The sequence below is a fragment of the Methylobacillus draconifructus genome (genome assembly GCF_045984355.1).
Lineage (GTDB): Bacteria > Pseudomonadota > Gammaproteobacteria > Burkholderiales > Methylophilaceae > Methylobacillus > Methylobacillus flagellatus_A.
The window spans coordinates 1-112,600 of sequence record NZ_JBJQII010000001.1 but is presented as its reverse complement, the minus strand read 5'-3'; the positions used below and the strand labels follow the sequence as shown (position 1 = coordinate 112,600).

Here is a 112,600-nt window from a genome sequence, read left to right as displayed (position 1 = left end):
ATGGCCTTTTCGCAGAGGCTGGGTACTTGCTGGTGCCCAGCCTTTTTCTTTATCCGTACGCTGCAGTTTGCTTCAATCCCGATGGCATGCCTGGCCCGTGCTCGCGGGCTAGATATCCAGCCGGAGAGAGGCATAGACGCCGCGGCCCTCGCCAGGCGAGTGCAAGGTTTGCGTATAGTCAGGGTCGTAATAAACATATTCGTAGTAACGGTCCGCCAGGTTGCGCACTTGCAGTTCCAGGCTGACGTTTTTCTGCACTTGCCATGCGGCGCCCAAATTGACGAGGAAATAGCCGCCGTATTTGCCCCAGGTGTTGGAGCGCTCCAGGTAGTAATCGCCTTGCCCGTTGCCCCAGGCGGAAAGCTTGAGCGTGGGCAGGATGCGGTAATCGGCGCCCAGCCCGTAAATCTGCCGTGGCACATGGTCGATCTCGTTGCCCTTGTTGCCCAGCTCGGTGTTGCCCGGCTTGGTGATTTCCGAGCGCTGTACCGACAGGTTGGCCCAGATATCCAGCTTTTCCGTTGGGCGCAGGTTGGCCTGGAAATCGATGCCCTGGCGCAAGGTCTGGCCGATGTTCTCGGAATCATTGCTGGCGTTGCCCAGGATGCGGCGCGCCTCGTTGCTGGCTTTCTGCTCCCAGGCCGCGATACGCCCGTCGATCCAGTCCGTAGGCTGGAATTTCAAGCCCACCTCCCAGCCGTCGTTGATGGAGGGCTTGAGGTCGGGCGCGAGCGGGTTGGTTTTATAGGTGGCTGCGCCAATGCCGACCTGGAAGCTGCGCCCCCAGTTGCCATAGACGCTGTAATGCTCTGACAGGCTATATACCGCGCTGATCTTGGGCTGGCGGATGGCGCCGTAGTCCTGCGCATCGGCATTGCTGCCATCGAGCAGGTTCTTGAAGTCGCCGTCCACGCGGTCCACGCGATAGGCCGGCACGATCTTGAGCTTGGCGGTGGGGCGGATCACCGCTTGTAGGTAGACGCCGTAGGTGTCGAACTCGTAATGCTGGTTGCGCGTTGCGCCCAGCCTGTTGCGGGCGTTGGTCGTGTAGCGGTAGTTTTCATTGTTCTGCCATTCGGCGCTGAAGCCGCCCTCGACGGCCAGGCTGTGCAGGCCGAGGTGGTCCACATTTGGCCGCCAGGTCAAGGTGGATAGCATCCCGGTATGGTTCTCCCTGAGCAGGCGTTCCTGCTGGTTGGCGTTCATGACGGAAAACCTCACCCAGCGTTGGTCGTCCATGGTGTTGAGGTAGGCCTTGTTGGACCAGAACCAGTGATCGTTGATGGTCCAGTCGAAATGCAGGCTGAGCTGGTTGAGTTCACGCTCTCCGCCGTCAGCGGCATTGTGCGGCAGGGATTGCCGGGGGTGGGCGCGCGATTGCGCATAGGTCAGGTAGCCGGCTTCCTGGGCGTCCTGCCGGTAATGGCGTGCGATCAGGCCGGTGCGGAAGCGGCCGTCCTCGGAATCGTAAAACCACTTGCCTGCCACCGAATGCTTGCGGGAATCGGAATGGTCGCGGTATCCGTGATATTCCTGCACTGCCGCAAAGTAATTCTGGCTGAAGCCGTCTTTTTCGATGCCGACGGCGGTTTGCAGTTCACGCGTGTTGAAGCTGCCGTAGCTGGCCCGCGCCGTTGCGTAGTTGCCGCCTATCCTGGTGACGACGTTGGCATTGCCTGCAATATTGTGCAGGCCGTACCGCGGGTCGTTGGTGCCGCGTACGACTTCGATCGCCTCGATATCGAGCGGCATCAGCATGTCCAGATAAGGCATGTTGCCGTCGTTGCTGTTGCTGGGGATGCCGTCGATGAGCAACTTGACGGCATTGACTTCGCCCTCGCCGTTGAAGCCGCGGAACGAGAATTTCCCTGTCGTGGTGCCCATGCGGTATTCGGTCAGTTGCACGCCGGGAGCGCGGGAAAACAATTGCCAGCTGTTCTGCACCGATTGGGTTTCGATCGCCTCCTTGCCGATGACGTCGACAGAGGAGAGGATGCTGCGGGCAGGCAGGGCGGAAGTGCGGTTGCCTGTCACGACGATGCCGCCGATGGTGATCGTGGAGTCGTTGCTGCCGGCCTGCGTCGTGACATGGTCTGCCAATGCCTGGTGGTGGCATGCCGCCATCACGGACAGCGCGACAAGACGGTAACGATACTGCATGAAATGCTCCTGGATGGGGTGTCGTCGGAATGGGGGCTATCCGACCGTCATTGGTCTAATAAAGGGAGTGATCCGGGGTCTGCCGTTTTGCGTGACAAAGGCATATACTTGCTGCCCGGGACAGGAAAGACGGCCAGCCATGCGTTGTGGATCGAACATGGGGCCAGGGCCGCGGCAAGCCTGTTGAATAATGCTGCGATGCAGGCCCCATGGGCAATCGGCCCGTGCTTTTGCCTAAAAAGAATCATGCACGGATAATAACAACAAACGCTGTCCCTGAAGTGCGACAGATTGTCGCACTCGTATCATTTGCGTCATGCTCTTCATGAGTCAATGAAATATGAAACAAAAGATTATTGGAATTATCGGGGTTTTGATTGCTTGCTCGGCTGCCGCGGCAGAGATCGGGCTGGATGTCGTCAACCATGAGGAGGACGCCAAGCTGCGCCAGCTGGCGGACCGTATCCCGAGCAATTGCCGCGTGGCGGGTACGCGCGATGCGAACGGGCAGCCCGTGTTTTTCTGGCAGCACACCTTCACCGACGGCACGCGCGACCTGGTCATGGCCACGTCGCTCGAAGGGCGGCTGCAAGGCATCCGTCGAGTCACTTATGACGGCAGCCGCAGCCTGGGTTGTCATTTCCCCTTGCTCGCCATCGTGCGCGGCGGCAATTGGGGCTGGCACCTGGTGTGGATGCGCATGAACAAGGGCGTGTACTACGCGCGCATGGACGGCTCGGCGTGGGTGTCTTCCCCTCCCAAGCGGATGTCCACCGACGATGTCAGCCATATCGAATTGATCTCGCTCAATAACCAGGTGAACCTGAACTGGCTGGAGATTCGCAGCGACGGCACCTCGGCGCTGCACCAGCTCGTTTCCGAGGACGATGGCCGCACTTGGGACCGGCGTTAGCGCAATGTAGGATTTTGTTAATGCCTGGTGCTTGAATTCATCCTGGATGGTCGCCATGTAGTAGTCAACCAAACATACATTGAAGGAAGGCAAGCATGCGTTTCGACAAACTGACTACAAAATTCCAGCAAGCCCTGGCTGACGCGCAAAGCATCGCGGTCGGCAACGACAATCCCAACATCGAAGCCTCGCACCTGCTGCTGGCCCTGCTCAACCAGGACGACGGCGGCACCGCATCGCTGCTCGCGCGCGCCGGGGCGAACCTGGCCCCGCTCAGGGCCGGGTTGCAGGCCGCGGTCGACAACTTGCCGAAAGTGCAGGGCAATAGCGGCGACGTCTCGATTTCGCGCGAGCTCAACAATCTCCTCAACGTCACTGACAGGAACGCCCAGAAACGCAACGACGCCTATATCGCGAGCGAGATGTTCCTGCTCGCGCTGGCCGACGACAAGGGCGAGACCGGCCGGTTGCTGAAGACCCACGGCTTGACCAAGCAGGCGCTGGAGCAGGCGGTCAACGCCGTGCGCGGCAGCGATACCGTCAATAGCCAGGAGGCGGAAGGCAACCGCGAGGCCCTGAAGAAGTTCACGGTCGACCTGACCGAGCGCGCGCGCTCCGGCAAGCTCGATCCCGTGATCGGGCGCGACGATGAAATCCGGCGCGCGATCCAGGTATTGCAGCGCCGCACCAAGAACAACCCGGTATTGATCGGCGAGCCCGGCGTGGGCAAGACCGCGATCGTGGAAGGCCTGGCCCAGCGCATCGTCAATGGCGAGGTGCCGGAAACACTCAAGAACAAGCGCGTGCTGGTGCTGGACATGGCGGGCCTGCTGGCGGGCGCCAAGTACCGTGGCGAGTTCGAGGAGCGCTTGCAAGCCGTATTGAAGGAACTGGCGCAGGATGAAGGCCAGACCATCGTCTTCATCGATGAAATCCACACCATGGTGGGCGCCGGCAAGGCGGAAGGCGCCATGGATGCCGGCAATATGCTCAAGCCGGCGCTCGCGCGCGGCGAATTGCACTGCGTAGGCGCGACCACGCTGGACGAATACCGCAAGTATATCGAGAAGGATGCCGCGCTGGAGCGCCGCTTCCAGAAGGTGCTGGTGGACGAGCCTTCGGTCGAGGCGACCATCGCCATCCTGCGCGGCTTGCAGGAAAAATACGAAGTGCACCACGGCGTCGAGATCACCGACCCCGCGATCGTCGCCGCCGCCGAGCTGAGCCACCGCTACATTACCGACCGCTTCCTGCCGGACAAGGCCATCGACCTGATCGACGAGGCGGCGTCGCGCATCAAGATGGAAATCGATTCCAAGCCGGAAGCGCTGGACAAGCTCGAGCGCCGCCTGATCCAGCTCAAGATTGAGCGCGAAGCGGTGCACCGCGAGAAGGACGAGGCTTCGCAAAAGCGCCTGTCGCTGATCGAGGATGAAATTCGCCGCCTGGAAAAGGAATATGCCGACCTGGAGGAAATCTGGAAGGCGGAAAAAGCCCAGGTCCAGGGCAGCAAGCACCTGAAGGAAGAGATCGAGAAGGTCAAGCTGCAGATCGAGGAAGCCACGCGCAAGGGCGAATGGCAGAAAGTGTCCGAGCTGCAATACGGCAAGCTGCCGCAGCTGGAAACCCAGCTCAAGCAGGCCGCCAGCGCCGAGGAAGGCGAGCCTAAGCAACACCGCCTGCTGCGCACGCAGGTCGGCGCGGAAGAAATCGCCGAGGTGGTGTCGCGTGCGACGGGCATCCCTGTCTCCAAGATGCTGCAAGGCGAGCGCGACAAGCTCCTGCATATGGAAGACAAACTGCATGAGCGCGTGGTGGGGCAGGACGAGGCGGTGCGCCTGGTCAGCGACGCAATCCGCCGTTCGCGCTCAGGCTTGTCCGACCCCAACAAGCCGTATGGCTCCTTCCTGTTCCTGGGTCCTACCGGCGTAGGCAAGACCGAGCTAACCAAGGCGTTGGCAGGCTTCCTGTTCGATTCGGAAGACCACCTGATCCGCATCGACATGAGCGAGTTCATGGAAAAGCATTCCGTAGCGCGCCTGATCGGCGCGCCTCCGGGCTATGTCGGCTACGAAGAGGGCGGCTACCTGACCGAGGCCGTGCGCCGCAAGCCTTACTCGGTGATCCTGCTGGACGAGGTCGAGAAAGCGCATCCGGACGTGTTCAACGTGCTGTTGCAGGTCCTTGACGACGGGCGTTTGACCGATGGCCAGGGCCGTACGGTGGACTTCAAGAATACGGTGATCATCATGACGTCCAACCTCGGATCGCAGATGATCCAGAACATGAGCGGCGACGACTACCAAGTCGTCAAGCTGGCCGTGATGGCCGAGGTGAAAGCCAATTTCAGGCCTGAATTCGTCAACCGAATCGACGAGGTCGTGGTGTTCCATGCGCTGGGCGAGTCGCACGTGAAGTCGATCGCCGGCATCCAGTTGCAGAGCCTGGCCAAGCGTTTGGCGGCGATGGACATGCAGCTCGACGTCAGCGACGCCGCACTGGCCGAGATCGCCAACGCCGGTTTCGATCCTGTGTATGGTGCACGTCCACTCAAGCGTGCGATCCAGTCCGAGATCGAGAACCCGCTGGCCAAGGAAATCCTCAATGGCACATTTGCCGCCAAGGATACCGTGCATGTGGACTTCAAGGGCGGGCGCATGGTGTTCAGCAAGGCTTGACCATAACGGGGCAGGAATATTCCTGCCCCGTTTCTTATGATCAGAGTGAAAAATTTTGCAATAGAATATGAACGGTTGGGAATTTGGTGGCCGGTTCATGGTCATACAGGCAGTTTGGCCTGTCATTGGCCTTTGAAGCAGGTTTGGAGTGATCTGGCAGAAGCCAGGAGGATGAGATGAGATTGATCGTTGCTGTCGTGATGGGCAGTGTGGTACTGGCGGGATGCGCGACTACCCAGCAGCAGAAGGAACCGCAGATCCAGCGTATTTCCGCTGAAGAACTGGAGAAGCTCCTGCCGCAGCCTGCGCCGTTCATTACCTATGACGAGCTGGTGCGTTTGTCCAAGGCCGGTACCAGCGCTGACGAGATCATTGCCAAGATCAAGGAAAGCAATTCGCGCTACGACCTGACCCCCTCCAAGGCGTTGGAGCTGAGCAAGCAGGGCGTGGATCCCAAGGTGCTCGATTATATCTACAGCAGCCGCGAGCAGGCATTGAGGGATGGGTTTGCTGAAGAGCTGAACAAGCGCGAGAAGGAAAAAGTGATAGAGCAGGAAAAGCTGCGCCGTGAATACCAGTGGCGCAATCGTGGGTTCTACGATCCCTTCTGGGGACCTGGTTACGGTCCATACTGGCGCGGCTACTATGGCCCGCGTTGGGGCTGGTGGTAAGTTGCATTTGTTACACAAAGAGGGCTGGATTTCCAGCCCTTTGCTTTTTGGTGGGCCAGGGTGTGACAAATCGTCGCGTGGCAATTTGTCACATTTTTAAACTTTCTCTAAGTCGCTATTATTAGGCCGCATTAGGAATATGGTTTTTAGCTGGGTGGTATTTCTAATAAAAAAATAGAAAAAACAATCTGGAGAAGGTATGAATAAATTATTTGTAGTGCTGTTGGTGGCACAAGGCATACTTGCGGCCACCGCTCATGCTGCAGATGCGAAAGCAGCACAATCATTGGTTCAGAAGAGCGGATGTCTCGCATGTCATGGCGTCGAGAAGAAAATTGTTGGGCCAGGGTATAAGGAAGTGGCAGAAAAATATAAAAACGACAAAGCGGCAGAAGCAAAATTGATTGCAAAAATCAAAACCGGTGGAGGCGGCACTTGGGGCCAGATGCCGATGCCTCCAAATGCTCATGTCAAAGAAGAAGACATTAAAACAATAGTTTCTTGGATACTCTCCTTGTAAAAATATCGTAAACCTAATTCGATCCTCCATCATAGTCTAAGTAACATTGACTGTGGTTTTGAAGCTGACTCCTTGCTGGTAGTCAGCTTTTTTTTAATCGAACAGAAATGCGACAAATTGTCGCGCGACAATTTGTCACATTCTCATTAATTCTTTCTTTCCTTATATTGCTCTACGGCGCTCATAGCCTATTTGCTCTTATTGAAAGGGAAAACCAATGAAAAAAATAGTATTGCTGGCAGGCTTGATTGCCAGCCAATCAGCTTTTGCCCATGTCAGTTATACGGGGCGGGATTTTGGCACGTTTGATGGGTTGAGTGGTGAGTCGGTCACGATTGCCAATCAAACAACACGTAGCTTCGGTTGGGCGGATGCAGCCGATGCGGACTGGGGAGATTCACACCAGGTCAAATGGTTTACATTTAGTTTGACCAGCGAAGCCCTCGTCACTATTTCCGCATCTGCGTTTGCCAATGCTACAGCAACATCCCTGGACGGCCTGCTGCCGGGCTTCAGTCTTTATGAAGGCAAGGCGCCTGGCGCAGCGCACGATGGAACTGCAGTGACGGTTGCCTATCGCGATGCATTGGGGTTTGAGACCGAAGGCGCGCTCAATACCTTCGGTGATTTCGAAATTGGCAACGATGCTGGTGAAATCAATAAGCTGACGTTCATTGGTTATGCGGTTGACGGTAATTCAGACAATTTCGGCAACTTGCCGGGCGTGGTCGGTGACGGTGTTGCCGATGGCATCGTCAGCTCTAGCTTCCTGCTTGGCTCCGGTACCTACACCTTGATCGTCGGCGGTGCCGATCATGCTTCGCAGAATGATCCGCTATCCCTAGCCTACAACTATGGCCTGTCAACCACATTGAGCGTGGCTGCGGTTCCAGAACCCAGCACCTACGCCATGCTGGCTTTGGGCTTGGGCGTGATGGGCTTTGCTGCCCGTCGTCGCTCAGCGCGTTAATTCCTCGTTCAATTCGGGAGGTCTGCGACCTTCCTCTTCTCGGTAGGAGAATGAAATGAAATTCAGCAAAAAACACATTGCATCCGCAGTATCCGCATTATTGATGGTAGCTAGCACAGGCCAGGCTTTGGCCGCTGTCAGTTCGTATAACATTGAAACCGTATGGTATGAGCCTGATACCCAGCCTCGAGACACTATTTTTCTAGGTACCTTTGATTACGACAGTAGTACCAAGACCGTATCGAACTTGAAAGGCATCTTGTCTGAGTCCATGACGGGCGATCCATTGGGTTACCCAAATGACAACATGACCTGGCTGACCTTGGATTACCAACTGCAATCCTGGTATGACGCTTCTCTGGGCGGTACCTTTGCCGCGGCATTCAAAAATGACAATACCAATACCTTCTGGACCGGGATGGGCGGCGATGGCTGGAGCCCGCAGGCGGGCGTGAATGCAGGCGGGGTTTACTATGGCTTCCCGAGCGCTGGCAACAATCCTGGCAATGCCTATGCCCTGGTCTTCATTCCAGATGACCCACTGCAGGCGCTGACACAAACGCAGATCAACCATCTGGCCTATGCCGACTGCGCAGCTGGCGGCATGATGGGTGCTGTCTGCATGACAGGTACTTCTGAATCAGCCTATGGCGCAATCGGCACCATGAGCGGCTATCCAATCTCCCAAACCATCACTGCTGCGGTACCTGAACCCAGCACCTATGCCATGCTGGGCCTGGGATTGGCTTTAATGGGGGCTGCAGCACGCCGTCGCCGCCAAGCTTAACCTCTTCATCATCTAACTTCTGAACGGCAGGTGCGGTGCGCCTGCCTTTTTGCGCTGGAAAGCTCCAAATGAACAAACCAATCTTGCTGAGCCTAGCTGTTTCGCTCATATTCAGCCCGGCCAGTGGCATGGCTGACACTATTGATAGCAAAGAAAATGGCACGCCAGTCAAGGAATTGCCGCTGCTCGAAGTGCAGGCCAGCCGCATAGAAGATCCTGCATTTGAAGGCCAGTCACTGTCATCAGCGTCATTGGCAAGGCGGCGTCTAAACACCAACGACACCGCCCGCTTGCTGGAAGATATACCTGGCGTCAGTACCTATGGTGCAGGCGGGATTTCCAGCCTGCCGACAATCCACGGCTTTGCCGATGACCGCATCCGCACCCAGGTGGACGGCATGGACCTCATGAGCGCTTGCCCCAACCACATGAACCCTGCATTGTCGTACATGGACCCTTCCAATGTGGAAACCGTGCAGGTATATGCAGGCATCACGCCCGTCAGCGTGGGCGGAGACAGTATCGGCGGGACGATCCAGGTCAGTTCGGCCAAGCCCAAATTTGCAAAGGATGGTGAGGATCTGTTGGTCACGGGCAAGCTCGGCACATTTTACCGCAGCAATGGCGCGGCGAGAGGCGGCAATGTCGCCCTTACCCTGGCAAGTCAAAATCTCAGCCTGACCTATACCGACTCTTATTCCCAAGCCAATAACTACAGGGCAGCAGGGGATTTTAAAAAGCCTGGGGGCTGGAATCAGCAGAACAATGCTTTCTTAAGGCCTTTTCTTGACTCCGTGACTGAACGTACCGTTGCAGGAACAGCTTACCGCGGCTCGCGCCATCGCGAGCTTAGCCTTGGCTGGAAAATCCAGGACAACCACTTGTTCGAACTAAAATTAGGCGAACAATCCCTCGATTGGGAGGGCTTCCCTAACCAGCGGATGGACATGGTTTCAAGCGAGCCGGATCCTGGCAACCCCGGGAATTTTTTACTAAACACCAAGAAACCTGCCAATGTAAACCGCACCGCCAACCTCCATTACACCGGGCAGTTCGGCTGGGGGGAGTTGGAAATGCGCTATTTTCACCAGAACCTCGAGCATTCAATGGATATGTTGCCCCATCGCTACATTGGCATGATGATGCCGATGCTTTCAGAAGCAACCACGGATGGCAGTATGGTAAAAGCCAATATTGCATTGGATGAGCAGCATTCTTTCAATATAGGCACTGATTTCCAATTCTATCGGCTGGATGACTGGTGGCCTGGCATTGGATTATCCGCGAACTCGATGTGCTGCAATGATTTCTGGAATATTCGTGACGGCAAGCGTGACCGCATCGGCGTGTTCAGTGAATGGGAAGCGAAATGGAGCAGTCAATGGACCACGCTGCTGGGTATTAGGACAGATCGTGTCAAGTCGAATACCGGGCCTGTGCAAGGCTACTCAAGCGGTTCATATCAAGCGGATGCCAACGCTTTTAATGCCTTGAACCGCAGCCGCGAGGATTATCATTACGACCTGACAGCATTATCCCGGTTTACACCCGACGACGGCCAAAGTTACGAATTCGGCTTTGCCCGCAAGACCCGCTCTCCCAATCTGTACGAGCGCTACCCATGGTCCAGGTTTGCCATGGCTGCTCTCATGAACAACTTTGTCGGTGATGGCAACGGTTATATCGGCAATCCGGATTTGAAGCCTGAAATCGCCTACACCATCAGCGCCAGCGGCGATTGGCATGATGCCAACAAGGAAAAGTGGCAGGTGAAAACGACAGGGTATCTCACCTATGTCGAGAATTACATCGATGCCGTGCGCTTGCCGGGCTATACCCGCAACGATCAATATATGCTGCTGCAATATGCCAATGCGGATGCCAGGCTCTATGGACTCGATGTTTCAGGAAGCTACCGCCTAGGCAGCATTGCCAATATCGGCAGTTTTGCCGTCAGCGGCATGTTCAGTTACGTTCGTGGCGAGAATCGCGCCACTGGCGACAACCTGTACCACATGATGCCGTTGAACGGCAAATTCGCGCTCGAGCACAAGCTGGGCTCCTGGACCAACACGCTGGAAATGCAGCGGGTCACCGAAAAAGACAGAATCTCCCAGGTGCGCAACGAAATCACAACCCCTGGATATACCTTGTTCAACCTGCGTAGCAGTCTTGAATGGCAAAGTACACGTCTGGATTTGTCGGTGGAAAACCTGTTCAACCGTTTCTACTATTTACCGCTCGGCGGCGCTTATCTGGCACAAGGGAATGCCATGACGACCAATGGCATCCCATGGGGCATGGGTGTGCCAGGGCGGGGAAGGTCAGTAAATATAGCGCTTTCTTACAGTTTTTAAACGTTATCCCATGCGACAATATGTCACTGTCGCATGGAAATGATTCAAGCGAATATGAGCATTTTTTTGCAAGGCTTTATCATGCTCTTCATATCTCGCTTCCCATGTTTTTTCTCCCTCTTTAGCGCCTGCCTATTGCTGGCTTTATCTACATCCTTACATGCAGAAATTCTCGGCACAAGTTTACGTATTTGGACAACGGAACCAGGACAGAAATCCACTTCGGCTTATATGATCTTGACCTCAAGCCGGGATACTGTGTTGACCAATGTAACTTCTCCAATCGCGAAACAGGCCGCATTTTTCCGGACGGTTCGTGTTGGCGACACACTGAAAATGAAGGTGATAGAGCGACTACCCTTGCCTGCAGGCAGTCCTGTGGATTTCACTACGGAAGGCTATCAACTGGTTCTGAGTGGACTTAACCATATGATTCGGCCAGGGGAAATTGTTCCTGTCACGCTGGAATTCGTTGAGAAAGACCAGAGCAGGCAAACCGTGACATTGTCACTCACTGGACATTTCTTCAATGAGTAACGCAGCATGCGACACTTTGTCACATATAACAATAATTCTCATTAACATAAAATAATACTGCTCATTTTTCGAGCTTATTTTCAATAAACACATTGTGTTGATGGGAGGTTGAATGAAAAGCAGTATTCGTCATCTCGTATTAGGAATGATCGGCAGTCTATGTATGGTAGCGGCTAGTAGCACTGTCATGGCTGCCAGTTGTAGCTACACGCCAGATGAAAAAGGGTTTAAGTTCTATTTCACTGCATTTGGTGCGCCAGACAAATCTTATGTTGTCAGCAAAAACACGTTCAAGAAATATCAGTTGGCATCCTCGACCGGGAAATTGGAAGGTGCCACCATCGATATAGACTCGACATCATTGGATACTTCCGCTGACTTGAATAATGGTAGCGGAGGACAATGGGATCCCTCTTTTGCCGCTGTCAGAAACAACAATGTAGTGACAGGGCTATTCAAGACTTTTGCAAATCCTGGCAAGATTTCCGCTAAGATCGACAAGATTGAGGGTGATACATTGCAATTGGCGGTCACCATGAATGAAGTCACCAAAGTCATTCCGATGAAAGTGACTGAAAAAGGCGGTAATTTTCATGCCAAAGGCACCTTGGACATCATCAAGGATTTCAATGGGAGCAAAGCCTTTGCCAAGCTGGAGCGTATTTGTACTCAAGCTTTCCACAGGGGTAAAACCTGGACTGATGTGGAGATTGAGTTTGAAGTTCCAGTGAAAAAGAGTTGTAAGTAAAATCCAAATTTCTCTCATATCCGGATTGATAAGCTACACATCGTTGATCCGGATATATATAGAATTTTGCAATGTTCTTGACGTTGAAAATTGCTTGCTTCGCTGAAGGAAAGCTGTTTCCTGTATGGATTGCATGAGCAAAATAGAACCAGTGTTTGCCGAAATGTTTTCCAAGCAGGAAAGCCCTGAATATTGTGACAGAACGTAGCACCACTATCAACGATGGGCTTGCATTACATGCATGGTCATCGTATGCCCCAAGGTAATTGTAGTATTAGTCCAAGCTGTTTCCGGCAAAGTATCTCTGATCTCTAGGATTGCAAGAATATTTTCTGGATATTAACGATCCATATCGCGCGTGGCAGCGCGCCAGCGCAATTTCTCCGAATAGCGGTGCCGGGCCTGCAGGCGGGTATCCTTGAGGATGATTTCCAGGGTCTCTCCCAGGATGCGGACGACGCCAAGGATGGGAATCACCAGCATCAAGCCCGCCACGCCTGCAATCGCCTCGCCGATTAGGAACATCATGATGGTGAGCAGCGGATGGATGCGCAGGCTGCGCCCGACGATGGCGGGCAGGAAGAAGAAATCGTCCAGCATACGGATCATGATGAACAATGCTGCCAGGCTGTAGATCACGCCGATGTTGCCCGGCATGTCGGTGGAGGCGACCAGCGCCACGATGGCAAATCCCAGCAAGGGTCCCAGGTAGGGTATCCAGCACAGGACGGCCACGATCATGCCCAGCATCAAGGGAGAGGATATGCCGAGCGCCCACAAGCCCAATGTCGTCAGGATGGTATCGATCACCGTCATCTTCATAAGGCCGACAAAATAGAGCCTGGCGGTCTGGTCTACCGCATGGATGAGGTAAAGGGTTTTCTCGAAAAAGGCGTTAGGTACGGCGGCGCCGAGCATTTTCCTGAAATTGGCGCCATCCTTGAGCATGAAGAAGGTAATGATCGGCGTGAGCAGCAAGGAGGGTAGCCAGGTGGCGAGCCCGCTCAGTATCTTGCCCAGGTATTTGTCGGAAAAGTGCTCGGAAACGTCTGTAATCTGCTTCGAGATGTTGTCGCCGAAATGCGCGGTCTGCAGAAAGCTGAACTTCTCCTGCACGCCTTGCAGTGCCTGTTCTGCCAAGGCCGCTCCCCCGGCCGAGTAATGCGCGAAGCCGGTCTGCCACGATGCCGCGTTGGCAACCACCATGGGATAGACCAACAACAGCCCGACCACGGTCACCACCAGGAACGCGCCGCTCAATGCCACCGCGGCAAGCCCGCGTCCCGTGCCTGCGGCTACCATCTTTTTCTCCAGCGGGGCGAGCAGGTAATAGAGGATCAGCGCCAGCAGGAAAGGCACCACTAGCCAAAGGATTTTCTTGAAGATCAGCAACAGCAAACAGGTGGTGGCAATGATCCCTGCCCAGGCCAGCGGACCGGGCCCATGCTGCTCGTCTGCCAATAAGGGCTGGTCTATGGTTTCGCGTTCAATTTCGGGAAATTGAACGCGCCTCAGGCTGCAATGCTCTGAAATAGTATCCGCGATCTGCGGATGCGTATGCAGCAGATGCAGGAAGTCGTCACGGAACAGTACCGCAAGCACGCAGTCTTCCAAGGCACGGATCTGGGTTTTGCGGCGCACGTTCTCCAGTAAGGCCCGCTCCCCGAAAAACTGCCCCGCCTCCAGGGTGCCGATGATCTGCCCGTCCAGCGATACGCGCACCTTGCCCGAGAGGATAAAGTAAATGGCCTGACCTTCCTCATGCGGGTCGAAGATGATTTCATCCCGCACATAGGTGCGCTGGTGCAGCAGGTTGTTCAGGGTGTCCAGCTCGTGGTTGCTGAGCCCGGCCAGCAAAGGCACTTCGCGTAATACAATCTGGTGGTGGGATACGGCGGGGTGGCGGAAACGGCTGAGTAACATGGGGAAGGCTCTGGGCTTGTATTGCCGACTATTCTATCCCGAGGCGGCCGGATCACAAGAGGGCAGGCGGCGAAGCAAGCAGGAGTTGCGCCGCCGCAAACAAGCAGTCAGGCCCGCGCCGGGACGGTAGCGAGCCTGACTGCAGGGAGATCAATTGCGTGGGCGCCGACGACGTGCAGCCAGGCCCAATACGCCTAATCCTGCCAGCAGCATCGCATAGGAGCTTGCTTCCGGCACGGCGGCAATATTGGCTACCACCTGGATGGATTGCAGGTTGAGCGACGCAGTGCCTATTACGCCTTGGTCTTCATATACATCTTCCCAATAGCCATCCTCTACCAATTGATCGGGCTCGCAGAATCCATATTCGTCACATGGCCCTGGTACGTAATAGCTGGTGTCAATCCACACCTGACCCATATAAACAGACGTCCAAGTATAATCCGCCCAAGCTTCGAAAGAACCAGCGATCGTGGGTGGAGCGTCACCGGGAATGATGCCTGTTGCGCTGAAACTGGAACCATACCCGTCATAACCGTAAAATGATGCTCCTGAACCGTTAACGCTCACACCGGCGGCACCCAGGCTACCGTTTGACGCGTCATAAGTGCCGGAATAGGTGATGGAGTAACTTTCGATGACCTGGCCGGGATGTACGGTAAAGGACAATGGAAGGGAAAAGGTGCCGGAAAAGCTTTCGTAACTAAAATAACGCCCGCCGTCCGCACTGACATACAGAGAGCCATTAAAGTTGATTGAAACTCCATTGGTAACACCGGATATTGAAGCAATACTGTTATCCAATGTTTGCCAGCCGTAATACGCATCATTGACTTCGAACAGGAACGTATCCGGATCGTAGGTGATATCGACGGCACTGGAATTGATGGTAGTGGGGGCAGCCAAAGCGGGAATAGCGGTTGCGAGCATGACGACGGCACTCAAGTAACGCATTTTCATTTTGATTCTCCCAGGGGTGATGGAGGCTATGATTATGGGCGTGGTAAAGGTATATTGATATACCTTGTGAATGGTCCGAATAGACTATTGGGCGGGCGTTTTCATTGCAGAAATTTGGGGCTGGACGGTTCTTTATTTTTCGGTGCCGCACTCGGCCGTTATACTTCGGACATCAGGCTAAGCCTCAGGAGTCATTGCATGCAGCAGCAACATCACCAGATCGTTCAACATACCAACGGGCGCCGCTTGTATGACATTACGCCTGCCGTGACGCGGTGGGTGGGCGCGGCAGGCATCCGCCAGGGCTTGTTGACGCTGTACATCCAGCATACTTCGGCCAGCATCCTCATCAACGAGAATTACGATTCCGACGTGCTGGTGGATATGGAAAGCTTCTTCGAGCGCCTGGTGCCTGACGGCGACCCGCTGTTCATCCATACCGCCGAGGGGCCGGATGACATGCCGGCGCATGTGCGATCCGCATTGACGCAGACCAGCATCTCCATCCCGGTCGTGGACGGCAAGGCGGCGCTGGGCACCTGGCAGGGGATATTCCTCTACGAGCACCGGCGCATGTCGCATACGCGCAAGGTGTTGCTGCACTTGATAGGCGAATAAGCAGCGGCAGGAAGTCTCGCTGTTCTGTGGGATGGTTTCGTTATACTGTTTTATAAGCTTTGTTTGAGCCGCGCCTGGCAGGCGCTTTTAGCTTTTACTTCACCACGCTCCAGCTCAGCGGGTCGAAAGGCTTGCTCTGGTGGCGTAGCTCAAAGTAAACGCCGTGCTGTTCATTGCCGCCGCTGTTGCCGACCGAGGCGATGGTATCCCCGCCCTTGACGTTGTCCCCGACCTGCTTCAACACTGCCTGGTTGTTGCCGTACAAGCTCATGTAGCCGTTGCCGTGGTCGACGATGATGAGGTTGCCAAAACCGCGCAACCAGTCGGCGAACACGACTTGGCCGCTGGCGACGGATTTGACCTCGCTGCCTTCGTTGGCCCGGATGAACAGGCCTTTCCAGGAAATGCCGGTGTCGGCGCGGCTGCTGCCGAAGCGGTTGGTGATCTCGCCGCGTACCGGCAGGTTGAGCTTGCCCTTGAGCGAGGCGAAGTTGGTGCCGTCAAATGCATTGCTGGGCAACGTGTCATTGCGGCCGACGATCTTGCCGCCCGGGGACTTGTTGGCGGCGCCTGCGGTTTGTTTTGATTTGTCGCGCACGGCCTCGCGTTGGGCTTTCTCGCGGGCAGCCTTTTCACGCGCGGCTTGTTCGCGCGCAGCCTTGGCGAGCTTTTCCATCAATTGCGTCAGGCGCTGCTCGTCGCGCTTGAGCTTGTCGATCTCGTTGCGTTGCGCGCTGATCTTGCTGGAAAGCTGCTTGACCAGTTTGTCGCGCTGGCTCTTTTGCTGCTGCAGTTCCGTGCGCTCTTTTTCCTGTTGTTCCTGGAGCGCGTCCAGTTGCGCCAGGGTCTTGCTGGTTTCCGCGTTGAGGGCCTCCACCTTGGCAATGTTGGCGGAGGCTGCGTCCATCAGTTCCTTGCGCGCCTGGGATACGTAGCCGAAGTAATGCAACTGGCGCGCTGCGGCGTTGGGGTCCTGCTGCTGCAATAGCACCTGGGCCTGGTTGGGTTTGCCGTGCAGGTATTGCTGGTAGAACTGCTGGTTCAGCAGCGCCTGCTGTTGCTTGAGTTCAGCCTCATGCGCAGCTTTCTGTTTTTGCAGGGATTGCAAGGCCTGGCTGCTTTCCTGCTGTTGCTGCTTGAGCTCGACCAGTTTGCGGTTGGCGTCGCTGATGGCCTTTTCGCTTTTCTTGAGCGCGTCGGCCGCCTCGGCATGCGCCTCCTTGGAGCTGTCCAGCTCTTTCTTCAGCGATTCCAGGCGCTGGTGGATTTCATCCAGCGCCGCCTTGGGCTTTTCCGGGTCGTTCTTGGCGGCCCATGCGGCTGGCGCGGCAGAAAGGCTGCTTGCAAGCAGCATGCTGAGCCAGCGCACGTGCATACGCTATTCCGCCTGGAAAACGACCAGGGATTTTCCGGTCATTTCAGGCGGCTGCTTGAGTCCCATCATGGCCAGCAGCGTCGGCGCCAGGTCGCACAGCGAGCCGGTGCCCGGGGCGGCCAGGGTGGCAGGCTTGCCGATGAAGAACAGCGGCACCTGGTTGGTGGTGTGCTGGGTATGGGGCTGGTTGTTCTCGTAGTCGCGCATCTGTTCGACATTGCCGTGGTCAGCCGTGATGATCATTTGCCCGCCTATGCTTTCCATCGCCTTGACGATGCGGGCAATGCAGGTGTCTATGGTTTCCACCGCCTTGATCGAGGCGGTGAGGTCGCCGGAGTGGCCCACCATGTCGCAATTGGCATAGTTGCAGATGATGGCGTCGTATTTCCTGCTCAGGATGGCGGCTTCTAGCTTGTCCGTGACTTCGTAAGCGCTCATCTCGGGCTGCAAGTCGTAGGTCGCCACCTTGGGGGAGGGGACCAGGATGCGGTCTTCGCCGTTGAACACTTGTTCCTCGCCGCCATTGAAGAAGAAAGTGACATGCGGGTATTTCTCGGTCTCGGCAATGCGCAATTGCGTCAAGCCGTGCTGGGCGACATATTCGCCGAAGGTATTGCGGATTTCCACCGGGGCGAAAATCGGCGTAGCCCGGGTTTCCGCCTTGTCGTAGAGGGTCAGGGTGTAAAAGCCTGCCAGCTTGGGCTGGCGGCGGCGGTTGAAGCCTTCGAAGTCGGGGTCGAGCAAGGCGTGCGTGAGCTGGCGCGCGCGGTCTGAGCGGAAGTTGACGAAGATCACCACGTCGCCGTCTTCCATGGTCACTGGCTGCTCCCCGGCCGCCGCAATCGCTGTGGCCTTGACGAACTCGTCCTTCTCGTCGCGCGCATAGGCGGCTTCCAGGCCTTGCAGGGCGGTGGCCGCGGCAAACTCGCCCTGGCCGTCGGTAATGAGGTTGTAGGCGGCCTCGACGCGGGGCCAGCGCTTGTCCCTGTCCATGGCGTAGAAGCGGCCGCAAATCGAGGCGATCTTGCCGCCGCCGATGCGGGCGCAGGCTTGCTCGAGCTTTTCCAGGTAAGGCCTGGCGCTGATCGGCGGCGTGTCGCGCCCGTCGAGGAAGGCATGCACATACACTTTTTCCACGCCGGCTTTCACCGCCATTTCAATCGTGGCGTGGATATGGTCCTGGTGGCTGTGCACGCCGCCGTCGGATACCAGGCCGAGGATATGTACCGCTTTGTGCGCGGCCTTGGCCTTGTCGACAGCCTCGACCAGGACGGGATTGCTGAAGAACTCCCTCGATGCGATGGAGCGGTTGATGCGCTCGAAATCCTGGAACACCACGCGCCCGGCGCCGATGTTCAGGTGGCCGACCTCGGAGTTGCCCATCTGGCCGCTGGGTAGTCCGACAAAAGTCTCGGAGGCGTTGATCAGGGTATGCGGGTACTGTGCCCAGAAGCGGTCGATGTTGGGCGTGTTGGCCAGGGCGATGGCGTTGTCGTGGCTATCTTCACGGTAGCCGAAGCCATCAAGGATAACGAGTAATGCAGGCGTTACAGTCATTGCGGTGAGGATTCCGGTGAACTCAAGAAATAGCCCTGTATTTTAGAGACTTTTTGTTGATCACGCATGTTTAATCGCCGATTTGATCCGCCAGGAATGGTTTTTGTTCAGTTTTTTGCAATATGGGCTTGAATTTCCCCCCGGCCGGCATCATCTAGTCTGAAATGGCCGCCTGTAGGCGGTGGTAATTTTAGTACAATGATGCCTTTCGGGCATATCTTGAGGTGACTGTGGATTTTTTTGCAAAGAACGCATTATGGATCGGGCTGGCAATCGGCTCCGGCATCATGTTGCTGTTGCCGACAATCAGGCGCGGGGCCGGGGCTGCCGTCAGCGCCAGCGATGCGGTGATCTTGATCAACCGTTCCCATGCCGTGGTGCTGGATGTGCGTGACGACGCCGAGTTCGCGGCCGGCCATATCGCCGATGCCAAGCATATCCCATTGGCGCAGCTGCCCGAGTGCTTCAAGGAGTTGAGCAAGTTCAAGGACAAGCCGGTGCTGGTGTATTGCGAAAGCGGCGCGCGCGCCGGCAAGGCGGCGGCTATCCTGGCAAAAAACGAATTCAAGCAGGTTAAGCAATTGCAGGGCGGCGTCAAGGCCTGGCAGGATGCCAAGCTGCCGCTGGTGAAGGGTTAGGCGATGGCGAACATCCTCATGTATACCACAGGAACTTGCCCTTACTGCATCAATGCCGAGCGCTTGCTGCTGAGCAAGGGCGTGCAGCAGATCAACAAGGTGCGCGTCGACCTCGAGCCTGAGCTCAGGCTGAAAATGATGGAGCAGACCGGCAGGCGCACTGTTCCGCAAATCTATATCGACGATGTGCATGTGGGCGGGTTTGATGACCTGCGTGCGCTCGATATGGCCGGCAAGCTGGACCCGTTGCTGGCGAAATAGTGTCACGGTTTTTTAGTACAAAACCTGGGCTGAAGCGGATAGAATGGCAGGCTTGAGTTTTAGACGCTTTTTGGTTTTTAATTTTATTAATATGTAGGGGGCGCTTGGCGCAACCCGAAGTCAAGGGAAGAGACATGGCAGAAGAACAGGCAGCAGCACAAGAGCAACAACCGGCATTCGGTATCGAGAAGGTCTACGTCAAGGACCTCTCGCTGGAAATCCCGCATGCCCCGCAAATTTTCATTCAGCGCGAAGCGCCCCAGGTTTCCATCGAGTTGAGTAATGCCACCGCCCAACTGGAAGACGGCATTTACGAAGTGGTGGTCACCGTGACCGTGACTTCCAAGCTCGGCGACAAGACAGTGTTCCTGGTGGAAGTGGCCCAGGCCGGTATTTTCCAGATCCGCAACGTGCCTCAGGACAATATCGACATCATCCTCGGCGTGACTTGCCCGAACATCATTTTCCCATACGCACGCGAAACCATCTCCGATATCGTGACGCGCGCAGGTTTCCCACCTGTATTGCTCAACCCTGTCAACTTTGAAGCGCTGTACGCACAGCAAAAACAAGAGCAGGCCAAGGCGAATGGCGCAACCACACACTAATAAGCTGTCTTTAGCTGTCGCAATCCTGCTGATGCCGGTCATGGCATCGGCAGTCGAATTCCGTTCCGTGTCCGTGCCCAAGGCGGTGGTGTACGACGCCCCTTCCGCACAGGGCAAGAGAACATATATTCTTGGCCAAGGCTATCCCGTCGAGGTGATCGTGAACCTGGGGGAATGGCTGAAAGTGCGTGACGCGCAGGGCGGCCTCAACTGGATCGAGGCCAAGCAGCTTGCAAACAAACGTACCGTGCTGGTCAAGGGCGGCCAGGCCGACATACGCCAGGCTGCGGATGCAGCTTCAGCACTGCTGGGCAAGGCAGACAAGGATGTCGTGCTCGACATGCTGGAGTCGCCGGTCAATGGCTGGGTCAAGGTCAAGCACAGGGACGGCATCACGGGCTATATATTGGCTTCCTCCCTGTGGGGCTTTTGATGCGGCTGGTTAAATAGCCCACTATTAATCCACTATGAAAATTTCAGTTTTAGGCGCTGGCGCTTGGGGTACGGCACTGGCCCTGCAAATCAGCCGCCAGCACCAGGTATCGCTCTGGACGCGCAACCAGGCGCATATCATGGATATGCAGGTGACGCGCGCCAACCTGCAATACCTCGGCGACTTCGCGTTCGGCGACCAGCTCACGGTGGAAGGCGACCTTGGCCGCGCGCTGGATGGTGCCGACCTGGTCGTCTCCGTGGTACCGACCAACGGTTTCCGCAATACGTTGAAGGACATCAAGCGGCTGGGTTCCGATGCGCCCGTGGTCTGGGCTTCCAAGGGGTTGGAGGCCGCCACTGCCAAGTTGCCGCACGAGGTCGCGCAGGATGAGCTGGGCGACAGCCGCCACTGGGGCGTCTTGTCCGGGCCGAGTTTCGCGGCGGAGCTGGTGCGTGGGCTACCCACGGCCGTAACCCTCGCCGCGAATGATGCGGATTTTGCCGCCAAGGCCGGCGCGATGCTGCATGGCGGCAACTTCCGCGTCTATACCAGCACCGATGTCATCGGAGTATCGGTCGGCGGCGCGCTCAAGAACGTATTGGCGATTGCCGCAGGCATCAGCGACGGCATGCAGTGCGGCAACAACGCCCGCGCCGCATTGATTACGCGTGGCATGGCCGAAATGACGCGCTTCGGCGTAGCCTTGGGCGGCGCCAAGGAAACCTTCATGGGCTTGACTGGCGCAGGCGACTTGATCCTGACCTGTACCGGGCAATACTCCCGTAACCGTGAGGTGGGCCTGCGCCTTGCCAACGGCCAGACCCTGCAGGAAATCCTCAAGACCCTGGGTCACGTGGCTGAAGGCGTGCATACCGCGCGCGAAGTGGTCAAGCGCGCCAGCCTGCTGGGCGTCGAGATGCCGATTACGCAGGAGGTCGACCAAGTGCTTTCGCATGGGCGCTCGCCGCGGCAGGCGATGGAGAACCTGCTCAGCCGGGAGCAGAAGTCCGAATCGCTATAGCGTTGGCGTCAAAACCGCAATGTTCAAAAGCACCAGCGATGGTGCTTTTTTGTTATATGGGTTGTGATGTGGGGTGTGTTGATTTTATCTCGAGCCGCAAGCCTGGGCCGATTGGCCTTGTGTCCGATGCCATGCGCTAGACCGCGCCGGCGAAATCATGCTGGCGCCAGGCCTCGTACAGCAGGATAGCGGCCGAGTTCGACAGGTTGAGGCTGCGGCTTTCCGGCATCATCGGCAGCCTGACCCTGTGCTGCGGGCTGAACTCGGCGCGGATATCTTCCGGCAGGCCGCGTGTTTCCGGGCCGAATACAAACACATCGCCGGGCAGGAAGCAAATGTCGCTATGGCGGGTGCTGCCCTTGGTGGTGAGCGCGAACATCCTGCGTCCAGCCAGCGCCTGTTTGCAGGCTTCCCAGCTCTCGTGCACGACCAGGCTGGCATATTCGTGGTAATCCAGCCCCGCGCGCTTGAGCTGTTTGTCCTCCAGTTCGAACCCCAGCGGCCTGACCAGGTGCAAACGGGTATTGCTGTTGGCGCACAGGCGTATGATGTTGCCGGTGTTGGGCGGGATTTCGGGCTGGTATAACACGATTTCAAACATGGTTCATTCTGCAATGGTACGGGCGATCACCCAGCATTCTACATGGCTGGCGCCCGCATCCTTCACTGTTTTTGCCAGCGCGCCGAGGCTGGCGCCGGTTGTCATGACGTCATCCAGCAATATCACGCGCATATCTTTCAATGCCGCCCGGCATTCGAAGGCGCCGTGCATGTTCCTGATGCGCTGCTTGTAAGGCAGGCTCGCCTGCGGCGGCGTCGGCTTGATACGCGCGCATGCCTGCAAGGCGAGGGGAATATGCAGTTGCTCGCTGACTACCTTGGCAATCTCCGCTGACTGGTTGAAGCTGCGCTCCTGCAGGCGCCGGCGATGCAATGGCATCGGGATAATGCAGTCGGCGGCCGATTGCCTGCCTATATGTTCGGCAACCAGCAGCCCCATGGTGCGGGCAATGGTAAGCAATTGCCCGTATTTGTATTGCTGCAGCACTGCCGATAGGGGAAACCGATATTGAAACAAACTACGGGCGGCATCGAACGCAGGCGGGGTTTTCAGGCATTGCCCGCACAGCATGTTGTCGCTGCTTGGCAGCGCGCATTGAGGGCAGGCGTTGTCCATGTGCCACGGCATGTCGTCCAGGCAACCGACGCATATGCCTAACGGGCCTGCCTGCCAGCTTGAGCAAAGCAGGCACGGCTGGGGGAACAGCGTTTCCATGAATCCTGCCATACGGATAGTGTTGCTCTTATGGGCGTGGATAAACAGGCAAGGGATTGTAATGCCTTATTCCCGATTTTCGTCCGAAAGTGCAAAGCAGGCAAGCAGTGCGGACGAATATGAGTGTTTAAGACATGTCTATTGTGTCCTGTCATGATTCATGGCGCCTTCATTAAAGAGGACAGGCCTGCGGGCACGACAACGAGAAATGCAATGGCCCAGATTCTTGAATGTTGCCGAAGCGATCTCCTACAGCCATCACAGCCTGGACTGACAGCCAGATCAAGCCTGGGCCTACATGACTCCATGAAAAAATCCCTTAGCATGGTGTTTCGTATCGATGACCAATTGGAAGGAGAACGTAATGAAGGGTTTTTATAGCGTGCTCATGTCAGCCTTTCTGGTAATTCTAATGCCCCATGCTTATGCGGCTGATCCCATAGGCGATGCCCCGCCTGCCCACAAGCAGAAGAATACAGTGCCTGATTCCCCTGCAAGCGGGAATTACCTTGAGCCTCAACAGCAAGGCACGACAGAGGGAAGCAGTAGTGAAAGCCTGAAGGACGGTGCTGTTCCGACCAATGCCAAAGAAAAGAGCCAGCGTTTCAAGAATGAGCCTGAGCAAGGCGGCACCGACGTTAACCAAAAGCAAAGATAGTAAGTTAAGGTGTTTTGCTGTAGATCGTATTGATCCAGCCTTTGCTCGCGCGGGTTAAAAATGGCTTATGCCAATAAGCTTGGCATAAGCCATTTTGCTTTGTGGGGAGGTGTTGCTCACACGGTGAATACTCAGCAATCGGGTGGTTTCACGGCAGCCGGTGTGCCAGATTCAATATGCCGGAAATTCGAACTGGCGCGATTCTCGAACGCCTGCTCGAGGTCAGCCGAAATGATGACGTGGAAGGAGGTAGCCAGCCAGGCGACGCTGCCTGTTGTATCTGGCATATAGCTTGGCGCCGGGTGCAGCCTTGCCAGTATTATGTCGATTGGATACTGGACAGTCTGTCAAAGTCGCGAGGGGCAAGCGTAATGTCCGCAGCTTTCGTGTTTTCCTCCAGGTCCTTGTAAGGATGCAAGGCCTTCCGAATCAAGACCTCGCTTACGTCGGGTCCATAGCTGTCGGCGGTATCAATGAAATTGATCCCCAGTTCCGGGACCCGTTTCAAGGTGGCGATGCTCTCTGCCAGGTCTGCGGGCTTTCCCCAAACGCCTTTCCCGGTAATGCGCATTGCCTCGAACCCTAAGCGATGCAGCTTGTAATCGCCAAGCTTGAAATATTGATTTTGCATGGTAGGCCTCTCAAGTTATGTGGTCGCAGTCTTCACCGCCAAGCAAGTCTCCCTCTTGGAGCATAAGGTATGGCCTAATGTTCAAACAAGGAAATGTAAAGCCTGAAGTAACGGCCTATATTCCTTACCAGCCACCTAGTGTGCCAAGAGGGATGATGACCTGACCGTTTTAGGACGAGCATTGAGTATACCAATTTGTATGGTGTTATAGCGTATTGATCACATGCATCAGGATGGTGAACGTAATCCAGATAAAGCCGATCGTCGACACCACAAAGCTCAATGCGGTGAATACCTTCCACTTTTTCTTGGACCAGAAATTCGTGTCGAAAGCTGCAATGGTGAAGATGGTGGGATTGGTGAATCCGCCTATTGCCAGGCAGACACAGGCTGCTGTCGGAAGCGGGATTCCCAGGCCGTAAAAGCTTAATCCAAATAGCGCCATTAGGGCATAGTCGATGTGCGCCCGGATCATGGTCTTGTAGTCGATCAGGAACTCATCAACGCCCTTGATCGGGAACCACTTGGCAAAGGTCATCAGCCAGGCAGATAAAATCAAAGCTGTAACACAAGCCACAGCGCCTATCAATAAAGCTTCCATTTACTTTCTCCTCTAAGTGATTTTATAAATACATATATACAGATCTGTATATGTTGGAATAATATACCAAGCTTTGCAATTTGCAAGGGAATGTTTCCTTGCAAAAAGATCGGGTTATAACGCTGGAAGGCAGCGCAGGCGAGGGTGAAGTAGGTAGCTTCCGTCCGGTAATGTCCTTATGGATAGATTGGGCAAGGCTTCTGCAAGATGAAGGCCAATAGCAAGGAATAATGCATTGGCATCAATGGAATGGGATACAATTGACTTGAATTTTGACAATGAAGCAAGCGGAGTCATTCGCTTGTCATTTAGGCTCTGAACCAGGCGGTAGATTTGTGAACCCATTAAAGTCATTTCGTGTAGCGGCGCATCATATTCATTCCAGGAGGGTGCTATGACGCTTGAAGACATGAGGACGAAAATCCTGAATGTTGCGAGCAACTTGTTCGAATCCAGGGGAATTCACGCCTCGGGGGTGGACACGATCATCGCAGAGGCGGGCGTGGCCAAAGCCACCCTGTACAAGCACTTCCCCAGCAAGGATCTTCTCGTTATCGCATTCTTGAAAAGAAACGCGGATACCTTTATCGATTGGCTCAGCCAAGGCCTCAAGGAAAAGCCTTCAGAACCGGCTGATAAGCTGATCCAGTTGTGCAGCCTGCTGGAGCAGCATATCCTGACCCAGCGCTCCAAGGGCTTGCCCTTCCACTTGGCATCTGTCGAGTTTCCGGATCCGAAACATCCCGTACATCAGTATTCCGTCAGGCTGTCGAATGAGCTCCAGGCCTATATTGTTGAATTGGCAAAAGAGGCCGGGGTGGCGGAGCCCGAGTCCATCAGCCAGCAAATCATCATGCTGTTTGAAGGAGCCTCGCTGGTTGAGCGTCTGACTCCCGATAGCGGCGCCACTGCCAGGGCAAAGCAAGCCGCTATTCTCCTGATTTGGTCCTCGCTGGGCCGTTAGGCCATCTCATTCAGCTCTCGTGCGGCGCTAACGGGGTATCAACGTCATCTGGTAAAAGGCGGCATCGAGCCACCTGCCGAATTTAAAACCTCGCTGGTTGAAAGTGCCGGCATGCTTGAACCCCAGTTGATCGTGTAACCGGATGCGGGCGGAGTTGGCCGCATCAATGCAGCTTCCCAATACATGCACCTCGGCCATGCTTGCACGGCGGATGATTTCCTTGAGCAATTGCCTGCCCAGTCCCATGTCGCGATAGTCCGCATAAATATAGGCGTTGTATTTATAGGCTGGAAAGTGCCGAAATGTTCTCCCCTGTGGCAAAGTTCAACAATATTCCTGAAACATCGATGAGGCCGATGACCGGAAAGCCGGCTTGCTACTTGCTGGAGCACCAATGCCCCATGGACGCTTGCGAGCGCGGGGCATAATCGTAAAGCGCGCTAGAGTTGGCTATCGCCTCATTGAAAATGGCCAATATTTGCTCTGCATGCGCTGCTTCATGACATTCAACAAGCGCATATCATGGCTTTTGTGATCGGAATCCATATTAACGTTCTTGCTGGCCGGTGAGAGACGGGTAAGTGCAATGTACCTTGGATAATGCCAGTTGCAGATGGGTAAGCTCTGTGAGGGCTATTTCCCCAGTATTGATGAAGTTCAGGAAGGCCGAGCGTTGCGCTTCAGGCAACATGGCCGCCTGAGGGAACTGGCATTTCATTTTCTCCATGTTTTGCCGCATCGTGTAGAAATGGCTGGGAACATAAGGGCTAGGAACTTTAGGATCTTCAGGGGCGATAGCCAACGGCTCTACCGGGAGTGGTTGGCTGGTCACTTTGGGCAGGAAGAAAAACTGGTAGCCGATCAAGCCGGTCGCGGCGAAGAAAAAGGCTCCCAGCATAGGGGCGGCATACCGGAGCGCAAGCGACCGCTTGGAGTTCTGCAATAATGCCTCGATCGCATTGACTGCGATAGGCCAGGAGACAGAAGCGTCATTTCTCGCTTCCATTTGCAGGGTGCCGACCAGCACCATCAATATCTGCTCTGCAATCAATTCTGATTGCGGCACGCCTGCCTTGCTTACCTCCGGCTTGATTAGTTGCCGCAATAGCTCCAAGTCATCTGCCTGGATTTTTTCAACCGCCTGCCGGAACAGTGCCTTGTCAGGAGCCTTGCTCCCCAATAAAGACAGAGCGATCGCCAGGCCGCCCAATCTTTGTGCCGGTTTCCTTCCATGGGCACGCATTGCTTCGGCCAGCTGGCCAGCGACAAAAATTCTCCCTGCATTTTGAGTGTTCATAAATTCTGCAATCTCGGTTTGATGCGGCCTGCGAAGGCATTATAACTGCCTGTTCCTGACGATTGAAATACATAACAGTTGCAAAGTCAGACAGGTCTGTCTATAGTAACTCCACTGGCGCATGCCAGGCAAATCTCCAATTACGGGAGGAGTTCCGTCTGGATGGGGTTTGATAAAGACAGGGCTGGGTTGAAACCAAGCCGCTGCATTCAAGTGTTTGGTTCTGAATCAGGCTCTGGAATTGCAATTACTACTATGGAGAAGGCAACATGAAAATCAAAAAGGTTAATCTAGTGGTGAGCCTTGCCTTGGGCATGGCGGCATCAGCGCCGTTGTTGTCATATGCGGCAGCGGATATGGAAGCTGCCATGAAAGATGCCAACAATTGGGCGCATCCGCGGGGGCAGTACAACAATCAGGGTTACAGCACGCTGAACCAAATCAATAAAAGCAACGTCAAGGATCTAAAAGCGGCCTGGCAGTTCGCTACTGGCGTAAACCGCGGCCACGAAGGCTCTCCTGTGGTCGTGGGCAACGTGATGTACGTGCACACCGCATTCCCGAATAATGTGTACGCCCTTGACCTGAACAATAACCAGAAGATTGTATGGGCCTACTTCCCCAAGCAGGATCCTTCTGTCCAGGCCGTGATGTGTTGCGACGTGGTTAACCGCGGCCTGGGCTATGGAGACGGCAAGATTTTCCTGCAGCAGAATGACGGCACGCTGGTGGCACTTGACGCCAAGACCGGTCAAAAGGTCTGGGATGCAAAGGTGACCGATCCTAAAGAGGGGGGCACCAATACCAATGCGCCGCACGTGATCAAGGACAAGGTGTTGACTGGTTGTTCCGGCGCAGAGTACGGTGTCCGTTGTCATTTCTCGGCCTACAACATCAAGGATGGATCGCTGGTCTGGCGCGCCTACCATACCGGTCCTGACTCAGACGTGCTCATTGGCAAGGACTTCAATAAAGAGAACCCGCATTTCAGTTCGCTTTCCGTTTATGAAGATATCAATGGTGGCAACAAGGAAGGCGGTTCATTCAAGGCCTTGCCCAAGGAAAAGCTGAAGTTCCCGGAAAAAGACCTGGGTGTAAAGACCTGGCTCAAGCCACAGGCAGTGAAGGACGGCTGGCAGAATGGCGGTGCCTCGGTTTGGGGCTGGTTCCCGTATGATCCCAAGACTAACCTGGTCTATTACGGTACTGCCAACCCCTCCGTCTGGAACCCGGATGTCCGTCCCGGCGACAACAAGTGGTCCATGACCATCTTCGCGCGCGACGTCGATACCGGCCTGGCCCGCTGGGGTTATCAAATGACGCCGCATGACGAATGGGACTATGACGGCGTGAACGAGGTAATCCTGTTCGACAAGGGCGGCAAGACTTATGCCTGGCACCATGACCGCAACGGTTTTGCCTATACTTTCGAGGCTGCCAACGGCACCCTGGTTTCCGCGGAAAAAGTCCATCCGTTCGTCAACTGGGCCACTCATGTCGACCTGAAAACCGGCATCCCGCACAAGGATCCGAAATACTCTACCCACCAAGACTACAACACTAAAGGTATTTGCCCCGCCGCGCTAGGTACCAAGGACCAGCAGCCTGCTGCGTATTCTCCGCGTACCGGTCTTGTGTATTCCCCACTGAACCATGTCTGCATGACGTATGAACCGGTTGAATCCAAGTACATCGCAGGCCAGCCGTGGGTTGGCGCTACCTTGACCATGTTCGCAGGTCCTGACGGGGTGATGGGCGGCTTTGCCGCTTATGACCCGATGACCAATAAGAGCAAGTGGTACAACAAGGAGAAGTTCTCTGCCTGGGGCGGGGCGCTGGCAACCGCATCCGACCTCGTGTTCTATGGGACATTGGATCGCTGGTTCAAGGCATTGGACGCCAATAGCGGCAAGGAACTCTGGAAATTCCAGGTGGGCTCAGGCGTGATCGGTAACGCCTTCACCTATAGCCATAAGGGCAAGCAATACGTTGGCGTATTGTCCGGCATCGGCGGCTGGGCTGGGGTGGCGATGAATCTCGGCCTGGATAATGCGACAGATGCGCTGGGCGCTGCGGGTGGTTACAAGGAGCTGAAGGAGTGGAATGCGGCACCAGGCGGCGGCGCGCTCAATGTATTTAGCCTCTAAATAGCAAATCTTAAATTTCTTAGCCTCCATTGATAAATCTCCTCTACTGAGGGTTTATCATTCACCCCTTCTTTGCTCAAGAAGGGGTTTTTTTATTAAGGCCTCGAAGCATAATTTAAAAGATAGGCAAATTTCTTCTTGATCAATAAACCAGCCAATACTGCTTTCACACAAGCAGACCGTTCTGGGTATCGCGCGGTTTTGTCACGTCTCAAATGGGTGTGTTGATAGGCTGAGGTGCCAATTCACGTTACAGGTACACTATCCAGATATGCATCGTTTTACTGTTTTGTTAGAATGCGTAAATGAATAAATGCATTCATGATCGCTGAATGGTTTTTCGCCGATTCAACAATCTATCTTTATGGTTAGTATTATTCTTAGCTTGCTTGCAGGGTTTCCTGCCGCTTTTGCATGCGCACCCTGCTGGACAGCCAATGACGATGACAGAAAGCGGCATTCATTTACATGAAGTCACTGGGAAGAGTATGGAGCGTATGGAGGTTCCAACTTTTCAAGCCGATGAAAATCTCAACGCCGTCGAAGTCGGCATGGCGCGCAAGCCCAAGTCCTTTCTCGATAGTGTGCCGATGCTGGCAGCCATTGTCTTCATCGCGATCTTTTATAACTTTACTTTCCGGTTGCCTGACTGGAGGGAACATAGCTTCCACAAGGTTTCTCCTCCGCATTATTTTTTCTCCCTGCTCCGCGCTCCTCCCCAGCACTAGCCTGTCTGCGCCTTTTTAGCGCCATTTTCATCGTGTTTTGAGGTTTCAAGCACGGTGTTTTCTGAATATTTCTCGATATTGCCGCTTGATCAATTGTTTCGTACGCGTGCGCGGCGATGATTCGGGACAGGCACTTGGAATACCATGGATTATCAATATTTAAGCCACGCAACACACCAGTTGCTGGAGTGGGCGCTCCTCTCGAATCGCTGGAGCAGTTGGGTCTTTCGCATCAGCCTGATGGCGTTGATTGGCATCATACTTAGCAATGCATTCAATCTATTGGGGTTGGCAATCGGGATTGCGGCGTTGCTGGGCCTGGTTGTCGGCGTCAGATCAGAGATACGGAAGATAGACCTGGATTACCGACAAAACCTGCTGAACCACGTGATGGTGCTGGGCGTGGGTAGGGAGCAAGGGTTAATGAAGTCCCTGCCTGAACATGTCACTGGTCAGCGCTGCAGCTATGAAATCCAGGACTATTCATTGGAGCTATTACAGGCCATGAAGCAACGAGTTCAGGAAGCAAGCCACTGTTATGGCCCTGAAACGTTAAAGGTTGTCTATGGTGGCAATGCACCGCCTCATATTGCGTTTCTATCCGGCCAAATCCTGGCGGAAGAAAGGATAGACCTCGTCATGGATTGGGACGAGGTCAGTCAATCGTGGCAGCCAGTCGATGGAGGCGACGACCAGGTGCGATTCACGGTCGATGGGTTGGAGCAACTTTCTGAGGCGAGTGAAATAGTGCTGGCGGTTTCCTGCTCTTACTATATTCCGGATGCCGAAATCAAATCCTTATTGCATTGCCCAGTCGTGAGGCTGACATTGGGAGACCTCGCTTCCTCCCTGTTTTCTTGGAGCAAGCAAAACTGTCTGGCCAACCAATTCAATGCGCTTATGAAGAAATTGGATGCGATGGGAGTGGAGGTTGTGCACATGGGTTATGCAGGCCCTCATAGCCTCATGTTCAATTTTGGGAAAAACCAGGCCAAGTTGAAAACTCCGCAGGTGATCGTACAAGAGATGGAAAATGCAACTGATTAATATTTAATCAGTTGTAAATTTATTGTTGTCTTGAATGTTGACAAGCTATAATCCGGTTTTCAATTCCATTTTGATGTCATGGCTACCAAAATCATCACTGCCAAGCAGCAGATGCGGGCAGCACAGAGCTTTCCCTTTTTCTCCAGCCTTGCTGTGGTGATACCGGTATTGATCCCCTTCTGGATTGCTGCCTCCATTTTTACCTATGCCTCGATGGCAAACCATCCCTGTACCCGCGTTTGTGACTACCTGGTGCCTGCGGGCTATCGTTTCTATGGCTTGCTCGGCGCCTGGGTGGTGCTGCTCAACTTTAGTTCCAATATGGCAGGCTGGGTAGGAGGAGGATTGAATCTCGCCCTGATCATATGGGCGGTCAGTATTCTGGTGATAGTCCCCCTGGGGGTGCGCGACATCCTGCGCGCGCGCAAGGAGCCATGGCAGGAATATACCGTCGAGACAACAGAATAAAAGGAAACACATGCGAGATTCAGTGATTGATATACGCGGCCTGGACCGCGTGGAGCGCGCCAAGACGCAGGCCCGTGTAGAAGCCCCCAAGCGCTGGAGCGTCGATGAAATCGTCGCGCTATTCGAGTTGCCGTTTTCAGACTTGATGCACCGCGCCCAGTCGGTGCATCGCGAGAATTTCGATCCCAATGGCGTGCAGGTGAGCACGCTGCTGTCGATTAAGACCGGCGGCTGTTCCGAAGACTGCGGCTATTGTCCGCAAGCCGCACGGTACCATACCGATGTGGAAAAGCAGGATTTGATGCAGTTGGAGGAAGTGCTCTCTGCTGCGCGGGCCGCCAAGGAAAATGGCGCCAGCCGCTTCTGTATGGGCGCGGCATGGCGCAGCCCGAAGCAGCGCGACCTGGAGCCGGTGCTGGCTATGATCCGCGAAGTGAAGGCGATGGGCCTGGAAACCTGTGCCACGCTTGGGATGCTCAAGGACGGCCAGGCCGAGCAACTGAAGGATGCCGGTCTCGATTATTACAACCACAACCTAGACACCGCGCCGGAATATTACGGCGATGTGATCACGACGCGTACCTACCAGGACCGCCTGGATACCCTGGACCGCGTACGCGAGCAGGACATCAATGTCTGTTGCGGCGGCATCATCGGCATGGGCGAAACCCGCGCCCAGCGTGCCGGCCTGCTGGCGCAGCTTGCCAATATGGAGCGTCCGCCTGAAAGCGTGCCCATCAACTTGTTGACCCAGGTGGAAGGCACGCCGATGTATGGCATGGACGAGCTTGACCCGTTCGAATTCGTGCGCACGATTGCGGCGGCCCGCATCACCATGCCCCAGAGCTTCGTGCGTTTGTCCGCCGGCCGCCAAAGCATGCACGAAGGCATCCAGGCCTTGTGCTTCCTGGCCGGTGCCAACTCGATTTTCTATGGCGAGAAGCTGCTGACCACGGGCAATCCCGAAGCTGAAGCCGACCGCAAGCTGTTCGACAAGCTCGGCATCCATCCGCTTTAAATCACAGATGCCTTCCATGCTGGAATCCCACCCGGCAGAAGCAGCCACCCCATTGCTGGACGCATTGCAAACCGAGCTCGCCGAACGTGCGGACCTGGGTTTGCTGCGCCAGCGTCGCGTGCTTCAAGGCATGCAGGGCGTGCATGTCGAGGTTGACGGTAAGCGTTTGCTCTCGTTCTGCAGCAACGATTACCTGGGTTTGGCTGCCCATCCGTCTCTGATCTCCGCGATGCGCGATTGCGCCGCCACGGCCGGTGCTGGCACCGGCGCATCCCATCTCGTCACCGGGCACCAACAGGCGCATGAAGCGCTTGAGCATGCATTGCAGGGTTTCATGGGATTGCCCGGCGTCCTGCTGTTCACCACCGGCTATATGGCGAACCTGGGTATCATCACATCGCTGTGCGGACGCGAGGACGCCATCTTTGCCGACAAGCTCAATCATGCCTCGCTCAATGATGCCGCCTTGCTCTCGCGGGCCGAACTCAAGCGCTACGCTCACAATGACCTGGCAAACCTCGAGCGCTTGCTGGCGCAAAGCCAGGCCAGGCGCAAGCTGGTGGTGGCCGATGCGGTATTCAGCATGGATGGCGACCTGGCGCCTGTCCCGGAATTGCTCGCCCTATGCGAGCGCTATGATGCCTACCTGATGCTGGACGACGCTCATGGCTTTGGCGTGCTGGGCGCGAATGGCCGCGGCGTGCTGGAGCATTTTGCGCTGGATTCGCCCCGCATCATTTATATGGCAACCCTGGGCAAGGCCGCAGGGGCGGCAGGCGCATTCGTGGCAGGCCCGAAAATCCTCACTGATTACCTGATGCAAACAGCCCGTCCTTATATCTACACCACGGCGAGCCCGGCGCCAGTGGCGGCTGCCGCAATGACCGGCGTGCAATTGATCGAGCAAGACCATACGCGCCGCGCCCATCTGCATGCCTTGATCGCGGATTTCAGAACGTCATGCCGATTGCAGCGCTGGCAGCTGATGGCATCCGAAACTGCGATACAGCCCGTGGTCATCGGTAGCAACGAAGAGGTATTGCAGGTAAGCAAGCGCTTGCTTGAATCGGGCATCCTGGTGCCGGCCATCCGTCCTCCGACCGTGCCAAAAGGCACGGCCAGATTGCGGATATCGCTATCCGCCGCACATACGCATGAGGATGTCCGGCTGCTGCTGGCAGCATTGCATACATTGGAGGCTGCATGAGCGGTATTCATGTCGACATCACCGGCAAGGGCCAGCCCTTGGTCCTGATTCACGGCTGGGGGATGCATGGCGGCGTCTGGCAGCCTTTGGTGAAAAAGCTCTCCCAGTCGTTTGAGCTGCATATCGTGGACTTGCCCGGCATGGGCTTGAGCCAGGGCGTGATCGCCAGCAATCTCGATGAAATGGTGGCGTCGCTGCTGCCTGTCCTGCCTGTTCGTGCCGATATCGCCGGCTGGTCATTGGGCGGCCTGGTAGCCATGCGGCTGGCCTTGGCCCACCCGGAGCGGGTGCAGCGCCTGGTGCTGGTGGGGAGCACGCCGCGCTTCATCAATACCGGGCCGGGGCATTCCCAGCCCTGGGAATACGGTATGGCAGCCACCGTGTTCCAGAGGTTCGCACAACAAGTAAACGAGGATTATGCCGCCACCCTGATCAAGTTCCTGACTTTGCAATGCATGGGGGCCAGCGACGCGCGTGCCACCATCAAGGAGTTGCGCCGGGCGCTGGCCGAGCGCCCTGTGCCATCGCCGCTGGCGCTCGAAGCCGCGCTTGACGTGCTGTTGCAGAACGACCTTCGTCCCGAGCTAGCCGCCTTGCAGCAATCTGTGCTGCTGGTCCATGGCGACCGCGACAGCCTCGCTCCAGTGCAGGCCGCCCATTGGCTGGCCCTGCATTTGCCGCATGCCAGCATGCGGGTGATCGCCGGTGCAAGCCATGCGCCTTTCCTCTCGCATACGGCGCAATTCATCGACAGCGTGCGTGGCTTTCTCCAATCCCATGCAGAGCCTGTGTGATGCGTGACGAATACCTGATAGACAAAGCCAGGATGCGTGCGTCGTTCGACCGCGCGGCAGGCAGCTATGACGCTGCCGCGATCCTGCAGCGCGAAGTGCGCGAGCGCATGTTGCAACGCCTTGAGCTGGTGAAAATCACGCCCCGCGTCATCCTGGATGCGGGCTGCGGCACCGGTCACGCCAGCGTGGCATTGGGCAAGCGGTATCGCGACAGCCAAGTGATCTCGCTGGATATCGCCATGGGCATGTTGCAGCAGACCCTGGCGCATTATCCCTGGACCAAGCGCCTATTAGGGCAAAAACGTCCTAGTGCGCTGTGCGCCGATATCGAACAGCTCCCGCTTAAGGACGCCAGCCTGGACCTGATCTGGTCCAATGTGGCGATCCAGTGGTGCAACGACCTCGATAGCGCTTTCACCTGCATGGCGCGCGTGTTGCGCCCCGAAGGCCTGCTCATGTTCAGCACCTTCGGGCCGGATACCTTGAAGGAACTGCGCGCAGCGTCAGGGGGCGACCATGTCCATGTCAGCCGCTTCATCGACATGCACGATATCGGCGACGCCCTGGTGCGCGCCGGGTTTTCCGACCCCGTGCTCGACGTGGAGCGTTTCGTTCTCACCTATGACGACGTGCTATCCGTCATGCGCGACCTCAAGGCCATCGGGGCGCACAATGCCGCGGCAGGCCGCGCCCGCGGTTTGCTGGGACGCGGCTTCCTCAACCGCTTGACGGAAGCGTACGAACAATTCCGCCATGAAGGCAAACTGCCCGCGACCTATGAAGTGGTCTACGGCCACGCCTGGAAACCCCAGCCCAAACAGCCCGGCGTCGCCACCGTGACCCTGCATCCGAGGAAACCGCGTTGAGCGCCGCACACCGTAAACAAGCCTACTTCGTCACCGGCACCGATACCGGCGTCGGCAAGACCATGGTCAGCAGCATGCTGGTGCGCCAGTTTGCAGCGCGTGGCCTGCGCAGCGTAGGCATGAAACCGGTCGCTTCCGGCTGCGAACGCCAGAATGAGCAATTGATTTCCGAAGACGTCACGCAGCTATTGGCCGCCAGCAATGTCGAGCTATCATTGTCCGACATCAACCCTTATGCCTTCGAGCCCGCCATTGCGCCGCATATCGCGGCCAAACAGGCAGGCGTGCAGATCGACCTGGATCATATCTTGGCCGCGTTCGAGCGCTTGCAGTCCCAGGCGGATGTCGTGATCGTCGAGGGAGCGGGCGGTTTCTATGTGCCGTTGGATGACCAGCACGATATTGCAGACCTGGCTGCCAAGCTTGGCCTGCCCGTGATTCTCGTAGTCGGCATGCGGCTGGGATGCATCAATCATGCATTGCTGACCGCCGAGGCGATCAGGCAACGCGGTCTGGCGTTGGCTGGCTGGGTAGCGAATCAGGCAGATCCAAGGATGGCGATGCTAGAGGAAAATCTACAGACGTTGAAGCAAAGAATGCCAGCAACATGTCTGGGATTGGTGTCATGGCAGGAGCAAACCGATATGCCTGGGGGCACTGATATTGTCAGGGCATTGTTGTAATGAGGGTGTTGATTTCAATACGCGCTGGTCGCGATGGACGATAAGCAGCTTGATTGTGTTGTGGATGTCCTATGCCGGTCTGTATAAAGAATGCTGGCAAATAAGCTCCAATACCCCGTCCGGTAATAAATAGCGCGGTGTTCCGCCGTGTGCAAGGCGTTCTCGAATCTTAGTCGCTGAAATATCCAATGCGGTGATTTCCTGCATCCATATCCCATGCTCCGCTTGAATAGGCAATTGTCGTGCGCCCGATAGCACATGCGTCTCGAAAAATGCGTCCAATACCGAGTTGCCTGAAGGCAATACTGCGCCAGGCCGCGTTGCCACGATGACGTGCGCAAACTGCAGCAACTCTTGCCAACGGTGCCAACTGGTGATTCCTGTAAACGCATCCATGCCCATGAGCAGGCAGAGCCTTGCCTTGCCTTGCAGTTCTTCATGCAGGGATCGCAGGGTGTCTATGGTGTAGGAGTAGCCTTCCCGTTCCAGTTCGCGCGTGTCCAGCCTGAATAAGGGGTTGTCGGCAATCGCGAGGGCAACCATTTCCGCGCGTTGCTTGGCCGAGGTCATGGGTTGATCGCGGTGCGGCGGGGTGGCTGAGGGAATGAAGCGGACTTCCGCCAAATCCAGGGCCTCGGCCAGTTCCTGCGCCATGCGCAGGTGGCCGAAGTGGATGGGGTCGAAGGTGCCGCCCATGATGCCGATAAGCGGTACAGGCTGGGCTGGGGATTTGGCGCCCAGCGTCATGTTGGTGAAGTGCAGGTGCGAGGGCATCAGGCCCTGACTTCTCCATCGCCCAGCACGATGTACTTGAGGCTGGTCAGGCCCTCGAGGCCGACCGGGCCGCGGGCGTGCAGCTTGTCGGTGGAAATGCCGATCTCGGCGCCCAGGCCGTATTCAAAGCCGTCGGCAAAGCGGGTGGACGCGTTGACGATGACGCTGCTGGAATCCACTTCGCGCAGGAATTGGCGCGCACGGGTATAGTTCTCGGTGACGATGGCCTCGGTATGTTGGGAGGAGTATTGGTTGATATGGGCGATGGCCTCCTCCACATCCGCAACCACTTTCACCGAGATGATCGCGGCGAGGTATTCCGTGTAGTAGTCCTCGTCCGTGGCTGGCTTGGCCTGCGGCACCAGCGCGCGGGTTTCGTTGCAGCCGCGGATTTCCACGCCCTTGCTGATCAGCATTGCAGCCAGCGGCGGCAACGCTTCCCGCGCAATGCTGCGTGCTACCAATAGCGATTCCGCGGTATTGCAGGTGCCTAGGCGCTGGGTCTTTGAGTTCTCCAGGATGCGCAATGCCTTGTCGAGGTCGGCGCTTTCGTCTACGTAGACATGGCAATTGCCGTCGAGGTGCTTGATGACGGGGATGCGCGCTTCGTTGGAAATGCGCTCGATCAGGCCCTTGCCGCCGCGCGGCACGATGACGTCGACATAGTCTTTCATGGTGATCAGTTCGCCGACGGCGGCACGGTCGGTTGTCGCCACCACTTGCACGGCGCTGGCTGGCAGGCCTGCGGCGGCCAAGCCTTCGTGCACGATGGCGGCCAGGGCGCGGTTGCAGTGAATGGCTTCGGAGCCGCCGCGCAGGATGGCGGCATTGCCTGACTTGATGCAGAGGCCGGCGGCATCGACGGTGACATTGGGGCGGGCTTCGTAGATGATGCCGATCACGCCTAAAGGCACGCGCATCTTGCCGATCTGAATGCCGGATGGGCGGTATTTGAAATCCGACATTTCGCCGATGGGGTCGGGCAGGCTGGCGATCTGCTCCAAACCTTCCGTCATGGTGGCGATGCCTTTTTCGCTGAGCACGAGGCGGTCCAGCATGGCAGGTTCCAGGCCGTTGCGGCGCGCGGCTTCCAGGTCGGCTGCGTTGGCGGCCAGCAATGTGTCGCGCTCGCGGCGGATGGCGATGGCGATGGCGCGCAAGGCCTTGTTCTTGGTTTCGGTGTCGGCACGCGCCATCGCGCGTGAAGCGGCACGCGCTTCACTACCGAGTTGTTGCATGTAGTGTTTGATATCTTCCATTCCTGCCTCTACTTCCTGCTGCCTATGCGCGCCAGGCCAAAGCACAGGCGCGAGATTTCCAGCCATGGGTCCTGGTTCAACAGGCCTTTGGCGGCCTTGTCGATTTCAGCCAGTTTCTGCAGCGCCGCCTCGAGCTGGCGCATGCTCATCCGGGAAAGCGCCCGTTTTACCAGGTTTTGCCGGTCGCCGTAAATCCGGGCTTGCTGCATGGCGCTGTTGAGATTGCCGCCGCGGCTTTCAGCATATTTTACTTTGACCAGCCCGCGCAACACCCAGGCCAGGGCGCTCATGATGGCAACCGGTTGTGCGCCTTCCTCGCGCAGGCCGTGCAGTATGCGCACCGCATGCTCGCTATCGCCGCCCAGCACGGCATCGCCCAGTTGGAAAGCATCATAGCGCGAAACGTTCAATACCGCTTCCCGCACGCTGCCGCCATCCAGCGTGCCCTCAGGGTACAGCAGCCCGAGTTTCTGGATTTCCTGGTGTGCGGCGAGCAGGTTGCCTTCCACCTGGTGGGCGAGGAACTCCAGTGTTTCCTGGTCGGTATTCTGGCCTTGCCTGGCAAGGCGGGCGGCGATCCATTGCGGTAGCGCCGATGGGGCGACTTCATGCAAGACGAGCGAGACGCCGTGGTTTTCCAATGCGGCAAACCAGGCGCTGTTCTTGGCGTCGCGCTCCAGCTTGGGCAGGATGACGATGGTCACGGTATCTGGAATGGCTTGTTCCGCCAGCGCAAGCAGGGCCTTGCCGCCGTCTACGCCTGGTTTGCCCGAGGGAATCGCAATCTCGAGGATGCGGCGGCTGGCGAACAGAGAGATGGATTGGCCGAAAGCCGCAACCTGCTGCCAATTGAAATTGCGCTCCACGGTGAGCCGGGTGCGTTCATCGTGGCCTGCGGCACGTGCTGCCGCGCGGATGGCATCCAGGCTTTCACGCTGGGCGAGCGGCTCATCGCCCATGAGGACATAAAGCGGCGCCAGGCCCTGGGCCAGATGCCGCTCTAGCTCCTGCGGCTTGAGCCTCATTCCACGGTTTCGTCCAGGGAGCGTAAGTCGGGCGCGCGCGGTTTGTCCTTGGCTGGCCTGACCACCATGAGGCGGCGCAGCAGTTCACGCACGGCGTCGTCCTTCATATCGTTGTAGAGGCGCTCCTGTTCGAGTTGCTTCGCCAGCAATTGTGAGTCATCGTATGTGATTTCACGTCTTCCCTGGATCGTTTGCACCTCGCCCCATGTCTCGCTGGATGGGTCACGCACGCGGAAATTCACGGTATAGAACAGTTCGAATTCACGCACCAGGCCGCGGCCGCTCAAGGACAGGATGCGTTGTTCCTGTGCTTCGCTCATGATTTCAAGCAACAGGTCGGCCTGGTCTGCCGAACTGACGATCTTGACCCCGTTCACCGCCAGCGAGCGCTTGAACGGCTTGGATATGGAGATGGTCGGGCCCTGGATGAACAATGAATGGAACTTGAGGTCCGCCACGCCGCGCATCTTGAAGCCGCAGGCCGTGAGGGCCAGTAGCATGGCAAGCAGAATCCAGCGGACGGCGCGCATATACATGGTTTATCCTACGACGATGTTGACGAGTTTGTTGGGCACGACGATGATCTTGCGCACGCTGCCCTCGGCCAGGTATTTCTGGATGCTTTCCTGCTGCACGGCCAGGGCCTCGATCGCGGCTTTGTCCAGCGTGCGGGCGACGGTCATGCTGCCGCGCAGCTTGCCGTTGACCTGCAGCATCAGCTCGATCTCATCCTGCACCATGGCGGCCTTGTTGGCAACCGGCCAGCGGGTCTCAATGAGCTGGGTGCCCGGACGCAGTTCCTGCCAGAGCGCATGGCTGATGTGCGGGACGATGGGCGAGAGCAGCAGCACGACGTTTTCCAGCGCTTCCTGGCGGATCGCGCGCGTCGTGGCGTCACTGCCTTCGAGCTTCGCATAGGCGTTCATGAGTTCCATCACCGCGGCAATCGCGGTATTGAACGCATGGCGGCGGCCGTAGTCGTCGCTGACCTTGTCGATGGTCTGGTGCAATTGGCGGCGGAACGCCTTGAGATCGGCCGAGAGCTCGCCAGTGGTAAATGCTGCCACGATGCCGGATTCGACATGGTTGGCCACGGCAGTCCACACGCGCTTGAGGAAGCGGTGCGCGCCTTCCACGCCGGCGTCGGACCATTCCAGGCTTTGCTCGGGCGGTGCCGCGAACATCATGAATAGGCGGGCGGTGTCCGCGCCATAGTTATCGATGAGCTCCTGCGGATCGACCGTATTGCCCTTGGACTTGGACATCTTGCTGCCGTCCTTCAACACCATGCCCTGGGTGAGCAGCTTGGTGAAAGGTTCGTCATGCCGGATCAAGCCGACATCGCGCATGAGCTTGTTGAAGAAGCGCGCATACAGCAGATGCAGGATGGCGTGCTCGATGCCGCCGATGTATTGGTCTACCGGCAGCCAATAGTTGGCGCGTTCGTCCACCATGCTGTCGTTGGCATCGAAACTGGCGTAGCGCGCGAAATACCAGGACGACTCGACGAAGGTGTCCATAGTGTCGGTCTCGCGCGTGGCCTTTTCGCCGCAGCTTGGGCAGGTGGTTTCGTAAAAGGCCGGGTCTTTCTTGATCGGCGAGCCCACGCCGTCCATGACTACGTCTTCCGGCAGCACGACGGGCAATTGCTCGGCAGGCACCGGCACTTCGCCGCAACTCGGGCAATGCACGATGGGGATGGGGCAGCCCCAGTAGCGCTGGCGCGAGATGCCCCAGTCGCGCAGGCGGTATTGCGTGCGCTTCTTGCCCAGATCCTTGGCGGCCAATGCCGTGGCGATCGCGTCGCTGGCCTGGTTGAAATCCAGCCCGTTGAAATCGCCCGAGTCGAACAGGATGCCATGCTCGGTATAGGCAGCCTGCAAGGGCAATTCCAGTTCGCCGTGCGCAGGCTTGATGACGGCCTTGATCGGCAGCTTGTACTTGCCGGCGAACTCGAAATCGCGTTCGTCGTGCGCAGGCACTGCCATGACGGCGCCTTCGCCGTAGCTGATCAATACGTAGTTGGCGATCCAGACCGGCAATTTCTCGCCAGTGATGGGGTGCTGCACGAACAAGCCCGAATCCATGCCTTTTTTCTCGGCGGTGGCAAGGTCGGCTTCCGCGACGCTGCCGCGTTTGCATTCGTCGATGAAGGCTTGCAGGGCCGGGTTGTCCATGGCCGCTGCTGTTGCCAGCGCATGCTCGGCGGCAATCGCTACATAAGTAGCGCCCATGAGCGTATCCGGGCGGGTGGTATAGACCTTGAGCGTGTCGTTGCCGTTGGCTAGCGGAAATTCCACTTCGCAGCCGTAGCTCTTGCCGATCCAGTTGCGCTGCATGGTCTTGACCTGCTCGGGCCAGCCTTCTAGCTGGTCGAGGTCGGCCAGCAGCTCTTCCGCATAGGCGGTGATCTTCATGAAGTATTGCGGGATGTCGCGCTTCTCGACCAGCGCGCCGGAGCGCCAGCCGCGCCCGTCGATCACTTGCTCGTTGGCAAGCACGGTCTGGTCGACAGGATCCCAGTTGACGGTGGCGGTCTTTTTATAGATCAGGCCCTTTTTGTAGAGCTCGGTGAACAGCCACTGTTCCCAACGGTAATAGTCCGGCTTGCAGGTGGCGATTTCGCGTTGCCAGTCCACGGCCAGGCCCAGGCTCTTGAGCTGGCCCTTCATGTGTTCGATGTTGCTGTAGGTCCAGCCCGCGGGCGCGACGTTGTTCTTGATCGCGGCATTCTCGGCGGGCAGGCCGAAAGCGTCCCAGCCCATCGGCTGCATGACGTTGTAGCCGCGCATGCGGTGGAAACGGCTCAGCACATCGCCGATGGTGTAGTTGCGCACGTGCCCCATATGCAGCTTGCCGGACGGGTAGGGGAACATGGACAGGCAGTAATACTTTGGCTTGTCCGATTGTTCGGTGGCGGTGAATGTGGCGTTGGATTCCCAATACTGTTGTGCTTGTTGCTCGATGTCACGGAATGGATACTGCTGCTGCATGATGGCTGGGCGTCTGGATTAAGAATTCGGAAAGCAAAATTATACCTGAAGCCGCGTCCTTTTCCTGAAGTTAGGCATTCAATGATGCTGTTTCTCGCATGGATGGCTTCTTGTGCCGATACGCATGGTGGACGTTGTCTTTCAATGCCGGTAAGTGAATCAGGTATCAATTGGGAATTTTATTATTCCTTGTTTATTGAGGCAGTTAACGACTTGGTCAAGGCAATGCTTTAAAGAATTACACCTTCCGAGCCGTAGGAAGGTGTATCAATCCTTGTAAAGGGTATAGAGAGTATGCGGAACAGTCGTTCAGCAGGTTGCGCATGAAGAATGAATGAAGGGGGCGGTAATATGAAGTTTTCAGATCTCAGGATCGGGACACGCCTGGGCGCCGGGTTTGCCGCGATCTTGCTGTTGATGGTGATCATGGTGGCCTTTGGCCTGGCCCAGCTTGGAAGTGTTGGGGAGACTGCCAAGCGGGTGGTGGAGACAGAACTCAAGAAGGAAAGGCTCACGGCTGAGTGGGTTGCGAATGCCACCCAGAACGGATTGCGAACACTGGCTGCGATCAAAACCCCGGATTCGGCAATGTATGAAATGTATTCGAAGCAGATCGCTGAAGTTGCCGAGGCCAATGATGGTTTAAGGCAGCAGCTTGAAGCGTTGCTGGCCAAGCCTGAAGGCAAGGCCAGGTTCGTCGATGCCAAGGATAAGGCCGCTGCCTATGGAGCGATTCGGGATCGGTTGCTGCAGTTGAGGAAGGAGGGGGCCGAGGCATCGCTTATTGATAAGGAGGTGCAGGAGCTGTTCTTGCCGGCGCGCAGGGCTTATTTTGACAGCATGAACGATTTGCTTCAGTTCGAGCGGCAGGTAATCGATGAGGCCGGTACAGATATCCAGCAGGTGAAAAACTCCAGCAGCATATTATTGCTGGTAATCGGCGTGATTGCCGTGGTGCTGGGGGCCTTTTTTGCCTGGAGGCTATCGCTTGGTATTACCCAGCCGCTTGCCAAGGCTGTGCAACTGGCTGAAACGGTGGCGGCAGGAGACTTGACCAGCACGCTAGTCGTCGATTCAAAGGATGAAATAGGGCAGCTGTTGAATGCGCTTAAATCCATGAACGACAACCTGGCCAAGATTGTCGGCGAAGTGCGGGGCGGAACGGAGACGATTGCAACCGCTTCCTCGCAAATCGCATCGGGCAACCTGGATTTGTCATCACGTACCGAGGAGCAGGCGAGTTCATTGGAGGAGACTGCCTCCGCCATGGAGGAGTTGACCTCCACCGTGAAGCAGAATGCGGACAATGCACGGCAGGCCAACCAATTGGCGGCTTCTGCCTCGGGGGTTGCCGTGCAGGGTGGCGATGTCGTAGCACAGGTGATTGCGACCATGCAGTCCATCAGCGAATCTTCCAAGCGTATTGCGGACATCATCGGCGTGATCGATGGCATTGCTTTCCAGACCAACATCCTGGCCTTGAATGCAGCGGTGGAGGCAGCGCGTGCAGGTGAGCAGGGACGGGGGTTCGCCGTGGTGGCGAGCGAAGTGCGCAGCCTGGCACAACGCTCGGCCAATGCGGCCAAGGAGATCAAAGAGTTGATTACCGACTCGGTGGAAAGCGTCGATGCCGGCAGCCGGCTGGTGGAGCAGGCGGGCGCGACGATGAGGGACGTGGTGCAGAGCGTGCAGCGCGTGACTGATATCGTCAGTGAGATCAGCGCGGCCAGCCATGAGCAGAGCACGGGGATTGAGCAGGTGAACCAGGCTATCGGCCAGATGGATGAAGTCACCCAGCAGAATGCGGCCCTGGTCGAGGAGGCGGCGGCGGCTTCGCAGTCATTGCAGGACCAGGCAGCGAGTCTTGCCGAAGTTGTTGGCGTATTCAAGGTGAGCGGCGTGCAAGCCAGGGCGGTAGCTGCGCGTAGTGCCAGCAAGCCCAAGCCAGTGGCTGCAGCCCAAGCCAGGGTAGCGACGGCTCCCAAGCCTGTTGCGAGAGCCAAGGCATTGATCCCTGTGATGCCTGCGGCGGCAGGTATTGCAGATGAGTGGGCGGAATTCTAGCAGGCGCAAACGATAAAAAAAGCCGAACAATAAATGTTCGGCTTTTTTTATCGCTGCAACCAGGATATCAGAAGCGGTTGCCTGGTTTGGTTACTTACCCAGTGCCTGCAGGACTTGTTCACGAATTTTGCCGACCTCGCCCAAGCCTGAAATGCGCACATATTTCGGGGCATTGGCCGTGCCGTCCGCGGCCCAGCTGGAATAGTAGTCCACCAGGGGCTTAGTCTGGCTGTGGTAAACCTCCAGGCGCTTGGCGACGGTTTCCTCCTTGTCGTCGTCGCGTTGCACCAGGTCTTCGCCCGTGACGTCATCCTTGCCGGACACCTTGGGCGGATTGAAGACCACATGATAGGTCCGGCCCGATGGCAGGTGGGTTCGGCGCCCACTCATGCGCTTGATGATTTCTTCATCGGGCACGTCAATTTCAACCACGTAGTCGATGTCGACCCCAGCCTGCTTCATGGCCTCGGCCTGGGGAATGGTGCGGGGGAAACCGTCGAACAGGAAGCCTTGCTGGCAGTCGGCATCCTTGATGCGCTCCTTGACGAGGCCGATGATGACGTCATCAGGAACCAGGCCGCCGGAATCCATATAACGCTTGGCTTCCAGGCCAAGCTGGGTGCCCGCCTTCACCGCGGCGCGCAGCATGTCGCCGGTGGAGATTTGCGGGATGTCGAATGCTTCCTTGATGAAGGTGGCCTGGGTGCCCTTGCCCGCACCAGGTGCGCCTAATAGTATGACTCTCATGTGGTCTCCTCTTTTCAATCCGGCATTATATCAGCCGTCTTTCATGCCGCCAGATGGTTGGCGATGGCAACGAATTCGGCCGGTGAAATATTTTCCGCCCGCAATTGCGGATCAATCCCGAGCGCTGCAAAACCGGCATCGTCGAGCAGGCCCTTGAGCGTGTTGCGCAACGTTTTGCGGCGCTGGGAAAATGCCGCAGTCACGACCTTGGCAAACAGGGCTTCGTCCCTGGCCGGGTAAGGCAGGGCGGCATAGGGCGTCGCGCGTACGAATGCGGATTCCACCTTGGGCGCCGGGTCGAAAGCCTCGGGCGGCACGGTGAGCAGGTATTCCATCTGTAGCCGGTACTGCAGCATCACAGAAAGCCGGCCATATGCTGCGCTGGAAGGGGCCGCCACCATACGCTCCACGACCTCTTTCTGCAACATGAAATGCATGTCGATGATGTGCGGCACATTGTCGAGCAGGTGGAACAGGATTGGGGTGGAAATGTTGTAGGGCAGGTTGCCTACGACACGAAGCCGGTCATTGATGCTGCCGAAGTCGAACTTGAGCGCGTCGCTGGCATGGATAGTGAGCTTGCCCTGCGGGTAATGGCCTTGCATCCACTCGATGATGTCGCGGTCGATTTCCACCACGTGCAGGTGCGGCAGGCGTTGCAGCAATGGCTGCGTCATGGCGCCCAGGCCCGGGCCGATCTCCACCATGCAGTCTCCCGCCTGCGGGGAAATGGCTTCGATCAGGCTGTTGATAATGGCGCGGTCGGTGAGGAAATTCTGGCCGAAGCGTTTTTTTGCGACGTGCTTCATAGTGGTTGTGTACGGTTTTCAGCCAATGTGATGGCGAGTTGGATGGCGCTGAGCAAGCTGCCGATCTCGATATTGCCCTTGCCTGCGAGGTCTAGCGCCGTGCCATGGTCGACCGAGGTGCGGATCATCGGCAACCCCAGCGTGACATTGACGCCTGCGCCGAAGCTGGCATGCTTGAGCACGGGCAGGCCTTGGTCGTGGTACATCGCGAGCACGCAGTCGCCTTGCGCCAGATTGTGTTGGGTGAATAAAGTATCGGCAGGCAAGGGGCCTTTCAATTGCATGCCCTCCTGCCGCAGCTTTTCCAGCACCGGGCCGATGGTGGTGATTTCCTCCGTCCCCAAGTGGCCGCCTTCTCCCGCATGGGGATTCAGGCCTGTGACCAGGATGCGCGGGTTTGCGATGCCGAATTTGCGAACCAGGTCATGATGCAGGATGCGGATCGTGGTTTCCAGGCTTTCTTGCGTAATGGCCCGGCTGACTTCGGCCAGCGGCAGGTGCGTGGTAGCCAGCGCAACGCGCAGTCCGCCGCCGACCAGCATCATGACGACTTGCGGCGTATGAGTGCGCTCGGCCAGGAACTCCGTATGGCCGGTAAAGGCAATGCCCGCATCATTGATGACGCCCTTGTGCACGGGGGCGGTGACCATGGCGTCGAATTCGCCTTGCATGCAACCGTCAATCGCGCGTTCCAGCGTATGCAGGACATAGGCGCCATTGCTTGGATCGAGCCGCCCGGCTGCAACGGGCGTTGTACAGGACTGGTGCAATACGGTGAGTTGGGATTGTCCGTGATGCGGCGCCCAATGGGCCGGGTCATAGGTATGCAGGTGCAGCGGCAGATTCAATGCGCCGGCACGCGATGCCAGCACGTCGCGGTCGGCAATCACGGCAAGGCGGCACGGCAGGGGTCGGGCTGCCAGCATGACGCACAAGTCAATCCCGATCCCGGCGGGCTCGCCAGCGGTGACGGCAATGCGGGGCAGTGTCTCCAAGATTCCAGCCTAGTATTTGTCTTCCAGGCGGTATTCCACATAGGCACGGTCGCGCAATTCGCCGAGCCAGTCCTGGAAAGCGTCGTCGGCCTTGCGGGCGCGGATTTCCTGTCGCGCCTTGAGCCGTGCGGATTCCTGCGTCATATCCTGTTTGCGCCGCTCGAGCACTTGCAGGATGTGCCAGCCGAACGGGGTGCGCACCGGGGCGCTGATCTGGTTGATTTCCAGTGCGTTCATGGCTTGCTCGAACGGAGGAACGGTGTCGCCCGGGTTGGTCCAGCCAAGGTCGCCACCATTGTTGGCGGAAGCGTCTTCCGAATACTGGCGCGCCAGTTCGGCAAAGTCGGCGCCATGATCCAGGCGCTCCTTGATGGAGTTGATTTTCTGCTCCGCCTCCAGCTCTGACACCACTTCGCTGAGTTTGATGAGGATATGGCGCACATGGGTCTGGTCCACCACGAGCGGGGAACTGCCGCCTCGGCGGTTGAGCAGCTTGAGGATGTGGTAGCCATTGGGGCTGCGCAGCACAGGAGACAGCTGGCCAGGCTGCAGGGCTTGCAAAGCGTCTGCGAACAATGAAGGCAGCTGGGACGAGGTCTTCCAGCCAAGCATCCCGCCTTCCAGCGCATTGGGCGCGTCGGAGTATCCTGCGGACACCTGGCCAAAGTCCGCGCCGTCCTGCAGCTCCTTCAAGGCGGTTTCGGCCTTGGCCTTGAGTTTCTGCAATTCTTCGGGCGTGCCTTCCTCGGGTGCGCGGACCAGGATATGAGCAACCTCGAACTCGTCCTGTATATCGGTGCGCGAGGATTGGGTGGTCAGGAAGTTGTCGATTTCCGACTCCGTGACGTTTACGCGGTTGTCGACTTCGCGCTCACGCAGGCGGGCGAGGATGATTTCGTTGCGGATATCTTCCCTGAATTTGCGGTAGGGAATGCCTTCGGACTCCAGCGCCTTGCGGAACTCACCGGTGCTGAGCTTGTTCTGTTCCGCAATGCGCTCTATGGTCTTGTCGAGTTGCGCATCGTCCACGCGCAAACCGGTCTGCGCTGCATATTGCAGTTGCAGCCTGTCATTAATGAGGCGCTCCAGGATCTGTTTTTGCAACACTTCCCGCGGGGGAAGCTGAGTGCCTTGTTTTTCCAGTTGCGCGGTGACGGTCTGGATACGGTCGGCCAGTTCCTTTTCCGTGATCACGCCTTGGTCGACGATGGCGACAATGCGGTCCATCTTGGCGATCTCTGCCGCCATGACGGGGATGCTGAAGAGAAAAAATAGAGCGATCAGGCCATGCCTGGCGATAGTCTTGAAAACGTGATTGTGCATAAGATAGTTACTGGTAGGAGTCCGGGATCAGGCTGGAGCTAGTATAGCCGGGAATGGCGCGGTTAAGAAGTTTGAGCGGGTTCTGGCCGATGGACGCCAGGCCGCCCAGCTCGAGCTGGAAATAAAGTGCATAGTTGGCATCTGCCGTCGCGGTGGACACGCGCTGCATGACGGTCCTGGCCTGCCAACAGCCGGCGTCGTATTCCAGGCCGGCAATGCCTTCGATCGGCTGGTTCTCGCGCAAGGAATAGTTCCAGCGCCCTAGGCCGTACCAGCCCTTGCCCAGCGGCCACTGGCCGGAAAGGTTGATCTGCTCGAGACGGTCTTCGGTATAGCGGTAGCCGATATTGAGCGTCTTGCCGGGTTCCGGGTTGTAGCGCGCGCTGATGTTGTTGCGCACGTAAACGCTGCGGTCCGTGTTGTACTGGCCGAAGATGTCGATATTCCAGTTGTTGAGCAGGCGGGCGGTAATCTCGCCGATGATGTCGGAAGTGTCGCCGGAGCGCGGGTTGACGCCGGGCAGATAGACTTTTTCGTCGGCAAAGTAATAACGTTGGCCTACCGTCACGGCCAAGCGCTGTTCGCCGGTCTTCTTGCTGATCATGCGGCTGGTGAATGCCAGGGTCAGCTGGTTGGCGTTGTTGATGCGATCCTGGCCGGTGAACTGGTTCTCTAGGAACAAGGAGCCCATGTTCAAGTCCGAGATGCTGGAATCATAAACGGGTATCAGCGACTGGTCGCGATACGGCACGTAGACATAGTACAGGCGCGGTTCCAGGGTCTGCGTGTAGCGGTTCTTGACAATACGTACGTCGCGGTCGAAGTAGAGGCCGCTGTCTATGCTGAATATCGGCAAAGTGCGGCTTTGCGATTGATACGCACTATCCATAGTGAGATTGCCGTTGCTGTCGTAGAGCTTGAAATCGCCATTGTCCACTTGGTACTGGGTGTAATGCAGCCCCAGCTTGGGGGTGATATATCCGTAGGGACGCGCCATGGGCAGGCTGATGCTGGGATAGGCCACTAGGCGTTTACCTGTCACTAGCGTGTCCAATGCACCGCCGCTCAATGTGGCCCGTGTGCTGATGGCATCATTGTCACGGTCAAAATTCGCCCATTGCGTGAACAGCTTGACATCGAATGGCCCCCATTCGTTGTCGCCCGTCAGCGTGAGTTGCGGCAGGCGTTGCAGCGGATAGTTGAGCCCGTCCAATGTCTGGTACTTCTGCACCAAGGCGTTGAAGGTCCAGTTTTCATCGGCATAATTCACGTAAGCCTGTTGCGGCAGGTTCACCCGGCTGGTGGTGACGATGCGGGTGGACATTTCGGAGAAGTATTTGTCATCCGATACTTTTTCCAGGTTGTAGGCCGCCGTCCAGCCATTGTGGAAGTTGTGCAGGTGGGCGAACTTGGCATAGTAGCGGTTTTCGCCGGTACTGGTGTCGCTGGGTAAATACTCGATATTGGCTGTGCCCTGGTAGTTCTCGTTCAGGTAGCGGAACTCGCCCTGGTATTGCATGCCGCGCTTACTGAGGAAGCGGGTGCCTATCGTGGCGTCCATGTCGGGCGCAATATTCCAGTAGAACGGCACCAGGAATTCGAAACCGCTACGGCTGGTGGTGCCCCAGGTGGGAGCCAGAAAGCCGGATTTCCGCTGGTTCAGGAAGGAAAAATTGATCCAGGGCGTCCACAGGATAGGTACGCCCTGGAATTCCACGCGCGCATTGCGCGCCGTGCCGGTTTTCGTGTAGTCGTCAAGTTCCAGTTCCTTGGCGCGGATATACCAGTCGTCCACGTTTGCTTCGCAGGTGGTATAGCGTGCATCCTTCAGACGCTTGCGGTCGGGGCCCTCGAATACCACGCCGGAGGCATCGCCACGAGATGCGCCTTGTTTGCGGCTCAACCCGGGAGCGTAACCGCTTTCCTCAATGTTCTGCTGTGTCAGAGGTGTGGTGTTGTTGGAGTTGTAGGTAATGTTGTCGTTATCTTGGCGCCTATTGCCGGAAGTGCCGAATTGCGGCATGTTGGCGAACTGCGAATCGAGCTCGAAGGCCGGGCTTTTCATTTCGCCGGTGCTTTCTGCCGGATTCATGCGCAACTCAGGCCCCTTGATGCGCCCTCCCTTGGTCTCCAGGCGGACATTGCCGATCACATGCAGCTCTTCATTCTGCACGTCGTATTCTATGGTATCGCCGTGCACTTCCTGTTGCCCGGTGGCTAATGAGGCATTGCCAATCGATTTGAGCTTGCGGTCCAGGTAGACCTCCACTTTGTCGCCTTCAATGATAATGGCGTCCGGATCGGGCAGGGTATCGGAGGGTGTGCTGCTGGCTTCTGTATCCGGGCTGTCTTCGGCATAAGCGTGGCCAAGTCCCAGGCAAACAAGCGCGACAAGAAAAGTGATGGGGCGAATTTTCACAATGATTCAGTGGTGGCGAGGCTTTAAGTAAGCGCGTGTTTGTTTTATGGATGATAAAATCGCATAATTTGCTGTTTTAGGCAATCCATAAATCGCTTGCGACATTGCTTTGTGGTTGAATTAAAAGGAAGTTTAAATTTTCCGGCATATTGTAAATATGCCCGGCGTCATTTTGCGCGATCTTTATAATGATCGCATTACTTTTGGGATGAATCGTTCGTGTCGCGCCTTGATCAATTGAATGAATGGCTCAACCAGGGACTGCAGGGGAAACCGTATCACCTGACTACGGCCTCTGCCGACGCCAGTTTCCGGCGTTATTTCCGTGTCCACCTTGCCGACGGCGACACTCTGGTTGCCATGGATGCGCCTCCGCCGCAGGAGGATTGCCGGCCGTTCGTGAAGGTGGCGGCCTTGTTCGAGCAGGCCGGGCTCAATGTGCCCAAGGTGCTGGCGCAGGATGTGGAGAACGGCTTCCTGCTGTTGACCGACTTGGGCACCCAGACATTCCTCGATGTGCTCAACGAGGATAATGCGGATGCCTTGTTCCGCGATGCGATTGACGCCCTGGTGACATGGCAACTGGCCAGCAAGCCGGGCGTGCTGCCTGAATACGATGAAGCCTTGCTGCGGCGCGAGCTGAGCCTGTTCCCGGACTGGTATGTGGCACGGCACCTGAATATCGAATTGAGCGAATCGCAGCGCGGCACGCTGGAAAACGCCTTCAGCACCATCGTGCGCTACAACCTGGCCCAGCCATCGGTTTACGTGCATCGCGACTATATGCCGCGCAACCTGATGATCAGCAGCCCTTCGCCGGGCATCCTCGATTTCCAGGACGCGGTATACGGCCCGATCAGCTACGACGTGGCCTCGCTTTTCAAGGACGCCTTCATCAGCTGGGAAGAAGAGCGCGTATTGGATGGCGCAATCCGCTATTGGGAAAAGGCGCGCAAGGCCGGTTTGCCGGTGCGGCCGGACTTCGGCGACTTCTACCGCGATTTCGAGTGGATGGGCTTGCAGCGCCACCTCAAGGTGCTGGGGATATTCGCGCGTATCAATTATCGCGACGGAAAGCCCAAGTATCTTGCCGATACGCCGCGCTTCATGAACTATGTGCGTCAAGTCTGTGTCCGTTATGGTGAGCTCAAGCCTTTATTGCGCCTGCTGGACGAACTGGAAAAGCGCGAATCCCAATTCGGCTATACCTTCTGATGGAGACCATACCGTCTTGAAAGCCATGATTCTTGCCGCAGGCCGTGGCGAACGCATGCGGCCGCTGACCGACACGACGCCCAAACCCCTGCTGCAGGTCGGAGGCAAGCCGCTCATTGTCTGGCACCTGGAGCGCTTGGCAGAGGCGGGTTTCAAGGATGTCGTCATCAACCATGCGCACCTGGGGCAGCAAATAGAAAGCGCTTTGGGGGATGGGACGCATTGGGGCTTGTCCATTTCTTACTCTCCCGAGCAGGTCGCGCTGGAAACGGCAGGCGGCATTGCCAACGCGCTGCCCTTGCTCGGGGACGAACCGTTTCTCGTGGTCAACGGCGACGTGTTCTGCGATATTGATTTCGCGCAGTTGCGCGATGGTTTGCGTCCCGGCCATCTGGCGTACCTCGCCCTGGTGGACAATCCGCCGCAGCATGCAAATGGCGATTTTGCGCTGGACGACGGCAAACTGCTGGTGGACGGCCGCAACCGGCTGACTTTCTCGGGCGTGGCCGTTTATGACCCTGCCTTGTTCAAGGGCGTAGTGCGGGGCGATGTCGCCAAACTGGCTCCCTTGCTGAAGGAAGCCATCATGCGAGACCAGGCTGCAGCTTTCCACCATCAGGGCGTCTGGCACGACATCGGCACGCCGGAGCGGCTGCAAAGCTTAGACCAGCAGCTGCGCCAGCAGGCATGAACGCCATCATCATTAATCACGAGCCTTATGGAGCGCACTTGTCATCGTGCCAGTTGAAACAGTGAAAATCGAAGAATTCAAGGCGCGCAGACAGGCGCTGATGCAGAAGATGGTTCATGGCGTGGCGGTTATTCCCACTGCAGCCGAGGTGGTTCGTAACCGCGATAGCCATTATCCCTACCGCTTCGACAGTTATTTCTATTACCTGACCGGGTTTGAAGAACCTGAATCCGTCGTATTGCTCGTTGCCGGTGAAGCTCCCAAAAGCATCCTGTTCTGCCGCGACAAGGACATCGAGCGTGAAATCTGGGATGGATTCCGTCACGGCCCTTCAGGCGCGCGCGAGGTCTTCGGGTTCGACGAGGCATACAGCATCAGCGAGCTCGACCAGCGCGTGGGCGAATATCTTGCCAACCAGCCGCAGCTGTTTTTTGCGCTTGGCGCCGACCCGGCCTGGGATCAGAGGCTCGGCGGCTGGCTGAAGCACCTTGCCAGCCAGGCGCGCAGCGGCATTGCCGCTCCTGCTGCGATTGTCGATGTGCGCCGCCTGCTGGACGACATGCGCTTGATCAAGTCTCCTTATGAGCTGGAACTGATGCGCAAGGCCGCAAAAATCACGGTGGATGCGCATAAGCGCGCCATGCAGAAGGCTAGGCCGGGCATGATGGAGTACGAAGTCGAGGCGGAGATACTCCATGAATTCTACCGGCATGGCAGCCGTGCCCCCGCCTATACCTCCATCGTGGCCGGCGGCGGCAATGCCTGCGTGCTGCATTACGTCACCAACAAGAACAAGCTCGAGGATGGCGACCTGCTGTTGATCGATGCCGGATGCGAATTGGAGGGATATGCCGCCGACATTACGCGCACCTTTCCCGTGAACGGCAAGTTCAGCGCCGTGCAAAAGGATGTTTATGAGCTGGTGCTGGCCGCCCAGGAGGCGGCGATTGCGCAAGTCAGGCCCGGCCGGCACTGGAATGCGCCGCATGAGGCCGCACTGAATGTATTGGTGCAGGGCCTGATCGATTTCGGTTTGTGCCAGGGATCATTGGACGGCGTGCTGGAGTCGGGCGATTACCGGCGCTTCTATATGCACCGCACGGGCCATTGGCTCGGCCTAGACGTGCATGATGCGGGAGAGTACAAGCAGGCGGACGGCGCCTGGCGCCCATTGCAGCCGGGCATGGCGCTGACGGTGGAGCCGGGCTGCTACATCCGGCCGGCGGAGAACGTGCCGGAGCATTTCTGGAATATCGGCATCCGCATCGAGGACAATGCGGTCGTTACCGCAGACGGCCATGAAATCACCACGGCAGCTGCGCCGAAAACGGTGCAGGAAATCGAAGACTGGATGGCGGCATCATGAGCATGGCGGCGGAACACGACCTGTTGATCGTGGGGGGCGGTCCGGTCGGGGCCACCCTGGCTCTGGCCCTGCAATGCAAGGGCATCGATGCGACCGTGCTAGAGGCGCGCGCCTGCGGGGCCGCACACCATGACCAGCGCGCCTTGGCATTATCCTATGGCAGCATCCTGATTCTTGAACGCCTTGGCTTGTGGGCCGGGCTCAAGCCCAAGGCGACGGCCATCGATACTATTCATGTGTCACAACGCGGCAGCCTTGGGCGCAGCCTGCTCAAGGCCGAGGATCACGGCCAGCCAGCGCTGGGCTACGTGCTTTCTTACGGAGACCTTTCTGCCGCATTGGATGGGGCAATCCAGCAGTTTCCCGGCATCCAGGTGCACTACGAGGCAGAGGCGCTTGCCATCCGGCCGAACCGTGAAGCGGCGCAGGTTGAATACCGATACCAGGCGCAAACATATTCCAGTAAAAGCAGGATGGCGGTGCTGGCTGATGGCGGACGCAGTTTGGCGGACATTCCTGGCCTGGAGCGTGAAACCAAGCATTACGGGCATGATGCGCTGGTGAGCAAGGTCTCGTGCGAGCTGCCTCATGACAACATTGCCTACGAGCGCTTCACGCCGGCCGGGCCGGTGGCATTGCTGCCGAATGGCGACCGGGATTTCTCCCTGGTCTGGACTGGCAAGGCGGAGGAAGTGCAAGCGCTCCTGGCGCTGGATGACGTTGCCTTTCTGGAAGCCTTGCATACCCATTTCGGCGACCGGGTCGGGCGCTTCCTCACTGTGGGCAAACGTCTCAGCTTCCCGCTCAAGCTGTCCTACCTCAAGCCCGTCACGGCGCCGCATCTTGCGGTGATCGGCAATGCGGCCCAGACCATGCACCCGGTCGCCGGGCAGGGGTTCAACGTCGGCATGCGGGATGCCTGGGAGCTGGCGCAATTGCTGGCGCAAACGCCGCTTGACGAATGGGGCATGGACGGGATGATGCAGGCCTACCAGGCGAGCCGCAAGGCGGATACCCGCGGCGGTTTGCTGTTCACCGACTTTCTCGTCAATGTGTTCTCCAACGATATCGTCGGCTTACGCAAGATCCGCTCTCTGGGATTGGGCCTGCTGGACATGGTGCCGTTGGTCAAGCAGCACCTGGTCAGCAAGATGAGCTTCGGGCCCAAGGGTTAGCATGGCAAACAGCGTTAACATGGAAAAAATGCTGGCATGGCAAATTTGAAACATGAGTTTGACATCATGGTGCTGGGCGCCGGCCTGGTCGGCGTCGCGGCGGCGGTAGCGCTCAAGCTGCAAGGGTATCGCGTGGCCCTGCTTGAGCGAGGCAAGGCCGGAGCCGAACCAGCCGGGACTAAGTTGGCCGAGTGGGACAGCCGGATTTATGCCGTGAGTCCTGGCAATGTCGCCTGGCTGGAGCGATTAGGCGTTTGGCAAATGCTGGACGCCGGCCGCTTTTGTGCGGTGGACAGCATGCAGATATGGAGCGACGACGGCGCTGCGCTGGAACTGGACGCCTATGCCGCCGGCCTGGCGAACCTGAGCGTGATTGTCGAGGGCAACCGCCTGCAGCAGGCCTTGCTTGCCAGGCTTGGCAGCCTGGAAGTGCCGTTGATCGACGAGGCCGGCATCGAACAGGTTGCCTGGAATACGGATTATGTCGCGCTGCATGCAGCCAACGGCGAAACCTATACTGCCGCGTTGCTGGTCGGGGCCGACGGGTCTTCTTCCTGGCTGCGCGGACAGGCGGATATCACGGTGAAGCGGCATGATTATGCCCAGATGGGCGTCGTGGCCAATTTTGCATGCGAGCGGCCGCACCAGTCGCAAGCATGCCAATGGTTCCGCGGCAACGATGTACTCGCCTGGCTGCCGTTGCCGCAACAGCATATTTCCATCGTCTGGTCGGTGGATAATGCCAGGGCGCAGGCCTTGATGGCGCTGGATGCTGATACACTGGCGCAAGAGGTGGCCGCCGCCGGGCATCATCGCCTGGGGCAATTGACGTTGGTTACCCCGGCGCAGGCTTTCCCGCTGGCAATGCAGGAAACAAGCAGCCTGGTCAAGCCCGGCCTGGCTTTGGTGGGGGATGCGGCGCATCAGGTCCATCCATTGGCGGGGCAGGGAGTGAACCTGGGTTTCCGCGACTTGCAGGCGCTGGCCGAAGCGGTTTCAGGCAGGCGCCAGCCGGGTGACATATTTGCGCTACGCCGTTACGAGCGGGCACGCAAGGTCGATATGATGTCCATGCGCTTGTTGACGCATGGGCTGAGCAGTTTGTATGCACATCCCGCGCCCTGGCTCAGGATGTTGCGCAATGGGGGTATGCAATGCTTGAACCGCATGCCGGCGTTAAAAAAGCAATTGATGCAGCATGCGGTTATTTGATTTTGAATCACAGGGAAAGAATTTAGCTTATGTCTAAGAAGTGGATTGCAATATTGGCGGCCTCGTTCATCGCGGCGCATGCCTGGGCGGATGAAGCCAGCCTGAAGAAAACGATAGAGGCGACCTATCCCAAGGTCAAGATAGATAGCGTGGTGAAGACGCCTTATGCCGGGTTGTATGAGGTCTTTCTCGATGGCCAGATTATCTATACCGATGACAAGTTCAGCTTCCTAATCGCCGAGGGGCGGTTGGTCGAGCCCAAGACCAAGCGCGATATCACCGGCGAGCGCATGGATGAACTGACCAAGGTCGATTTTGCCTCCCTGCCGCTGGACCAGGCCGTCAAGGTGGTCAAGGGCAACGGCAGCCGCAAACTGGTGGTGTTTTCCGATCCTGATTGCCCTTACTGCAAGCGCCTCGAGCAAAAGGAACTCAGCAACATCAACGACGTGACGATCTATACCTTCCTGTTCCCGCTGGAGCAACTGCATCCCGATGCCGCCAACAAGTCGCGCGCCATCTGGTGCGCGCCAGACCGTGCCAAGGCGTGGAACGACTGGATATTGAATGGGCAATTGCCCAAGGCGCAAGGAACTTGCGATACCCCGATCGAAAAATTGGCGGAGCTGGGCCGCAAGATTAACGTGACCAGCACGCCCACCCTGATTTTTGCGGACGGCAAGCGCATGCTGGGCGCATATCCGGCCAAGGATATCGAGAAGGCCATGACCGCAGCAGCCTCCGGCGCTAAAAAGTAAAAGGCTTGTTTGCCCAATAAAAAAGGGAGCTTTTGCTCCCTTTTGGTTTTGTAGCGTTGCTTGGTGCCTGTTCACGATCTTTTCATGGGGTACGCATGGCTTCAAACATGCCTGCTCTGCGTTACAGGGCTCTTAGACCACCTGGCCCATCTTGAATATCGGCAGGTACATGGCGATGACCAAGCCGCCGATCAGGGTGCCGAGCACGACCATGATGATAGGCTCCATCAGGCTGGAGAGTGCTTCCACGGCGTCATCCACTTCCCCTTCGTAAAAGTCGGCCACCTTGCCCAGCATCGAGTCCAGGGCGCCGGATTCCTCGCCGATGGCCACCATTTGCAGCACCATGTTGGGGAACACCTCGGTGTTCTGCATCGCCACGGTCAGGCTGGCGCCTGTGCTGATCTCGCTTTGCACCTTCTTGGTAGCATCGTAATAAACCCGGTTGCCTGAAGCGCCTGCAACCGAGTCCAACGCCTCGACCAGCGGGACGCCGGCGGCGAACATGGTGGACAAGGTGCGTGAGAAGCGCGCGATTGTGGCCTTGCGGATCACCTCGCCGAAAATGGGCAGCTTGAGCAGCAGCCTGTCCATGCTCGACTGCATCTTCTCCGAACGCTTCCAGGTGTAGAAGAAGAACCAGAGCGCGCCGCCAATCGACCCGAAGATGGCCCACCAGTAATCGACGAAAAAGTCGGAGATCGCCATCACCATCACGGTGGGGGCGGGCAGGTCGGCGCCGAAACTGCTGAACAGCTCCTTGAACGCGGGAATCACGAAAATCATGATGACGGCGGTGATCACGAATGCCACCACGATGATGGAGACAGGGTAGAACAGCGCGGACTTGATCTTGCCCTTGATCGCGAGGATCTTTTCCTTGTAGGTGGCAAGCCGGTCCAGCAGCGAATCCAGGATGCCGGCCTGTTCGCCTGCCCCCACGAGGTTGCAGAACAGGTTGTCGAAATACAATGGGTATTTTCGGAACGCCTGGCTCAGGCTGCTGCCGGTTTCCACGTCGGCCTTGATGTCGCCGAGCAGCTTGCTCACCGCGGGGTTGCTATGTCCTTTGCCGACGATATCGAACGCCTGTAGCAGTGGAACGCCGGCCTTCATCATGGTGGCGAGCTGGCGGGTGAACAAGGTCACATCCTTGTCCGTAATCTTGCCGCCGGTCTTGAAACGCTGTTTGGTGACCTTGACGACGTTGACGCCCTGGCGGCGCAGCGTGGCCTTGACGAACGCCTCACCGCTGGCTTTCATCTCCCCCTTGACGCGCTTGCCTTTCCTGTCCGTACCCTCCCAGGCGTACGTGACTTCCTTGGTTTCCTTGGCAGCCATGGCTTCCTATATCGTTTTATTCGTTGGTGACAGCTTCAATTTCTTCCAGCGAGGTGAGGCCCTGCTTGACCTTGAGCAGGCCGGACTGCCGCAAGTCGCGCACACCTTCCCGCTGCGCCTGGTCTGCAATGTCGTGCGATGTGCCGTTTTTCATGATGATGCGGCTCATCTCTTCGGATACCGGCATTACCTGGTAAATCCCCACCCGGCCCTTGTAGCCCTGGTTGCAGTGCTCGCATCCCTCTGCATTTGCCGCATAAGGCTGCCAGCTGCCGTCCAGGTCTTCCTCTTTGAAACCGATGTCCAGCAAGGCTTCGCGCGGAATGTCGGCAGGCACCCTGCAATGGGGACACAGTTTGCGCGCCAGGCGTTGTGCTGTTATTAACGACACGGCAGAAGCAATATTGAAGGGGGCGACGCCCATATTGACCAAGCGGGTCAATGTCGAAGGGGCGTCGTTGGTATGCAGGGTGGAAAGCACCATATGGCCGGTGGACGCCGCCTTGATCGCCATGTCGGCGGTTTCCAGGTCGCGGATTTCCCCGATCATGATGATGTCGGGGTCCTGGCGCAGGAAGGATTTCAGGGCTGCTGCAAACGTGAGGCCCTGCTTGTCGTTGACGTTGACCTGGTTGATGCCGGCCAGCGGGATTTCCGCAGGGTCTTCCGCAGTGGAGATATTCACGCCGGGTTCGTTGAGAATGTTCAGGCAGGTATACAGCGAAACCGTTTTCCCCGACCCGGTCGGCCCGGTGACCAACACCAGGCCGTAGGGCCGGGTAACCGCATGGAGCAAAGCCTCTTTTTGGTCGGGCTCGTAGCCTAGCGCATCGATTCCGAGCTGGGCGCTGCTGGGGTCGAGGATACGCATCACGATCTTTTCGCCATTGATCAACGGCAGCGTGCTGACGCGGAAGTCGATAGTGCGCGTCTTGGACAGCACCAGTTTCATGCGGCCGTCCTGGGGGACGCGTTTTTCCGAGATGTCGAGGTTGGAGATCACCTTGATGCGCGACGCCAGCTTCTCCTTGATCGCGAGGGGCGGCTGGGCGATCTCGCGCAGGATGCCGTCGACGCGGTAGCGGATGCGGTAGAACTTTTCATAGGGCTCGAAATGCAGGTCTGATGCGCCCATATTGATCGCGTCGAGCAGGATTTTCTGGATATATTTGACGATAGGGGCGTCTTCAATCTCTATCGCTTGCTCTGGCTCGCTGTCCTTTTCTTCTGCTTCCAGGCCGAAATCGTCCTCGCTGATCAGCGACTGCATGGTGGTATCGCTTGCTTCCACCAGCTTGTCTATCCATTTTCCCAGCTTGTCGTCTTCGACAATGACCGGTACCAGTGTCTTGCCGGTCTGGAACTGGACCTCGTCCAGCATATGCAGGTTGGTGGGATCGGATAAGCCGACAAACATATTGTTGCCGCGATTGTATAGCGTAATGGCGCGGTAGCTCTGCATGAGCTGAGGGCTGATGCCCTTGCCGGGCAGGAAGTCAGGGTTCAGCGTGTTGAGGTCCAGCAATGGATAGCCGAACGCATGGGAGGACGCCTGGGCGATTTGCAATGCGGTGAACCTGCGCGATTGCAGAAGCTGGCTGATGAATGAAATTTGCTTGTTGTTGGCGGCGGTTTGGATAGTAATGGCTTCATCCTCGCTCAACAGTTTTTGATGAATCAATACACGAGCGAGTCCGCCCAGTTTGTTAGGTACGGTGACAGCAGCCATTGATCTTCAAGCCAATCTTTATCCTTGATTAACGCGGAGTCCCCAATGATGATGCATGCTGGCATTTTTTTTGTAAAGTGCTGGGGAGCTTTGTGCATGGTACGCTGAATATAACGGCATGGTTATGAGAAAAATAACAATTATCGTCTAAAAAGCGCTTGACTTATTCCAATAACCCACGTAAAAACGCAACAGGCGTTTGGAATTCGAGTGCATTGTAGCCGGCAACTACCGACTTAAATTCTTGAAGTACAAACTTTTGGGGTCGCCTCCCCTTAGATATATGCAAGGAAGTATTGAAATGGCAACAGGTACCGTAAAGTGGTTTAATGATTCCAAAGGTTTTGGTTTCATTACCCCGGACGATGGTGGCGACGATTTGTTCGCACACTTCTCCGCAATTGTAGAAGCTGGCTACAAGAGTCTGAAGGAAGGTCAACGCGTATCATTCGATGTTACCGAAGGACCTAAGGGCAAGCAGGCTTCTAATATTCAGAAGGCTTAAGCTTGGCTCGCTGATGACTGTATAGTCTTCACGATAAAAAAAGGCCGGAGAAATCCGGCCTTTTTTATTTTGCTAGTCCCGTCGGGGCTAGCTCCGGCGTCATGACATGTGCTTGACGATTTCCTCACCGAATTCCGCACTTCCCACTTGCGTGGCGCCTTCCATTTGCGACGAGAAGTCGTGAGTCACGCGTTTTGCCTGGATCGCCTTGGCGACACCGCTGATCACCAGGTCGGCGGCTTCGATCCATCCCAGGTGGCGCAGCATCATTTCCGCCGACAAGATCAGCGAGCTGGGGTTGGCGATATCCTTGCCCGCGATCTTGGGAGCCGTGCCGTGGGTAGCCTCGAACATGGCGACGGTATCGGAGATATTGGCGCCAGGAGCAATCCCGATGCCGCCTACCTGGGCCGCGAGCGCATCTGAAATATAGTCGCCGTTCAGGTTCAGGGTGGCCACTACGTCGTAGTCCGCAGGGTGCAACAGGATTTCCTGCAGGAACGCATCGGCGATGCAATCCTTGATGAGGATGCCGTTGGGCAGCTTGCACCATGGTCCGCCGTCGATCTCGACCGCGCCGAACTCTTCCTTGGCGACTTCGTAGCCCCAGTTCTTGAATCCGCCCTCGGTGAACTTCATGATGTTGCCCTTGTGGGCAATGGTCACGGACTTGCGGTTGTTGTCGATGGCATACTGGATCGCCTTGCGCACCAGGCGCTTGCTGCCGTCGATCGAAACCGGCTTGATGCCGATGGCGGAAGCTTCCGGGAAGCGGATCTTCTTGCGCACGCCCATGTCGCTGAGGAAGTCCACCACCTTCTTCACCTCGTCGGTGCCGGCAGCCCACTCGATACCGGCATAAATGTCTTCGGTATTCTCGCGGAAAATCACCATGTCGGTCTTTTCAGGATGCTTGACCGGGCTGGGCACGCCCTGGAAATACTGGATGGGGCGCAAACAGACGTACAGGTCCAGCTCTTGGCGCAAGGTCACGTTGAGCGAGCGGATGCCGCCGCCGACTGGCGTGGTCAAGGGGCCTTTGATGGAAATGACATAATCCTTGACGGCCTTGAGCGTTTCATCCGGCAACCAAGTGTTGTCGCCATAGGTCTTCACGGCTTTTTCGCCGGCATACACTTCCATCCAGGCGATGGCGCGCTTGCCGCCATAGGCCTTGGCGACGGCGCTGTCGACGACATGGCGCATGGGCGGGGTGATGTCGACGCCGATACCGTCGCCTTCGATAAATGGGATAATCGGGCGATCGGGAACATTGAGCGTGTTGTCCGCGTTAACGCTGATCTTCTCGCCGGTGGTGGGTACTTTGATTTTTGTAGACATTCAGAACTATCCTATTCAAACGCTAGAGATACGGGCGCAATCATTCCATGAGACCAAGATGCTGATTTTATTCAATAAGCCCTACGGTGTAATTTGCCAGTTCAGTCCCCATGAAAAGCACAAGACATTGAAGGATTATATTGCTGTGCCAGGGGTTTATGCCGCTGGGCGGCTTGATACCGACAGTGAAGGTCTGCTTATTCTAACCGATGATGGGCGACTTCAACACCGCATATCGCATCCCAGGCACAAAGAATTCAAAACTTACTGGGTGCAGGTCGAGGGCGATCCCACGGATGAGGCATTGGAGCCGCTGCGGCATGGGGTGGACCTGGGCGACTTCGTTACCCAGCCTGCGAAAGTCAGGCGGATAGAGGAGCCTGCCGGGTTATGGCCAAGAAATCCGCCGATCCGCGAACGCAAGGCCATCCCGACCGCATGGCTGGAGATGATCATCAGCGAGGGCAAGAACCGCCAGGTGCGCCGGATGACCGCCAAGGCGGGGTTCCCCACATTGCGCCTGGTGCGCCATGCCGTGGGGCAACATACGCTAGACGGTATCGCGCCCGGGGAGTGGAGGCGGCTCTAGCCGGCCCAAATCATATGGCCGGATATGTTAAACTCCGGTTCTTATCCGTATACACCATAGTAGATACCATCCATGTCCGGCAATAGCATAGGCACCCTGTTTACCCTGACTTCTTTTGGCGAATCGCACGGCCCCGCCATCGGCGGCGTCATCGATGGCTGCCCGCCGGGGCTGGAACTGTCGGCAGAGGATATCCAGCAGGAGCTGGATCGCCGCAAGCCGGGCACTTCGCGTCATGTCACCCAGCGCAAGGAGCCGGATGCCGTCGAGATATTGTCCGGCGTCTTCGAGGGCAGGACGACCGGTACGCCGATCGGCTTGCTGATCCGAAACCAGGACCAGCGTAGCCAGGATTACGGCAAGATCGCCGAGACTTTCCGTCCGGGGCATGCCGATTACACCTATTGGCAGAAGTACGGCATTCGCGACTATCGCGGCGGCGGCCGCTCCAGTGCGCGCGAGACGGCGGTGCGCGTCGCGGCAGGCGCGATCGCCAAGAAGTGGCTCAAACAGCGCCATGGCGTCACCATCCGCGGCTATATGAGCCAACTGGGGGAAATCCAGATTCCTTTCAGCTCATGGGATGCTGTGAACCAGAATGCCTTTTTTGCGCCGAACGAGTCCATCCTGCCAGAGCTAGAGGCCTATCTCGACCGCATCCGCAACGAGCGCGACTCCGTGGGGGCGAGGATCACCGTGGTCGCCGAAGGCGTGCCGGTGGGCTGGGGCGAGCCGGTCTACGACCGCCTGGACGCGGACATTGCCCATGCCATGATGGGGATCAATGCCGCCAAGGGCGTGGAAATCGGCGATGGGTTCGCCAGTGTGGCCCAGCGCGGATCGGTGCATGGCGACGAGCTGACGCCGCAGGGATTCGCCAGCAACCATGCTGGCGGCATACTCGGCGGCATTTCCAGCGGGCAGGAGATCATCGCCCATGTCGCGTTCAAGCCGACTTCCAGCATTCCGCAATTGCGCCATTCCATCGACAAGCAGGGAGCGGCGCTGGAAATGCAGACCACGGGCCGCCATGACCCTTGCGTGGGCGTGCGCGCCACGCCTATCGTGGAAGCCATGATGGCGCTGGTGCTGATGGACCACGCCTTGCGCCACCGCGCCCAGAATGCCGACGTCTCGGTGGATACCATCAAGCTCTGAGGGTCTTCACCACCATGCAGGCGGGCAGTGTATCGACGATGACCAAGCTGTCCGTTTGTATTAAGCCAGCATGAAAATGCATGCTCCCTTGCCTTATTGGCGCTTGTCCGGCTTTTACTTTGCCTATTTCGGCTTCGTCGGCGCTTTTACCCCGTTCTGGACGTTGTATCTCAAGTCCCTGGCGTTCAGCGCCTTCCAGATCGCCATCCTGATGTCGCTGTTCCAGATTGCCCGCAGTTTCTCACCCAGCCTGTGGGGCTGGGTGGCAGACCATCGTGGGCATCGTGTCCCGATTATCCAATTCCTCGCGGGAGCCAGCTTGCTGGCTTATGTCGGCGTGTTTTTCGGCAACAGTTTTTACTGGCTGTTCGCCATCATGCTGACCTTGAGTTTTTTCTGGAGCGCTTCCTTGCCCTTGATCGAGGCGGTTACCTTGGGCCATCTTGGAGACAGGCTGGACCGCTATGGGCATATCCGCCTCTGGGGCTCGATAGGGTTCGTTGTCGCGGTCATTGGGCTGGGGTATGCCGTGCAATATTTGGGCATGATGGCGTTGCTGTGGGTGATCCTGGTCTTGCTGGCGGCCGTATGGGGCTTGTCATGGCGCCTGGCGGATCCGCTGGTGACGTTGCAGCATCATGGTAGCGATGGTTCCTGGTGGGCGATATTGCGCAGGCGCGAGGTCATTGCGCTGATGGCCGCCTGTTTCGCCATGTCAGCCGCGCATGGCGTCTACTACACTTTCTACTCGATTTACCTGGTGGACCACGGCTACAGCAAAGGGATTATCGGCTGGCTGTGGGGGCTGGGCGTGATGTGCGAAATCATGGTGTTCCTCTACATGCCCAGGTTGTTTGCCCTTTTCGGCTTGCGGCGCATCATGCTCGCCAGCCTGTTCCTGGCATTCGTGCGCTTCTTCGTGATCGGCTGGGCCGTGGATGTCTGGTGGTTGATCGTGCTTGCGCAGACATTGCACGCGGCGACATTCGGGTCTTACCATGCGGCAGCGGTTGCGCTGACGCACCGGTATTTCAAGGGTAAGCACCAATCCAAGGGGCAGGGCCTGTATACCAGCATTTCCTATGGCGTCGGCGGGACACTGGGCGCCGTGATCAGCGGCTTTGCCTGGGAGAGCATTGGCCCGAGCTGGACATTTACCGCATCCGCGCTATGCGCTATGCTCGGCTTTATCTTTTTCATGTTCATGATGCGGGAAGATTAAGAGCCGCTAACAAAACCCAGCGAAGTGATTCTGGCTAGGCGTTCTGCCGCAGAGAGTACAACAAGTACGGCAAGGCAGGGCAACAACGCCAGAAGGGGTTTGTCAGCGGCTCTAAAAAGGGGAAACAATGCGGATATTGATGTGGGTGCTGCCATGGCTGTTGCCTTCGCTGGCATGGGCAGAAACCCAGGTGAACATCGTGGGGCTGTTCCAGGGCAAGGCGATCGTGGTCGTCAATGGCGGCAAGCCGCGCACCCTCTCGGCAGGGGAAGTGAGCCCTGAAGGCATCCGCCTGGTTTCCGCCAGCAGCGACAAGGCGGTGATCGAGGTGGACGGCTTCAAGCGGGAACTGGGCATGGGACAGGCGATCGCGCTGCCAAGCAAGGATGCCGCGGCAGGCGGCAGCGTGACATTGTATGCCGATTCGACCGGGCACCATTTCGTCGAAGGCCAGATCAATGGCGCGTCATTGCGCTTCCTGGTGGATACGGGCGCATCCGCCATCGTCATGAACAGCGGCGACGCTAAGTATGCCAAGATCGATTACAAGCGCGGCATTCCCGTATCCGTTCAGACGGCGAACGGCGTGGCCAATGCCTACAAGGTGGTGATCAATCACGTACGGCTCAACGGCCTGGTATTGAGCCAGGTGGACGGGCTGGTGATGGAGGGCGGCTCGCCCGCGGTCGTGCTGTTGGGCATGAGCGCGCTCAACCGCATGGAAATGAAGCGCGAAGGCATCGCGCTGACGCTGACCAAGAAATATTAAGCATCTGGATTCAGCAAATAAAAGCGGCAGCCTAGGCTGCCGTTTTTTGTGTCAGCACGAATGCGTTGCGCTTACTTGCGCTTGTCCTTTTCGATCAGGGCGTACGCGGAGTGGTTGTGGATGGATTCGAAGTTTTCCGATTCCACGGTGTAATTCACGACGCGTGCCTCGGCATTGAGCTGGGCCGCGACATCGCGCACGATATCCTCGACGAATTTCGGGTTGTCGTAGGCGCGCTCGGTGACGTACTTTTCGTCGGGGCGCTTGAGCAGGCCATACACTTCGCAGGAAGCCTGGTCTTCCACCAGGCGGATGATGTCTTCCACCCAGATGAAGTCGTTGATCAGGGCTGTCACGGTGACGTGCGAGCGCTGGTTGTGCGCGCCGTAGTCCGATATCTTCTTGGAGCATGGGCAGAGGCTGGTCACGGGCACGACGACCTTGACGGTGATGTCGTACTTGCCCTTGTTGATTTCGCCGATGAAAGTCACTTCATAGTCGGACAGGCTTTGCACGCCGGAAACCGGGGCGGCCTTGTTGACGAAATACGGGAAGGTCATCTCGACGTGGCCGGACTCGGCATCGAGGCGCTCCACCATCGCGCGCAGGATGCTTTCGAACGATTCCACCGATATTTCGCGCTCGTTGTTGTTGAGTATCTCAACGAAGCGCGACATGTGCGTGCCCTTGAAGTTGTGCGGCAGGAACACGTACATGTTGAAGTTCGCAACGGTATGCTGGACGCCGCCGGTCTTGTCCTTGACCTTGACCGGGTGGCGGATGGATTTGATCCCTACCTTGTCAATGGCGAGCTGCCGGGTGTCCGGGGTGTTCTGCACATCTTCAATCGGCGGAATAGAGGGTTGGTTCATGGGATTCCTGAAATGCTATAAGTGAATTCGGTAATAGTTGAGTATACTACTTGGTTAATCTTTTCTCAATTGCGGCAACGATGCCCGTGGCATTGAGACCGCATTCCGCCAGCATGGTTTCATGCACGCCATGCTCGATGAACGTATCGGGCAGGCCGAGGCAGAGCACAGGCGTGTGAATGCCCGATGCCTGCATGGATTCCATCACGGCGGCGCCCGCGCCTCCCATGATGGCGTTTTCCTCAACGGTGACGATGAGGTCATGGCTCTGTGCCAGCTGGCTGACCAGGCTTGTATCCAGCGGCTTGACGAAGCGCATGTTGGCCACGGTGGCATCCAGGGTTTCGGCAGCTTCCAGCGCTGGGCTCAGCATGCTGCCGAACGCGAGGATCGCGACACGGCTGCCCTGCCTGCGCAGCTCGCCCTTGCCGATCGGCAGCGACTGCATTTCACTGGCGATGGCTGCACCCGGGCCGCCGCCGCGCGGATAACGCACGGCGGATGGGCCGTTGTGCTGATAAGCCGTGTACAGCATTTGCCGGCATTCATTTTCGTCGCTTGGCGTCATGACGATAATATTGGGGATGCAGCGCAGGTAGCTGAGGTCGAAGCTGCCTGCATGTGTCGGACCGTCCGCACCCACCAGGCCGGCGCGGTCGATCGCGAACATCACCGGCAGGTTCTGCAAGGCGATATCGTGGATGAACTGGTCGTATGCGCGTTGCAGGAATGTGGAGTAGATCGCGACGACCGGCTTCAGGCCGTCGCATGCCATGCCGGCGGCGAAAGTGAGCGCATGCTGTTCGGCGATGCCGACGTCGTAGAAGCGGTCTGGGAATTGCTCGGCAAAGGCATTGAGGCCGGAGCCGTCGCACATGGCGGGGGTAATGCCGATCAGGCGCTCGTCCTGGGCGGCCATGTCCACCAGCCAGTCGCTGAACACTTGCGTATAGGTTTTCTTGCCTGCCTGGGCAATCGAGCAACCGTTGCTGGGGTCGAACTTGCCGACGCCGTGGAACTTGCCCGGGTTGTCCTCGGCAGGCTGGTAGCCGTGGCCTTTCTGCGTCGCGATATGCAGGAACTGCGGACCCTTGAGCTCGCGGATATTGCGCAATGTCGCGATCAATACATCGATGTCGTGGCCGTCGATCGGGCCGATGTAGTTGAAGCCGAACTCCTCAAATAGCGTGCCGGGAGTCACCATGCCCTTCACGTGCTCTTCCGCGCGCTTAGCGAATTCGCGTACCGGGGGCATGACGCCCAGCACCTTCTCGCCGGAGCGGCGCATCGAGGTATACAGCGGCCCTGACAGCAGTTTTGCCAGATAGTTGGTCAGCGCGCCGACATTGGGCGATATCGACATGTCGTTGTCATTGAGGATCACCAGGATGTTGGCATCCATGGCGCCCGCGTTATTGAGCGCCTCGAACGCCATGCCTGCGGTCATGGCGCCATCGCCGATCACGGCGATCGAATGACGATCGGAGCCGCTTTTTTGTGCCGCAATCGCCATGCCGAGCGCGGCGGAAATGGAGGTGCTGGAGTGCCCGGTGCCAAACGTGTCGTAAATGCTTTCGTCCCGGCGAGGAAATCCGGCAATGCCGCCAGGCCTGCGCAGGTTGCCCATCTCTTCCCTGCGGCCGGTGAGTATCTTGTGCGGGTAGGTTTGGTGCCCCACGTCCCAGACCAAGCGGTCTTCCGGCGTATTGAATACATAGTGCAAGGCGATGGTGAGTTCGACCACGCCCAGGTTGGAGGACAGGTGCCCGCCCGTTTGCGCGACGCTATTGACGAGAAAGCCCCGCAATTGCCTGGCAAGCTCATGCAGCTCCCTGCGGTCAAGCCTGCGCAGTTGCTCTGGTGAGTTGATGCGTTCTAGCAGTTCGTACATGGCTGGCCCGCTTAAAAGCTACGTTGAGTAATGAAGCGCGCCACCTGCTTCAGCTGGCTGGCGGCTTCGCCATAAGGCGCCAGCGGCGCGAGCGCGTCGTCCAGCAATTCCTGCGCCAAGCGCTTGGCGTGGTCTATGCCCAGGATCGTGACATAGGTCGGCTTGTCGCTTTCGGCATCCTTGCCTGCCGTCTTGCCCAGGGTCTCGCTGTCGGCCTCTGCGTCGAGAATGTCGTCCACTACCTGGAAGGCGAGCCCGATGGCCTGGGCGTAATGGTCAATAGCATGCAATTGCGCCTGGTCCAGCTCATCGGCGCAGTGCGCGCCAAGCAGGGCCGCGGCGCGGATCAGGGCCCCGGTTTTGTGGATATGCATGTATTCCAGCTCGGATTGGTCGAGCGACTTGCCTACGCTGGCAAGGTCGATCGCCTGCCCGCCCGCCATGCCGCGCGAACCGCTGGCGATAGCCAGCAGGTTGACCATTTCCAGTTGCCTGCCTGGGTCGGTGCATAAGCCCGGCGTCGCCAGGGATTGGAACGCCAGGGTTTGCAAGGCGTCGCCAACCAACAGCGCTGTGGCGTCGTCGTATTGCTTGTGACAGGACGGCTTGCCGCGGCGCAAGTCGTCGTCGTCCATGCATGGCATGTCATCGTGCACGAGGGAATAGGCGTGGATCAATTCCACCGCAGCGGCTGCAATATCCACTTTCGCAGGGTTGGCGCCGCAGAGTTCGCCTGCCGCATGCGCAAGCAATGCGCGTACGCGTTTGCCTCCGCCCAATACGGCATAGCGCATGGCTTCATGCAGGCGGTTGGGGGAAATGTGCGATGCTGGAAGCAAGCTGTCCAGCGTGTGTTCCATACGTTGTTGGGTATGGTGGGCCCAGCTTTGGAAATCGGTCATTTAGCGTCGTTGTACGGTTGTAGCTGATTGGACTCGGTGAGGATGCGTACTTGCTGCTCAATGTCTGCCAGTGATTTCTGGCAGTGCTGCAATAGCTCCGAGCCGCGTTTGTAGGCGGCCAGGGATTGCTCAAGCGGCAGTTGGCCGGACTCGATCTGCCCGACCAGGCCCTCCAGCTCGGTCATGGCGGTTTCGAAGCTCAGGGCTTCAAATATGCTGGCTTGCGGATCGTCAGCCTTGGTTTTTTTACTCATGAAACAACCGGTGCAGGAGCATGTGGCACAACTCCATCAAGCTGTGCGTGCTCATTGCATTATTGTGAAAATAATGCGCCATTTTACGCCGAACTGCTTCTGTAAACCATGATTAAGTTAATGATAACCCGAGCTGCTGCTGCATGAAGCCGCGGATATCGCCGATCTCCTCCATGCAAACGGAATGTGGCATCGGGTATTCATGCAGTTCCAGGGAATATCCCTGGCTTTGCAATGCCTGTGCGGATGCATGGTAACGCGCCAGCGGAATGACATTGTCCAATGTGCCGTGCGCCATGAAGATGGGGATGTGCTGGTTGGCGGCATGCTTTTCTATGGAGAGGCTGTCAGCCAGCGCAAGATAAGTGGAAAGCGCCAATACTCCGGCAAGAGGAGCGGGGTGACGCAACGCGGTGTGCAGCGCAATGACGCCTCCCTGCGAGAAGCCCGCCAGCATGATGCGTTGGCTTGGAATCCCGCGTGCCAGTTCATTGGCGATCAGGGCTTCGACCTTTTCCTGGGTGGCGCGGATGCCATCGCCATCCTGGGCTGCACCCGGCTCGAAGCTGTAAATGTCATACCATGCGGGCATGGTATAGCCATGGTTGACCGTGACCGGGATTGCCGGGGCATGCGGCAGGATGAAGCGCGTATGAGGCAGCGCCAGCTCGCGCACCACTGGCGCGAAATCGTTGCCGTCCGCGCCCAGGCCGTGCAGCCAGATCACGCTGTTGCGGATGGCGTCATCGGAGGAAATTTCAATACAATCAAGTAAGGGCATCAGTTCTGCCTGTGTTTGGAGCGAAAGCTGCATTCTGCCATGCAATCCAGCATATGGCATACGGCACATTCCCCATGTGCAAGGCTTTTACGCTATGCTTCTGTAAAATCAACGCACTGGCATAACCCGACAACCTCATTCCTGCATGCGTATTTCCCGTCTCTTTTCCCATCAACACATCCGCCTGTTGCTCGGTATACTGGTCACGGTCCTGTTGCTGGCCCATGTCGTGGGAGCCTTGAATCTGGGCTTCATACAAGCGATGGAGCGCTTTGCCTATGATGCCCGGCTGCAGTTGCTGACGTCGGGAGGGCTGGACGACCATATCGTCATCGTCGATATCGACGAAGCCAGTCTGAAGCAAGAAGGACATTGGCCCTGGGGGCGCAACAAACTGGCGCAATTGCTGGACAGGCTATTCGACCAGTACCAAGCCAGGCTGGTGGCATTTGATGTCGTATTTGCCGAAAAGGACGAAAGTTCAGGCCTGGCGGCACTACAAGCCATGCGGCAAGCGCAATTTGGTCAGCGGCCAGACATCGCGCAGCTAATTGATGCGGTAGCGCCCGGGCTGGATTATGACCAGCAGTTTGCAGACAGCATGCGAGGACGCAATGTCGTGCTGGGATATTACTTCCGCCATGACACCCGCATGCAGCATAACATTGGCGTGTTGCCGCCGCCCGTGATGCAGGCCGATGTGTTGGCCGGGCGCGATATTGCCTATCTGCAGGCCAGCGGGTACGGCGCAAACCTGCCGGTCTTGCAGCAACAGGCAAAAGCGGCCGGGCACTTCAATCCCGATCCCGACGAGGACGGCATTACCCGCCGCATCCCGTTGCTGGTGGCATACCAGGATGGCGTGTATGAAGCCTTGTCGCTGGCAGTGGCGCGCCAAGTGCTGGGAGATGTTCAGGTGACTCCCGGTTTTGCCGACAGTATGCATTATGCTGGCATGGAGTGGCTGGAGCTAGGACAACGGAAAATCCCGGTCGATGCCAATCTTAATGCGCTGATTCCCTATCGTGGCAAGCAAGGGAGCTTCCCCTATATATCAGCTGCCGATGTATTGCACGGCAAGGTGCCGCCGCAGCAACTGCAGGACCGGATTGTGCTGATCGGCACGACGGCGCCGGGCTTGATGGATTTGCGCGCGACCCCTGTGCAGAGCGTGTATCCCGGCGTGGAAATCCATGCCAACATGATCGCGGGCATCCTGGACGGCAGCGTCAGGCAGCAGCCGGCCTACACGTTGGGCGCCGAGTTCCTGCTGCTGATGCTCCTGGGCGTGGGGCTGTCCATCCTGCTGCCGCGCATGCGGCCTGTGCCTGCCACGATGTTGTCGGCGGCGGTGCTATCCCTGCTGGTATTGTCCAATCTCCTGTCATGGGAAATCGGCGTCGTGCTGCCATTGGCTTCGGCCTTGCTGCTCGTGGCCTTGCTCTATGTACTCAACATGAGCTACGGCTATTTCATCGAGTCGCGCAGCAAGCGCCACTTGGCACAACTGTTCGGACAATATGTGCCGCCGGAGCTGGTCGCGGAAATGGCAGCCCGGCCGAATCAGCTCGGGCTGGAGGGAGAAAGCCGGGAGATGACGGTGCTGTTCTGCGATGTCCGCCGGTTCACCACCATCTCGGAAGCGCTTGATCCGCAAACGCTGGCCAAGCTCATGAACGAATACCTGACGGCGATGACGCGTGTCATCCACCAGCATCGCGGTACCATAGACAAATACATGGGCGATGCCATCATGGCGTTCTGGGGAGCGCCGCTGCATGACGAACAGCATGCGGCCAATGCAGTCAACGCGGCGCTGGACATGGCGCGGGAGCTTGAAAAAGTGAATGCAGTCTTTCAGGAAAAAGGCTGGCCTGCATTCAAAATAGGCATAGGCCTTAACACCGGTGAAATGACGGTGGGTAACATGGGCTCAGAATTTCGCATGGCCTATACCGTACTGGGCGATGCGGTCAACCTCAGCGCGCGCTTGGAAAGCTTATGCGAATATTACGCGGAACCTGTCATCGTGAGCGAGTTTTCTGTCCGGGCCGCGACGCAATATCCCTATCGCGAGTTGGACCTGATCCGTGTAAAAGGCAAGGATGCCCCCATACGGATTTATGCTCCCATCATTGATGAATATCCTGAAGCAGCGCAGGAATTGGCTCAATACGAACTGGCGTTAGCAGCCTATCGCCAGCAACAATGGCAACAAGCCAATACGGCTTTCAAGGCATTGCAAACCGCTTATGGCGAGCGCAGGATATACGTGCTTTATCTTGAGCGCATCAGTCATTTCAGCCATCATGCGCCAGAAGCGGATTGGGACGGCGTATACAATTTTGAAAGCAAGCGGGGGGAAGCATGATTGTCCAGGTATTGGGCTGCAGCGGCGGTATAGGCCAGGGCCTGCGCACGACATCCTTGCTGGTAGATGAGGATATCCTCGTGGATGCCGGCACCGGCGTGGGCGACCTCACGCTTGAGCAGATGTCAGCGATCGATCATGTGTTTCTGACTCACTCACACCTCGACCATGTCGCTTTCCTGCCATTGCTGCTGGATGCCGTGCTGGGCAAGCGCGAAAGGCCGGTGACAGTGCATGCGTTGCCGGAAACCATTGCCAGTCTCAAGGCGCATATCTTCAATGGGCAAATCTGGCCGGACTTCAATCGAATTCCTACTCCTGACCAACCTTTGCTGCAATATGCGCCTATGACGGTGGGAGACGAGGTTGAGATTGCTGGCCGACGTATTGTGGCACTACCTGCCAACCATAGTGTGCCTGCAGTCGGTTATTTGCTGGATAGTGGATCAGGCAGTCTTGCATTCACTGGCGATACCACCAGTTGCGACGAGTTCTGGCAAGTGCTGAACCAAGTAGACAATTTACGTCACCTGATCATCGAAGTCTCGTTCACCAATGCTGAGATTGCCTTGGCGTTGGTTTCTCACCATTATTGTCCGGCGTTGCTGCTGAATGGGTTAGATCAACTTAAGCCTCGTCCAGAAGTATGGGTTACGCATCTGAAGCCAGGTGAGGGAGAAGCAATCATGCGAGAAGTTAAAACAGTAAGCCATGGGTTAGCACCGCAGGTATTACAACAAGGGCAGTGGTTGAACTTCTGAATGATTATCCTTTTACAGTAGATGTCACTCGGGATATCAACGAGGTGCCGTGTCTTTCCTTGGTTTGATTAGTCAATTCGATAAAAAGATCAAAAGAGACAGGAGACGACGCATGGTGGCGTTGTCTCCTGTGGAGGAAGCTGCTTTTTTCGGCGCAATGACAGCTAGTTATTGTGCCTTATGTCTTTGCTAATTAAGTACAATTTCCTGGACGGAATTTAGCATCAATGCCGCCGCCAGTTGCACAAGTCCAAACTCCATCTGCATCACGATTAAGAGTAATTGTTTTTCCTGTAAATTTTGCAGCATTGCCACCTTTTGCTGTGCATTGAATTGCGGTGACGCCTGTTACTGCAAGAGTACAATAGGTGCTTGATGCTGTGTTCATCCCAATATATCCAGGATCTGTAGCTGTCACTGAAGGTGTTTTCCCTTCATTAACCGCAACTTCAAAAGCAGTTTTTAACGATGCGACCTCTTTGAATGCACCAGCAAATTGGCTTTTCACTACATAATCTTGATAGGCTGGAATAGCCACTGCAGCTAAAATGCCAATAATCGCCACCACGATCATCAGTTCGATCAATGTAAAGCCTTGTTGTACTTTTTTCATCATGAACCCCTTTAGTTGAGTTTTACTGCAGCTGGAGAGTGCCGCATGCATTGCTTATTGCAATGGCTGTGCCAGCTTTTGAGGGTGATGGGTTGTTTGTTGAATTTTAAGGGTTTTGTTGGAGTTGAAATAAAAAGCGGAGCTATTGCTCCGCTTTTTGCTCACTTTTAACTGACAATTTTTGTCACTAAGTGACAAGCATTGTTAGGTTTGCTTAGAAAGTTTACTTGCCTTCGGCTACTTTCTTCAGGTTGGCAAGGCCGGCATCATATACGCCATTGACCGCATCCAGGGCGGACTTGTCATCCTGGCCTGGAGGGATAGGTGGGTTGAGCTTGTACACGCGGTAGAAGCGGCCCATCCATTTGACTTCGGACTTGCCGCCGTCAAGAGCCTTGACGGAAATGGTGGAATAGTAGTCGGCAACTGGCAGCACGCCTTCGATGATGCCGTACTTCATTTGCTTACTGTCCTCATCCAGGCTCTTGAGGTTTTCCAGGATGGTGCCGCCGCCCTTGAGGGTAAGCAGGCGCACGGTTTCTTCCGTGCCGTCTACATTGCGCTTGTCGAGCTTGGTGCTTTCAACGGCAGGGTGCCATTTCTGCCAGTTGCCGAAGTCCTTGACCAAGGCCCAGACTTTGTCGGGGCTGGCATCGATGACGACAGTTTTTTCAACTTTCTGAGGCGAAGGCCCGTGGGCGGCAGCGGTGAGCGGCAGCAGGCCGATGGCAAGCAATGCGAGGATTTTCTTCATCTATGTTTCTCCATGTTTTTGCAAGTTATAAAAGTGGAACCGTCAATGTGCTGTCCTGCTGCTAGGTTGTAGCGGGACAGCATACTAATCAGCTCCCAATCAATGCGACGTCTTGTTGAGTATAAACTGTCCGAACGCCCGGCTTTGTTTGCCGGTGGAAATGTCCTGGATATGTTTATGGCTGCTGGCGTCTATCACTGAAACCGAGTTGTCAAACCAGTTGGCAACGTAAATTTTGTTGGTGGCGGCATCATAGTTGATGCCCTCCGGGAAGCCGCCGACGCGGATCTTGGCGGTTTCCTTGTTCTGTTCGAGGTCGATCACGGAGACTGTGTCCGCCTGGGTGTTGGTGACATAGGCATATCGGCTGTCCGGGCTCACCGTGACGCAATATGGATGTTCCCCCACGGCAATGGTGCGGGTTTCAAGGTTTTCCAGATTGATGACCGTCAGGCTGTTGGCATAGACATTGACGGCAAAAACCTGCTTGCCATCCGGCCCGAGGGTGATACCGAACGGGTGCTCGCCGGTGGCGATGCGCTGCAGCACTTTGAGGGATTGCGTGTCGATCACCGCCAAGTCGTTGCTGTCGCGATTGGCGACATAAAGCTTGCTGCCGTCGTGGCTGACGATGAGCCCCGCAGGCGCTTTGCCGATGCTGACTTCGCGGCGCTGGCTGGGATCGGCTGTATCGATCGCCAGGACGCGGTCATCGCCCCAGTCTGCAACGTAGAGTGTTTTGCTGTCCGGCGAGAGGGCAATGCCGACTGGCGAGCCGGATATCTCGATGGTGTCGATGACCTCATGTTTTTTGCTGTCTATCACCGATACCGAGTGGCTATCGACATTGCTGATATAGACTTTGCCCAAGCTGGCGGAGGAGGCAACGCCTACGGGAGCCTTGCCTACGGCAATGGTGGCGATGGTGCTGTGATCGTCGAGGCTGAGAACGGAAACAGTGTTTTCACCCTGGTTGGTGATGTAGGCCTCATCTGCCAGAGCCGGGAAGACAAATGCCAGAAGAGGCAAAAAGCTGTTGAGAATACGGATGTGGTGTTTCACTGTCGATTACGTTTTTGCGATCAGGTTTGCCAGTTGGTTAAAGTAACGCGTCAACGTTGCTGTAGGTTGACCCAGCAGTATACGGGGGGCTTGTAAACAGCGTCAAGGCTGGATTTCTCCTGTGTTTTCCGGGATTTTGATCGTGGCGTTGCCGCTTGCTCAGCTTTCAATATCTGGCGAAATATGGAAAAATGACGACAAACTATAGAGGTATGTTGTCATGATAGATCGGGATGGATATCGCCCGAATGTCGGCATTATTTTATGTAATGCCCGCAATCAGGTGTTTTGGGGTAAGCGCATCCGCGAACACTCTTGGCAGTTTCCGCAAGGCGGGATTAAATATGGCGAGAGCCCTGAGCAAGCCATGTACCGCGAATTGATGGAGGAGGTTGGGCTGCGTCCCGAGCATGTCAAAATCCTGGGCCGCACCCGGGACTGGCTGCGGTACGACGTGCCCACCAACTGGATCAAGCGCGAATGGCGTGGCAGTTACAAGGGGCAGAAGCAGATATGGTTCCTGCTCCGGCTGGTCGGGCGTGATAGCGACGTGTCATTGCGTGCCAGCACGCATCCGGAATTCGATGCCTGGCGCTGGAGCGATTACTGGGTAGCGATGGATTCCGTCATTGAGTTCAAGCGCGATGTCTATCGCCTGGCGTTGAAGGAGCTGTCCTCCCATCTGGCGGATCGCCGGCGCGCGCGCGCGGCGGAGAAGCTGGATCAGCCAGTGCGTTGATTTGCCTATGGAGATTCCGGCGTCGGGCCGGAATCTCCTTTTCAATTTCATTTCAATCTTGTTGCGCCATTGCCTCGCCCAGGGATACGGCCTTCAATGGATGCCAGCCGGCCTCGAACTTAAGCCCTGCCGCTTCCGGGTAGAGTAGCACCACGGTCGACCCTAGCAGGAAGCGTCCCATTTCCTCACCTTGTTTCAAGTGAATGTCCTGATCATGATAGTGCCAGGTCTGGATTTTTCCCGGACGCGGCGGGTTGACGATGCCGTGCCATACGGTCGCCATGCTGCCCACGATGGTGGCGCCTACCAGTACCAGCACGAACTTGCCTTCGCCATGCGCGAATTCGCACACCACGCGCTCATTGCGGGCGAATAGCCCGGGCACGTGCTCGGCAGTCAACGGGTTGACGGAAAACAGGTCGCCGGGCACATAGGTCATGGAAAGCAGCTTGCCGTCGCAGGGCATATGAATACGGTGGTAATCGCGGGGGCTGAGATAGATGGTGGCAAAGTAGCCGTTTTCATAATGTTGTGCCATCGAGGCATTGCCGGCCAATAGGGTGGTGGTTGAATACTGGTGGCCCTTGGCCTGGAAAATCTGGTCCTTGTCTATGCGGCCGAACTGGCTGATGGCGCCATCGACAGGGCAGATTTGCGCCGCATCGGCCAGCGGCCGTGCACCGGGCTTCAATGCCCGGGTAAAGAAATCGTTGAAGCTGGCATAGCTGGCAATGTCGGGATTGACCGCTTCCAGCATGTTGACCCGGTAATGCTTGGCAAACCAGCGGATGACGGCGGTGGTCAACCAGCCTGCCCGCAAGTGGGCGAGTTTGCCCGCCAATGCGGTCAGTGCGATTTTTGGGGTCAGGTATTGCAGTTTGACGGAACAGGGTGTTGACACACAAACCTCTTCATAGGGGACTGGATGTAAAAAAGAGGCTGGACATCGTCCAGCCTCTTTCTATTTTAACGTAGACTTTGATCGCTTAGTTCTTGGATTGAGACTAAGTGCGATCAATCTACCAAAAACTAATTAGTTCTTGGATTGATCTACCAGCTTGTTCTTGGCAATCCAAGGCATCATGGCGCGCAGTTGGCTGCCGACTTGCTCAATCGGGTGGGCGGCGGTCAGGCGGCGGCGTGCAGTCATGGATGGATAGTTGGTACGGCCTTCCAGGATGAATTGCTTGGCGTAATCGCCGTTCTGGATGTTGGTCAGGCATTCCTTCATCGCGGCGCGGGCCTGGTCGGCAATCACGCGCGGGCCGGTGACGTACTCGCCGTACTCGGCATTGTTGGAAATGGAGTAGTTCATGTTGGCAATACCGCCTTCGTACATGAGGTCCACGATCAGCTTCAGTTCGTGCAGGCACTCGAAGTAGGCCATTTCCGGGGCGTAGCCAGCTTCGACCAGTGTCTCGAAGCCAGCCTTGACTAGTTCGACTGCGCCGCCACAGAGCACAGCCTGTTCGCCGAACAAATCAGTTTCGGTTTCTTCGCGGAAGTTGGTCTCGATCACGCCGCCCTTGGTGCCGCCGTTGGCTGCAGCGTAGGACAGCGCAATGTCCTTGGCCTTGCCGGAGGCGTCTTGGTAAACCGCGATCAGGGATGGCACGCCGCCGCCCTTGAGGTATTCGGAACGCACGGTGTGGCCTGGGCCCTTAGGCGCGATCATGATCACGTCCAGGTCCTTGCTCGGCACGATCTGGTTGTAATGCACGTTGAAGCCGTGAGCAAAGGCCAGCGCAGCGCCCTTCTTCAGGTTGGGCTCGATTTCAGCGTGATAGATTTCTGCCATGGTTTCGTCAGGCAGCAAGACCATGACGACATCCGCGCCAGTGACGGCATCCTTGATTTCCTTGACGTCATGGCCTGCGTTCACGGCCTTGGCAAAGGAGCTGCCGTCCTTGCGGGCGCCGATGGTGACGGTCACGCCGGAGTCCTTCAGGTTTTGCGCATGGGCATGGCCTTGGGAGCCGTAGCCGACGATGGTGACTTTCAGCTTCTTGATCAGGGAGAGGTCCGCGTCCTTGTCGTAATAGACTTTCATTTTTTACCTTTCAATACAAATGGATTCTGCTGCCCGGTGTGATGGGCAACTTGAGTGTTTAAAGTTTGAGTATCCTGTCGCCGCGGCCTATGCCGGAAGCGCCAGTGCGCACGGTTTCCAGGATGACGGCCTTGTCCAGCGCTTCCAGGAAGGCGTCCAGCTTGGAGCCGGAGCCGGTCAACTCAATGGTGTAGCTGCCGTCTGCTACATCGATGATGCGGCCGCGGAAAATGTCGCACATGCGCTTCATTTCGTCGCGGAAGGAGCCGGTAGCCTTTACCTTCACCAACATCAGCTCGCGCTCGATAAAGCGGCCATCGTTGAGGTCCAGTACCTTGACCACATCAATCAGCTTGTTGAGCTGCTTGATGATCTGCTCGATCACATCATCCGATCCGGAGGTGACGATGGTCATGCGTGACAGCGTGGCGTCCTCGGTGGGCGCCACGGTCAGGGATTCGATATTGTATGCACGCGCAGAAAACAGGCCGGCAACGCGGGAGAGGGCGCCGGCTTCGTTTTCCATCAATATGGAGATGATATGTTTCATGGTTCTTCTTACAGGTCTTCAGCCAGGATGATTTCAGACAACCCCTTGCCGTTCGGCACCATCGGGAACACGTTTTCGTTCTGGTCGGTGATGAAGTTCATGAAGACGAACCTGTCGGTGAGGTTGAACGCCTCGGTCAAGGCGCCTTCAACGTCAGCGGGCTTTTCGATGTTCATGCCGACATGGCCGTACGACTCCGCGAGCTTGACGAAATCCGGCAGGCTGTCCATATAGGATTCGGAGTAACGGTTTTCATAGAAGAACTGCTGCCACTGGCGCACCATGCCGAGATAGCGGTTGTTGAGCAGGATCACCTTGATCGGCAGGTGGAACTGCTTACAGGTGGAGAGCTCCTGAATGTTCATCTGGATGCTGCCCTCGCCGGTGACGCAGGCCACCTTGGCCTTGGGGTCGGCAAACTGCACGCCCATGGCATAGGGCAGGCCGACGCCCATGGTGCCCAGGCCGCCGGAGTTGATCCAGCGGCGCGGCTTGTCGAACTTGTAGTATTGCGCGGCCCACATCTGGTGCTGGCCGACGTCGGAGGTCACGTAGGCTTCGCCCTTGGTGACTTCCCAGAGCTTCTCGATGACGAACTGCGGCTTGATGATTTCGCTGTTGCGGTTGTAGCCGAGACAGTTGCGTCCGCGCCACTCCTCGATCTGCGTCCACCAGGCCTTGAGCGCGGCAGCGTCCGGCGTGCGGGTTTCCGCATCGAGTAACTCGTTCATCTCGGCGAGCACGGACTGCACATGGCCGACGATGGGTACGTCTACCTTAACGCGCTTGGAGATGGAGGAAGGATCGACGTCGATATGGACGATGGTGCGGTCCTTGTTGTAGAAATGCTGCGGGTTGCCGATCACGCGGTCGTCAAAACGCGCGCCTACGGCCACCAGCACGTCACAGTTCTGCATCGCCATATTGGCTTCCAGCGTGCCGTGCATGCCGAGCATGCCGACAAACTGCCTGTCCGTCGCAGGATAGCCTCCCAGGCCCATCAGGGTGTTGGTTACCGGGAAGCCCAGCCTGTGGGCGAGCTTGATCAATTGATCTGCCGCATCGCCCAGCACCACGCCGCCGCCGGTATACAGCATGGGGCGCTTGGCTTCGAGCATGAGCTTGATGGCCTTCTTGATCTGGCCGGAGTGTCCCTTGAGGATAGGCGTGTAGGAGCGCATCTCCACGCTTTTCGGGTATTCGTAATGGCCGAGGTGCGCGGTGATGTCCTTGGGGATATCGACGACCACGGGGCCGGGGCGTCCGGTCGCGGCAATGAAGAACGCTTTCTTGATGGTGGGCGCGATGTCCTTGACATCCTTGACCAGGAAGTTGTGCTTCACGCAGGGGCGCGAGATGCCGATCATGTCCACTTCCTGGAAAGCATCCAGGCCGATGGCGGGCGTCGGTGCCTGGCCGCTGATGACGACCATGGGGATGGAATCCATGTGGGCGGTGGCAATGCCGGTAATGGCGTTGGTGGCGCCCGGGCCGGACGTCACCAGGGCGACCCCGACTTCACCTGTGGCGCGGGAATAGGCGTCCGCTGCATGGACAGCAGCTTGCTCATGACGGACCAGGATATGCTTGAACTTATCCTGTTTGAATATTTCATCGTAAATATTGAGCACTGCGCCGCCAGGATAGCCGAAAACGTATTTGACGTTCTCTTCCTGCAAACAGCGAATGACGATTTCTGCGCCAGATAATTCCATAGATATTGCTTGTTATGCCGAGAATTTGGGAAACTTAGAACACTAACGGTTTGCGCCATTTTGGTCAAGGAAGATTACGTGGGGCCCGGCTTTAAGCCAGTGATTTTAAGTGGCTTGTGGCAAAGCCTGCTGGGCAGTTTGCCGGTGTTTTGCATCGTTATTCAAACGGCGGCGGCGCGACCTTGAGCAGTTCTTCTATGGTGGTCAGGCCCGCGGCAATTTTCTCGGCGCCGTTGATCAATAATGGCTGCATGCCTTGCTGGTAAGCCAGCTTCTTGATGCTGGAGAGATCGGCGTCGTGAGTAATGAGTTTCTTGAGTTCCGGCGTCAGAGACAGCATCTCGTAAATGCCGCTGCGGCCGCGATAGCCGGTCATGCGGCATTCCAGGCAGCCGTTGGCGGCATAGATTTGCGCGGGCTTGGGCAGTTTCCATGCGCCCACCAGTTCACTCCACTGCTCCTGGCTGATATCGGCTGGCGTCTTGCAGTGCGGGCACAAGGTGCGCACCAGCCGCTGCGCCATGATGCCGATCAGCGAGGAGTGGATCAGGTACGGTGGAATCCCCAGGTCCAGCAGGCGGGTTACCGCGGCAGGCGCGTCATTGGTATGCAGGGTCGAGAGTACCAGGTGGCCGGTCAATGCGGCCTGGATCGCCATTTCACCGGTTTCCACGTCGCGGATTTCGCCCACCATGATGATGTCCGGGTCCTGGCGCAGCAGGGTGCGTACGCCGTCGGCGAACGTCAGCCCGATGTTGTGCTGCACCTGCATCTGGTTGAAGGCGGGTTCCACCATCTCGATGGGGTCTTCCACGGTGCAGACGTTGACTTCCGGTGTCGCGAGCAGCTTAAGCGTGGAATAGAGCGTAGTGGTCTTGCCGGAGCCGGTCGGGCCGGTGACGAGGACGATGCCGTTCGGGCTTTGCGTCCACTGCGTCCATTTTTGTGCCTGCTCGCTGGAAAACCCCAGCTCGACGAAATCCTTGACCAGGATTTCCGGCGTGAAGATACGCATCACCAGTTTTTCGCCGAATGCCGTGGGCATGGTGGACAGGCGAAGCTCGATTTCTTCGCCCTCGTCCGTCAGCGTCTTGATGCGGCCATCCTGGGGGCGGCGCTTCTCCACCATGTCCATGCGGCCCAGCAGCTTGATGCGGTTGGTGATCGCATTCATGATGGCGCTGGGTAGTTGGTAGACCTGGTGCAGCACGCCGTCGATACGGAAGCGCAAGATGCCCATATTGCGGCGCGGCTCAAGGTGGATGTCGCTGGCGCGCTGCTCGAAGGCGTACTTGAACAGCCAGTCGACGATGTTGACGACATGCTGCTCATTGGCATCGAGATTCTTGTTCTTGCCTAATTCAACCAGCTGTTCCAGGTTTTGCACGCCAATGACCTGGCCGGCCTTTGCCGTGTTGGCGAGGTTGATGGAGTTGGCGAGGTTGTAGACTTCCGGCAGGTAGCGGCTGATTTCGCGCGGGTTCGCGACCACGAGCCGGATGCTGAGCTTCAGGATGCGTTCGAGGTCGGGTATCCAGTCGGTGAAGAACGGCTCGGCGGTGGCGATGACGGCTTCCTGGCCGCTGACCTTGACCGGCATGATCTTGAGGCGCTCGGCATAGGCCTTGGAAATGACCTGGGCCACGGCGCTGAAATCCAGCTTGAGCGGATCGACATGAAAGTGTTCCAGGTTGGCCCGTTTCGCCAGCCAGGCGGTGAGCATTTCGAGGGAAAGCTGCTTGTTCGGGGACTGCAGGTTTTTCCATTTCTGCTCGCTGATGATGATCAGCGGATGCAGGTTGGAGCTGTCCAGCCTGCGGTCCTTGAACAATTGCTCGGCCTGCAGCTTGTGCACCAGCCCGTCATTGACCAGCATGCGCAAGGTATCGCCCAGTGACAGGCGGCCGGGAGCAGGGTGGAAAATGGCGCTAGGTTGACTCATGTGAGGAATACTAAAGATTCGCGCAGCAAAAGTCGATGCAATCGCGTGTGTTCGTCAAACAGCTTCCGGCTGGAAGCGCATGGAAAGGTCGATCGCGTGCACATGCTTGGTCAGGCTGCCGATGGAGATACGGTCGACCCCGGTCAGGGCGATTTCGCGCACATTGTGGATGTCGATGCCGCCGGACGCTTCGAGGATGGCTTGTCCGCGGTTGATCCTGACGGCTTCGGCAAGTGCCGGGATATCGAAATTGTCGAGCAGGATCAGCTTGGCGCGTGCTTTCAGCGCGGCCTGCAGCTGTTCGAGGGTTTCCACCTCGATCTGGATCGGCACCTCAGCATTCAACGCCCGGGCATTTGTTAGCACGGCCTCTATACTCCCGGCTGCGGCGATGTGGTTTTCCTTGATCAATACTCCATCGTAAAGCCCGATGCGCTGGTTGAGCCCGCCGCCGATGCGCACGGCGTATTTTTGCGCGATGCGCAGCCCGGGCAATGTCTTGCGCGTGTCGAGGATATGGGCGCTTGTCCCGGCGATGGCGTCGACGTATTGCCGCGTGGCGGTTGCGGTCGCTGAAAGCGTCTGCAGGAAGTTGAGCGCGCAACGTTCGGCGGTCAGCAAGGCGCGGGCGGGGCCGGATAAGGTGCAGATCGTGCTGCCGGCCTTGACCAGGTCGCCTTCCTGAACCAGCCATTCGATCGCAATCTCCCTGGAGACGTGGCGGAACGCTGCGCTTGCCCAGGGGATGCCGCAAACTACGGCATCTTCGCGTGAGAGGATGGTGGCGGTTGCCAATTGGCCTGCGGGCACCAGCTGGGCAGTGATATCTCCGGTGCCGACATCCTCTTCCAATGCGCGCAGGATATCCGCCTCGATGACTTTTTGCAGGGCGTTGGGGAGCAGTGCTTGCTGTGATGTGGAGTCCATGATTTACATTATAATGCAGTCATCCATCTCTCAAGTCTTATTCAAGATGAAGCTCCTATACTCCAACACCAGCCCATACGCGTGCAAGGTGCGCGTGGTGGCCGCAGAAAAGCGCATCGACGTGGATATGGTGCAGGTCGTGCTCGCCGACCCGGACTGTCCGGTCAACGACCATAATCCGCTGGGCAAGATCCCGGTGCTGATCCTGCCGGATGGCGACAGCCTCTATGATTCGCGCGTGATCGTGGAGTACCTGGATCATCGCACGCCGGTGGCGCACTTGATCCCGCAGGACCACACCGCCAAGATTGCTGTCCGGCGCTGGGAGGCGCTGGCTGACGGCGTGACGGATGCGGCCATCGCGGCCGTAATCGAAGGGCGCCGTCCGGAAGGATTACAGGACCCAGCCGTGATCGCCAAGCAGCTGGGCAAAGTAGAGCGCGGCCTCAAGACTCTGGATCAAGACCTGGAAAAGAAAAAGTGGTGCGTTAATGAAAGCTTCAGCCTTGCTGACATTGCCGTGGGATGCATGCTGGGCTACCTGGAGCTGCGCTACCAGCAGCTGGACTGGAAGCAGCAGTATCCCAGCCTTGCCAAGCACTATGCCGCCATGATGAAGCGGGCTTCGTTCAAGGATACTGCGCCAGCCGCGGCCTGACACTCCAGGCCGGGCTGCCCTCAAGCCCTGTTTTAGAGGGCTGAGGTAATGATGCCGCCGCCCAGGCAGACGTTGCTTTCATAGACCACGACCGACTGCCCCGGCGTGATGGCCCATTGCTTCTGGCCGAAGCGGATGTCCGCGCTCTCGCTTGTCAGCTTGTCGATTTCGCAAGGCGCATCCGGCTGGCGGTAGCGTGTCTTGGCGGCATAGACCCAATGGGTTTTCGGCTCTTCTCCCGCGATCCAGTGCAGGTTGCCTGCGACCAATCCGTCATTGAGCAGCAACGGGTGGTCGTGCCCTTGTACCACGACCAGCACGTTGCGCTGCATGTCCTTGCCCGCGACGAACCAAGGTTCTCCGTTGCTTTCCTTCGAGCCGCCGATCCCCAATCCCTGGCGCTGCCCCATGGTGTAGTACATCAGGCCGTTGTGCTGGCCGACGACCTTGCCTTCCGGCGTCTGGATTTCTCCGGGCGCGCGCGGCAGATAGCGGCTGAGGAATTCCTGGAACGGACGTTCGCCGATGAAGCAGATGCCGGTGGAATCCTTCTTTTCGCTGGTGGGCAGGCCGGCGCGGCGTGCAATGTCGCGGATTTCGCGCTTGAGCAGGTGGCCTAGCGGGAACAGGGTCTTGGAGAGCTGCGCCTGGTTGAGGCGGTAAAGGAAATAGCTCTGGTCCTTGGTGCCGTCGTCGGCCTTCATGAGCTGGAACAAGCCGTTCTTCTCGCGCACCTGGGCATAATGGCCGGTGGCCATGAGGTCGCCGCCCAGCGCCATGGCATGGTCGAGGAAGGCCTTGAACTTGATCTCGGAATTGCAAAGGATATCCGGGTTGGGCGTGCGGCCGGCGCTGTATTCCTCGAGAAAGTTGGCGAACACGCGTTCCTTGTATTCCTTGCTGAAATTCACTGCCTCGATCTCGATGCCGATCTTGTCGGCGACGGCGGCTGCATCGATCAAGTCCTGCTTGGCCGGGCAGTATTCATCGGTATCGTCATCCTCCCAGTTTTTCATGAACAGGCCGACGACTTCGTAGCCTTGTTCCTTGAGCAATAGTGCTGCGACGGAGGAGTCGACGCCGCCGGACATGCCGACGATGACTTTTTTCTTCATGATGGATGTTCTATCTGCTAAATGGCAACGCTATAAATGGGTAATCACATTGAGCGGGAAACGCTGTCCCGCCAGGTAGTGCTCGACGCAAGTGAGTACTTGCGGGCTGCGGTGCCTTGCCTGGCTGGCGCGGATTTCATCCGGGGTCATCCAGATGGCGCGGATGATGCCGTCGTCCAAGGGCAAGCCTGGCTGATGGTCGTCAACATGGCCGATAAAGGCGAACCGCAGGTAGGTAATGTCCTTGAGCGGATGGCGCCAGTGGTAGATGCCCAGCAGGCTTTGCGGCGTGAAACGGTAGGCGGTTTCCTCGCGGGCTTCCCTGACGACGGCTTCCAGCAGGCTTTCGCCATGCTCCACATGCCCGGCAGGCTGGTTGAGGCGGATGCCGTCCGCGGTTTCTTCCTCCACCAGGAGAAAGCGGCCGTCCTGCTCCACGATGGCGGCGACAGTGGTATGGGGTTTCCAGATCATGGACTTCTTCACCAGGCGACTGGCAGCATCCGCCGCCAGGTAACGTAAACCCATAATTTTACAGCGGGATTGCTCGTGAAGCCAGCATTGCCGTCGGCGTGCCGTTGCAACTTTCTTGTTGGAGGTGAAGGCTATCGGGTAGTATCGTCGCCCAATATCAACCTAATTACAGGCCATAGGCACCAACATGACGCGCATTTATCTCGCTTCCCGCTCACCTAGGCGTGCGGAGCTGTTGCAGCAAATCGGCGTGGAGTTCGTCGTCATCCCTTCCGATATAGACGAGTCTGTATATAATGCGGAGTCGGCTGCCGATTATGTATTGCGTCTCGCGCGCGAGAAAGCGCATGCCGGCTCGGCCAGCCTGCAAACGCTGGATATGCCGGTGCTGGCCGCGGATACCACGGTATGCGTCGATGGCGCCATTCTCGGCAAGCCGGCAAGCGACGAGGAAGCCTATGCCATGCTGGCGTCCATGTCGGGCCGCTGGCATGAGGTGCATACTGGCGTCGCACTGGCAAGCAACTGCGGCATTGAAGTCGCGTTGTCAACGACGCGCGTGAAGATGGCGGCATTGAGCCATGACTTGATCGCCGCCTATGTGTCCAGCGGGGAGCCGCGGGACAAGGCCGGCGCTTACGGCATACAGGGCCTGGGAGGGACATTGATAGAGCGTATCGAGGGCAGCTATTCCGGCGTCATGGGGCTGCCGCTTTTTGAAACTGCGACATTGCTGAGGAATTGCGGTTTTGCCATTCCCAATCGGGCAGCCTAGATTTTAAGAATAAGCTGGAAAATAAATTTAAGTGATGTCATGAGTGAAGAAATTCTGATCAATGTCACCCCGCAGGAAACCCGCGTCGCCATCGTCGATCAGGGGGTATTGCAGGAGCTGCACGTAGAGCGCGCCACCTCGCTGGGGCTGGTGGGCAACATCTATCGCGGCAAGGTGTGCCGCGTATTGCCGGGAATGCAGTCCGCCTTCGTCGAGATCGGCCTGCAGCGTGCCGCCTTCCTGCATGTGGCGGATATCCTGGAATGCTGTAGCCCGGAGAAGGAAAAAGCCATCCAGGAAGTATTGCACGAAGGCCAGCCCGTCATGGTGCAGGTGATCAAGGAGCCGATCGGCACCAAGGGCGCGCGCCTGACCACGCAGATCAGCATTGCTGGCCGCTTTCTCGTGTATCTGCCGCAACAGCAGCATATCGGCGTATCGCAGCGTATCGAGGACGAGGCCGAGCGCGAATTGCTGCGTGAGCGCCTGCTGCGCCTGCTGCCGGAAAAGCGCGAGGGCGGCTACATCATCCGCACCATGTCGGAAGCGGCGACCGATGAAGAGCTGTTGGCGGATATCGATTACCTGCAAAAGGTCTGGAGCAATATCCAGGCGGCCAGCCACGGGGCTGCCGACCGTTCATTGGTGTTCCAGGACCTGGATTTGCCCATGCGCGTGCTGCGCGACGTGGTCAATGACGAAACGGAGCGCATCCTGGTGGATTCGCGCGAGACCTATCAAAAGCTGCTGGATTTCGCCAGCCACTACGCAGTAGGGGCTGTGAAGCGCATCGAGCATTACCAAGGCGCGCGTCCGTTGTTCGACATGTACAACGTCGAGCACGAGATCAACAAGGCCATGTCGCGCAAGGTGGAGCTCAAGTCGGGCGGCTACCTGATCTTCGACCAGACCGAGGCGCTGACCACCGTGGACGTGAACACGGGCGGCTTCGTCACCGGGCGCAGCCTGTCCGACACTATCTTCAAGACCAATCTCGAGGCGGCGCAATGCATCGCGCGCCAGCTGCGCGTGCGCAACCTCGGCGGCATCATCATCATCGACTTCATCGACATGGATGAGGAAGAGCAGCAAAACGCCGTGCTCGCCGAGCTGAAAAAGACCGTGGCCAAGGACAGGGCGCGTACCGGCGTGAACGGGTTTTCCACGCTCGGCCTGGTCGAGATGACGCGCAAGCGCACGCGCGAAAGCCTGGCGCACCTGCTGTGCGAGCCTTGCCCGTCCTGCAAGGGGCGCGGCGAGGTCAAGACCGCGCAGACCGTCTGCTATGAAATTTTCCGCGAACTGCTGCGCAACGCCAAGCAGTTCACCGCGCGCGAGTTCCGCATCCTGGCCGCGCCCAAGGTGATTGACCTGCTGCTGGACGAGGAGTCCCAGAGCCTGGCCAATCTCTCTGATTTCATCGGCAAGCCGATTTCCCTGCAGGCGGAAACGCATTATGCGCAGGAAACCTACGATATCGTGCTGATGTAGGTTTAGAGCCTGTTCATGATCTTTTCATAGGATATGTTGTCCCGGCAGCGCGGCAGCTGCTGCGTTACAAATCGGATATTAGTACGGGCACCCGCGCCCATGCTGGCTTACTTCCGCTTACATTCTTTTGCGCAAGCTTTACCTTGAGCTTTGTCATGGCCTTGTTTCTAGATTTATACTCGAACAGGACCATGTTTTGATCAAGGAGAAATGCTATGCGCAACATATCCCGCAGACAGCTTCTGAAGCTTGGAGGAGGCCTGGGCCTGTTGGCCGTTCTGCCCCTAGTTGGGCATTCCGCCTTCGCGGCTGAAGGGAAACCCCTGAAAATCGGCACTATCGGCGCCGGGAACCTGGGCGGCGCGGTCGGTGCTTTATGGGTGAAGGCGGGGCACGAAGTCCTGTTTTCCTCACGCGACCCTTCAAGCCTGAAATCGTTGGTCGATAGATTGGGTCCCAAGGCGCGCGCCGGCACTGTGGAAGAGGCGATTGCATTTGGCGATGCCGTTTTGCTGGCCGTGCCTTATGAGGCCTATCCGCAAATCGGCCGCGACTACGGCGCGGCGCTCAAGGGCAAGATCGTGCTGGACGCCGGCAACGCCAACCGCAGCTCGCTGTATCCGGAGACGCAAGCTAACGGCATCGGCGTTACCACGGCTAAATATCTCCCTGGCGCACGCATCGTACGCGCCTTCAATGCCGCGAATAACCGCGTATTCACCGACAATGCGGGCCGCACGCCGCGCATCGCCATCCCGATTGCCGGCGACGACCAACAGGCGCTGGACGTCGCCAAGGCGCTGATTTCCTCGGCCGGTTTCGACCCTCTGGTCGTAGGCGGATTGAAGGATGCCGACAAGTTCGCCATGGGAACCGATGGCTTCGGGCATATCCTGACGGCTGACGAATTGGCGAAAAAGCTCGGCGTTGCACGTTGATCTCTGCCGGGCCGAAGACCACAAACAGCCGACTGTCTGTGGTGAGTTCTAGCTTGTAGTAGGCTCTTAGAACAAGCGCAGCAATTGCTGCTCCATCGGCGTGACGAATACGATCAGGACCAGTTGCGCGACGATGAACACGACCAAAGGGCTGAGGTCGAAACCGCCGGCTGTGGGGATGCGGTTGCGCAATGGGCGCAATAGCGGCCGGGTAAGCGCATCCAGCACAGGCGTAAGGATGGTGTGGGGATTGATCCAGCTGAGGATGGCTTGAAGCAGCACCGCATAAAGGAAGATGTAGATGCTGAGCTTCAACAGGCCGACAAATGCCAGGCCCAGCAAGGCGATCCAGATGGTGTTGTCCGCCACGAGCAAGGGAAAGTCGCGTATCCACAACGAGCCCACTTGCAGCAGGAACTGCGCGATGAATGCCAGCAGCAGGGTGGAAGTGTCGAGGCCGCCGATTCCCGGGATAAAGCGCCGGACGGGCCTGACCGCGAAGTTGGTCACTGCGACCATGGCCTGGGAAACGGGATTGTGGAAAGGCGCGCGGGTCAGCTGCAGGTAAAAGCGCAGCAACAATGCCAAGGTAAACAAACCGAGGATGGTATGCAGCAGAAACTGCAAGGCGTTATTGATCATGCAAGCCCCCGGCATGAAATAGTATTGAGCATGGTTAGTCCTTTCCTAGCTGTTCGCCCAGTTCGCGAGCGCGCTCAGCGGCGGCATGCGCTGCCTGGATAATGGCTTGTTTGATGTTGGCCTGCTCCATGGAGAGGATCGCGCGTTCGGTAGTGCCGCCCTTGGAGGTCACCTGGGCGCGCAGCGCAGCGGCGGGCGTATCGCTCTGGCTGGCCAGCCGGCTGGCTCCCAGGAAAGTCTGCAGGCTTAAGGCGCGCGCCTGGTCGGGAGCGAAGCCCAGGTCCAGGGCTGCCTGTTCCAAAGCCTCGATGAAATAAAATACATAGGCCGGGCCGCTGCCTGAAATCGCGGTCACCGCATCTATCTTGCCCTCGTCATCGACCCATAATGTGCTGCCCGCCGCAGACAACAGCAGGTCGGCCTGTTCGCGCTGCTCTATGCTGACGCCATCCGCCGCATAGAGGCCGGATATGCCGGCCTGTATCTGGGCCGGCGTATTGGGCATGACGCGTACGATGGCGCGGTAGCCGTTCAGCCAGCGGCTGAGCGCGGCGCAGGTGATGCCGGCCGCAATCGAGATGACGAGCTGCTGGTTGAGGAAACTGGCGAGAAAGATCGCCAGGTCGCGTAATTGTTGTGGCTTGACAGCCAGTACGATGATGTCGGAATTGGCGACGCTGGGCAGGTGCTCGGTGGCGTGGATGCCGAACTCTTCCGTCAACTGCTCCCGCCTCGCAGCGTCAAGTTCAATGACGCTGATGGTTGCCATGTTGTGACCTTTTTGCTTCAGGCCGCCGATGATGGCGCGCGCCATGTTGCCGCCGCCGATAAAGCTGATTTTCATGTTGATTGTTCTGCGGTTGGTTTGATCCGGGCCCCGAAAATGGCGGAGCCCACCCTCACTATTGTCGCACCCTCTTGAATGGCTGCGGGAAAATCTTCGGACATGCCCATGGATAACGTATCCAAGTGGTGTCCGGCCGATTGCAGGCTGTCGTAGATGTCACGTACGGCGCGAAACTGCGACTGTTGTTCCTGCGGGTCATGGGTAGGGGCCGGAATCGCCATCAGCCCGCGCAGGCGCAGTTTGGGCAATTGCCTGATATGGTCTGCCAGGGCAATCGCGTCGGCAGCGCTGGTGCCGCTTTTGCTGTCTTCGCCGCTGACGTTGACCTGGATGCAGACCTGCAGCGCCGGTTGGCCGGGGCCGCGGGCGGCATTGAGCCTGTCTGCGATCTTGGCGCGGTCCACGCTGTGCACCCAGTCGAAATGCCTGGCGATTGGCTGCGTCTTGTTGCTCTGGATCGGGCCGATGAAATGCCACTCTATCGCTAGGTCCTGGAGTTCCTCCTGCTTGGCGAGCGCTTCCTGCAGGTAGTTCTCGCCAAACTGGCGTTGCCCAAGCGTATAAACTTCGCGGATGGCGCTGGCAGGATGCGCCTTGCTCACCGCGAGCAGGCGGACAGAATCCGGCGCCCGGCCGGCATCAAGCGCAGCGGCCCCGATACGGGCCTTGATTGCTTGCCAGCGCTTGCCAATTGTGTCCATAATCCGTCCATTCTTCATGATTGCAACCATCCCGGCACCTGCGTGCCAGGTGCGGAATTATAACAGGAGCCTGTTTTGGATATTTCTGATTTGCTGGCGTTCTCGGTCAAAAACAAGGCTTCCGACTTGCACCTTTCGGCGGGCATGCCGCCGTTGATCCGGGTGCATGGCGATGTGCGCAAGATCAACGTGCCGCCGCTGGACCACAGCGCAGTGCACGACATGGTGTACGACATCATGAACGACGGCCAGCGCAAGGTGTACGAGGAAACGCTGGAGTGCGATTTTTCCTTCGAGATTCCCAACCTGGCGCGTTTCCGCGTCAATGCCTTCAACCAGAACCGCGGCGCGGGCGCGGTGTTCCGTACCATTCCCTCCAAGGTGCTGACCATGGAGCAGCTCGGCTGTCCGCCTATTTTCCGCGAGATTGCGCAGAACCCGCGCGGCATCGTGCTGGTGACCGGGCCGACCGGCTCCGGTAAATCCACTACGCTGGCGGCGATGATCGATTTCATCAATGAAAACGAGTTTGGCCATATCCTCACCGTGGAAGACCCGATCGAATTCGTGCATACCTCGAAAAAGTGCCTGATCAACCAGCGCGAGGTCGGGCCGCATACCCTGTCTTTCGCCAATGCCTTGCGCTCAGCCCTGCGCGAGGATCCGGACGTGATCCTGGTCGGCGAAATGCGCGACCTGGAAACCATCCGCCTCGCACTCAGCGCCGCCGAGACCGGCCATCTGGTGTTCGGCACCTTGCATACCAGTTCCGCAGCCAAGACCATAGACCGTATCGTTGACGTGTTTCCCGCGGCCGAGAAGGAAATGGTGCGCTCCATGCTCTCCGAATCGCTGCGCGCCGTGATCTCGCAGACCCTGTGCAAGACCAAGGACGAGCAAGGCCGCGTGGCGGCGCACGAGATCATGATCGGCACGCCCGCGATCCGCAACCTGATCCGCGAGAACAAGATCGCGCAGATGTATTCCGCGATCCAGACCGGGCAGAACGTCGGCATGCAGACGCTGGACCAGAACCTGCAGGACCTGGTGCGGCGCAACGTGATTTCCCTGGCCGAGGCAAGAACCAAGGCTGCCAACAAGGATGCCTTCGTCGGCTAACCGGGATTAAGGAATAGCATGGATCAAGGGCAAGCGGAGAAGTTTGTATTCGACCTGTTGCGGTTGATGCTGGGCAAGAAGGCATCCGACCTTTTCATTACGGCCGCCTATCCGCCCGCGATGAAGATCGACGGAAAAATGACGCCAGTGACGCAGCAGGCGTTAACGCCGCAACAGGCGCGCGAGATTGCGCGTGCGATCATGAACGACAAGCAGGCCGCGGAATTCGAGGCGACGCGAGAGTGCAACTTCGCGATCGGCATGCCCGGCGTGGCGCGTTTCCGCGTCAATGCCTTCGTGCAGCGCGGCAGCGTCGGGCTGGTGTTCCGCACCATCACTACCAAGATTCCGCGCCTCGAGGAGCTGGGGCTGCCTGAGGTGCTCAAGGACGTGGCGCAGTCCAAGCGCGGGCTGGTGATCTTCGTCGGCGGCACCGGTTCGGGCAAGTCCACATCGCTGGCAGCGATGGTCGGTTACCGCAATGAAAACAGCCACGGCCACATCATCACCATCGAAGACCCGATCGAGTTCGTGCACGAGCACAAGAACTGCATCATCACCCAGCGCGAGATCGGCGTCGACACCGACAACTGGCATACCGCGCTCAAGAACACCTTGCGTCAGGCGCCCGACGTGATCCTGATCGGCGAGATCCGCGACCGCGAAACCATGGATTACGCGATCGCCTTCGCCGAGACCGGCCACCTATGCATGGCGACTCTGCATGCGAACAGCACCAACCAGGCGCTGGACCGCATCATCAACTTCTTTCCCGAGGAGCGTCGGCACCAGCTGCTCATGGATTTGTCGCTCAACGTGAAGGCTTTTGTCTCCCAGCGCCTGATTGCGCGTAAAGACGGCACGGGGCGGGTGGCTGCCATGGAAATCATGATCAACTCGCCCCTGATTTCCGACCTGATCTTCAAGGGGGATGTGCACGAGATCAAGGACATTATCGCCAAGTCTCGCGAACTGGGCATGCAGACGTTCGACCAGTCGCTGTTCGACCTGCACGAGGCTGGCCTCATCACCTATGAGGATGCCTTGCGCAATGCGGATTCGGTCAACGACCTCAGGCTCAGGATCAAGCTGGAAGGCAAGGATGCAAAAGACCGTGACCTTTCCGCAGGATTGGATAATCTCGGTATAGTGTAACCTGCCATGCCAGCATGGTTGCTGGCAATTCACAATTTCTTTTCTGAAAGCTTGATATGCTGGAATGGTTGGCAAGCCCCGAAGCCTGGATCGCACTCGCAACGTTGACCGCCCTGGAAATCGTCCTCGGCATAGACAATATCATCTTCATCTCCATCCTGGTCGGCCGCCTGCCGGAAAAGCAGCGCAATACCGCCAGGCGGCTCGGGCTCAGCCTGGCGATGATCGCGCGCCTGGCGCTCCTGTTCTCCATTTCCTGGGTCATGGGGCTGACCAAGCCCTGGTTCGAGATCGCGGGCGTGGAAATTTCAGGCCGCGACTTGATCCTGATCGGCGGCGGCTTGTTCCTGCTCGCCAAGGCCACCCACGAAATCCATAACAGCCTCGAGGGCATGGATGGGCATGGGGACGGCCATGTCGCGGTCAACAGCATGGGCATGGTGCTGGTGCAGATCGCGGTGCTGGATATCGTCTTTTCACTGGATTCCGTGATTACCGCGGTCGGGCTTGCCGACCATGTCGGCATCATGGCGACGGCCATCATCATCGCGGTCGGCGTGATGCTGTTTGCCGCCAAGTCGATCGGGGATTTCGTCGACAACCATCCCACCATCAAGATTCTTGCCTTGTCGTTCCTGATCCTCGTGGGCGTCACGCTGATGGTGGAGGGGTTCGACGTTCACGTGCCCAAGGGTTACATCTATTTCGCGATGGCGTTCTCGGTGGCGGTGGAAATGCTCAACATCCGCATGCGCAAGCGCGTGAGTGAAAGAAAGCCGGTAAAGCTGCGCAAGAAACCGATGCAATAATGATTTGCCATGTGCTGCAATAGTGCACGGCGTTAAATCATGGTGCGCGGAGCAAGATAAGAAAGCAAATTTATTTCAGCCTATCTTGCTGAGTAATATGTAATTTTATACATACACTCATTTGGTATCCATATTGCTTTGGCTCCTAATGATCTTTTCAATATCATGGGAGTTGGCTAAATGAGTGAGCATGTCTGTCAGCAAGGGTGCCGTCATCATTCACATGCAGCGGATAACCCGGAAATCCAGCAGGAGTTTCAGGAAGGCAGGCGCGATTTCATGCGCGACTTTGCCGTTGGCGGCGTGCTCGCCTCTGCGGCAAGCATGGGTATCAGTGCCAGTGCTTTTGGCCAGACTACGCCCAAGTCTGGTTCTTCCACAGGGCATGCTACCCATTACTATATTCCCGCCAACGATAAAACCGTGAATTGGGGGTTCTTCAGTAAATCCTTGAAACCCCTTGTGGAGCTTGAGTCGGGTGACTTCGCCACCATGGAGACATTGACCCACCATTCCAATGACGATGCATCGCTCATGGTCAAGGGCGACCCTGGCGCCGAAAGCGTGTTTTATTGGGACAGCAAGCGCAAGAATGTGGATCGGCGCGGCATAGGGCCGATGGATCACAAGCTCGGGGCCGGCGGCGGCCTGGGCGTGCATATCTGTACCGGGCCGGTTGCGGTCAAGGGCGCGCAGCCGGGTGACGTGCTGGAAGTGCGGATTGTCGATGTGGCCTTGCGCCCGAGCGCCAACCCCGAATTCAAGGGCAAGGCTTTCGGCTCCAATGTTGCCGCCAACTGGGGCTTTCATTATAACGACCTGATAGAAGAACCGAAGAAGCGCGAAGTGGTGACGATCTATGAACTGGATGCCACAGGCGAGCGCAACTGGGCCCGGGCATTCTATAACTACCGCTGGACGCCGCAGACCGATCCTTTCGGCGTGGTGCACCCGATTGTCGATTACCCGGGCGTGCCTGTGGATCACAGCACCATCAGCAAGAATTACGACGTGCTGAAAAATATCCGCGTCCCGGTACGCCCGCATTTCGGCACCATGGGGTTGGCGCCAGTGGAAGCCGACATGGTGAACTCCATCCCGCCGAGCTATACCGGCGGCAATATCGACAATTGGCGCATCGGCAAGGGCGCGACCATGTATTACCCAGTTTCAGTGCCGGGCGGCATGTTCTCGGTGGGGGATCCGCATGCCTCGCAGGGCGATTCCGAAATGTGCGGCACCGCGATCGAGTGCTCCTTGACCGGCACCTTCCAGTTTATCCTGCACAAGAAGGCCGACCTGGCGGGGACCGCACTGGAAAGCCTGCAATATCCGTTGCTGGAAACCCAGGATGAATGGGTGCTGCACGGCTTCAGTTATGCCAACTACCTGGCCGAGCTTGGCGCTGATGCGCAAAACAGCATCTTCTCCAAATCCTCGCTGGATCTCGCACTCAAGGACGCATTCCGCAAGATGCGGCATTTCCTCATGCATACCCAGCATTTGAGCGAGGACGAGGCGGTTTCACTGATGTCGATCGGCGTCGACTTCGGCGTCACCCAGGTGGTGGATGGCAACTGGGGCGTGCATGCCGTGGTGAAGAAAGGTATTTTCCCGGCACGCGATGTCTAGTTTGGCTCGCTGGCGTGACAGGCGCCCTACTTGACGGCGGGGCGCCTGATGCTCTAGTCCTTGTAGGCAATCTCGCCGTTAACCAGCGTATAGCGTACCTTGCCTGCCAGCTCCAGGCCGTTAAATGGCGTGTTCTTTCCCTGGCTCAGCAGGTTTGCCGCTTTCACGTTCCAGTATTGCTGCGGGTCGAAAATGCAAATATCGGCTTGAGCGCCCAATTCCAGATGGCCTTGGCTGATCCCCAGGCTGGTGGCTGGCGCGCTGGTGATGCGCGCCAATGCGTCGACCAGGGCAACCTTCTGTTCCTCGGCCCATTTCAGCGTCAGCGGCAGCAGCAGCTCCAGACCTGTCGCGCCGGCCTCCGCTTCGCCGAACGGCACCAGCTTGGCGTCTTCATCCACCGGCGCATGGTCCGAGCATGCGAGGTCGATGGTGCCGTCGGCCAGGCCCTGGCGCAGGGCATCGCGGTCGCGCTGGCTGCGCAATGGAGGCCTCAGGTGACAATTGGCGTCGAAGAAGCCGATGTCATGTTCAGTGAGGTGCAGGTGGTTGACGCTGACGTCGCAACTGATCTGCAGGCCTTGCTGCTTGGCTTCGCGCACCATGGCGACGCCTTCGGCGCTGGAAAGCCGGCACAGGTGCACCTTGGCCCCAGTTTCACGGACGATGTGCAGGATGGTGGCGAGCGCCAGGGTTTCAGCAGCCACTGGGATAGTCTTGAGGCCGAGGCGCGCGGCAACTTCCCCATCATGCGCGACCCCGCCTTGCGCCAGGTAGGGCTCCTGCGGGCGCAGCCAGACGGTAAAGCCGAATGTGGCGGCGTACTGCAGGGCGCGCCATAGCACCAGGGTGTCGACGATCGGCTCGTCTGCCTGGGAAAAGCCGACGCAGCCTGCCTCGGTGAGCTCGCTCATTTCCGTGAGCTGTTTGCCGGCGAGTTGGCGGGTGAGCGCCCCCAAGGGATAGACATTGCTCAAATGGAGCTGCTTGGCGCGGTGCTTCAGCATTTCGACCAGGCCGGATTCGTCGAGCACCGGGTCGGTATCCGGCGGGCAGGCCACGCTGGTGACGCCGCCCGCAACCGCAGCATGAAGTTCGCTCTTCAGCGACGCCTTGTATTCGTTGCCGGGCTCTCGCAGGCGGACCGAGACGTCCACCAGGCCCGGGCAGATGATCAGCCCGTCGGCATCGATCACCTGGTCTGCCTTGAAGTCCGCCGGCATATCGCCTATGCCCGCGATCTTGCCATTGCTGACGTAAAGGTCTTGTACCGCATCGACATGGTGTCTTGGGTCGATCAGCCGCCCCTGCTTGATATGGATGTTCATTCGGAGTTTCCTGCGAGGATGCTCATGACGGCCATGCGTACCGCAATGCCGTAGGTAACCTGGGGAAGAATCACGGATTGCTTGCCATCGGCCACCGCGGAATCGATTTCCACGCCGCGGTTCATGGGACCCGGGTGCATGACGATGGCATCCGGCTTGGCAAAGGCAAGTTTTTCCGGCGTGAGCCCGTAACACTTGAAGTATTCCTGAGCGCTGGGCAGCAAGGCGCCGTTCATGCGTTCGTTCTGCAAGCGCAGCATCATGACGACGTCCACGTCTTTCAGGCCTTCGCGCATATCGTGATGGACCTGTACCCCGAGTTTTTCCACGTGTTGCGGCAGCAGCGTCTTGGGCGCGATGACGCGAACCTCGGGCACGCCCAGGGTGGTAAGCGCGTGGATTTCGGAGCGTGCCACGCGTGAATGCAGCACATCGCCTACCAGGGCCACGCGCAGGTTGTGCATGTCCGGCTTGTAGCGGCGGATGGTGAAGACATCGAGCAGGCCCTGGGTCGGGTGCGCATGTCGGCCGTCGCCGGCATTGATGACATGGATATGCGGGGCGACATGCTGCGCGATGAAATGGGCCGCGCCGGATTCCGCATGGCGTACGACGAACATGTCGGCATGCATGGCGGTCAGGTTGTCGATGGTGTCGAGGATGGTTTCGCCCTTGGATTGCGAGGAAGTACCCACATTCAGCGTGATGACGTCCGCCGAAAGGCGCTTGGCTGCGATTTCGAATGTCGTCCGGGTGCGCGTGCTGTTCTCGAAGAAGATGTTACAGACGGTCTTGCCGCGCAGCAAAGGCACTTTCTTGACTTCGCGCTCGGCAACGCCGACGAAGGATTCGGCGGTATCCAGTATCTGGTTGAGGATGGCGCGGGGCAGCCCTTCCGTCGTGAGCAGGTGCTTGAGCTTGCCGTCCTTGGTCAGTTGAGGATTATGCATCAGGCACTTGCCTCCAGGCTGAATTGGAGTTGATGGTGTTCATCGCGGGATAATTGTAATTTCTGATCGGGTGGAATATCCAGTTGCAGCGCAGCCACCTGCGGGCAGATCGGCAACTCGCGGCCGCCGCGGTCCACCAGTACGGCCAAGCTGATGCTGGCGGGCCTGCCGTAATCAAACAGCTCGTTCATGGCGGCGCGAATGGTGCGCCCGGTATAGAACACGTCGTCGAGCAGGATGATGTGGCGCTCTTCCACGTCGAACGGGATTTGCGATGGGCGCGTGTCCGCGTGCAGGCCGCGCTGGCTGTAATCGTCCCGGTAGAAAGAGCTGTCGAGCATGCCTAATTCCAGCGAGCAGCCGGGATGGGATGACTGCAGCCGGGGGAACAGGCGCTCCGCAATCCACGCGCCGCCGCTGTGGATGCCCACGATGGCGGTTTTCGGCTGGATGAATGGGGCGAGTTTCTGCTCCAGAGTCAGGAGGAGCGCTTCCGCATCGGGTAATTGAATGTTCAATGTCATGGGGCAAGTCCGTCAAAATAGGATTGCAATATATGTTGCGCAGCCACCTGGTCCAGCATGGGTTTCTGCCTGCGGCCGGTGATGCCGCTTTGCTTGAGCGACTGGCTGGCTTCCGCTGAGCTTAAGCGCTCGTCGACCAATGCGACAGGCAGGTTGAAGCGACCCTCCAGGCGGCGTGCAAACTTGCGGCATAGCTGGGTCAACGCATGCTCGTCGCCATTGAGGTAGCTTGGCAGCCCGACCACCAGCGCCACCGGTTGCCATTCCTCGATGAGGTCGGCAATGGTGGCAAAACGTTTGTCATTGGCTTCGGTATCGATGGTCGCGAGCGGATGGGCAATGCCGAGCAGGTGTTCGCCGATTGCCACGCCGATGCGTTTTTCGCCGAAGTCGAATCCGAGCACGCAGCCTTGGTGGCCGGCTGCCGGCTCAGGCATGCCCGGCTTCCTCCGCAAAGCGGGCGAAATCAAGCCCCAGCAGTGCCATGGTGGCCTGTACCTTTTCTTCCGCGGGCAAGCCGAATAATAAGTGATTGCGCTGTTCCGGCGTCGCCTCGACCGTCAGCCAGGCATTCTGCGCAAGCTCCTGTTCCAGTTGGCCTGCCGACCAGCCGGCATAGCCGAGACTGACCAGGAAGTTGTGCGGAATGTGGCCTTCGGCAACGGCCTGCAGGATGTCCTTGGAAGTGGTGAGGCCGGTATCGCCGTCGATGCTGAGGGTGGAGTCCCAGTCTTCCAGCGGTTGGTGCAGGACGAAGCCGCGATCCAACTGTACCGGTCCGCCGAAATAGACGGGCTTATCCGTCAGTGGGCTGGAGAGCGGCAGGTTCAGTTGCTTGAACAATGCCTGCAGGGTCATGTCGATAGGACGATTGATGACGATGCCCATGGCGCCGTCGGCATTGTGTTCGCAGATGAAGGTCACCGACTTTGCAAAATAGGGGTCGGTCATGGCGGGCATGGCAACCAGAAACTGACCAGTGAGATTAACGTTTTCCACGCTGCTATTATCTCACATAACGATTCTCACATCATGGCTTGCATCAGCCGGTCAGGGCGTCTCGACGTAGCCGGTGATTTCCAGGCCGAAACCGACAATGCTCGGCATCTTGCGCGGCGCAGCCAATAGCTTCATTTTCTTCACGCCGAGATCCAGCAGGATTTGCGAACCTATGCCGTAGTTGCGCAAGTCCTGGCGGATGCGCACCGGTTCGTCGGCAAACTTGATGCGTTCCACCAGGTCTTCCGCATTCTCGCCATTGTGCAGCAAGACGACGACGCCAGCGTCGGCCTCCTGGATCTTGCGCATTGCCTGCAAGGTGTTCCACGAATGTGAGCGGCTACTTTCGTCGATGAGGTCAAACACGGAAAGCGGCTCATGAACGCGTACCAGGATTTCCTTGTCGGGAGTGATCTCGCCCTTGACCAGCGCCAGGTGGGTTTCCTTGGCGATCATGTCGGCATAGGCAATCAGGCGCATCGGGCCGTACGGCGTAGTGACTTCACGTTCTGCGGCGCGCTTGACCAGGCACTCGTTCTCGTTGCGGTATTGGATCAGGTCGGCGATGGTGCCGATCTTGAGGTTGTGCTGCTTGGCGAACTTAATCAGGTCCGGCAGCCTGGCCATGCTGCCATCTTCCTTGAGAATCTCGCAGATGACGGACGCAGGGGTGAGGCCGGCCAGGGCAGAGAGGTCGCATCCTGCCTCGGTGTGGCCGGCACGCACCAGCACGCCGCCATTCTGCGCCGCCACCGGGAATATGTGACCAGGGCTGACAATGTCGGCGGGTTTCGCATTTGGCGCTACTGCGGCCTGTATCGTCCTGGCCCGGTCGCTGGCGGAGATCCCCGTCGTCACGCCCGTGGCGGCCTCAATGGATACCGTGAAATTGGTGCCCATGCCGCTGCCGTTCTTCTGCACCATTGCGGGCAGGTTGAGTTGCTTGCAACGCTCTTCCGTCAAGGTCAGGCAGATCAGCCCGCGGCCATGCTTCGCCATGAAGTTGATATGTTCGGCAGTGGTGAACTGGGCGGCAAGCACGAGGTCGCCTTCGTTTTCGCGGTCTTCTTCGTCAACGAGGATTACCATGCGCCCCTGGCGCATTTCTTCAATGATTTCTATGGTTGGGCTGATCATGATGTGTGTAAGTGATGAGTGCCGATGCGGAAAGTTCAGGCCGGAATGTCGCTCCATTGCGTCATACGGTCCACATAACGGGCAATGAGGTCTATTTCAAGATTGACCCGGCTGCCCACGCCCAGCCCTTTCAAGGTCGTGACTTCGACCGTGTGCGGAATGAGGTTGACGTTGAAGTCGTCGCCATCTACATGGTTGACAGTCAGGCTGACGCCGTCGACCGTGATGGAGCCCTTCACTGCAATGTAGCGCGACAATGGGTTCGGCGCCCGCACGGCCAGCAGCATACTTTCGCCGACCGGTTCAAAGCGGATGACCTGGCCTACGCCGTCTACATGCCCGCTGACCAGATGGCCGCCCAGGCGGTCGGAAAGCCGCAAGGCTTTTTCCAGGTTGACCTCGCGCAGGGTATCCAATCCAACGGTGCATGACAGGGTTTCCTTGGAAACATCCGCCTCAAACGTGTCCGTCCCCAATGTGACGACGGTCAGGCATACGCCATTGACTGCAATGCTGTCGCCAATCGCGACATCCTGCAGGTCGAGGTTGCCTGTATCGATCACGAGCCTGGCATCGTCGCCATGGGGAGTGATGGTCTTGATGTGGCCTTGAGCCTGAATAATGCCGGTAAACATAAGTGTGAATTCTAGCAGACCCACGGGCGGTGTTGGCGGAATTCTGTTCGGGAGCTAAACGCTTTTCATGTGCTGATTTTGAATTGTAAAGTCTCAATAAAATTAACTGCTTAATTTGATGAGCCGGAGATTAGTCCGATGGTACTAATTAGTCCAGACGTACTAAATGCAACAAATGAAATTGCTCTTATACTGCGCTCCAGTATCAAAACGGGGCGAAACCTGAGCCCATACCCATAAAAATTCTGCTTGTCCATGAGGCAGTGCGGTGAGAATGATAGAAAGGTTTGTAATGTTGAATTTCAAGGGGACTGTTGTTAGCACGCTACTGATCGGCGCATCCATTGTCAGCCAATCTACATTGGCGGCATGGGGCCATTCGCCAGTTGAGGAAACAGGTATCAAGGCAACACTGACTGGTTATGAGTTTTCCAGCAAGCAGGATGTTATCGAGGTTGACGTTAGTTTGAAAAACAGCGTGTCCGGATTTGTCGATGCCGGCGCCTATTCCGGCAAGTGGTCTGACAACACATCTTTCGTCGCCTTTTGTGTCGACTTGTTGCAGGGGTATAGGTCTTTTGAGCAGTCAGCAACTTATACTGAAGGTACTTTCAGTTCCAATATTGCCAGCAACCTGACTTCCCTGGCGAATAAATACTATTCCTCCGTGAACGATGCCGTTTCTTCCGCTGCTTTCCAAGTGGCAGTTTGGGAAATCGTGTATGAGCCATCGCGCTATGCATTCAATCTGGATAGGAATGATTTTCAGGCTGACAATACAACGACCACTACTAAGGAATATGTGCCTGGCTCCTGGAGTGGCTGGTGGTATACGCCTGGTCATTATGAATACGTGACCGTGGATGATCCTGAGTCGCTGGCTGCAATCAACCTGGCAAAGACATGGCTGGCCGGTATCGCCGATGACAGCGTGCTGGCTACCGGCGACTACAGCTTGACCTATCTGAAGAACAAGAACTACCAGGATCTGGTTGTGTTCACTTCAATTGCGGCAGTACCTGAGCCAGCAACATACGGCATGCTGCTGCTTGGCATGGGCGTGGTGGCGTTCGTTGCGCGCCGCCGCCGTGCCAATACCATCCGCTTCTAAACAGCACTAGGCATCAACAAGAGCCCTTCCGATAATGGAAGGGCTTTTTTATTGGCTTCGATCATGGTCAATGCTGTACTTGAGTCCCTTTCACGCTAGAATGCGGCATGGCATTTTTCAGACAACTTCCCTTCGAGCTTTTTGTCGGCTTGCGCTATACGCGGGCAAAAAGACGTAATCACTTCATTTCCTTTATTTCCCTCACCAGCATGGTCGGCATCGGGCTGGGCGTGGCGGCCTTGATCGTGGTGCTCTCGGTCATGAATGGCTTCCAGGAGGAGTTGCGCAGCCGCATCCTCGGCGTGGCTTCGCATTTGCAGATCACGGGTCCGAACAATGTGCTGGAGGATTGGCGCGGTCTGGAGCAGAAGGTGGACGGGGCTCCGCATGTGCAGGCCGCAGCGCCATACGTCATGGCGCAGGGCATGCTCTCGTTCGGCCAGGCCGTGCAAGGGGCGATTATCCGCGGGGTGCTTCCCAATGCCGAGGATAAGGTGGCCGAGCTGGGCAGCCATATGCGGGCTGGGCGATTAAGCGACCTCAAGCCCGGCGAGTTCAGCGTGGTGCTAGGCTCCGAGCTGGCCCAGTCCCTGGGCGTGGTGTTGGGCGACAAGGTAGTATTGATGGCGCCGCAGGGCCAGTTCACGCCGACCGGCGTAGTGCCGCGCATCAAGCAGTTCAAGGTGGTCGGCATGTTCGAGATCGGCATGTTCGAATACGACTCCGGGCTGGCGCTGATCCATCTCGACGATGCGGCCAAGCTGTATCGCATGGGCAAGAATGTTTCCGGCGTGCGCCTCAAGCTGGACGATTTGTTTAACGCTCCTGCTGTCGCCCGGCAGCTGGGGGATCGCCTGATGGGGACCGGCAACTATTACATCAGCGATTGGACGCAGCAGCATGCGAACTTCTTCCGCGCCATCCAGATGGAAAAGCGCGTGATGTTCATCATCCTTGCCCTGATTGTCGCGGTCGCCGCCTTCAATATTGTGTCCACTCTGGTGATGGCGGTGACGGACAAGCGCGCGGATATCGCCATCATGCGCACCTTCGGCGCCAGCCCGCGCAGCATCATGCAAATATTTATCGTGCAGGGCGCGCTGATCGGCGTGATCGGGACAGTGGTCGGCGCATTCTTCGGCGTATTGATCGCATTCAATATCGACACGATCGTGCCATTTATCGAGCGCATGCTCGGGGTGCAGTTCCTGGCCAAAGATGTGTACTACATCAGCGACCTGCCATCCAGGTTGCTATGGTCCGACGTTACGGTGATCGTGGTCTTGTCTTTCGTGCTGAGCCTGCTGGCGACGCTTTACCCAAGCTGGCGCGCTGCCAGGGTCAACCCGGCGGAGGCGCTGCGTTATGAGTAATCCCACCATCCTGCAATGCGTTGATTTGCAGAAAACCTATACCGGTCTCGATGTCGCCGTGCTCAACGGCATCAGCCTGCAAGTGGATGCCGGGGAGCAGATCGCCATTGTCGGCACTTCAGGTTCCGGCAAAAGCACCTTGCTGCACTTGCTTGGCGGACTGGATGAACCAAGCGCGGGCAGCGTGCAGGTGATGGGCAAGCCGCTGGCGGCACTGAGCGAAGCCGAGCGGGGAGAGTTGCGCAATCAGGCGTTGGGCTTCGTCTACCAGTTCCACCACCTGTTGCCGGAATTCACCGCCCTGGAGAATGTGGCGCTGCCATTGATGATTCGCCGTCTGCCGCGGGATGAGGCATTGGAGCAGGCAAGGGACGTGCTGGTGAAGGTCGAGCTGGGCCACAGGCTGGAGCATATGCCGGGCGAGCTTTCCGGCGGCGAGCGGCAGCGTGCCGCCGTGGCGCGGGCATTGGTGACCAGTCCGCGCTGCGTGCTCGCCGACGAACCTACCGGCAACCTCGACCGGCATACTGCCGAGGGAGTGTTTGACCTTTTGCTTGCATTAAACCGCGAGCAGGGCGTGGGCCTGGTTGTCGTCACCCACGATCTTGAGCTGGCTGCGCGCATGCAGCGGCAATATCGTCTCCAAGATGGCAGGTTGCACGCCATCTGACTAGTGACTGAAGATGCCCGCGTTCGCACTGACATTTGTAGCCGGTGCCTGGGTATTGCAGCAGTTGCCGTGGCTGCCATCCCTGTCCTGGGGATGGGGCCTGATTCCCTTGATTCTTCTGTTTTATTGCTTCCGCACGCAGCCGGTTATCCGTCACATGCTCTTGGCGGTGCTGGGGTTGGCGTTCGGCTTCTGCTGGGCGGCATGGCTGGCCCATGGCCGGATGGCGGATGAGCTGCCTCCCGAGTGGGAAGGGCGCGATATTGCCATTGTCGGCGTAGTGGCAAGCCTTCCCGGCATGCATGATCGCGGCGAACGCTTTGATTTCGATGTCGAGCAGGTCCAGACGCCGGGGGCGGTTGTACCTAGTCGAGTTTCCTTGATCCAGTATGCAGGCGGGTTCTCGTTGGAAAATACTGCACCCAAGACGCAGAATGCCGATATGCCGCGTTTCCATGCAGGAGAGCGCTGGCAATTGACGCTGCGGCTGAAACGGCCGCACAGCACATCCAATCCGCATGGATATGATTTCGAGCTATGGATGCTGGAACGCAACATCCGCGCCAGCGGTTACGTACGGCAGTCGCCCGCTGCTGTCCGCCTGGACGCGCGGGTGCACAGGCCGGCTTACTGGGTGGACATGGTGCGGGAGTCGGTCAGCCGGCGCATGGCGGATGTGTTGCAGGACCGGCCTTATGCCGGCGTGTTGAAGGCGTTGGCAATCGGCGAGGACGACGCCATCAGCCAGCAAGATTGGCAGGTATTCCGCCGCACCGGCATCATCCATCTTGTCAGCATCTCCGGCCTGCATATCACCATGTTGTCGGGAATAGTGTATGCGCTGGTGTTCGGCATCTGGCGGCGGGTGCCATACTGGACGCTGCGCTGGCCCGCACGCAAGGCCGGGCTGGCCGCGGGAGTGGTGACGGCGGTAGCATATTCGCTGGTGGCAGGGTTTTCCATCCCGACACAGCGTACCTTATATATGTTGTCGGTCATTGCATTGGCATTCTGGTCGGGCCGGCGGGTATCTATCGGCAGGGTCTTGCTGCTTTCCTTGCTTGTCGTGGTATTGATTGATCCCTGGGCCGTGCTTGCCACCGGGTTCTGGCTTTCGTTCGGTGCGGTGGCGGTGATGGCCTATGCGCTGGGCGGACGCCTGCAAAAGCCCCACTGGCTGCGGGATGCCATGTTGACGCAATGGGCCGTGACCATAGGCTTGATGCCGGTCTTGCTCATATTTTTCGGACAAGTGTCCTTGATCTCCCCGCTTGCCAATGCGTTTGCCATTCCGCTGGTCAGCCTAGTGATTGTGCCATTGACCTTGCTTGGCAGTTTCCTGCCGCTGGATTCCCTGTTGTGGCTCGCACATTGGATCATGCAGCTTGCCATGGCGCTATTGCTGTGGATGAGCGCATTGCCTTCTGCAATATGGCAGCAGCACATGCCGTCGATCCCTGCCATGCTGTTGGCCGTGGCAGGCGTGGCCTGCCTGTTGTTGCCCCGCGGGATTCCGTTGCGCTGGCTGGGGCTGGCCGGCATATTGCCGCTGTTCCTCGATGTGCCTTCCGTGCCTGCGCGGGGCGATATGCGGGTGGCCGTGCTGGACGTGGGGCAAGGTCTGGCGGTCGTGGTCAATACGCAGAACCATGTGCTGCTGTATGACACCGGCCCCAGGTTCTCCAGTGAAAGCGACAGCGGCAATAGAGTGGTCGTGCCCTACCTCAACGGTACGGGAGTTAAGCGCCTTGATGGCTTGATCGTGAGCCATGACGACTTGGATCACACCGGAGGCATGGGCTCGGTGATTGCCGCCATGCCAATAGATTGGATGCTCAGCTCCTTGCCGCGGGAAAAGCCCGAGCTTGGCAATCTGCGGCATTCGCCCTGCCGGTCCGGGCAGAAATGGAGCTGGGACGGCGTCGGCTTTGAAATGCTTTATCCCGCCAATGCAGCCGATTTGCCTGCCGGAGTCAAAACCAACAACCGCAGTTGCGTGCTGCATATCCGCAGTGCCGCGGGGACATTGCTGCTGCCGGGAGATATTGAGCGCTCCGCCGAGGCCGACCTGCTGGATGCGGCAGGACAAGGCATTGCCGCGGATGTGCTGGTGGCGCCGCATCATGGCAGCCGCACTTCTTCCACGCCCGGGTTTGTGGCGGCAGCCAAACCGCAGGCCGTGATTTTCACCGCGGGCTACCGCAACCGTTTCGGTCATCCCCGGCAGGATGTCGTGGCAAGGTATGCCGCTGCGGGAGCCAGTCTCTACCGCTCCGACCATGATGGTGCGGTACTGTTGGATTTCAAACAGCATCACGGGATTGCAATCACCCGCTGGCGGGAAAAGTCACAGCGCTACTGGTACAACCAACCTGCTGGTTTTATATCGTCTTCCCTTGCTGAAACCGGCAACGCGCGATAAAGTAACGCCACTTTACAGAACATCTTAGGGGCAATTTGTGTGGGAAATCATTAAAGCGGCAGGATGGCCGATCTGGCCGCTGATCTTTGCTTCAATCGTCGCAGTAGCCATTATCATCGAACGCCTGATCGCCTTGCGCGAGCAGCAGATTGTCCCCAAGGCCTTGCTGCCGGAAGTGCAGAACTGGCTGGGGCAGGGCCGTGCGGGTGTGACGGTGGAAGCCTTGTCCAGGCTGGAGAAGCACTCCATGCTGGGCCACGTGTTCGCGAGCGCGCTGAAGAACCTGGGCGCGCCGCGCGAAGTGATGAAGGAAGCGGTCGAGGAATCCGGCCGCGCCGTGGCGCACAGGCTGGAGAAGTACCTGACTACCCTGGGAACGATTGCGACGGTGGCGCCATTGCTTGGCCTGCTTGGTACCGTAATCGGGATGGTGGAGCTGTTTGGCGCTTTTACTGCAACAGGGCATGACGTCGCTCAGTTCGCACGCGGCATTTCTGTCGCGCTCTACAATACTGCCGGCGGTATTGTGGTGGCAGTGCCGGCCATGATTTTCTACCGATATTTTCGTGGCAAGATTGACGGCTTCATCGTCGAGATGGAGCAGGAAGCAGTCAAGCTGGTAGAAATCATCCATGGTGAGCGCAAGGAATGAATTTCCAACGAGGTAAAAAGCACGAAGATCTGGAAATGAATCTCGTGCCGTTGATCGACGTGTTGCTGGTGATCATCATCTTCCTGGTGGTGAGTGCGACTTTCTCGCGCGTCACGGAGTTGCAGATCAACCTGCCGACCGCCGATGCGGAGAACCCGCAAGACAAGCCATTGGTCATCAATGTCGGGGTCGATGAGTCAGGCCACTATGTCATCAATAACCAGGACGTGGCAGATGACTCGGTAGCTGGTATCGCGGATGCCTTGAAAAAGGCTGTCGGCGACGGCAAGGATCCTACCATCATCATCAGTGCCGATGCCAAGAGCAGCCACCAGTCGGTGGTCAATGTGATGGAGGCTTCGCGCCAGGCCGGGTATAGCCAGATCACTTTTGCAACACAAGCACGTTCTGGTTCTTGAATTTTAAAAAGTATCCATCATGTCCAAACATGCACTTGGGAAGGCTGACGCTTCCGTGCAAAGTGCGCGGGTTCTCTACCTGCGCCTTCTCAAATATGCCGCCCGCTACTGGCTGGTATTCCTGATCAGCGTCATCGCGCTGGTGACCTTCTCAGCGACGAATACCGGATTCCTTGCTACCATCAAGCTGGTCACCGATGAAGGTTTCGTCAACCAGGATTCGAACAAGCTGCACCTCCTGCCATTCATGCTGTTTGGATTGTTGGCAATCCGGGCATTGGCCGGCTTCATCTCCAATTTTGCCATGCGCTGGGTGGCAAGGCGTGTGGTGGAGAATCTGCGCCAGGATACGTTCCGCCGCTTGATGAGCCTGCCGGTGAGTTTCTTTGACGCTGTTTCGGCCGGCGTGGTGACCTCCAAGCTGACCTATGACACCGAGCAGATGGCGGGTGCCGCGACCAAGGTCGCCATGAGCGCCGTGAGGGATACGCTGACCATTGTCGGCATGGTGGGCTACATGCTCTACCTGGATTGGCAGCTCACCCTGATTTTTGCCGTGGTGGCCCCGGCCATGGCATGGTACCTCAAGAGCATGACGCCAAGGTTGCGCAGCTCGGGCAAGGCGGTGCAGCAAACCATGGGGGAAATGACCCAGGCGGTCGAAGAAGCCGTGTCCGGCCAGCGCATGGTGAAAATATTCGGCGGCGGCGATTACGAATATCAGCGCTTCGCCAAAGTGGCGGGCAAGAACCGCCATATGCAAATCCGCCTGGCGCGTTTTTCCGGCATGAACAGCATGGTTATCGAGTTGCTGGCGGGCGTGGCTTTGGCCTTGGTGGTGTTTTATGCTGTGGGCAAATTCAGTGCGGGCGAGTTTGCGGCTTTCATCGGTGCCTTGCTGATGCTGATCGGGCCAGTCAAGACGCTGACCAGCTTGAATGAAGAGTTGCAGGTAGGCTTGGCGGCCGCGCATAGCGTGTTCGAGCTGATCGACAGCGTTCCGGAAGTCGATGAAGGCGGCGAGGAGATTGGCCGTGCCAAGGGCGCCATTGCGTTTGATAATGTGACATTGCAGTATCCTTCCGCAAAACGCCCGGCCCTGCTCGATCTCAATTTCACGGTCAAACCGGGCGAGAAAGTCGCCTTGGTAGGCCGCTCAGGCGGTGGCAAGACGACCCTGGTCAACCTGTTGCCTCGTTTCTATGAGGCGCAGCAGGGGCGCGTGCTGATCGACGGTATCGATATTCGCAAAATGAGTCTGAAAAGCCTGCGCCAGCAATTTTCCCTGGTCAGTCAGGACGTCATCCTCTTCAACGATAGCGTGTTCAACAATATCGCCTACGGCGTGTTGCGCAATGCCAGCGAGGAGGAAGTGATCGCTGCCGCCAAGGCGGCGCATGCCTGGGATTTTATCCAGCAATTGCCTAACGGCCTGCAGAGCGAGATCGGCGATCGCGGCGTGCGCCTTTCCGGCGGCCAGCGTCAGCGCCTGGCCATTGCGCGTGCGATCCTCAAGAACGCCCCCATTCTGTTGCTGGATGAAGCGACATCCGCGCTGGATACCGAATCCGAGCGTCATGTGCAGGCGGCGCTGGACGAACTGATGCAGAACCGAACCTCAATTGTGATTGCCCACAGGTTGTCGACCATAGAAAACGCGGATCGTATCTTGGTGATGGAGCAGGGGCAGATTATCGAAGGGGGAAGTCATGAAGAATTATTGGCTTTGGGCGGGCATTACGCCAAGCTTTACCAGAAACAATTTCATTAATAGCCCCACTAGGAGTTGTTGACAATGGGCCAGTCATTCAGCCGATGGCTGGAGCGCCAGTGGTACCAACGTACCGGCTGGCAGCTTGTTCTCCGGCCGTTTTCTTGGCTTTTCTGCATCTTGATCGCGCTGCGTAGGCTGGCTTACCGGTTTCGCTTGCTCAAATCCCTGAAATTGCCGGTTCCCGTCATCATCGTCGGCAATATCAATGTCGGCGGTACGGGCAAGACCCCCTTTGTCATCTGGCTGGTACAGCAGTTGCGGCAAAACGGCTGGTATCCCGGCATTATCAGTCGCGGATACGGCGGCAAGTTGATCCATACCCATCAGGTCACGAAAGACAGCCTGCCCCAGGAAGTGGGCGACGAGCCCGTCTTGCTGGTTCAGCGGACCGGCCTGCCTTTATATGTTGGTCGTAAGCGCACCCGGGCCGCGCGTCATTTGCTAAGGGATTATCCGGAGTGCAACCTTATCATTAGCGACGATGGCCTGCAGCATTATGCGCTCGAGCGCGACATGGAAATCGTCATCATCGATGGCGAACGCATATTCGGTAACGGGCAGCTGTTGCCTGCGGGGCCGCTGAGGGAATCCAGCGCGCGCCTCGAGGGCGTGGATGCGGTCGTCTTCAATAGCGGGCCGCCTGCTGCCGGCGGTTATCTCATGCATCTTGTACCGGATGATCTCCGCAAGCTGAACTCTCCCGAGGAGCGTATGGCGGTGACCGAACTGATCGGCAAGCACGTGCATGCCGTAGCGGGAATCGGTAATCCACAAAGGTTCTTCGGTCAGCTGGAACAAATGGGCCTGATAGTTGAAGCGCACCCTTTCCCGGATCATCATGCCTATAGCGAGGATGATTTCCAGTTTGCCAAGGATGATATCGTCCTCATGACGGAAAAGGATGCGGTCAAGTGCACCGCGTTTGCAAGAGAGAACTGGTGGTTCATGCCCATCACGGCCGAGATAGACCGTGCGCTTGCAGAAAAAATACTAGCGCGCCTGACGCGACTTATAGAAAAGGAAATTTGATCGATGGATGCGAAACTGCTTGAAATCCTGGTATGCCCGATTTGCAAAGGGCCTTTGCATTACAAAAAAGCCGAGCAGGAACTGATCTGTAAGCCTTGCCGGCTGGCTTACCCCATACAGGACGGCATTCCTGTCATGCTGGAGGATGAAGCGCGCAAGCTGCCAGCCGAAGAAGAGGTTAAGTAATGTCGTTCAAGGTGGTGATCCCCGCCCGCTATGCCAGCAGCCGCTTGCCCGGCAAGCCGTTGCTTGATATTGCCGGCAAGCCGATGGTCGTGCGGGTTATCGAGCAGTCTCTCGCAAGCGGCGCGACCGAAGTTGTCGTCGCGACAGATCATGAGCGCATCCAAGAAGCCGTCTTGGGTTATGGTTATGAGGTGGTTATGACCAGGGGGGATCATGCATCCGGTACGGATCGAATTGCCGAAGTGGTCCAGCAGCGCGTCTGGAGCGATGACACGATCGTCGTCAATGTGCAGGGGGATGAGCCGCTGATTGATCCGCTATTGATCGGGGAAGTGGCCGGCAACCTCTCCGCCCACGCTGAAGCCTCCATGGCAACTGCGTGTCATGCCCTGCATGACACGCCATCCATCCTGAACCCCAACATTGTCAAAGTCGTCCTCGATCAACAAGGGCACGCACTCTACTTTAGCCGCGCCCCCATTCCTTATCCCAGGGATGCTTTTGCCGCCAACCAGGATATTCCTGCTGATATGCCTATCTATCGGCATATAGGTATCTATGCGTACCGCGCCGGATTCTTGCAAGCCTATGCGGCGCTGGCGCCTTCCGCGATTGAGCATTTTGAATCTCTGGAACAATTGCGCGTGCTTTGGCACGGATACAAAATTAGCGTCGAAATCACAGAAAAGGCGCCGGCGAGCGGCGTGGATACGGAAGCTGACCTTGCTTACGTACGCTCTGTCGTGATCAGCAACGAAAATAAGTTGCTGTGATTTTGATGCTAAGCGATTGATTGCAAGAAAGAACGGCATTTGGCACCCGAATGTCTTGCAGTGAATCCCCAAAAATACGTTGACATTGAAGTTCTGGGTTTGCTATAGTTTCACCTCTCGACGCAACACAAATCTAACGAAATGGGTTGCAACGACATCGGTCGCGGGGTGGAGCAGTCTGGCAGCTCGTCGGGCTCATAACCCGAAGGTCACAGGTTCGAATCCTGTCCCCGCAACCAAACAAAGCAAGTTTTACAAATTGGTGTTGACATATAAATCCTGATCGGTAAAATGCGCGGCTCGCTGAATGAGGCGGTGCAGTAAAGGTGGTAGCGAAATTGATTGAGTGAATAAATTTCGAAACTAGCTTGACCTGGTTTAAAAGGTCTGTATAATGCGCCCTCTCGCTGAATTCGAAACGAATCGGCGGCGAGTAAAAAGAAGTAACCTGCTCTTTAACAAAACGAACAACCGAT

At 57.5% G+C, this 112,600-nt stretch carries 110 protein-coding genes and 1 tRNA gene; 60 read left to right on the top strand and 51 right to left on the bottom strand.

From position 1 onward, the window contains the following. Positions 1-108: 108 nt before the first annotated feature. Positions 109-2,160, bottom strand: coding sequence for a TonB-dependent receptor (locus ACJSDX_RS00555; RefSeq protein WP_407993035.1), 2,052 nt, complete (start codon positions 2,158-2,160; stop codon positions 109-111). Between the two features lie 340 nt (positions 2,161-2,500). Here ACJSDX_RS00555 and ACJSDX_RS00550 point away from each other — a divergent pair, with 340 nt between their 5' ends. From ACJSDX_RS00550 to ACJSDX_RS00510, 9 genes are all read left to right on the top strand, one after another. Beyond that, positions 2,501-3,073, top strand: coding sequence for a hypothetical protein (locus tag ACJSDX_RS00550; RefSeq protein WP_407993034.1), 573 nt, complete (start codon positions 2,501-2,503; stop codon positions 3,071-3,073). Between the two features lie 95 nt (positions 3,074-3,168). Beyond that, positions 3,169-5,751, top strand: coding sequence for an ATP-dependent chaperone ClpB (gene clpB, locus ACJSDX_RS00545; protein WP_407993033.1), 2,583 nt, complete (start codon positions 3,169-3,171; stop codon positions 5,749-5,751). 176 nt (positions 5,752-5,927) lie between these two features. After that, positions 5,928-6,422: a hypothetical protein gene (locus ACJSDX_RS00540; RefSeq protein WP_407993032.1), complete on the top strand. Its 495-nt coding sequence runs from the start codon at positions 5,928-5,930 to the stop codon at positions 6,420-6,422. Between the two features lie 199 nt (positions 6,423-6,621). Continuing rightward, positions 6,622-6,942, top strand: a complete 321-nt coding sequence (locus ACJSDX_RS00535) for a c-type cytochrome (RefSeq protein ID WP_407993031.1) — start codon at positions 6,622-6,624, stop codon at positions 6,940-6,942. Between the two features lie 217 nt (positions 6,943-7,159). Next, positions 7,160-7,912, top strand: coding sequence for an FxDxF family PEP-CTERM protein (locus ACJSDX_RS00530; RefSeq protein WP_407993030.1), 753 nt, complete (start codon positions 7,160-7,162; stop codon positions 7,910-7,912). Positions 7,913-7,967: 55 nt separating this feature from the next. Then, positions 7,968-8,699 (top strand): PEP-CTERM sorting domain-containing protein, encoded by a 732-nt coding sequence (locus ACJSDX_RS00525; protein WP_407993029.1) that lies wholly within the window; start codon positions 7,968-7,970, stop codon positions 8,697-8,699. Between the two features lie 128 nt (positions 8,700-8,827). Next, positions 8,828-11,056, top strand: coding sequence for a TonB-dependent receptor (locus ACJSDX_RS00520; protein ID WP_407993028.1), 2,229 nt, complete (start codon positions 8,828-8,830; stop codon positions 11,054-11,056). A gap of 33 nt (positions 11,057-11,089) precedes the next feature. Next, entirely contained in the window at positions 11,090-11,593 is a 504-nt protein-coding gene (locus ACJSDX_RS00515; RefSeq protein WP_407993027.1) for a copper chaperone PCu(A)C, read from the top strand. Positions 11,594-11,705: 112 nt separating this feature from the next. Further along, positions 11,706-12,341, top strand: a complete 636-nt coding sequence (locus ACJSDX_RS00510) for a hypothetical protein (protein ID WP_407993026.1) — start codon at positions 11,706-11,708, stop codon at positions 12,339-12,341. Positions 12,342-12,680: 339 nt separating this feature from the next. Here the strand turns inward: ACJSDX_RS00510 and ACJSDX_RS00505 are convergent, their stop codons facing one another. After that, positions 12,681-14,264 carry an AI-2E family transporter gene (locus tag ACJSDX_RS00505; protein ID WP_407993025.1) on the bottom strand — a complete coding sequence of 528 codons (1,584 nt, stop codon included), beginning with the start codon at positions 14,262-14,264 and terminating at the stop codon, positions 12,681-12,683. 150 nt (positions 14,265-14,414) lie between these two features. Then, positions 14,415-15,224, bottom strand: a complete 810-nt coding sequence (locus tag ACJSDX_RS00500; RefSeq protein ID WP_407993024.1) for a PEP-CTERM sorting domain-containing protein — start codon at positions 15,222-15,224, stop codon at positions 14,415-14,417. A 198-nt stretch (positions 15,225-15,422) separates the two neighbouring features. On the opposite strand from ACJSDX_RS00500, the gene ACJSDX_RS00495 reads away from it, so the two are divergent. Next, complete coding sequence (locus tag ACJSDX_RS00495; protein ID WP_309566312.1) at positions 15,423-15,842, top strand: secondary thiamine-phosphate synthase enzyme YjbQ; 420 nt, start codon at positions 15,423-15,425, stop codon at positions 15,840-15,842. Between the two features lie 94 nt (positions 15,843-15,936). On the opposite strand, the gene ACJSDX_RS00490 is transcribed toward ACJSDX_RS00495, so the two are convergent. Beyond that, entirely contained in the window at positions 15,937-17,217 is a 1,281-nt protein-coding gene (locus ACJSDX_RS00490; RefSeq protein ID WP_407993023.1) for a murein hydrolase activator EnvC family protein, read from the bottom strand. Positions 17,218-17,220: 3 nt separating this feature from the next. Next, a complete protein-coding gene (gene gpmI / locus ACJSDX_RS00485; RefSeq protein ID WP_407993022.1) occupies positions 17,221-18,774 on the bottom strand; it encodes a 2,3-bisphosphoglycerate-independent phosphoglycerate mutase in 1,554 nt (517 codons plus the stop codon). Positions 18,775-19,004: 230 nt separating this feature from the next. On the opposite strand from gpmI, the gene ACJSDX_RS00480 reads away from it, so the two are divergent. From ACJSDX_RS00480 to ACJSDX_RS00460, 5 genes are all read left to right on the top strand, one after another. After that, complete coding sequence (locus tag ACJSDX_RS00480) at positions 19,005-19,412, top strand: rhodanese-like domain-containing protein (RefSeq protein ID WP_407993021.1); 408 nt, start codon at positions 19,005-19,007, stop codon at positions 19,410-19,412. Between the two features lie 3 nt (positions 19,413-19,415). After that, positions 19,416-19,673, top strand: coding sequence for a glutaredoxin 3 (grxC, locus tag ACJSDX_RS00475; protein WP_407993020.1), 258 nt, complete (start codon positions 19,416-19,418; stop codon positions 19,671-19,673). A 134-nt stretch (positions 19,674-19,807) separates the two neighbouring features. Then, positions 19,808-20,281, top strand: a complete 474-nt coding sequence (gene secB, locus ACJSDX_RS00470; RefSeq protein WP_309566318.1) for a protein-export chaperone SecB — start codon at positions 19,808-19,810, stop codon at positions 20,279-20,281. Further along, positions 20,262-20,714, top strand: a complete 453-nt coding sequence (locus tag ACJSDX_RS00465; protein WP_407993019.1) for an SH3 domain-containing protein — start codon at positions 20,262-20,264, stop codon at positions 20,712-20,714. The genes secB and ACJSDX_RS00465 overlap by 20 nt, the downstream gene beginning before the upstream one ends. Before the next feature lie 34 nt (positions 20,715-20,748). After that, positions 20,749-21,738 (top strand): NAD(P)H-dependent glycerol-3-phosphate dehydrogenase, encoded by a 990-nt coding sequence (locus ACJSDX_RS00460; protein ID WP_407993018.1) that lies wholly within the window; start codon positions 20,749-20,751, stop codon positions 21,736-21,738. 136 nt (positions 21,739-21,874) lie between these two features. Here ACJSDX_RS00460 and trmL read toward each other — a convergent pair whose 3' ends face one another. Both trmL and ACJSDX_RS00450 read right to left on the bottom strand, forming a co-directional pair. Further along, a complete protein-coding gene (gene trmL / locus ACJSDX_RS00455; RefSeq protein ID WP_407993017.1) occupies positions 21,875-22,339 on the bottom strand; it encodes a tRNA (uridine(34)/cytosine(34)/5-carboxymethylaminomethyluridine(34)-2'-O)-methyltransferase TrmL in 465 nt (154 codons plus the stop codon). A 3-nt stretch (positions 22,340-22,342) separates the two neighbouring features. Next, a complete protein-coding gene (locus ACJSDX_RS00450) occupies positions 22,343-23,014 on the bottom strand; it encodes a ComFC family protein (protein WP_407993016.1) in 672 nt (223 codons plus the stop codon). Between the two features lie 364 nt (positions 23,015-23,378). Between ACJSDX_RS00450 and ACJSDX_RS00445 the strand changes: the two genes are divergently transcribed. Next, positions 23,379-23,672: a hypothetical protein gene (locus ACJSDX_RS00445; RefSeq protein WP_407993015.1), complete on the top strand. Its 294-nt coding sequence runs from the start codon at positions 23,379-23,381 to the stop codon at positions 23,670-23,672. A gap of 131 nt (positions 23,673-23,803) precedes the next feature. Here the strand turns inward: ACJSDX_RS00445 and ACJSDX_RS00440 are convergent, their stop codons facing one another. From ACJSDX_RS00440 to ACJSDX_RS00430, 3 genes are all read right to left on the bottom strand, one after another. Beyond that, positions 23,804-23,959, bottom strand: coding sequence for a hypothetical protein (locus ACJSDX_RS00440; RefSeq protein ID WP_407993014.1), 156 nt, complete (start codon positions 23,957-23,959; stop codon positions 23,804-23,806). A 32-nt stretch (positions 23,960-23,991) separates the two neighbouring features. Continuing rightward, positions 23,992-24,303 carry an aldo/keto reductase gene (locus ACJSDX_RS00435; RefSeq protein WP_407993013.1) on the bottom strand — a complete coding sequence of 104 codons (312 nt, stop codon included), beginning with the start codon at positions 24,301-24,303 and terminating at the stop codon, positions 23,992-23,994. A 205-nt stretch (positions 24,304-24,508) separates the two neighbouring features. After that, positions 24,509-24,904, bottom strand: a complete 396-nt coding sequence (locus ACJSDX_RS00430; RefSeq protein WP_407993012.1) for a hypothetical protein — start codon at positions 24,902-24,904, stop codon at positions 24,509-24,511. A gap of 394 nt (positions 24,905-25,298) precedes the next feature. Between ACJSDX_RS00430 and ACJSDX_RS00425 the strand changes: the two genes are divergently transcribed. Beyond that, on the top strand, positions 25,299-25,868 hold the full coding sequence (locus ACJSDX_RS00425) for a TetR/AcrR family transcriptional regulator (protein ID WP_407993011.1): 570 nt from the start codon (positions 25,299-25,301) through the stop codon (positions 25,866-25,868). 27 nt (positions 25,869-25,895) lie between these two features. Here ACJSDX_RS00425 and ACJSDX_RS00420 read toward each other — a convergent pair whose 3' ends face one another. Continuing rightward, entirely contained in the window at positions 25,896-26,114 is a 219-nt protein-coding gene (locus ACJSDX_RS00420; RefSeq protein ID WP_407993010.1) for a GNAT family N-acetyltransferase, read from the bottom strand. A 301-nt stretch (positions 26,115-26,415) separates the two neighbouring features. After that, positions 26,416-27,165: a hypothetical protein gene (locus tag ACJSDX_RS00415; RefSeq protein WP_407993009.1), complete on the bottom strand. Its 750-nt coding sequence runs from the start codon at positions 27,163-27,165 to the stop codon at positions 26,416-26,418. A 269-nt stretch (positions 27,166-27,434) separates the two neighbouring features. Here ACJSDX_RS00415 and ACJSDX_RS00410 point away from each other — a divergent pair, with 269 nt between their 5' ends. The 9 genes from ACJSDX_RS00410 to bioD all read left to right on the top strand — a co-directional run bounded on the left by ACJSDX_RS00410 (position 27,435) and on the right by bioD (position 36,123). Then, positions 27,435-29,312, top strand: a complete 1,878-nt coding sequence (locus tag ACJSDX_RS00410) for a methanol/ethanol family PQQ-dependent dehydrogenase (protein ID WP_407993008.1) — start codon at positions 27,435-27,437, stop codon at positions 29,310-29,312. Positions 29,313-29,749: 437 nt separating this feature from the next. Further along, the gene (locus ACJSDX_RS00405; RefSeq protein ID WP_407993007.1) at positions 29,750-30,040 is read left to right on the top strand and encodes a hypothetical protein; all 291 of its coding nucleotides are present in this window, start codon (positions 29,750-29,752) and stop codon (positions 30,038-30,040) included. Positions 30,041-30,184: 144 nt separating this feature from the next. After that, positions 30,185-31,087, top strand: coding sequence for an SAVED domain-containing protein (locus tag ACJSDX_RS00400; protein WP_407993006.1), 903 nt, complete (start codon positions 30,185-30,187; stop codon positions 31,085-31,087). A 78-nt stretch (positions 31,088-31,165) separates the two neighbouring features. Beyond that, positions 31,166-31,555, top strand: coding sequence for a hypothetical protein (locus ACJSDX_RS00395; RefSeq protein WP_407993005.1), 390 nt, complete (start codon positions 31,166-31,168; stop codon positions 31,553-31,555). A 10-nt stretch (positions 31,556-31,565) separates the two neighbouring features. Further along, complete coding sequence (gene bioB / locus ACJSDX_RS00390) at positions 31,566-32,573, top strand: biotin synthase BioB (RefSeq protein WP_407993004.1); 1,008 nt, start codon at positions 31,566-31,568, stop codon at positions 32,571-32,573. Positions 32,574-32,580: 7 nt separating this feature from the next. Beyond that, entirely contained in the window at positions 32,581-33,780 is a 1,200-nt protein-coding gene (gene bioF, locus ACJSDX_RS00385) for an 8-amino-7-oxononanoate synthase (protein WP_407993003.1), read from the top strand. Beyond that, on the top strand, positions 33,777-34,574 hold the full coding sequence (gene bioH / locus ACJSDX_RS00380) for a pimeloyl-ACP methyl ester esterase BioH (RefSeq protein WP_407993002.1): 798 nt from the start codon (positions 33,777-33,779) through the stop codon (positions 34,572-34,574). Before bioF ends, bioH begins: the two co-directional genes overlap by 4 nt. After that, positions 34,574-35,440: a malonyl-ACP O-methyltransferase BioC gene (gene bioC / locus ACJSDX_RS00375; protein WP_407993545.1), complete on the top strand. Its 867-nt coding sequence runs from the start codon at positions 34,574-34,576 to the stop codon at positions 35,438-35,440. Before bioH ends, bioC begins: the two co-directional genes overlap by 1 nt. Continuing rightward, a complete protein-coding gene (bioD, locus tag ACJSDX_RS00370) occupies positions 35,437-36,123 on the top strand; it encodes a dethiobiotin synthase (RefSeq protein ID WP_407993001.1) in 687 nt (228 codons plus the stop codon). The genes bioC and bioD overlap by 4 nt, the downstream gene beginning before the upstream one ends. Before the next feature lie 69 nt (positions 36,124-36,192). Here the strand turns inward: bioD and nadD are convergent, their stop codons facing one another. The 5 genes from nadD to leuS are packed head-to-tail and all read right to left on the bottom strand — an operon-like array spanning position 36,193 to position 42,174. Beyond that, positions 36,193-36,897 carry a nicotinate-nucleotide adenylyltransferase gene (nadD, locus tag ACJSDX_RS00365; RefSeq protein ID WP_407993000.1) on the bottom strand — a complete coding sequence of 235 codons (705 nt, stop codon included), beginning with the start codon at positions 36,895-36,897 and terminating at the stop codon, positions 36,193-36,195. Then, positions 36,897-38,156, bottom strand: a complete 1,260-nt coding sequence (locus ACJSDX_RS00360) for a glutamate-5-semialdehyde dehydrogenase (protein WP_407992999.1) — start codon at positions 38,154-38,156, stop codon at positions 36,897-36,899. The genes nadD and ACJSDX_RS00360 overlap by 1 nt, the downstream gene beginning before the upstream one ends. Positions 38,157-38,164: 8 nt before the next feature. After that, entirely contained in the window at positions 38,165-39,181 is a 1,017-nt protein-coding gene (gene holA, locus ACJSDX_RS00355; protein ID WP_407992998.1) for a DNA polymerase III subunit delta, read from the bottom strand. Further along, positions 39,178-39,717, bottom strand: coding sequence for an LPS-assembly lipoprotein LptE (locus tag ACJSDX_RS00350; protein ID WP_309566337.1), 540 nt, complete (start codon positions 39,715-39,717; stop codon positions 39,178-39,180). Before ACJSDX_RS00350 ends, holA begins: the two co-directional genes overlap by 4 nt. Positions 39,718-39,720: 3 nt before the next feature. Next, positions 39,721-42,174, bottom strand: coding sequence for a leucine--tRNA ligase (leuS, locus tag ACJSDX_RS00345; protein ID WP_407992997.1), 2,454 nt, complete (start codon positions 42,172-42,174; stop codon positions 39,721-39,723). A gap of 351 nt (positions 42,175-42,525) precedes the next feature. Between leuS and ACJSDX_RS00340 the strand changes: the two genes are divergently transcribed. After that, positions 42,526-44,238 (top strand): methyl-accepting chemotaxis protein, encoded by a 1,713-nt coding sequence (locus tag ACJSDX_RS00340; protein ID WP_407992996.1) that lies wholly within the window; start codon positions 42,526-42,528, stop codon positions 44,236-44,238. 90 nt (positions 44,239-44,328) lie between these two features. On the opposite strand, the gene adk is transcribed toward ACJSDX_RS00340, so the two are convergent. Genes adk through ACJSDX_RS00315 form a run of 5 tightly spaced genes read right to left on the bottom strand, consistent with a single transcriptional unit; the run spans position 44,329 to position 50,531 of the window. Beyond that, complete coding sequence (gene adk / locus ACJSDX_RS00335) at positions 44,329-44,985, bottom strand: adenylate kinase (RefSeq protein ID WP_407992995.1); 657 nt, start codon at positions 44,983-44,985, stop codon at positions 44,329-44,331. Positions 44,986-45,026: 41 nt separating this feature from the next. Continuing rightward, positions 45,027-45,794, bottom strand: coding sequence for a 16S rRNA (adenine(1518)-N(6)/adenine(1519)-N(6))-dimethyltransferase RsmA (gene rsmA, locus ACJSDX_RS00330; protein ID WP_407992994.1), 768 nt, complete (start codon positions 45,792-45,794; stop codon positions 45,027-45,029). After that, entirely contained in the window at positions 45,791-46,792 is a 1,002-nt protein-coding gene (gene pdxA / locus ACJSDX_RS00325; RefSeq protein ID WP_407993544.1) for a 4-hydroxythreonine-4-phosphate dehydrogenase PdxA, read from the bottom strand. Before pdxA ends, rsmA begins: the two co-directional genes overlap by 4 nt. Before the next feature lie 6 nt (positions 46,793-46,798). Then, positions 46,799-48,112, bottom strand: a complete 1,314-nt coding sequence (locus ACJSDX_RS00320) for a peptidylprolyl isomerase (protein ID WP_407992993.1) — start codon at positions 48,110-48,112, stop codon at positions 46,799-46,801. A 7-nt stretch (positions 48,113-48,119) separates the two neighbouring features. Beyond that, the gene (locus ACJSDX_RS00315; protein WP_407992992.1) at positions 48,120-50,531 is read right to left on the bottom strand and encodes an LPS-assembly protein LptD; all 2,412 of its coding nucleotides are present in this window, start codon (positions 50,529-50,531) and stop codon (positions 48,120-48,122) included. Between the two features lie 219 nt (positions 50,532-50,750). Here ACJSDX_RS00315 and ACJSDX_RS00310 point away from each other — a divergent pair, with 219 nt between their 5' ends. The 6 genes from ACJSDX_RS00310 to ACJSDX_RS00285 are packed head-to-tail and all read left to right on the top strand — an operon-like array spanning position 50,751 to position 56,948. After that, positions 50,751-51,746, top strand: a complete 996-nt coding sequence (locus ACJSDX_RS00310) for an aminoglycoside phosphotransferase family protein (RefSeq protein ID WP_407992991.1) — start codon at positions 50,751-50,753, stop codon at positions 51,744-51,746. 25 nt (positions 51,747-51,771) lie between these two features. After that, on the top strand, positions 51,772-52,437 hold the full coding sequence (gene murU, locus ACJSDX_RS00305) for an N-acetylmuramate alpha-1-phosphate uridylyltransferase MurU (protein ID WP_407993543.1): 666 nt from the start codon (positions 51,772-51,774) through the stop codon (positions 52,435-52,437). Between the two features lie 46 nt (positions 52,438-52,483). Beyond that, entirely contained in the window at positions 52,484-53,803 is a 1,320-nt protein-coding gene (pepP, locus tag ACJSDX_RS00300) for a Xaa-Pro aminopeptidase (protein ID WP_407992990.1), read from the top strand. A gap of 2 nt (positions 53,804-53,805) precedes the next feature. Next, positions 53,806-54,978, top strand: a complete 1,173-nt coding sequence (locus ACJSDX_RS00295; protein WP_407993542.1) for an FAD-dependent monooxygenase — start codon at positions 53,806-53,808, stop codon at positions 54,976-54,978. 36 nt (positions 54,979-55,014) lie between these two features. Further along, on the top strand, positions 55,015-56,190 hold the full coding sequence (locus ACJSDX_RS00290) for an FAD-dependent monooxygenase (RefSeq protein WP_407992989.1): 1,176 nt from the start codon (positions 55,015-55,017) through the stop codon (positions 56,188-56,190). A 29-nt stretch (positions 56,191-56,219) separates the two neighbouring features. Next, on the top strand, positions 56,220-56,948 hold the full coding sequence (locus ACJSDX_RS00285; RefSeq protein WP_407992988.1) for a DsbC family protein: 729 nt from the start codon (positions 56,220-56,222) through the stop codon (positions 56,946-56,948). 132 nt (positions 56,949-57,080) lie between these two features. On the opposite strand, the gene ACJSDX_RS00280 is transcribed toward ACJSDX_RS00285, so the two are convergent. Together ACJSDX_RS00280 and pilB are read right to left on the bottom strand one after the other, a co-directional pair. After that, on the bottom strand, positions 57,081-58,289 hold the full coding sequence (locus ACJSDX_RS00280; protein ID WP_407992987.1) for a type II secretion system F family protein: 1,209 nt from the start codon (positions 58,287-58,289) through the stop codon (positions 57,081-57,083). 16 nt (positions 58,290-58,305) lie between these two features. Next, complete coding sequence (pilB, locus tag ACJSDX_RS00275) at positions 58,306-60,018, bottom strand: type IV-A pilus assembly ATPase PilB (RefSeq protein ID WP_309566349.1); 1,713 nt, start codon at positions 60,016-60,018, stop codon at positions 58,306-58,308. Positions 60,019-60,319: 301 nt separating this feature from the next. Here pilB and ACJSDX_RS00270 point away from each other — a divergent pair, with 301 nt between their 5' ends. Next, complete coding sequence (locus ACJSDX_RS00270; RefSeq protein WP_011480361.1) at positions 60,320-60,523, top strand: cold-shock protein; 204 nt, start codon at positions 60,320-60,322, stop codon at positions 60,521-60,523. Between the two features lie 99 nt (positions 60,524-60,622). Here the strand turns inward: ACJSDX_RS00270 and icd are convergent, their stop codons facing one another. After that, on the bottom strand, positions 60,623-61,864 hold the full coding sequence (gene icd, locus ACJSDX_RS00265; RefSeq protein WP_407992986.1) for an NADP-dependent isocitrate dehydrogenase: 1,242 nt from the start codon (positions 61,862-61,864) through the stop codon (positions 60,623-60,625). A 58-nt stretch (positions 61,865-61,922) separates the two neighbouring features. On the opposite strand from icd, the gene ACJSDX_RS00260 reads away from it, so the two are divergent. From ACJSDX_RS00260 to ACJSDX_RS00245, 4 genes are all read left to right on the top strand, one after another. Beyond that, the gene (locus tag ACJSDX_RS00260; RefSeq protein ID WP_407992985.1) at positions 61,923-62,453 is read left to right on the top strand and encodes an rRNA large subunit pseudouridine synthase E; all 531 of its coding nucleotides are present in this window, start codon (positions 61,923-61,925) and stop codon (positions 62,451-62,453) included. A gap of 72 nt (positions 62,454-62,525) precedes the next feature. Then, a complete protein-coding gene (gene aroC / locus ACJSDX_RS00255; RefSeq protein WP_407992984.1) occupies positions 62,526-63,611 on the top strand; it encodes a chorismate synthase in 1,086 nt (361 codons plus the stop codon). 76 nt (positions 63,612-63,687) lie between these two features. Next, positions 63,688-64,833, top strand: coding sequence for an MFS transporter (locus ACJSDX_RS00250; protein ID WP_309566454.1), 1,146 nt, complete (start codon positions 63,688-63,690; stop codon positions 64,831-64,833). A gap of 127 nt (positions 64,834-64,960) precedes the next feature. Further along, entirely contained in the window at positions 64,961-65,602 is a 642-nt protein-coding gene (locus ACJSDX_RS00245; RefSeq protein ID WP_407992983.1) for a retropepsin-like aspartic protease family protein, read from the top strand. Between the two features lie 71 nt (positions 65,603-65,673). Here ACJSDX_RS00245 and folE2 read toward each other — a convergent pair whose 3' ends face one another. The 5 genes from folE2 to ACJSDX_RS00220 all read right to left on the bottom strand — a co-directional run bounded on the left by folE2 (position 65,674) and on the right by ACJSDX_RS00220 (position 70,302). Continuing rightward, the gene (folE2, locus tag ACJSDX_RS00240) at positions 65,674-66,474 is read right to left on the bottom strand and encodes a GTP cyclohydrolase FolE2 (protein ID WP_309566354.1); all 801 of its coding nucleotides are present in this window, start codon (positions 66,472-66,474) and stop codon (positions 65,674-65,676) included. 46 nt (positions 66,475-66,520) lie between these two features. After that, on the bottom strand, positions 66,521-68,365 hold the full coding sequence (gene dxs / locus ACJSDX_RS00235; protein WP_407992982.1) for a 1-deoxy-D-xylulose-5-phosphate synthase: 1,845 nt from the start codon (positions 68,363-68,365) through the stop codon (positions 66,521-66,523). 11 nt (positions 68,366-68,376) lie between these two features. Beyond that, a complete protein-coding gene (locus tag ACJSDX_RS00230; RefSeq protein ID WP_407992981.1) occupies positions 68,377-69,267 on the bottom strand; it encodes a polyprenyl synthetase family protein in 891 nt (296 codons plus the stop codon). Further along, positions 69,264-69,521: an exodeoxyribonuclease VII small subunit gene (gene xseB / locus ACJSDX_RS00225; protein WP_309566357.1), complete on the bottom strand. Its 258-nt coding sequence runs from the start codon at positions 69,519-69,521 to the stop codon at positions 69,264-69,266. The genes ACJSDX_RS00230 and xseB overlap by 4 nt, the downstream gene beginning before the upstream one ends. Positions 69,522-69,633: 112 nt before the next feature. Continuing rightward, positions 69,634-70,302: an alpha/beta hydrolase gene (locus ACJSDX_RS00220; protein WP_407992980.1), complete on the bottom strand. Its 669-nt coding sequence runs from the start codon at positions 70,300-70,302 to the stop codon at positions 69,634-69,636. A gap of 145 nt (positions 70,303-70,447) precedes the next feature. Here ACJSDX_RS00220 and ACJSDX_RS00215 point away from each other — a divergent pair, with 145 nt between their 5' ends. Both ACJSDX_RS00215 and ACJSDX_RS00210 read left to right on the top strand, forming a co-directional pair. After that, the gene (locus ACJSDX_RS00215) at positions 70,448-72,673 is read left to right on the top strand and encodes a CHASE2 domain-containing protein (protein WP_407992979.1); all 2,226 of its coding nucleotides are present in this window, start codon (positions 70,448-70,450) and stop codon (positions 72,671-72,673) included. Further along, positions 72,670-73,434: an MBL fold metallo-hydrolase gene (locus ACJSDX_RS00210; protein WP_407992978.1), complete on the top strand. Its 765-nt coding sequence runs from the start codon at positions 72,670-72,672 to the stop codon at positions 73,432-73,434. Before ACJSDX_RS00215 ends, ACJSDX_RS00210 begins: the two co-directional genes overlap by 4 nt. A gap of 193 nt (positions 73,435-73,627) precedes the next feature. Here the strand turns inward: ACJSDX_RS00210 and ACJSDX_RS00205 are convergent, their stop codons facing one another. The 3 genes from ACJSDX_RS00205 to ACJSDX_RS00195 form a co-directional block, all read right to left on the bottom strand. Further along, complete coding sequence (locus tag ACJSDX_RS00205) at positions 73,628-74,047, bottom strand: pilin (protein ID WP_407993541.1); 420 nt, start codon at positions 74,045-74,047, stop codon at positions 73,628-73,630. 223 nt (positions 74,048-74,270) lie between these two features. Next, positions 74,271-74,801, bottom strand: a complete 531-nt coding sequence (locus ACJSDX_RS00200) for an SRPBCC family protein (RefSeq protein ID WP_407992977.1) — start codon at positions 74,799-74,801, stop codon at positions 74,271-74,273. 99 nt (positions 74,802-74,900) lie between these two features. Next, positions 74,901-75,863: a cytochrome D1 domain-containing protein gene (locus ACJSDX_RS00195; RefSeq protein ID WP_407992976.1), complete on the bottom strand. Its 963-nt coding sequence runs from the start codon at positions 75,861-75,863 to the stop codon at positions 74,901-74,903. A 220-nt stretch (positions 75,864-76,083) separates the two neighbouring features. Here ACJSDX_RS00195 and ACJSDX_RS00190 point away from each other — a divergent pair, with 220 nt between their 5' ends. Further along, positions 76,084-76,602 (top strand): RNA pyrophosphohydrolase, encoded by a 519-nt coding sequence (locus tag ACJSDX_RS00190; RefSeq protein ID WP_309566364.1) that lies wholly within the window; start codon positions 76,084-76,086, stop codon positions 76,600-76,602. A 52-nt stretch (positions 76,603-76,654) separates the two neighbouring features. Here the strand turns inward: ACJSDX_RS00190 and asd are convergent, their stop codons facing one another. The 6 genes from asd to nadC all read right to left on the bottom strand — a co-directional run bounded on the left by asd (position 76,655) and on the right by nadC (position 83,786). Then, positions 76,655-77,503: an archaetidylserine decarboxylase gene (gene asd, locus ACJSDX_RS00185; RefSeq protein WP_407992975.1), complete on the bottom strand. Its 849-nt coding sequence runs from the start codon at positions 77,501-77,503 to the stop codon at positions 76,655-76,657. 132 nt (positions 77,504-77,635) lie between these two features. Then, on the bottom strand, positions 77,636-78,652 hold the full coding sequence (gene ilvC / locus ACJSDX_RS00180) for a ketol-acid reductoisomerase (protein WP_309566367.1): 1,017 nt from the start codon (positions 78,650-78,652) through the stop codon (positions 77,636-77,638). A gap of 58 nt (positions 78,653-78,710) precedes the next feature. Further along, entirely contained in the window at positions 78,711-79,202 is a 492-nt protein-coding gene (ilvN, locus tag ACJSDX_RS00175; RefSeq protein ID WP_230342326.1) for an acetolactate synthase small subunit, read from the bottom strand. Between the two features lie 8 nt (positions 79,203-79,210). Beyond that, positions 79,211-80,917 (bottom strand): acetolactate synthase 3 catalytic subunit, encoded by a 1,707-nt coding sequence (locus tag ACJSDX_RS00170; RefSeq protein ID WP_309566369.1) that lies wholly within the window; start codon positions 80,915-80,917, stop codon positions 79,211-79,213. A gap of 157 nt (positions 80,918-81,074) precedes the next feature. Continuing rightward, positions 81,075-82,859, bottom strand: coding sequence for a type IV pilus assembly ATPase TfpB (tfpB, locus tag ACJSDX_RS00165; RefSeq protein WP_407992974.1), 1,785 nt, complete (start codon positions 82,857-82,859; stop codon positions 81,075-81,077). A 54-nt stretch (positions 82,860-82,913) separates the two neighbouring features. After that, positions 82,914-83,786, bottom strand: coding sequence for a carboxylating nicotinate-nucleotide diphosphorylase (gene nadC, locus ACJSDX_RS00160; protein WP_407992973.1), 873 nt, complete (start codon positions 83,784-83,786; stop codon positions 82,914-82,916). Positions 83,787-83,832: 46 nt separating this feature from the next. Here nadC and ACJSDX_RS00155 point away from each other — a divergent pair, with 46 nt between their 5' ends. Then, positions 83,833-84,444: a glutathione S-transferase family protein gene (locus ACJSDX_RS00155; RefSeq protein ID WP_407992972.1), complete on the top strand. Its 612-nt coding sequence runs from the start codon at positions 83,833-83,835 to the stop codon at positions 84,442-84,444. Positions 84,445-84,476: 32 nt separating this feature from the next. On the opposite strand, the gene mnmA is transcribed toward ACJSDX_RS00155, so the two are convergent. Both mnmA and ACJSDX_RS00145 read right to left on the bottom strand, forming a co-directional pair. Further along, the gene (gene mnmA / locus ACJSDX_RS00150; RefSeq protein WP_407992971.1) at positions 84,477-85,559 is read right to left on the bottom strand and encodes a tRNA 2-thiouridine(34) synthase MnmA; all 1,083 of its coding nucleotides are present in this window, start codon (positions 85,557-85,559) and stop codon (positions 84,477-84,479) included. A gap of 30 nt (positions 85,560-85,589) precedes the next feature. After that, positions 85,590-86,033: an NUDIX hydrolase gene (locus ACJSDX_RS00145; RefSeq protein ID WP_407993540.1), complete on the bottom strand. Its 444-nt coding sequence runs from the start codon at positions 86,031-86,033 to the stop codon at positions 85,590-85,592. 187 nt (positions 86,034-86,220) lie between these two features. On the opposite strand from ACJSDX_RS00145, the gene ACJSDX_RS00140 reads away from it, so the two are divergent. The 3 genes from ACJSDX_RS00140 (at position 86,221) to ACJSDX_RS00130 (ending at position 89,237) form a co-directional block, all read left to right on the top strand. Beyond that, positions 86,221-86,808: a Maf family protein gene (locus ACJSDX_RS00140; protein ID WP_407992970.1), complete on the top strand. Its 588-nt coding sequence runs from the start codon at positions 86,221-86,223 to the stop codon at positions 86,806-86,808. Positions 86,809-86,847: 39 nt separating this feature from the next. Continuing rightward, positions 86,848-88,299: a ribonuclease G gene (gene rng / locus ACJSDX_RS00135; RefSeq protein ID WP_407992969.1), complete on the top strand. Its 1,452-nt coding sequence runs from the start codon at positions 86,848-86,850 to the stop codon at positions 88,297-88,299. A gap of 215 nt (positions 88,300-88,514) precedes the next feature. Next, positions 88,515-89,237 carry an NADPH-dependent F420 reductase gene (locus ACJSDX_RS00130; RefSeq protein ID WP_407992968.1) on the top strand — a complete coding sequence of 241 codons (723 nt, stop codon included), beginning with the start codon at positions 88,515-88,517 and terminating at the stop codon, positions 89,235-89,237. A gap of 66 nt (positions 89,238-89,303) precedes the next feature. Here ACJSDX_RS00130 and ACJSDX_RS00125 read toward each other — a convergent pair whose 3' ends face one another. The 3 genes from ACJSDX_RS00125 to ACJSDX_RS00115 are packed head-to-tail and all read right to left on the bottom strand — an operon-like array spanning position 89,304 to position 91,427. Next, positions 89,304-89,879 carry a YggT family protein gene (locus ACJSDX_RS00125; RefSeq protein ID WP_309566382.1) on the bottom strand — a complete coding sequence of 192 codons (576 nt, stop codon included), beginning with the start codon at positions 89,877-89,879 and terminating at the stop codon, positions 89,304-89,306. A 34-nt stretch (positions 89,880-89,913) separates the two neighbouring features. Then, complete coding sequence (proC, locus tag ACJSDX_RS00120) at positions 89,914-90,723, bottom strand: pyrroline-5-carboxylate reductase (RefSeq protein ID WP_407992967.1); 810 nt, start codon at positions 90,721-90,723, stop codon at positions 89,914-89,916. Continuing rightward, positions 90,720-91,427, bottom strand: coding sequence for a YggS family pyridoxal phosphate-dependent enzyme (locus tag ACJSDX_RS00115; protein ID WP_407992966.1), 708 nt, complete (start codon positions 91,425-91,427; stop codon positions 90,720-90,722). Before ACJSDX_RS00115 ends, proC begins: the two co-directional genes overlap by 4 nt. A gap of 75 nt (positions 91,428-91,502) precedes the next feature. Between ACJSDX_RS00115 and ACJSDX_RS00110 the strand changes: the two genes are divergently transcribed. The 4 genes from ACJSDX_RS00110 to ACJSDX_RS00095 all read left to right on the top strand — a co-directional run bounded on the left by ACJSDX_RS00110 (position 91,503) and on the right by ACJSDX_RS00095 (position 96,142). Beyond that, the gene (locus ACJSDX_RS00110) at positions 91,503-92,546 is read left to right on the top strand and encodes a type IV pilus twitching motility protein PilT (RefSeq protein ID WP_309566387.1); all 1,044 of its coding nucleotides are present in this window, start codon (positions 91,503-91,505) and stop codon (positions 92,544-92,546) included. Between the two features lie 18 nt (positions 92,547-92,564). After that, entirely contained in the window at positions 92,565-93,701 is a 1,137-nt protein-coding gene (locus ACJSDX_RS00105) for a PilT/PilU family type 4a pilus ATPase (RefSeq protein WP_407992965.1), read from the top strand. 56 nt (positions 93,702-93,757) lie between these two features. After that, positions 93,758-94,510, top strand: coding sequence for a TerC family protein (locus ACJSDX_RS00100; RefSeq protein WP_309566391.1), 753 nt, complete (start codon positions 93,758-93,760; stop codon positions 94,508-94,510). A 180-nt stretch (positions 94,511-94,690) separates the two neighbouring features. Then, positions 94,691-96,142 carry an acetamidase/formamidase family protein gene (locus ACJSDX_RS00095; protein WP_407992964.1) on the top strand — a complete coding sequence of 484 codons (1,452 nt, stop codon included), beginning with the start codon at positions 94,691-94,693 and terminating at the stop codon, positions 96,140-96,142. A 53-nt stretch (positions 96,143-96,195) separates the two neighbouring features. On the opposite strand, the gene ACJSDX_RS00090 is transcribed toward ACJSDX_RS00095, so the two are convergent. Genes ACJSDX_RS00090 through ACJSDX_RS00060 form a run of 7 tightly spaced genes read right to left on the bottom strand, consistent with a single transcriptional unit; the run spans position 96,196 to position 101,715 of the window. Beyond that, entirely contained in the window at positions 96,196-97,470 is a 1,275-nt protein-coding gene (locus ACJSDX_RS00090; protein WP_407992963.1) for a dihydroorotase, read from the bottom strand. Continuing rightward, positions 97,467-98,420 (bottom strand): aspartate carbamoyltransferase catalytic subunit, encoded by a 954-nt coding sequence (locus ACJSDX_RS00085; RefSeq protein WP_309566396.1) that lies wholly within the window; start codon positions 98,418-98,420, stop codon positions 97,467-97,469. The genes ACJSDX_RS00090 and ACJSDX_RS00085 overlap by 4 nt, the downstream gene beginning before the upstream one ends. Continuing rightward, complete coding sequence (pyrR, locus tag ACJSDX_RS00080) at positions 98,420-98,944, bottom strand: bifunctional pyr operon transcriptional regulator/uracil phosphoribosyltransferase PyrR (RefSeq protein ID WP_309566398.1); 525 nt, start codon at positions 98,942-98,944, stop codon at positions 98,420-98,422. Before pyrR ends, ACJSDX_RS00085 begins: the two co-directional genes overlap by 1 nt. Continuing rightward, the gene (gene ruvX / locus ACJSDX_RS00075; protein WP_407992962.1) at positions 98,941-99,381 is read right to left on the bottom strand and encodes a Holliday junction resolvase RuvX; all 441 of its coding nucleotides are present in this window, start codon (positions 99,379-99,381) and stop codon (positions 98,941-98,943) included. The genes pyrR and ruvX overlap by 4 nt, the downstream gene beginning before the upstream one ends. Further along, complete coding sequence (locus ACJSDX_RS00070; protein ID WP_309566402.1) at positions 99,374-99,943, bottom strand: YqgE/AlgH family protein; 570 nt, start codon at positions 99,941-99,943, stop codon at positions 99,374-99,376. Before ACJSDX_RS00070 ends, ruvX begins: the two co-directional genes overlap by 8 nt. Positions 99,944-99,994: 51 nt before the next feature. After that, positions 99,995-101,080 carry a bifunctional 3,4-dihydroxy-2-butanone-4-phosphate synthase/GTP cyclohydrolase II gene (ribBA, locus tag ACJSDX_RS00065; RefSeq protein WP_407992961.1) on the bottom strand — a complete coding sequence of 362 codons (1,086 nt, stop codon included), beginning with the start codon at positions 101,078-101,080 and terminating at the stop codon, positions 99,995-99,997. Between the two features lie 35 nt (positions 101,081-101,115). Continuing rightward, positions 101,116-101,715 (bottom strand): riboflavin synthase, encoded by a 600-nt coding sequence (locus ACJSDX_RS00060; protein WP_309566407.1) that lies wholly within the window; start codon positions 101,713-101,715, stop codon positions 101,116-101,118. A 292-nt stretch (positions 101,716-102,007) separates the two neighbouring features. Here ACJSDX_RS00060 and ACJSDX_RS00055 point away from each other — a divergent pair, with 292 nt between their 5' ends. The 11 genes from ACJSDX_RS00055 to ACJSDX_RS00005 all read left to right on the top strand — a co-directional run bounded on the left by ACJSDX_RS00055 (position 102,008) and on the right by ACJSDX_RS00005 (position 112,363). Continuing rightward, on the top strand, positions 102,008-102,826 hold the full coding sequence (locus tag ACJSDX_RS00055; protein WP_407992960.1) for a PEP-CTERM sorting domain-containing protein: 819 nt from the start codon (positions 102,008-102,010) through the stop codon (positions 102,824-102,826). A gap of 107 nt (positions 102,827-102,933) precedes the next feature. Beyond that, entirely contained in the window at positions 102,934-104,199 is a 1,266-nt protein-coding gene (locus ACJSDX_RS00050) for a lipoprotein-releasing ABC transporter permease subunit (protein ID WP_407992959.1), read from the top strand. Further along, on the top strand, positions 104,192-104,869 hold the full coding sequence (gene lolD / locus ACJSDX_RS00045) for a lipoprotein-releasing ABC transporter ATP-binding protein LolD (RefSeq protein ID WP_407992958.1): 678 nt from the start codon (positions 104,192-104,194) through the stop codon (positions 104,867-104,869). Before ACJSDX_RS00050 ends, lolD begins: the two co-directional genes overlap by 8 nt. Positions 104,870-104,882: 13 nt before the next feature. Then, on the top strand, positions 104,883-107,291 hold the full coding sequence (locus ACJSDX_RS00040) for a DNA internalization-related competence protein ComEC/Rec2 (RefSeq protein WP_407992957.1): 2,409 nt from the start codon (positions 104,883-104,885) through the stop codon (positions 107,289-107,291). A 37-nt stretch (positions 107,292-107,328) separates the two neighbouring features. Further along, positions 107,329-107,943 carry a MotA/TolQ/ExbB proton channel family protein gene (locus tag ACJSDX_RS00035; RefSeq protein ID WP_407992956.1) on the top strand — a complete coding sequence of 205 codons (615 nt, stop codon included), beginning with the start codon at positions 107,329-107,331 and terminating at the stop codon, positions 107,941-107,943. Beyond that, positions 107,940-108,362: an ExbD/TolR family protein gene (locus tag ACJSDX_RS00030; protein ID WP_309566418.1), complete on the top strand. Its 423-nt coding sequence runs from the start codon at positions 107,940-107,942 to the stop codon at positions 108,360-108,362. Before ACJSDX_RS00035 ends, ACJSDX_RS00030 begins: the two co-directional genes overlap by 4 nt. 19 nt (positions 108,363-108,381) lie before the next feature. Next, positions 108,382-110,133 carry a lipid A export permease/ATP-binding protein MsbA gene (gene msbA, locus ACJSDX_RS00025; RefSeq protein WP_407992955.1) on the top strand — a complete coding sequence of 584 codons (1,752 nt, stop codon included), beginning with the start codon at positions 108,382-108,384 and terminating at the stop codon, positions 110,131-110,133. A 24-nt stretch (positions 110,134-110,157) separates the two neighbouring features. Next, positions 110,158-111,165: a tetraacyldisaccharide 4'-kinase gene (lpxK, locus tag ACJSDX_RS00020; protein WP_407992954.1), complete on the top strand. Its 1,008-nt coding sequence runs from the start codon at positions 110,158-110,160 to the stop codon at positions 111,163-111,165. Between the two features lie 3 nt (positions 111,166-111,168). After that, positions 111,169-111,351, top strand: a complete 183-nt coding sequence (locus tag ACJSDX_RS00015; RefSeq protein WP_309566424.1) for a Trm112 family protein — start codon at positions 111,169-111,171, stop codon at positions 111,349-111,351. Beyond that, a complete protein-coding gene (gene kdsB / locus ACJSDX_RS00010; RefSeq protein ID WP_407992953.1) occupies positions 111,351-112,124 on the top strand; it encodes a 3-deoxy-manno-octulosonate cytidylyltransferase in 774 nt (257 codons plus the stop codon). Before ACJSDX_RS00015 ends, kdsB begins: the two co-directional genes overlap by 1 nt. 162 nt (positions 112,125-112,286) lie before the next feature. Then, positions 112,287-112,363, top strand: a tRNA-Met gene (locus tag ACJSDX_RS00005). Positions 112,364-112,600: the final 237 nt, after the last annotated feature.

Excerpts from the sequence above, each read along its gene's own strand:
- ACJSDX_RS00555 (WP_407993035.1), bottom strand. The coding sequence starts at position 2,160 with ATGCAGTATCGTTACCGTCTTGTCGCGCTGTCCGTGATGGCGGCATGC.
- ACJSDX_RS00550 (WP_407993034.1), top strand. The coding sequence starts at position 2,501 with ATGAAACAAAAGATTATTGGAATTATCGGGGTTTTGATTGCTTGCTCG.
- clpB (WP_407993033.1), top strand. The coding sequence starts at position 3,169 with ATGCGTTTCGACAAACTGACTACAAAATTCCAGCAAGCCCTGGCTGAC.
- ACJSDX_RS00540 (WP_407993032.1), top strand. The coding sequence starts at position 5,928 with ATGAGATTGATCGTTGCTGTCGTGATGGGCAGTGTGGTACTGGCGGGA.
- ACJSDX_RS00535 (WP_407993031.1), top strand. The coding sequence starts at position 6,622 with ATGAATAAATTATTTGTAGTGCTGTTGGTGGCACAAGGCATACTTGCG.
- ACJSDX_RS00530 (WP_407993030.1), top strand. The coding sequence starts at position 7,160 with ATGAAAAAAATAGTATTGCTGGCAGGCTTGATTGCCAGCCAATCAGCT.
- ACJSDX_RS00525 (WP_407993029.1), top strand. The coding sequence starts at position 7,968 with ATGAAATTCAGCAAAAAACACATTGCATCCGCAGTATCCGCATTATTG.
- ACJSDX_RS00520 (WP_407993028.1), top strand. The coding sequence starts at position 8,828 with ATGGCTGACACTATTGATAGCAAAGAAAATGGCACGCCAGTCAAGGAA.
- ACJSDX_RS00515 (WP_407993027.1), top strand. The coding sequence starts at position 11,090 with ATGGAAATGATTCAAGCGAATATGAGCATTTTTTTGCAAGGCTTTATC.
- ACJSDX_RS00510 (WP_407993026.1), top strand. The coding sequence starts at position 11,706 with ATGAAAAGCAGTATTCGTCATCTCGTATTAGGAATGATCGGCAGTCTA.
- ACJSDX_RS00505 (WP_407993025.1), bottom strand. The coding sequence starts at position 14,264 with ATGTTACTCAGCCGTTTCCGCCACCCCGCCGTATCCCACCACCAGATT.
- ACJSDX_RS00500 (WP_407993024.1), bottom strand. The coding sequence starts at position 15,224 with ATGAAAATGCGTTACTTGAGTGCCGTCGTCATGCTCGCAACCGCTATT.
- ACJSDX_RS00495 (WP_309566312.1), top strand. The coding sequence starts at position 15,423 with ATGCAGCAGCAACATCACCAGATCGTTCAACATACCAACGGGCGCCGC.
- ACJSDX_RS00490 (WP_407993023.1), bottom strand. The coding sequence starts at position 17,217 with ATGCACGTGCGCTGGCTCAGCATGCTGCTTGCAAGCAGCCTTTCTGCC.
- gpmI (WP_407993022.1), bottom strand. The coding sequence starts at position 18,774 with ATGACTGTAACGCCTGCATTACTCGTTATCCTTGATGGCTTCGGCTAC.
- grxC (WP_407993020.1), top strand. The coding sequence starts at position 19,416 with ATGGCGAACATCCTCATGTATACCACAGGAACTTGCCCTTACTGCATC.
- secB (WP_309566318.1), top strand. The coding sequence starts at position 19,808 with ATGGCAGAAGAACAGGCAGCAGCACAAGAGCAACAACCGGCATTCGGT.
- ACJSDX_RS00465 (WP_407993019.1), top strand. The coding sequence starts at position 20,262 with ATGGCGCAACCACACACTAATAAGCTGTCTTTAGCTGTCGCAATCCTG.
- ACJSDX_RS00460 (WP_407993018.1), top strand. The coding sequence starts at position 20,749 with ATGAAAATTTCAGTTTTAGGCGCTGGCGCTTGGGGTACGGCACTGGCC.
- trmL (WP_407993017.1), bottom strand. The coding sequence starts at position 22,339 with ATGTTTGAAATCGTGTTATACCAGCCCGAAATCCCGCCCAACACCGGC.
- ACJSDX_RS00450 (WP_407993016.1), bottom strand. The coding sequence starts at position 23,014 with ATGGAAACGCTGTTCCCCCAGCCGTGCCTGCTTTGCTCAAGCTGGCAG.
- ACJSDX_RS00445 (WP_407993015.1), top strand. The coding sequence starts at position 23,379 with ATGAAGGGTTTTTATAGCGTGCTCATGTCAGCCTTTCTGGTAATTCTA.
- ACJSDX_RS00440 (WP_407993014.1), bottom strand. The coding sequence starts at position 23,959 with ATGCCAGATACAACAGGCAGCGTCGCCTGGCTGGCTACCTCCTTCCAC.
- ACJSDX_RS00435 (WP_407993013.1), bottom strand. The coding sequence starts at position 24,303 with ATGCAAAATCAATATTTCAAGCTTGGCGATTACAAGCTGCATCGCTTA.
- ACJSDX_RS00430 (WP_407993012.1), bottom strand. The coding sequence starts at position 24,904 with ATGGAAGCTTTATTGATAGGCGCTGTGGCTTGTGTTACAGCTTTGATT.
- ACJSDX_RS00425 (WP_407993011.1), top strand. The coding sequence starts at position 25,299 with ATGACGCTTGAAGACATGAGGACGAAAATCCTGAATGTTGCGAGCAAC.
- ACJSDX_RS00420 (WP_407993010.1), bottom strand. The coding sequence starts at position 26,114 with ATGGGACTGGGCAGGCAATTGCTCAAGGAAATCATCCGCCGTGCAAGC.
- ACJSDX_RS00415 (WP_407993009.1), bottom strand. The coding sequence starts at position 27,165 with ATGAACACTCAAAATGCAGGGAGAATTTTTGTCGCTGGCCAGCTGGCC.
- ACJSDX_RS00410 (WP_407993008.1), top strand. The coding sequence starts at position 27,435 with ATGAAAATCAAAAAGGTTAATCTAGTGGTGAGCCTTGCCTTGGGCATG.
- ACJSDX_RS00405 (WP_407993007.1), top strand. The coding sequence starts at position 29,750 with ATGACGATGACAGAAAGCGGCATTCATTTACATGAAGTCACTGGGAAG.
- ACJSDX_RS00400 (WP_407993006.1), top strand. The coding sequence starts at position 30,185 with ATGGATTATCAATATTTAAGCCACGCAACACACCAGTTGCTGGAGTGG.
- ACJSDX_RS00395 (WP_407993005.1), top strand. The coding sequence starts at position 31,166 with ATGGCTACCAAAATCATCACTGCCAAGCAGCAGATGCGGGCAGCACAG.
- bioB (WP_407993004.1), top strand. The coding sequence starts at position 31,566 with ATGCGAGATTCAGTGATTGATATACGCGGCCTGGACCGCGTGGAGCGC.
- bioF (WP_407993003.1), top strand. The coding sequence starts at position 32,581 with ATGCCTTCCATGCTGGAATCCCACCCGGCAGAAGCAGCCACCCCATTG.
- bioH (WP_407993002.1), top strand. The coding sequence starts at position 33,777 with ATGAGCGGTATTCATGTCGACATCACCGGCAAGGGCCAGCCCTTGGTC.
- bioC (WP_407993545.1), top strand. The coding sequence starts at position 34,574 with ATGCGTGACGAATACCTGATAGACAAAGCCAGGATGCGTGCGTCGTTC.
- nadD (WP_407993000.1), bottom strand. The coding sequence starts at position 36,897 with ATGCCCTCGCACCTGCACTTCACCAACATGACGCTGGGCGCCAAATCC.
- ACJSDX_RS00360 (WP_407992999.1), bottom strand. The coding sequence starts at position 38,156 with ATGGAAGATATCAAACACTACATGCAACAACTCGGTAGTGAAGCGCGT.
- holA (WP_407992998.1), bottom strand. The coding sequence starts at position 39,181 with ATGAGGCTCAAGCCGCAGGAGCTAGAGCGGCATCTGGCCCAGGGCCTG.
- ACJSDX_RS00350 (WP_309566337.1), bottom strand. The coding sequence starts at position 39,717 with ATGTATATGCGCGCCGTCCGCTGGATTCTGCTTGCCATGCTACTGGCC.
- leuS (WP_407992997.1), bottom strand. The coding sequence starts at position 42,174 with ATGCAGCAGCAGTATCCATTCCGTGACATCGAGCAACAAGCACAACAG.
- ACJSDX_RS00340 (WP_407992996.1), top strand. The coding sequence starts at position 42,526 with ATGAAGTTTTCAGATCTCAGGATCGGGACACGCCTGGGCGCCGGGTTT.
- adk (WP_407992995.1), bottom strand. The coding sequence starts at position 44,985 with ATGAGAGTCATACTATTAGGCGCACCTGGTGCGGGCAAGGGCACCCAG.
- rsmA (WP_407992994.1), bottom strand. The coding sequence starts at position 45,794 with ATGAAGCACGTCGCAAAAAAACGCTTCGGCCAGAATTTCCTCACCGAC.
- ACJSDX_RS00320 (WP_407992993.1), bottom strand. The coding sequence starts at position 48,112 with ATGCACAATCACGTTTTCAAGACTATCGCCAGGCATGGCCTGATCGCT.
- murU (WP_407993543.1), top strand. The coding sequence starts at position 51,772 with ATGATTCTTGCCGCAGGCCGTGGCGAACGCATGCGGCCGCTGACCGAC.
- ACJSDX_RS00295 (WP_407993542.1), top strand. The coding sequence starts at position 53,806 with ATGGCGGCGGAACACGACCTGTTGATCGTGGGGGGCGGTCCGGTCGGG.
- ACJSDX_RS00290 (WP_407992989.1), top strand. The coding sequence starts at position 55,015 with ATGGCAAATTTGAAACATGAGTTTGACATCATGGTGCTGGGCGCCGGC.
- ACJSDX_RS00285 (WP_407992988.1), top strand. The coding sequence starts at position 56,220 with ATGTCTAAGAAGTGGATTGCAATATTGGCGGCCTCGTTCATCGCGGCG.
- ACJSDX_RS00280 (WP_407992987.1), bottom strand. The coding sequence starts at position 58,289 with ATGGCTGCCAAGGAAACCAAGGAAGTCACGTACGCCTGGGAGGGTACG.
- pilB (WP_309566349.1), bottom strand. The coding sequence starts at position 60,018 with ATGGCTGCTGTCACCGTACCTAACAAACTGGGCGGACTCGCTCGTGTA.
- ACJSDX_RS00270 (WP_011480361.1), top strand. The coding sequence starts at position 60,320 with ATGGCAACAGGTACCGTAAAGTGGTTTAATGATTCCAAAGGTTTTGGT.
- icd (WP_407992986.1), bottom strand. The coding sequence starts at position 61,864 with ATGTCTACAAAAATCAAAGTACCCACCACCGGCGAGAAGATCAGCGTT.
- ACJSDX_RS00260 (WP_407992985.1), top strand. The coding sequence starts at position 61,923 with ATGCTGATTTTATTCAATAAGCCCTACGGTGTAATTTGCCAGTTCAGT.
- aroC (WP_407992984.1), top strand. The coding sequence starts at position 62,526 with ATGTCCGGCAATAGCATAGGCACCCTGTTTACCCTGACTTCTTTTGGC.
- ACJSDX_RS00250 (WP_309566454.1), top strand. The coding sequence starts at position 63,688 with ATGCATGCTCCCTTGCCTTATTGGCGCTTGTCCGGCTTTTACTTTGCC.
- ACJSDX_RS00245 (WP_407992983.1), top strand. The coding sequence starts at position 64,961 with ATGCGGATATTGATGTGGGTGCTGCCATGGCTGTTGCCTTCGCTGGCA.
- folE2 (WP_309566354.1), bottom strand. The coding sequence starts at position 66,474 with ATGAACCAACCCTCTATTCCGCCGATTGAAGATGTGCAGAACACCCCG.
- dxs (WP_407992982.1), bottom strand. The coding sequence starts at position 68,365 with ATGTACGAACTGCTAGAACGCATCAACTCACCAGAGCAACTGCGCAGG.
- ACJSDX_RS00230 (WP_407992981.1), bottom strand. The coding sequence starts at position 69,267 with ATGACCGATTTCCAAAGCTGGGCCCACCATACCCAACAACGTATGGAA.
- xseB (WP_309566357.1), bottom strand. The coding sequence starts at position 69,521 with ATGAGTAAAAAAACCAAGGCTGACGATCCGCAAGCCAGCATATTTGAA.
- ACJSDX_RS00220 (WP_407992980.1), bottom strand. The coding sequence starts at position 70,302 with ATGCCCTTACTTGATTGTATTGAAATTTCCTCCGATGACGCCATCCGC.
- ACJSDX_RS00215 (WP_407992979.1), top strand. The coding sequence starts at position 70,448 with ATGCGTATTTCCCGTCTCTTTTCCCATCAACACATCCGCCTGTTGCTC.
- ACJSDX_RS00210 (WP_407992978.1), top strand. The coding sequence starts at position 72,670 with ATGATTGTCCAGGTATTGGGCTGCAGCGGCGGTATAGGCCAGGGCCTG.
- ACJSDX_RS00205 (WP_407993541.1), bottom strand. The coding sequence starts at position 74,047 with ATGAAAAAAGTACAACAAGGCTTTACATTGATCGAACTGATGATCGTG.
- ACJSDX_RS00200 (WP_407992977.1), bottom strand. The coding sequence starts at position 74,801 with ATGAAGAAAATCCTCGCATTGCTTGCCATCGGCCTGCTGCCGCTCACC.
- ACJSDX_RS00190 (WP_309566364.1), top strand. The coding sequence starts at position 76,084 with ATGATAGATCGGGATGGATATCGCCCGAATGTCGGCATTATTTTATGT.
- ilvC (WP_309566367.1), bottom strand. The coding sequence starts at position 78,652 with ATGAAAGTCTATTACGACAAGGACGCGGACCTCTCCCTGATCAAGAAG.
- ilvN (WP_230342326.1), bottom strand. The coding sequence starts at position 79,202 with ATGAAACATATCATCTCCATATTGATGGAAAACGAAGCCGGCGCCCTC.
- ACJSDX_RS00170 (WP_309566369.1), bottom strand. The coding sequence starts at position 80,917 with ATGGAATTATCTGGCGCAGAAATCGTCATTCGCTGTTTGCAGGAAGAG.
- tfpB (WP_407992974.1), bottom strand. The coding sequence starts at position 82,859 with ATGAGTCAACCTAGCGCCATTTTCCACCCTGCTCCCGGCCGCCTGTCA.
- nadC (WP_407992973.1), bottom strand. The coding sequence starts at position 83,786 with ATGGACTCCACATCACAGCAAGCACTGCTCCCCAACGCCCTGCAAAAA.
- ACJSDX_RS00155 (WP_407992972.1), top strand. The coding sequence starts at position 83,833 with ATGAAGCTCCTATACTCCAACACCAGCCCATACGCGTGCAAGGTGCGC.
- mnmA (WP_407992971.1), bottom strand. The coding sequence starts at position 85,559 with ATGAAGAAAAAAGTCATCGTCGGCATGTCCGGCGGCGTCGACTCCTCC.
- ACJSDX_RS00145 (WP_407993540.1), bottom strand. The coding sequence starts at position 86,033 with ATGATCTGGAAACCCCATACCACTGTCGCCGCCATCGTGGAGCAGGAC.
- ACJSDX_RS00140 (WP_407992970.1), top strand. The coding sequence starts at position 86,221 with ATGACGCGCATTTATCTCGCTTCCCGCTCACCTAGGCGTGCGGAGCTG.
- rng (WP_407992969.1), top strand. The coding sequence starts at position 86,848 with ATGAGTGAAGAAATTCTGATCAATGTCACCCCGCAGGAAACCCGCGTC.
- ACJSDX_RS00130 (WP_407992968.1), top strand. The coding sequence starts at position 88,515 with ATGCGCAACATATCCCGCAGACAGCTTCTGAAGCTTGGAGGAGGCCTG.
- ACJSDX_RS00125 (WP_309566382.1), bottom strand. The coding sequence starts at position 89,879 with ATGATCAATAACGCCTTGCAGTTTCTGCTGCATACCATCCTCGGTTTG.
- proC (WP_407992967.1), bottom strand. The coding sequence starts at position 90,723 with ATGAAAATCAGCTTTATCGGCGGCGGCAACATGGCGCGCGCCATCATC.
- ACJSDX_RS00115 (WP_407992966.1), bottom strand. The coding sequence starts at position 91,427 with ATGGACACAATTGGCAAGCGCTGGCAAGCAATCAAGGCCCGTATCGGG.
- ACJSDX_RS00105 (WP_407992965.1), top strand. The coding sequence starts at position 92,565 with ATGGATCAAGGGCAAGCGGAGAAGTTTGTATTCGACCTGTTGCGGTTG.
- ACJSDX_RS00100 (WP_309566391.1), top strand. The coding sequence starts at position 93,758 with ATGCTGGAATGGTTGGCAAGCCCCGAAGCCTGGATCGCACTCGCAACG.
- ACJSDX_RS00095 (WP_407992964.1), top strand. The coding sequence starts at position 94,691 with ATGAGTGAGCATGTCTGTCAGCAAGGGTGCCGTCATCATTCACATGCA.
- ACJSDX_RS00090 (WP_407992963.1), bottom strand. The coding sequence starts at position 97,470 with ATGAACATCCATATCAAGCAGGGGCGGCTGATCGACCCAAGACACCAT.
- ACJSDX_RS00085 (WP_309566396.1), bottom strand. The coding sequence starts at position 98,420 with ATGCATAATCCTCAACTGACCAAGGACGGCAAGCTCAAGCACCTGCTC.
- pyrR (WP_309566398.1), bottom strand. The coding sequence starts at position 98,944 with ATGACATTGAACATTCAATTACCCGATGCGGAAGCGCTCCTCCTGACT.
- ruvX (WP_407992962.1), bottom strand. The coding sequence starts at position 99,381 with ATGCCTGAGCCGGCAGCCGGCCACCAAGGCTGCGTGCTCGGATTCGAC.
- ribBA (WP_407992961.1), bottom strand. The coding sequence starts at position 101,080 with ATGATCAGCCCAACCATAGAAATCATTGAAGAAATGCGCCAGGGGCGC.
- ACJSDX_RS00060 (WP_309566407.1), bottom strand. The coding sequence starts at position 101,715 with ATGTTTACCGGCATTATTCAGGCTCAAGGCCACATCAAGACCATCACT.
- ACJSDX_RS00055 (WP_407992960.1), top strand. The coding sequence starts at position 102,008 with ATGTTGAATTTCAAGGGGACTGTTGTTAGCACGCTACTGATCGGCGCA.
- ACJSDX_RS00050 (WP_407992959.1), top strand. The coding sequence starts at position 102,934 with ATGGCATTTTTCAGACAACTTCCCTTCGAGCTTTTTGTCGGCTTGCGC.
- lolD (WP_407992958.1), top strand. The coding sequence starts at position 104,192 with ATGAGTAATCCCACCATCCTGCAATGCGTTGATTTGCAGAAAACCTAT.
- ACJSDX_RS00040 (WP_407992957.1), top strand. The coding sequence starts at position 104,883 with ATGCCCGCGTTCGCACTGACATTTGTAGCCGGTGCCTGGGTATTGCAG.
- ACJSDX_RS00030 (WP_309566418.1), top strand. The coding sequence starts at position 107,940 with ATGAATTTCCAACGAGGTAAAAAGCACGAAGATCTGGAAATGAATCTC.
- msbA (WP_407992955.1), top strand. The coding sequence starts at position 108,382 with ATGTCCAAACATGCACTTGGGAAGGCTGACGCTTCCGTGCAAAGTGCG.
- lpxK (WP_407992954.1), top strand. The coding sequence starts at position 110,158 with ATGGGCCAGTCATTCAGCCGATGGCTGGAGCGCCAGTGGTACCAACGT.
- ACJSDX_RS00015 (WP_309566424.1), top strand. The coding sequence starts at position 111,169 with ATGGATGCGAAACTGCTTGAAATCCTGGTATGCCCGATTTGCAAAGGG.
- kdsB (WP_407992953.1), top strand. The coding sequence starts at position 111,351 with ATGTCGTTCAAGGTGGTGATCCCCGCCCGCTATGCCAGCAGCCGCTTG.